This is a genomic window from Microcoleus sp. AT3-D2, from assembly GCF_036705715.1.
Taxonomy (GTDB): Bacteria; Cyanobacteriota; Cyanobacteriia; order Cyanobacteriales; family Microcoleaceae; genus Microcoleus.
Window position 1 is genome coordinate 56,745 of record NZ_JAUBVE010000002.1, and the last position, 115,343, is coordinate 172,087.

At 45.3% G+C, this 115,343-nt stretch carries 98 protein-coding genes, 1 tRNA gene and 2 riboswitches (1 of these 101 only partly in view); of the genes, 55 read left to right on the forward strand and 44 right to left on the reverse strand.

Annotated elements, in window-relative coordinates; genetic code table 11:
* The 4 genes from QUB44_RS01740 to QUB44_RS01755 form a co-directional block, all read right to left on the reverse strand.
* On the reverse strand, positions 1-161 hold the beginning of the coding sequence (locus QUB44_RS01740; RefSeq protein WP_333362340.1) for a polysaccharide biosynthesis/export family protein. 1,417 nt of this gene lie to the left of the window's left edge; only the first 161 of its 1,578 coding nucleotides appear in the window; its start codon is at positions 159-161; its stop codon lies beyond the left edge, outside the window.
* A 129-nt stretch (positions 162-290) separates the two neighbouring features.
* Positions 291-1,001 (reverse strand): cyanoexosortase B system-associated protein, encoded by a 711-nt coding sequence (locus QUB44_RS01745; protein ID WP_333362343.1) that lies wholly within the window; start codon positions 999-1,001, stop codon positions 291-293.
* Positions 1,002-1,009: 8 nt separating this feature from the next.
* Complete coding sequence (gene crtB, locus QUB44_RS01750) at positions 1,010-1,885, reverse strand: cyanoexosortase B (RefSeq protein ID WP_333158480.1); 876 nt, start codon at positions 1,883-1,885, stop codon at positions 1,010-1,012.
* A gap of 149 nt (positions 1,886-2,034) precedes the next feature.
* Positions 2,035-3,195, reverse strand: a complete 1,161-nt coding sequence (locus QUB44_RS01755) for a DegT/DnrJ/EryC1/StrS family aminotransferase (protein WP_333362346.1) — start codon at positions 3,193-3,195, stop codon at positions 2,035-2,037.
* Between the two features lie 206 nt (positions 3,196-3,401).
* Here QUB44_RS01755 and QUB44_RS01760 point away from each other — a divergent pair, with 206 nt between their 5' ends.
* The 4 genes from QUB44_RS01760 to QUB44_RS01775 all read left to right on the forward strand — a co-directional run bounded on the left by QUB44_RS01760 (position 3,402) and on the right by QUB44_RS01775 (position 6,397).
* Complete coding sequence (locus tag QUB44_RS01760) at positions 3,402-4,439, forward strand: NADP(H)-dependent aldo-keto reductase (protein WP_333362349.1); 1,038 nt, start codon at positions 3,402-3,404, stop codon at positions 4,437-4,439.
* Between the two features lie 105 nt (positions 4,440-4,544).
* Positions 4,545-4,988 (forward strand): hypothetical protein, encoded by a 444-nt coding sequence (locus tag QUB44_RS01765; RefSeq protein WP_333141548.1) that lies wholly within the window; start codon positions 4,545-4,547, stop codon positions 4,986-4,988.
* Positions 4,981-5,505 (forward strand): hypothetical protein, encoded by a 525-nt coding sequence (locus tag QUB44_RS01770; protein ID WP_333362352.1) that lies wholly within the window; start codon positions 4,981-4,983, stop codon positions 5,503-5,505. Before QUB44_RS01765 ends, QUB44_RS01770 begins: the two co-directional genes overlap by 8 nt.
* 592 nt (positions 5,506-6,097) lie before the next feature.
* Positions 6,098-6,397, forward strand: coding sequence for a hypothetical protein (locus tag QUB44_RS01775; protein WP_333362355.1), 300 nt, complete (start codon positions 6,098-6,100; stop codon positions 6,395-6,397).
* A gap of 210 nt (positions 6,398-6,607) precedes the next feature.
* Here the strand turns inward: QUB44_RS01775 and uvrB are convergent, their stop codons facing one another.
* Complete coding sequence (uvrB, locus tag QUB44_RS01780) at positions 6,608-8,620, reverse strand: excinuclease ABC subunit UvrB (RefSeq protein ID WP_333158243.1); 2,013 nt, start codon at positions 8,618-8,620, stop codon at positions 6,608-6,610.
* A 180-nt stretch (positions 8,621-8,800) separates the two neighbouring features.
* Here uvrB and QUB44_RS01785 point away from each other — a divergent pair, with 180 nt between their 5' ends.
* Positions 8,801-9,283: a hypothetical protein gene (locus QUB44_RS01785; RefSeq protein WP_333362358.1), complete on the forward strand. Its 483-nt coding sequence runs from the start codon at positions 8,801-8,803 to the stop codon at positions 9,281-9,283.
* A 91-nt stretch (positions 9,284-9,374) separates the two neighbouring features.
* Here the strand turns inward: QUB44_RS01785 and urtA are convergent, their stop codons facing one another.
* Positions 9,375-12,299, reverse strand: coding sequence for an urea ABC transporter substrate-binding protein (gene urtA, locus QUB44_RS01790; RefSeq protein WP_333362361.1), 2,925 nt, complete (start codon positions 12,297-12,299; stop codon positions 9,375-9,377).
* A gap of 869 nt (positions 12,300-13,168) precedes the next feature.
* Complete coding sequence (locus QUB44_RS31055; RefSeq protein ID WP_445299858.1) at positions 13,169-13,312, reverse strand: hypothetical protein; 144 nt, start codon at positions 13,310-13,312, stop codon at positions 13,169-13,171.
* A gap of 1,150 nt (positions 13,313-14,462) precedes the next feature.
* Between QUB44_RS31055 and QUB44_RS01795 the strand changes: the two genes are divergently transcribed.
* The gene (locus QUB44_RS01795) at positions 14,463-17,609 is read left to right on the forward strand and encodes an ABC transporter transmembrane domain-containing protein (RefSeq protein ID WP_333362364.1); all 3,147 of its coding nucleotides are present in this window, start codon (positions 14,463-14,465) and stop codon (positions 17,607-17,609) included.
* Between the two features lie 159 nt (positions 17,610-17,768).
* On the opposite strand, the gene QUB44_RS01800 is transcribed toward QUB44_RS01795, so the two are convergent.
* Positions 17,769-17,921: a hypothetical protein gene (locus QUB44_RS01800; protein WP_333362367.1), complete on the reverse strand. Its 153-nt coding sequence runs from the start codon at positions 17,919-17,921 to the stop codon at positions 17,769-17,771.
* On the opposite strand from QUB44_RS01800, the gene QUB44_RS01805 reads away from it, so the two are divergent.
* The 7 genes from QUB44_RS01805 to QUB44_RS01835 all read left to right on the forward strand — a co-directional run bounded on the left by QUB44_RS01805 (position 17,921) and on the right by QUB44_RS01835 (position 24,579).
* A complete protein-coding gene (locus QUB44_RS01805) occupies positions 17,921-19,723 on the forward strand; it encodes an HlyD family efflux transporter periplasmic adaptor subunit (protein WP_333362370.1) in 1,803 nt (600 codons plus the stop codon). The two genes, QUB44_RS01800 and QUB44_RS01805, sit on opposite strands and share 1 nt — an antisense overlap.
* A gap of 59 nt (positions 19,724-19,782) precedes the next feature.
* A complete protein-coding gene (locus QUB44_RS01810) occupies positions 19,783-20,238 on the forward strand; it encodes a HetP family heterocyst commitment protein (protein WP_333362373.1) in 456 nt (151 codons plus the stop codon).
* A gap of 597 nt (positions 20,239-20,835) precedes the next feature.
* On the forward strand, positions 20,836-21,096 hold the full coding sequence (locus QUB44_RS01815; protein WP_333362376.1) for a hypothetical protein: 261 nt from the start codon (positions 20,836-20,838) through the stop codon (positions 21,094-21,096).
* A 106-nt stretch (positions 21,097-21,202) separates the two neighbouring features.
* Positions 21,203-21,463, forward strand: coding sequence for a hypothetical protein (locus QUB44_RS01820; RefSeq protein WP_333362378.1), 261 nt, complete (start codon positions 21,203-21,205; stop codon positions 21,461-21,463).
* Positions 21,464-21,591: 128 nt separating this feature from the next.
* Positions 21,592-21,840, forward strand: coding sequence for a hypothetical protein (locus tag QUB44_RS01825; RefSeq protein WP_333362381.1), 249 nt, complete (start codon positions 21,592-21,594; stop codon positions 21,838-21,840).
* Positions 21,841-21,980: 140 nt separating this feature from the next.
* On the forward strand, positions 21,981-23,696 hold the full coding sequence (locus QUB44_RS01830; RefSeq protein WP_333362384.1) for a hypothetical protein: 1,716 nt from the start codon (positions 21,981-21,983) through the stop codon (positions 23,694-23,696).
* An 85-nt stretch (positions 23,697-23,781) separates the two neighbouring features.
* Entirely contained in the window at positions 23,782-24,579 is a 798-nt protein-coding gene (locus QUB44_RS01835; protein ID WP_333362386.1) for a peptidylprolyl isomerase, read from the forward strand.
* 126 nt (positions 24,580-24,705) lie between these two features.
* Here QUB44_RS01835 and QUB44_RS01840 read toward each other — a convergent pair whose 3' ends face one another.
* Genes QUB44_RS01840 through recQ form a run of 3 tightly spaced genes read right to left on the reverse strand, consistent with a single transcriptional unit; the run spans position 24,706 to position 28,749 of the window.
* Positions 24,706-25,392: a hypothetical protein gene (locus tag QUB44_RS01840; RefSeq protein WP_333362388.1), complete on the reverse strand. Its 687-nt coding sequence runs from the start codon at positions 25,390-25,392 to the stop codon at positions 24,706-24,708.
* Positions 25,389-26,507 carry an AAA family ATPase gene (locus QUB44_RS01845; RefSeq protein ID WP_333362391.1) on the reverse strand — a complete coding sequence of 373 codons (1,119 nt, stop codon included), beginning with the start codon at positions 26,505-26,507 and terminating at the stop codon, positions 25,389-25,391. The genes QUB44_RS01840 and QUB44_RS01845 overlap by 4 nt, the downstream gene beginning before the upstream one ends.
* 46 nt (positions 26,508-26,553) lie before the next feature.
* On the reverse strand, positions 26,554-28,749 hold the full coding sequence (gene recQ / locus QUB44_RS01850) for a DNA helicase RecQ (protein ID WP_333362394.1): 2,196 nt from the start codon (positions 28,747-28,749) through the stop codon (positions 26,554-26,556).
* A 97-nt stretch (positions 28,750-28,846) separates the two neighbouring features.
* Here recQ and QUB44_RS01855 point away from each other — a divergent pair, with 97 nt between their 5' ends.
* Positions 28,847-29,131: a DUF427 domain-containing protein gene (locus tag QUB44_RS01855; protein ID WP_190738299.1), complete on the forward strand. Its 285-nt coding sequence runs from the start codon at positions 28,847-28,849 to the stop codon at positions 29,129-29,131.
* A gap of 68 nt (positions 29,132-29,199) precedes the next feature.
* Here QUB44_RS01855 and QUB44_RS01860 read toward each other — a convergent pair whose 3' ends face one another.
* Positions 29,200-29,865, reverse strand: a complete 666-nt coding sequence (locus QUB44_RS01860) for an L-threonylcarbamoyladenylate synthase (RefSeq protein ID WP_333158276.1) — start codon at positions 29,863-29,865, stop codon at positions 29,200-29,202.
* Between the two features lie 75 nt (positions 29,866-29,940).
* Between QUB44_RS01860 and larC the strand changes: the two genes are divergently transcribed.
* The gene (larC, locus tag QUB44_RS01865) at positions 29,941-31,350 is read left to right on the forward strand and encodes a nickel pincer cofactor biosynthesis protein LarC (protein WP_333362397.1); all 1,410 of its coding nucleotides are present in this window, start codon (positions 29,941-29,943) and stop codon (positions 31,348-31,350) included.
* A gap of 301 nt (positions 31,351-31,651) precedes the next feature.
* Positions 31,652-32,215 (forward strand): Uma2 family endonuclease, encoded by a 564-nt coding sequence (locus tag QUB44_RS01870; protein WP_333362400.1) that lies wholly within the window; start codon positions 31,652-31,654, stop codon positions 32,213-32,215.
* Positions 32,216-32,416: 201 nt separating this feature from the next.
* Here the strand turns inward: QUB44_RS01870 and QUB44_RS01875 are convergent, their stop codons facing one another.
* Positions 32,417-34,768 (reverse strand): alkaline phosphatase PhoX, encoded by a 2,352-nt coding sequence (locus tag QUB44_RS01875; RefSeq protein ID WP_333362403.1) that lies wholly within the window; start codon positions 34,766-34,768, stop codon positions 32,417-32,419.
* A 182-nt stretch (positions 34,769-34,950) separates the two neighbouring features.
* Positions 34,951-35,418 (reverse strand): hypothetical protein, encoded by a 468-nt coding sequence (locus QUB44_RS01880; RefSeq protein WP_333362406.1) that lies wholly within the window; start codon positions 35,416-35,418, stop codon positions 34,951-34,953.
* Between the two features lie 249 nt (positions 35,419-35,667).
* Between QUB44_RS01880 and folK the strand changes: the two genes are divergently transcribed.
* The 4 genes from folK (at position 35,668) to QUB44_RS01900 (ending at position 39,250) form a co-directional block, all read left to right on the forward strand.
* Positions 35,668-36,156: a 2-amino-4-hydroxy-6-hydroxymethyldihydropteridine diphosphokinase gene (gene folK / locus QUB44_RS01885; protein WP_333362409.1), complete on the forward strand. Its 489-nt coding sequence runs from the start codon at positions 35,668-35,670 to the stop codon at positions 36,154-36,156.
* Positions 36,157-36,337: 181 nt separating this feature from the next.
* Positions 36,338-36,886: an NUDIX hydrolase gene (locus QUB44_RS01890; protein ID WP_333158482.1), complete on the forward strand. Its 549-nt coding sequence runs from the start codon at positions 36,338-36,340 to the stop codon at positions 36,884-36,886.
* A 150-nt stretch (positions 36,887-37,036) separates the two neighbouring features.
* On the forward strand, positions 37,037-38,488 hold the full coding sequence (locus QUB44_RS01895) for an FAD-binding domain-containing protein (RefSeq protein WP_333362560.1): 1,452 nt from the start codon (positions 37,037-37,039) through the stop codon (positions 38,486-38,488).
* A gap of 114 nt (positions 38,489-38,602) precedes the next feature.
* A complete protein-coding gene (locus QUB44_RS01900; protein ID WP_333362412.1) occupies positions 38,603-39,250 on the forward strand; it encodes a Uma2 family endonuclease in 648 nt (215 codons plus the stop codon).
* Positions 39,251-39,353: 103 nt separating this feature from the next.
* Here the strand turns inward: QUB44_RS01900 and QUB44_RS01905 are convergent, their stop codons facing one another.
* Entirely contained in the window at positions 39,354-39,803 is a 450-nt protein-coding gene (locus QUB44_RS01905) for a hypothetical protein (RefSeq protein WP_333158294.1), read from the reverse strand.
* 97 nt (positions 39,804-39,900) lie between these two features.
* Between QUB44_RS01905 and QUB44_RS01910 the strand changes: the two genes are divergently transcribed.
* Genes QUB44_RS01910 through QUB44_RS01920 form a run of 3 tightly spaced genes read left to right on the forward strand, consistent with a single transcriptional unit; the run spans position 39,901 to position 42,765 of the window.
* A complete protein-coding gene (locus QUB44_RS01910) occupies positions 39,901-40,227 on the forward strand; it encodes a hypothetical protein (RefSeq protein ID WP_333362415.1) in 327 nt (108 codons plus the stop codon).
* 15 nt (positions 40,228-40,242) lie between these two features.
* Positions 40,243-42,375: a pentapeptide repeat-containing protein gene (locus tag QUB44_RS01915; protein ID WP_333362419.1), complete on the forward strand. Its 2,133-nt coding sequence runs from the start codon at positions 40,243-40,245 to the stop codon at positions 42,373-42,375.
* 57 nt (positions 42,376-42,432) lie between these two features.
* Positions 42,433-42,765 (forward strand): DUF2834 domain-containing protein, encoded by a 333-nt coding sequence (locus QUB44_RS01920; protein WP_333158301.1) that lies wholly within the window; start codon positions 42,433-42,435, stop codon positions 42,763-42,765.
* A gap of 432 nt (positions 42,766-43,197) precedes the next feature.
* Here the strand turns inward: QUB44_RS01920 and QUB44_RS01925 are convergent, their stop codons facing one another.
* The 3 genes from QUB44_RS01925 to QUB44_RS01935 form a co-directional block, all read right to left on the reverse strand.
* A complete protein-coding gene (locus QUB44_RS01925; RefSeq protein ID WP_333158303.1) occupies positions 43,198-44,772 on the reverse strand; it encodes an FAD-dependent oxidoreductase in 1,575 nt (524 codons plus the stop codon).
* Positions 44,773-45,022: 250 nt separating this feature from the next.
* Positions 45,023-46,597, reverse strand: a complete 1,575-nt coding sequence (locus QUB44_RS01930) for an FAD-dependent oxidoreductase (RefSeq protein WP_333158305.1) — start codon at positions 46,595-46,597, stop codon at positions 45,023-45,025.
* Positions 46,598-46,849: 252 nt separating this feature from the next.
* Positions 46,850-47,569, reverse strand: coding sequence for a Uma2 family endonuclease (locus QUB44_RS01935; RefSeq protein ID WP_333158307.1), 720 nt, complete (start codon positions 47,567-47,569; stop codon positions 46,850-46,852).
* Between the two features lie 174 nt (positions 47,570-47,743).
* Positions 47,744-47,890: riboswitch (cobalamin riboswitch) on the forward strand.
* Positions 47,891-47,951: 61 nt separating this feature from the next.
* Between QUB44_RS01935 and QUB44_RS01940 the strand changes: the two genes are divergently transcribed.
* The 12 genes from QUB44_RS01940 to QUB44_RS01995 all read left to right on the forward strand — a co-directional run bounded on the left by QUB44_RS01940 (position 47,952) and on the right by QUB44_RS01995 (position 60,934).
* Positions 47,952-48,671 carry an energy-coupling factor ABC transporter permease gene (locus QUB44_RS01940; protein WP_333362564.1) on the forward strand — a complete coding sequence of 240 codons (720 nt, stop codon included), beginning with the start codon at positions 47,952-47,954 and terminating at the stop codon, positions 48,669-48,671.
* A 3-nt stretch (positions 48,672-48,674) separates the two neighbouring features.
* A complete protein-coding gene (locus tag QUB44_RS01945; protein ID WP_333362422.1) occupies positions 48,675-48,995 on the forward strand; it encodes an energy-coupling factor ABC transporter substrate-binding protein in 321 nt (106 codons plus the stop codon).
* An 8-nt stretch (positions 48,996-49,003) separates the two neighbouring features.
* A complete protein-coding gene (cbiQ, locus tag QUB44_RS01950; protein WP_333362425.1) occupies positions 49,004-49,804 on the forward strand; it encodes a cobalt ECF transporter T component CbiQ in 801 nt (266 codons plus the stop codon).
* A gap of 247 nt (positions 49,805-50,051) precedes the next feature.
* Positions 50,052-51,086 (forward strand): DUF2207 domain-containing protein, encoded by a 1,035-nt coding sequence (locus tag QUB44_RS01955; RefSeq protein ID WP_333362428.1) that lies wholly within the window; start codon positions 50,052-50,054, stop codon positions 51,084-51,086.
* Positions 51,087-51,486: 400 nt separating this feature from the next.
* Positions 51,487-53,583 carry an SPFH domain-containing protein gene (locus QUB44_RS01960; protein ID WP_333362430.1) on the forward strand — a complete coding sequence of 699 codons (2,097 nt, stop codon included), beginning with the start codon at positions 51,487-51,489 and terminating at the stop codon, positions 53,581-53,583.
* Between the two features lie 90 nt (positions 53,584-53,673).
* On the forward strand, positions 53,674-54,618 hold the full coding sequence (locus QUB44_RS01965; RefSeq protein ID WP_333362433.1) for a leucine-rich repeat domain-containing protein: 945 nt from the start codon (positions 53,674-53,676) through the stop codon (positions 54,616-54,618).
* Positions 54,619-55,040: 422 nt separating this feature from the next.
* On the forward strand, positions 55,041-55,847 hold the full coding sequence (locus QUB44_RS01970; RefSeq protein WP_333362437.1) for a PspA/IM30 family protein: 807 nt from the start codon (positions 55,041-55,043) through the stop codon (positions 55,845-55,847).
* 103 nt (positions 55,848-55,950) lie between these two features.
* A complete protein-coding gene (locus QUB44_RS01975; protein ID WP_333362440.1) occupies positions 55,951-57,330 on the forward strand; it encodes an ABC transporter substrate-binding protein in 1,380 nt (459 codons plus the stop codon).
* Positions 57,331-57,533: 203 nt separating this feature from the next.
* A complete protein-coding gene (locus tag QUB44_RS01980; RefSeq protein ID WP_333362445.1) occupies positions 57,534-58,112 on the forward strand; it encodes a Uma2 family endonuclease in 579 nt (192 codons plus the stop codon).
* A 38-nt stretch (positions 58,113-58,150) separates the two neighbouring features.
* Positions 58,151-58,295, forward strand: a riboswitch (cobalamin riboswitch).
* Positions 58,296-58,449: 154 nt separating this feature from the next.
* A complete protein-coding gene (locus QUB44_RS01985; protein WP_333362448.1) occupies positions 58,450-58,890 on the forward strand; it encodes a hypothetical protein in 441 nt (146 codons plus the stop codon).
* A 19-nt stretch (positions 58,891-58,909) separates the two neighbouring features.
* Positions 58,910-59,776: a methyltransferase domain-containing protein gene (locus tag QUB44_RS01990; protein WP_333362450.1), complete on the forward strand. Its 867-nt coding sequence runs from the start codon at positions 58,910-58,912 to the stop codon at positions 59,774-59,776.
* Between the two features lie 309 nt (positions 59,777-60,085).
* On the forward strand, positions 60,086-60,934 hold the full coding sequence (locus tag QUB44_RS01995) for an ABC transporter ATP-binding protein (protein ID WP_333362454.1): 849 nt from the start codon (positions 60,086-60,088) through the stop codon (positions 60,932-60,934).
* A gap of 159 nt (positions 60,935-61,093) precedes the next feature.
* On the opposite strand, the gene QUB44_RS02000 is transcribed toward QUB44_RS01995, so the two are convergent.
* A complete protein-coding gene (locus QUB44_RS02000; RefSeq protein ID WP_445299857.1) occupies positions 61,094-61,795 on the reverse strand; it encodes a diacylglycerol/polyprenol kinase family protein in 702 nt (233 codons plus the stop codon).
* Between the two features lie 202 nt (positions 61,796-61,997).
* Between QUB44_RS02000 and QUB44_RS02005 the strand changes: the two genes are divergently transcribed.
* Both QUB44_RS02005 and QUB44_RS02010 read left to right on the forward strand, forming a co-directional pair.
* Complete coding sequence (locus tag QUB44_RS02005) at positions 61,998-62,279, forward strand: antibiotic biosynthesis monooxygenase (RefSeq protein ID WP_333362457.1); 282 nt, start codon at positions 61,998-62,000, stop codon at positions 62,277-62,279.
* A 56-nt stretch (positions 62,280-62,335) separates the two neighbouring features.
* Positions 62,336-62,842 (forward strand): DinB family protein, encoded by a 507-nt coding sequence (locus QUB44_RS02010; RefSeq protein ID WP_333362460.1) that lies wholly within the window; start codon positions 62,336-62,338, stop codon positions 62,840-62,842.
* A 325-nt stretch (positions 62,843-63,167) separates the two neighbouring features.
* Here the strand turns inward: QUB44_RS02010 and bicA are convergent, their stop codons facing one another.
* The 3 genes from bicA to QUB44_RS02025 form a co-directional block, all read right to left on the reverse strand.
* Complete coding sequence (gene bicA / locus QUB44_RS02015; RefSeq protein WP_333362463.1) at positions 63,168-64,841, reverse strand: bicarbonate transporter BicA; 1,674 nt, start codon at positions 64,839-64,841, stop codon at positions 63,168-63,170.
* A 374-nt stretch (positions 64,842-65,215) separates the two neighbouring features.
* Complete coding sequence (locus QUB44_RS02020) at positions 65,216-66,163, reverse strand: glycosyltransferase (protein WP_333362465.1); 948 nt, start codon at positions 66,161-66,163, stop codon at positions 65,216-65,218.
* A 105-nt stretch (positions 66,164-66,268) separates the two neighbouring features.
* Entirely contained in the window at positions 66,269-66,739 is a 471-nt protein-coding gene (locus tag QUB44_RS02025) for a tetratricopeptide repeat protein (protein ID WP_333362468.1), read from the reverse strand.
* Between the two features lie 76 nt (positions 66,740-66,815).
* Between QUB44_RS02025 and QUB44_RS02030 the strand changes: the two genes are divergently transcribed.
* Together QUB44_RS02030 and QUB44_RS02035 are read left to right on the forward strand one after the other, a co-directional pair.
* Complete coding sequence (locus QUB44_RS02030) at positions 66,816-68,159, forward strand: glycosyltransferase family 4 protein (protein ID WP_333362472.1); 1,344 nt, start codon at positions 66,816-66,818, stop codon at positions 68,157-68,159.
* Between the two features lie 34 nt (positions 68,160-68,193).
* Positions 68,194-70,116 (forward strand): hypothetical protein, encoded by a 1,923-nt coding sequence (locus QUB44_RS02035; RefSeq protein WP_333362475.1) that lies wholly within the window; start codon positions 68,194-68,196, stop codon positions 70,114-70,116.
* Between the two features lie 304 nt (positions 70,117-70,420).
* On the opposite strand, the gene QUB44_RS02040 is transcribed toward QUB44_RS02035, so the two are convergent.
* Complete coding sequence (locus QUB44_RS02040; protein ID WP_332946242.1) at positions 70,421-70,567, reverse strand: hypothetical protein; 147 nt, start codon at positions 70,565-70,567, stop codon at positions 70,421-70,423.
* A gap of 319 nt (positions 70,568-70,886) precedes the next feature.
* The gene (gene upp, locus QUB44_RS02045) at positions 70,887-71,522 is read right to left on the reverse strand and encodes a uracil phosphoribosyltransferase (protein ID WP_333362478.1); all 636 of its coding nucleotides are present in this window, start codon (positions 71,520-71,522) and stop codon (positions 70,887-70,889) included.
* Between the two features lie 142 nt (positions 71,523-71,664).
* Between upp and QUB44_RS02050 the strand changes: the two genes are divergently transcribed.
* On the forward strand, positions 71,665-71,925 hold the full coding sequence (locus tag QUB44_RS02050) for a DUF4360 domain-containing protein (RefSeq protein WP_333362567.1): 261 nt from the start codon (positions 71,665-71,667) through the stop codon (positions 71,923-71,925).
* Positions 71,926-72,037: 112 nt separating this feature from the next.
* On the opposite strand, the gene QUB44_RS02055 is transcribed toward QUB44_RS02050, so the two are convergent.
* From QUB44_RS02055 to QUB44_RS02065, 3 genes are all read right to left on the reverse strand, one after another.
* Positions 72,038-73,285 (reverse strand): URC4/urg3 family protein, encoded by a 1,248-nt coding sequence (locus QUB44_RS02055; protein ID WP_333362481.1) that lies wholly within the window; start codon positions 73,283-73,285, stop codon positions 72,038-72,040.
* A complete protein-coding gene (locus QUB44_RS02060) occupies positions 73,282-74,364 on the reverse strand; it encodes an adenylate/guanylate cyclase domain-containing protein (RefSeq protein WP_333362484.1) in 1,083 nt (360 codons plus the stop codon). Before QUB44_RS02060 ends, QUB44_RS02055 begins: the two co-directional genes overlap by 4 nt.
* A gap of 89 nt (positions 74,365-74,453) precedes the next feature.
* Positions 74,454-75,701, reverse strand: a complete 1,248-nt coding sequence (locus QUB44_RS02065; RefSeq protein ID WP_333362487.1) for a GTP cyclohydrolase II — start codon at positions 75,699-75,701, stop codon at positions 74,454-74,456.
* A 412-nt stretch (positions 75,702-76,113) separates the two neighbouring features.
* On the opposite strand from QUB44_RS02065, the gene QUB44_RS02070 reads away from it, so the two are divergent.
* Together QUB44_RS02070 and queC are read left to right on the forward strand one after the other, a co-directional pair.
* On the forward strand, positions 76,114-77,448 hold the full coding sequence (locus tag QUB44_RS02070; protein ID WP_333362490.1) for a cytosine deaminase: 1,335 nt from the start codon (positions 76,114-76,116) through the stop codon (positions 77,446-77,448).
* A 321-nt stretch (positions 77,449-77,769) separates the two neighbouring features.
* Complete coding sequence (queC, locus tag QUB44_RS02075) at positions 77,770-78,444, forward strand: 7-cyano-7-deazaguanine synthase QueC (protein WP_333362493.1); 675 nt, start codon at positions 77,770-77,772, stop codon at positions 78,442-78,444.
* Between the two features lie 344 nt (positions 78,445-78,788).
* Here the strand turns inward: queC and QUB44_RS02080 are convergent, their stop codons facing one another.
* Both QUB44_RS02080 and QUB44_RS02085 read right to left on the reverse strand, forming a co-directional pair.
* Positions 78,789-78,962 (reverse strand): tetratricopeptide repeat protein, encoded by a 174-nt coding sequence (locus QUB44_RS02080; RefSeq protein ID WP_333362496.1) that lies wholly within the window; start codon positions 78,960-78,962, stop codon positions 78,789-78,791.
* 85 nt (positions 78,963-79,047) lie between these two features.
* Positions 79,048-79,377, reverse strand: a complete 330-nt coding sequence (locus QUB44_RS02085; RefSeq protein ID WP_333362498.1) for a hypothetical protein — start codon at positions 79,375-79,377, stop codon at positions 79,048-79,050.
* 532 nt (positions 79,378-79,909) lie between these two features.
* Between QUB44_RS02085 and QUB44_RS02090 the strand changes: the two genes are divergently transcribed.
* Together QUB44_RS02090 and QUB44_RS02095 are read left to right on the forward strand one after the other, a co-directional pair.
* Complete coding sequence (locus QUB44_RS02090; protein WP_333362501.1) at positions 79,910-80,629, forward strand: hypothetical protein; 720 nt, start codon at positions 79,910-79,912, stop codon at positions 80,627-80,629.
* A 45-nt stretch (positions 80,630-80,674) separates the two neighbouring features.
* Positions 80,675-81,289: a hypothetical protein gene (locus QUB44_RS02095; protein ID WP_333362504.1), complete on the forward strand. Its 615-nt coding sequence runs from the start codon at positions 80,675-80,677 to the stop codon at positions 81,287-81,289.
* Positions 81,290-81,322: 33 nt separating this feature from the next.
* On the opposite strand, the gene QUB44_RS02100 is transcribed toward QUB44_RS02095, so the two are convergent.
* Entirely contained in the window at positions 81,323-82,774 is a 1,452-nt protein-coding gene (locus QUB44_RS02100; protein WP_333362507.1) for a hemolysin family protein, read from the reverse strand.
* A 68-nt stretch (positions 82,775-82,842) separates the two neighbouring features.
* Entirely contained in the window at positions 82,843-83,535 is a 693-nt protein-coding gene (locus tag QUB44_RS02105) for a hypothetical protein (RefSeq protein ID WP_333362510.1), read from the reverse strand.
* 185 nt (positions 83,536-83,720) lie between these two features.
* Here QUB44_RS02105 and QUB44_RS02110 point away from each other — a divergent pair.
* A tRNA-Ile gene (locus QUB44_RS02110) sits at positions 83,721-83,793 on the forward strand.
* A gap of 262 nt (positions 83,794-84,055) precedes the next feature.
* Here QUB44_RS02110 and pyrR read toward each other — a convergent pair.
* From pyrR to QUB44_RS02130, 4 genes are all read right to left on the reverse strand, one after another.
* On the reverse strand, positions 84,056-84,589 hold the full coding sequence (gene pyrR, locus QUB44_RS02115; protein WP_333158368.1) for a bifunctional pyr operon transcriptional regulator/uracil phosphoribosyltransferase PyrR: 534 nt from the start codon (positions 84,587-84,589) through the stop codon (positions 84,056-84,058).
* Between the two features lie 266 nt (positions 84,590-84,855).
* Positions 84,856-85,935 carry an adenosylcobinamide-phosphate synthase CbiB gene (gene cbiB, locus QUB44_RS02120; RefSeq protein WP_333362570.1) on the reverse strand — a complete coding sequence of 360 codons (1,080 nt, stop codon included), beginning with the start codon at positions 85,933-85,935 and terminating at the stop codon, positions 84,856-84,858.
* A 361-nt stretch (positions 85,936-86,296) separates the two neighbouring features.
* Entirely contained in the window at positions 86,297-86,680 is a 384-nt protein-coding gene (locus QUB44_RS02125) for a GFA family protein (protein ID WP_333158374.1), read from the reverse strand.
* A 37-nt stretch (positions 86,681-86,717) separates the two neighbouring features.
* Positions 86,718-87,161 (reverse strand): Rrf2 family transcriptional regulator, encoded by a 444-nt coding sequence (locus tag QUB44_RS02130; RefSeq protein WP_333077293.1) that lies wholly within the window; start codon positions 87,159-87,161, stop codon positions 86,718-86,720.
* Between the two features lie 265 nt (positions 87,162-87,426).
* Here QUB44_RS02130 and QUB44_RS02135 point away from each other — a divergent pair, with 265 nt between their 5' ends.
* The 3 genes from QUB44_RS02135 to QUB44_RS02145 all read left to right on the forward strand — a co-directional run bounded on the left by QUB44_RS02135 (position 87,427) and on the right by QUB44_RS02145 (position 92,164).
* A complete protein-coding gene (locus QUB44_RS02135; protein ID WP_333060228.1) occupies positions 87,427-87,816 on the forward strand; it encodes an AbrB family transcriptional regulator in 390 nt (129 codons plus the stop codon).
* A 108-nt stretch (positions 87,817-87,924) separates the two neighbouring features.
* Complete coding sequence (locus QUB44_RS02140; RefSeq protein WP_333362513.1) at positions 87,925-88,089, forward strand: hypothetical protein; 165 nt, start codon at positions 87,925-87,927, stop codon at positions 88,087-88,089.
* 487 nt (positions 88,090-88,576) lie between these two features.
* A complete protein-coding gene (locus QUB44_RS02145) occupies positions 88,577-92,164 on the forward strand; it encodes a PAS domain S-box protein (protein ID WP_333362515.1) in 3,588 nt (1,195 codons plus the stop codon).
* 316 nt (positions 92,165-92,480) lie between these two features.
* Here the strand turns inward: QUB44_RS02145 and QUB44_RS02150 are convergent, their stop codons facing one another.
* On the reverse strand, positions 92,481-93,584 hold the full coding sequence (locus QUB44_RS02150) for a site-2 protease family protein (protein WP_333362519.1): 1,104 nt from the start codon (positions 93,582-93,584) through the stop codon (positions 92,481-92,483).
* A gap of 380 nt (positions 93,585-93,964) precedes the next feature.
* Here QUB44_RS02150 and QUB44_RS02155 point away from each other — a divergent pair, with 380 nt between their 5' ends.
* A complete protein-coding gene (locus QUB44_RS02155) occupies positions 93,965-95,041 on the forward strand; it encodes a DUF3616 domain-containing protein (RefSeq protein WP_333362522.1) in 1,077 nt (358 codons plus the stop codon).
* Between the two features lie 140 nt (positions 95,042-95,181).
* Here the strand turns inward: QUB44_RS02155 and QUB44_RS02160 are convergent, their stop codons facing one another.
* Positions 95,182-96,819: an AAA family ATPase gene (locus QUB44_RS02160; RefSeq protein WP_333362525.1), complete on the reverse strand. Its 1,638-nt coding sequence runs from the start codon at positions 96,817-96,819 to the stop codon at positions 95,182-95,184.
* Positions 96,820-97,007: 188 nt separating this feature from the next.
* Entirely contained in the window at positions 97,008-97,292 is a 285-nt protein-coding gene (locus QUB44_RS02165) for a DUF2470 domain-containing protein (protein ID WP_333179554.1), read from the reverse strand.
* A 143-nt stretch (positions 97,293-97,435) separates the two neighbouring features.
* On the opposite strand from QUB44_RS02165, the gene QUB44_RS02170 reads away from it, so the two are divergent.
* Positions 97,436-97,744 carry a type II toxin-antitoxin system HigB family toxin gene (locus QUB44_RS02170; RefSeq protein WP_333362528.1) on the forward strand — a complete coding sequence of 103 codons (309 nt, stop codon included), beginning with the start codon at positions 97,436-97,438 and terminating at the stop codon, positions 97,742-97,744.
* A 134-nt stretch (positions 97,745-97,878) separates the two neighbouring features.
* Positions 97,879-98,298 (forward strand): transcriptional regulator, encoded by a 420-nt coding sequence (locus tag QUB44_RS02175; RefSeq protein WP_333362531.1) that lies wholly within the window; start codon positions 97,879-97,881, stop codon positions 98,296-98,298.
* A gap of 82 nt (positions 98,299-98,380) precedes the next feature.
* Here the strand turns inward: QUB44_RS02175 and QUB44_RS02180 are convergent, their stop codons facing one another.
* The 5 genes from QUB44_RS02180 to QUB44_RS02200 all read right to left on the reverse strand — a co-directional run bounded on the left by QUB44_RS02180 (position 98,381) and on the right by QUB44_RS02200 (position 110,361).
* Entirely contained in the window at positions 98,381-100,543 is a 2,163-nt protein-coding gene (locus QUB44_RS02180) for a flotillin family protein (RefSeq protein ID WP_333362533.1), read from the reverse strand.
* A 240-nt stretch (positions 100,544-100,783) separates the two neighbouring features.
* Positions 100,784-101,413 carry a response regulator transcription factor gene (locus QUB44_RS02185; protein ID WP_333211441.1) on the reverse strand — a complete coding sequence of 210 codons (630 nt, stop codon included), beginning with the start codon at positions 101,411-101,413 and terminating at the stop codon, positions 100,784-100,786.
* A gap of 80 nt (positions 101,414-101,493) precedes the next feature.
* Positions 101,494-102,525 (reverse strand): response regulator, encoded by a 1,032-nt coding sequence (locus QUB44_RS02190; RefSeq protein ID WP_333056324.1) that lies wholly within the window; start codon positions 102,523-102,525, stop codon positions 101,494-101,496.
* Positions 102,522-108,977, reverse strand: a complete 6,456-nt coding sequence (locus QUB44_RS02195) for an AAA family ATPase (RefSeq protein ID WP_333362536.1) — start codon at positions 108,975-108,977, stop codon at positions 102,522-102,524. Before QUB44_RS02195 ends, QUB44_RS02190 begins: the two co-directional genes overlap by 4 nt.
* Before the next feature lie 103 nt (positions 108,978-109,080).
* Entirely contained in the window at positions 109,081-110,361 is a 1,281-nt protein-coding gene (locus QUB44_RS02200) for a glycosyltransferase (protein WP_333362539.1), read from the reverse strand.
* A gap of 386 nt (positions 110,362-110,747) precedes the next feature.
* On the opposite strand from QUB44_RS02200, the gene QUB44_RS02205 reads away from it, so the two are divergent.
* The 4 genes from QUB44_RS02205 (at position 110,748) to QUB44_RS02220 (ending at position 111,877) form a co-directional block, all read left to right on the forward strand.
* Positions 110,748-110,975 carry a hypothetical protein gene (locus QUB44_RS02205; RefSeq protein ID WP_333362542.1) on the forward strand — a complete coding sequence of 76 codons (228 nt, stop codon included), beginning with the start codon at positions 110,748-110,750 and terminating at the stop codon, positions 110,973-110,975.
* A 76-nt stretch (positions 110,976-111,051) separates the two neighbouring features.
* Entirely contained in the window at positions 111,052-111,282 is a 231-nt protein-coding gene (locus QUB44_RS02210) for a hypothetical protein (RefSeq protein WP_333362545.1), read from the forward strand.
* A gap of 64 nt (positions 111,283-111,346) precedes the next feature.
* A complete protein-coding gene (locus QUB44_RS02215; protein WP_333362548.1) occupies positions 111,347-111,613 on the forward strand; it encodes a hypothetical protein in 267 nt (88 codons plus the stop codon).
* Between the two features lie 123 nt (positions 111,614-111,736).
* The gene (locus QUB44_RS02220) at positions 111,737-111,877 is read left to right on the forward strand and encodes a hypothetical protein (protein WP_333362551.1); all 141 of its coding nucleotides are present in this window, start codon (positions 111,737-111,739) and stop codon (positions 111,875-111,877) included.
* 168 nt (positions 111,878-112,045) lie between these two features.
* Here the strand turns inward: QUB44_RS02220 and QUB44_RS02225 are convergent, their stop codons facing one another.
* On the reverse strand, positions 112,046-114,955 hold the full coding sequence (locus tag QUB44_RS02225) for an NHLP bacteriocin export ABC transporter permease/ATPase subunit (RefSeq protein WP_333362554.1): 2,910 nt from the start codon (positions 114,953-114,955) through the stop codon (positions 112,046-112,048).
* Positions 114,956-115,343: the final 388 nt, after the last annotated feature.

Genomic DNA, 115,343 nt, shown 5'->3' on the forward strand with positions numbered 1-115,343 from the left:
TTAAAACCCCAGAATACAGCAGCAAAAGATAGAGTCCAAGCCGTTGAATACAGACCTGCCAAGGAAAAAGCGAGGCGATTTTTAATAGTGGATTTTTCCCGCATTTTCAGAGGATTTAAAAAAGTAATATTTTGAATAATGACCTGACTGGTAAGTTTCATCTAAATATAGCGACAAGAAAAAACAATAAGATATTTTACGGGCGAGTTGAATCCGGATATTTACTAGGAAGCAGTTGATTTTGGCAACACCCGCCCACCCCCTAGGCTGATTTATTTGCACCTACCTGCTTACTCAAAGCGAAAAGTTTCTGTAATTAATTTAGCCTGGACACTTTCGGCAAGAGATTCCAGCAATGGTTGAGCTATCTTAATCTCGCCCTGCGGTTGAATGGGAAGGATGATACTGACAGCAACCCAAGAGGCGCGGCGGTTGGAGAGTCTAGCAATGCTGTCTTCCCAAAACCAGCGACTGGTTGCTGGAGAACCGCCGTTAGGCCAAGCGTACCACTGCACGACAGCAAAAGTTTGTTGGGGAGTCCAGCTTCGGAAAAACCTCGCCTCGACATTAGGCGGTGGCTGGCCGGGTATTGGTGCTAATTTAACTGTAAACCTCAAAGTACGATGAGAATCAGTTTGCCATCGGTGAAATCCATCGATATCTAGCCATTCCACTTGGGGCTGGTTTTTGGGGTAATTTTGAGGCAACAGCAATAAAATAGCAATTGTTTTATCCTTTTTAATTTCTTGAACGAACCATCTGTGAGTGCCAATTTGGACGTTATTCTGAACGGCTATAACCTGCCACCCAGGAATTTTTATCCCGTTTTGGCGCAAACTTCTTAATTGCTTGAGATTGGCAAGGGTTGGCGGGTTTGTCCAAGGCCATCTTCCGGTCACGTAGCCAGGAATTGCAACTGCCCCAACTAATACCAGCAAAAACACCAGTACCATAATTTTAGATAATTGATACCGCCGCAGTAGTTTCTGTGCTGAAATCATCTGTTTCATTAATTGCCAGACTGACTAGGGAAATACTTTTCCATCCCGTTGAGGATAAGTACCAATAATCCTAGTATACAAGCAGAATACAAATCTCCGCCCCATCCGGCGTGTAGCCAAGTAAAAAGCGCCTCTCTGTCGGTTCCGTGAAAGTAAGTTAGCAAAGTATTGCGAAAAATGTTGGACGTGATGCTAATAATGGATGTACTCACTAAAAACAAAAGGCTTTTTTTGCCCGAGTTCCAAACTCCCGTCCAATCCAGCAGAATTAAGCTGACGTAAAGACTGGTAAACAGCATTTTTAAGCCTGCACAGTGTGGAGCAACTTCTACAATGCGCTCGTTTACGTACAGATAAATTTCTTCCACTCTCACGTTGATACCAACCTTAATTAATATCCAGCCTGATGTTTCAGCAATGAATTGCTGTAAGGGCAAGGCGTAGGGTTCTATGAGGTAAGGAATGTGGTTCGGCGAGGCCAGAAATACGAACAAAAGCGGCATCGCCTGCAATTGTAAGCCGGGAATTCCTTTTAAAGATAAGCAAATGCTGGCGAGCATTATGGGGAGGGATAAATTTACTAAATCGCTCAAGCGACTCAGATAAAAAAGCGTAGCTAGTACCAGCAAAAAGCCTCCCAAAGGATGCGGTGAGTTGGGTAAGCTGCGCCAGCACTTTCGGTTCATCCAAGCAATATAAGCTGCGTAGGGCAAACCAATTAGTCCGTGGCTGAAATATTCGTGTTCGAGGCTGATGCTTTTGTTGAGCCAGCCGTCGTACCAGTGTACTAGCAGGGGGGCGTACAGCAGCACTAGGAGCGCCGTGATACCTTCCCCCAGGAGGTATCGCTTGAAAACAATGCGAAATTTGCGCTGGATGTGCATGGTTTGAGAAGTTTTAAGATTGCCGCGCTGGATTCGCAACGCTTTGGGGTTTTAAACTGTCAGTTAAAGATTTGTTAATTATCCACAAAAACGCTTTGATAACCGCACCCTACTGCTTGAAACACCTCTAGCATAAATTTTATGAACAATTAGCAATTCAATGATAGTACGATCGCCCGAACAACTTGCTCGATCTGAGTATTGCTCAATCCGGGATACATTGGCAATGATAAAATCTGTTCGCACAGGGTTTCTGCGTGGGGAAAGTCGCCGCGATTGCCTAAGTTTTGGTAGGCGGGTTGCAGGTGACAAGGTACGGGATAGTGTATACCTGTTTGAATGCCGTGTTGGGCGAGTTTTTCCTGAAGGGTGTTGCGGTCGATCCTCTTCGAGGGCTTCGCTAACGAGCTTTCCTCAGTAATTCGGATAACATAGAGGTGATAAATGTGACCCCTGCTGCTGTGGTTGGCGATGGGTACAATGCCTTTGTGTTTCAGGGGTTCTAATAGAGTATTGTAGTGTTGGGCGGCGGCGGTGCGATCGCGATTCCATTTTTCTAAATAAGGCAATTTAACATTGAGCACGGCGGCTTGCAAATTGTCGAGACGGCTGTTGCTACCGATTTCTGTATGCAAATATTTGCTGGGTGCTCCGTAATTGCGGAGAGTTCGCATTTTTTGTGCGAGCTCTGCATCATTAGTAATTAACATCCCGCCGTCGCCAAAAGAACCGAGGTTTTTGCTGGGGTAAAAGCTGAATGCTGCTGCTTTACCAATGGAACCTGCGCGGTATCCTTCTCTTTCGGCTAAGTGCGCTTGGGCGGCATCTTCAAATATGATTAAATCGTGGCGATTCGCAAAATCTAAAAGCTGCCGGGGCGATACCATTTGACCGTAGAGGTGTACGGGAATAATTGCTTTAGTTTTCGAGGTAACTGCTGTTTCGGCTGCTGTGAGGTCAATCAGGGCGGTTTCCGGGTCACAATCTACAAGAATAGGTATAGCTCTGGCTTGGAGAACGGCGATCGCAGTGGCGATAAAAGTGTTAGCGGGTATGATTATTTCGTCGCCCGGATTAATGCCGCAAGCTTGGAGTCCCAGAGCGATCGCATCTGTTCCGCAAGCCACTCCTACGCCGTATTTTACTCCTGAAGCTGCTGCAAATGCTGTTTCAAATTCGGCGAGTGCTTGGCCTAAAATAAAATCTCCTTGCTCGATAATTTTTCCAATTGTTTCTGTTATTTGATATTGGATTGGTTGGTGTTGCAGGGAGAGGTTGACAAATGGAACTTTTGGCGGGCGACTACTCATACATCAGAGGAATACTAATTATTTATATTAACATTTAAGTGCGGATATCTTTTATTTTTTTTTAACCGCAGAGCGCGCAGAGGGCGCAGAGGGCGCAGAGGAAAAGAGGAAGAGAGGAGAAAGCCGATCGCACTTTTCTGGAGCTGTCAGTTAAATCAAACTTTTTCTGTAATATAGAATCAGATAATTTTCCAGCAATCAAACTCATGGAATACAAAAAACTAGGCGACAGTGACTTATCAGTATCTGAAATCTGTTTGGGTACGATGACTTATGGCCAGCAGAACACCGTTGCAGAAGCGGCCCAACAGCTCGATTTTGCGATCGATAGAGGCATCAACTTTATCGATACGGCCGAAATGTATCCTGTCCCTGGAAAGGCGGAAACTCAGGGAAAAACAGAGGAATATATCGGCGATTGGTTGGCGAAACAGCAGCGGGATAAAGTCATTATAGCGACTAAAGTAGCGGGGAGAAGCACTCGATTAAAGTGGATTCGGGAAGGGAAAAATCAGATCGATCGCCCAAATGTCGAAAAAGCCCTGAATGACAGCCTGAAGCGCTTGCAAACTGACTACATCGACCTGTATCAGATCCACTGGCCCGATCGCTACGTGCCCTTATTTGGCGCGCCGGATTACGACATCGCCCAAGAACACGAAACAGTACCGATTTTGGAACAGTTAGAGGTATTTACTGACTTAATTAAAGCTGGGAAAATCCGCTATTTTGGTTTGAGCAACGAGACGCCTTGGGGTGTTTGCGAGTTTTGCAATTTGGCCGAAAAACACGGTTTGCCGAAAGTTGTTTCGATTCAAAATGCTTTCAGTTTGAGCAATCGGACATTTCACCTAAATTTAGCAGAAACTTGCCGCTTTAAGAATGTGGGATTGATGGCTTATAGTCCTTTGGGATTTGGGCTGTTAACGGGTAAATACTTGAATGGAATACCGGAAAATTCGCGGCTGGCTTTATTTGCGGGATTTGGTCAGCGTTACGATAAAACTAATCTGAATGATGCGGTGAAAGCGTATGTTGAAATTGCGGGTAAACATGGGATAAGTCCGGCGCAGATGGCTTTGGCGTATGTGCGATCGCGCTGGTTTGTAACTAGCACTATTATCGGTGCAACAAGCCTCGAACAGTTGGAGGAAAATATCGCTAGTTTGGAGGTGAATTTGGATAAGGATATCATAGCAGAAATCGATGCGGTGCACGCTAAGTATCCGAATCCGACACCCTAAGTTTATTAGTAGGTTGGGTTGAGGTAACGAACCCTACGTTTCACTTCGCCCAACTTACCACTTTTCTAATATCATGTATGTTGTCCAAATCAATAAAATAGAGAAGTGGCAGAAATTGTCGAACAGTTTATAATAGATTCAAGCAGAGAAGTTGGGAGCGGTTGTGAATGGACAGGTAGCGGAACCGAACCGCAGTGGAACAATTCTAAATCAATGAAAGCCTACGATCATATTGCTCGCCATCATGGGCCTAAACTGAAAGCCAACAGATTGATCGGAAGAGCAGCAAGCACTAACGATGACCAAGGACAATGGCTAAATGCGGAGGATTGGATCGTAGCCGAGCAATTAGTACCCAAATATCGAGGAGAATACATTATTGATTTTCATCGTCCTATAGGTAGAGTTTACCATCCCGATCTAAGGATAACTCAAAACGTCACTCGCGCTTTTATTCAAAGGGATTTTGATGGAACTCTCAATAGTGGTTATCCTATAGCTGAGGGTGTCAGTCTGCGACAATTAAATAGGAGTAGCAGCCATGAATAGCAGTCATAAATTTAATTTTCAACTAGCAGAACGTTTCTTAGAAGACTGGGCAGATCCTCCAGAAGATCCATTAGGGGAGCTTTCTGATTTTGAAATGGGATGGCGATGTTTCTGCTTTGAACACAACCATAAAGTTTTTATAGAAATAGGTGACGCTCAAAAAGAGGTATTTTTAGATCCCGATATTTGTATGATGATTGAAAGTAACTTTCCCAAAGAAATTGCTAAGCTATCACAAGGTCAAAAAATAGTAATAACTTTTTCTGAGAGTTGGTTTATTATTACGTTGCTACCTACGGACGATCGCATTAGCTGTACTTTGAGCAAGTTTGGAACTTCCTGCTGGGAAAAGCATTTTGAGTTCGATCGCACTCACGTATTAGATGTGCTCAGAGGTTTTCTTCAGGAAGTGATGCAGCTAGCTGTAGATAAGGGTTACATCACGCTGGAAGAGAAGGATGAGTTTATTAGTCCGGCTTTTGCTAGCAGTACGGATGCTGTGGTATTAGGCAAGTAGTTGGTTTGGGTGGTGTGAAGGGCGATCGACCTTTTTTAATATAATGACGGACAAGTTTCAATCCCTAATAAATATTTAGGTTAACTGCATTTTTAAAAGTTCCGTCCCACATCTTGCTAAATGTATCGGTTTCAATCCCTAATAGAGATTTAGGTTAATTGCCACTTAAAAACGCAACCAGTTGCGCTTTTAACAGAGAATAAAGCTGCTTCAATCCCTAATCGGGATTTAGGTTAATTGTGGCTATGCAGGATTTAACGCTAAATACCCGCTTTGCGGTTTCCCTTATTAATTAAGTTAATTAATACCTAATACCTCACATTCAATTAGTATCTTATTTCCTCTCCTGTTTCGTTTTTCTCTATCCCGTTCTGCTTTCTTGGTAACACAGGAGCGAGAAAAAAAACAATAACTTATCCTAAACTTTTGATTGACTACTAGCCAGCTAATGTGCTAATAATAAATAAAGAACGTCCTTACTACTTGGAGGTGTTAGGGACGCTCTATTCAAACCATGAATTCTAGAACGGTAGCATTGAACTGCATTAAGCCGTTCTCAGGATTCAGGATGTTATTTAATTTATGCAAAACAATGATACCACAGAATCAGGCGCGATCGCTACTCGAAAAGCTGCTCGATCATCCTCATGGTTGGGAGATAGCCCGTATGGTTTATGGATCGCACCCAAACAGTCAAGAGCTTACACCATCGGATATTCAGCGCGATCTGCAAAAACTCAAAGACAGAGTGACTACCTTAGAACGCTTACACTCTGAGGATGAGGATCGGAAAGATAAAAATCTTGGATGGGAGTACGAGTCAGATTCCTGGGATAACAATGTTCATCAAAAGCAGACTCCTTGGAACGCGAATATGCAGCAGATAGACTAGGAATCTAATAGAAAGTACGATCGCCCTTCCCCTCCAAAAAATAGGACAATGGTAAAGGGCGATCGCACTTCACCTAAATGCTTAATACGATCGCACTTTTTCCTGTTTTTCCTGCAAAAAGTCTGCAAAGTCGCAGACTTCAGCAATTCATCAGCGTTAATCTGCGTGCATCTGCGGTTAAAAACTCCCCTCCATTCCCGGACAAAAAGCTTAATGTCCCAATAGCTTATCCCGCAAATGCTTAATCCGATCGCGCAATTTACCCGCCTCCTCAAACTCCAACTTCTTCGCCGCCGCCTTCATCTGCGCTTCCAACCGCCCGATTAACTGAGGAATCTCATCCAAAGATAACTCATTTACCTGTTCGTAAACCTCCTCCAACTGCTGAGAATTCAGCTTGCGCGACACATCCAAAAATGCCAAAATCGCATTACTCGATCGCTTTTTCGCGATCGGCTGCGGCGTAATCCCGTGCATCTTATTGTACGCTAGCTGAATCCCCCGGCGTCGATCCGTTTCGTCGATCGCCTTAACCATACTATCCGTCAAATTATCCGCGTACAAAATAGCCTGTCCCTGAACGTGCCGCGCCGCCCTTCCAATCGTTTGAATCAACGAACGTCCCGATCGCAAAAACCCCTCTTTATCCGCATCCAAAATTACCACCAGCGAAACTTCCGGCAAATCCAAACCTTCCCGCAGCAAGTTAACACCAATCAATACATCAAACTTACCATCCTGCAAATCTTGGATAATTTCGATGCGTTGAATCGACTGAATTTCCGAGTGCAAATACCGCACTCTAATAGCCCTTTCCTGCAAATACTCGGTTAAATCTTCCGCCATCCGCTTGGTTAAAGTCGTCACCAAAACTCGCTCGTCCCGACTTACTCTCTCCTTGATTTCCCCCAACAAATCATCAATTTGTCCTTCCGTCGGGCGCACGAAAATAGTGGGATCTATTACTCCTGTAGGGCGAATTACTTGCTCTGCAACTCTGCCTTCAGATATCTCCATTTCCCAATCCCCAGGCGTAGCAGAAACAAAGATGCACTGATTCTCTTTTGCCCAAAATTCCTCTGCTTTTAAAGGGCGGTTATCTGCCGCGCTGGGCAAGCGGAAACCGTGTTCAATTAATACTTTTTTCCGCGCTTGGTCGCCGTTGTACATCCCCCGAATTTGTGGCACTGTGACGTGAGATTCATCTATCACCAACATCCAATCTTTCGGGAAATAATCAATCAAACATTCTGGCGGTTCCCCCGCATTTCTCCCTGCTAAATGCCGCGAATAATTCTCGACTCCGTTGCAGTAACCTACCTCGCGTAGCATTTCCAAATCGTAGCGAGTGCGCTGTTCCAACCGCTGAGCTTCTAAGAGTTTACCCTGTTTTTCAAATTCTGCCAGTCGGTCTTCTAATTCGAGTTCTATTCCTTGGCAAGCAGCCTCTAATTTATCTTCTGCGGTGACAAAGTGGCGCGCTGGATAGATATTTAAAGCCGTTGAACTTTGCAGGATTTTACCTGTTACGGGGTCAACATAGCGAATGGCATCGATTTCATCCCCGAAGAATTCAACGCGAATAATTCTATCTTCATAAGCGGGGCCGATTTCCAAAACATCGCCTTTGACGCGAAATTTGCCTCTGCCTAAATCTATGTCGTTGCGGCTGTATTGGACGTTGACTAAATCTCGCAAAACTTGCCGCTGGTTTACTTCCATTCCTACTCGCAAAGGAATAGCAGCTTTCAGGTATTCTGCAGGCATTCCCAAACCGTAGATGCAGCTAATTGAAGCAACTACAATTACGTCGCGGCGTTCAAAGAGCGATCGCGTGGCGGAGTGCCGCAGCATATCTATCTCGTCGTTAATTGCTGCTGTTTTCTCAATGAAAGTATCGGTGACGGCGATGTATGCTTCAGGTTGGTAGTAGTCGTAATAACTGACAAAGTATTCGACTGCATTGTTCGGGAAAAAATTTCGCAGTTCGTTGCACAGTTGGGCGGCCAGGGTTTTGTTGTGTGCTAGAACTAAGGTGGGTCTGCCGATTTTTTCAATCACCGAGGCAATGGAGAAGGTTTTACCCGTACCTGTGGCACCGAGTAAGGTTTGAAATCGATCCCCGGCTTCGATGCCTTTGACGAGTTGGGCGATCGCTAGCGGTTGGTCGCCTGTGGGCTGGAAGGGCGCTTGCAATTGAAAAGATGCTGCCGCAGTTACCATAGGAAAATGTAGCTATTACCCATAAATCTTAACAAAAATGCAGAGATTCTGCAATTTCGTTAAAAAAATAGTTAGACTTTGTAATATTATTTTAATCATCGGCCGAAATAGCAAGCAGAAAGCCCACAAAAGCAGTTGTCCGAACCCAGCAATCAACAGCAATACGCGAGGAAAAGAATTATGGATACGAGCAACACAGGCACAGGCAAAGGCAAAGCCATCGCCCGCCGCGGCAAAGGCAGTTCCAAAACCCAAGCGACAGAACCCACGGATGCCAAAGCAACAGGAATTCAGCTTTATCGGCCTCAACTCATGCATGACAACCGCCCCGTCGGCCCTGACGATTTTACCATCAGCGAGACCGTCTCGATATCGGGGAACCGCCCGATCGGCACTAGCACCCTGCACCTCAGCGAAACCTACGGCATTGTAGGCAATCGCCCAGTCGAATCCAGCGACTTTGAAGTGGTTGGTACACTCGGCAATCGCCCGATCGGCTCCAGCGCCATGCAAGTCAGCGAAATGTTCAGTATGTCTGGTGCCCGCCCTATTGGCATGAGCACTCTGCACATTGATGAAGTTTACTCCACAATGGGAGGAAACCGCCCCATTGCCTCAAACGAAATTGACGATAGCTCGGCATTAATGGGCTTCTTAGATTAATTAGTCAGTTGTTAGTTGTTAGTTGTTAGTTGTCATCTGCTACCAATAACTAATAACTAATAACTAATAACCACTGCCAACAGTCAACTAACTACTTCCCGATACCCTGATATTTACTCAATAAAGCAGCAAAGCGCTTGTAATCCACAGGCTTCCTCAAATACTCCGCCGCTCCCAATTCCAAACCCTGATTTTGGTCATCCAAAAAAGTTATCATAATCACCGGAATATCAGCCAAATCCGGATCGGCTTTCAAGGTAGACAGCACTGCCCAGCCGTCCATACTCGGCATCATCACGTCCAGAATAATTGCGTCCGGCAGCAACTCCTTAGCCAACAGTAGCCCCCCTTGACCGCTAGCCGACGATCGCACCCGAAATCCATCTTTCGACAAGCAGCGGGTCATCAAATCCCGCGCGTCTGGATCGTCGTCAATCACCAGCACAGTAGCAGCATCAGGCAGATCCAGCGGTTGCGATCGCACTGCTTTTTGCTTCGCTTCAGTCGTCGCTACACTCGTTTCTAACTCCTCGCAAGACTTCGGCTGCATTTGTGCGATTTCTCGATCGTCCGGTGCTTCTTTCGGGTTTGTAACCGCAATCGGCAACCGGATCGTAAAACTAGAACCGCAATCAAATTCGCTCTCAACCGTAATGTCCCCACCCATCATCTGGCAAAACTTCCGGCTAATTGTCAGCCCCAAACCGGTGCCGCCATACCTGCGGGTAGTAGAATCGTCCGCTTGAGTGAAAGCTCCGAACAACCTCGACACCTGATCTTCAGTCATTCCGATGCCGGTATCTGTGACTTGAAAAACGATCAAAGGCTGTTGACACCTAGAAGGATCTGCCGAGAGTTCTTCGGAGTTGCCGATCGGCAAAACCTTCCCTTCTTCCTTCCAAACATTAATCGTAATTTTGCCTTGATCGGTAAACTTAGCAGCATTGCTCGCCAAATTTAATAGCGCTTGCCGCAGCTTCGACGAATCGGAGTAGATCGTGCCAATATTGCGATCGCAATTGACGATCAAAGTATTGCCATTTTTCCCTAGCATTGGTTGAACAGTAGTGACAACCTCCTCGATCAAATTCCACACCTCAAAAGTCTCCAAAAAAAGAGTCACCTTTCCTGCTTCAATTTTAGAAATATCCAGGATGTCACTAATAATGGTGAGCAACTGCTTGCCTGCCATATTAATGCTTGCCAAATCCATCACAAACTCTTCTTCGCCGAGTTCCAGAGCCTCTTCTTGCAGCAGCTCGCTATACCCGATAATCGCATTCAAAGGCGTCCGCAACTCGTGAGTCATATTTGCCAAAAAAGTGCTTTTCGCCCGGTTGGCAGCTTCGGCAGCATTCTTAGCAACTTCCAATTCCTCCGATCGTTCCTCTAGCTGTCGCTGCCGCACTTCCAAACCCTTGAGCAAACTGCTGATTTGCTGAGCCATTGTATTGAGAGTAGAAGATAGCACCCCGATCGCGTCATTAGAAACCACCGGCGATCGAGCGGTCAAATCACCGCTGGCCATCTGTTCGGCAGTTTCCCGCAGCAAGCCGAGATTCCGAATAATTGCTGACACCGACACAAAAGCCACTATCCCGGCGATCAAACTCAAACCCAAAGCCCCCATCAGCCAGTGCTGAGTGCGGCTCGCCACCCAGAGAGTTTGCTGCACCAGCACCGCCATTGCTGCCTCAGAAACCCCCGCCGGAGCTGAGGCAGCCTCTATTGCCAGCAAATAGTTCTTCATCTCTACAGAACCCATCCACCCGACTCCCACCGCCATCCAAGTTATCAGTACCAAGATGACAAACAGCCCGCTCAAAGACGCCCGAGTTCCCAGAGAAATCCCCCTCGTAGCAAGTGCCGCCGCCCAGGGATAGCCCTTGAGAAAAGGATCTGGCGGAACCGGTGCGCCGGAATTCCAAATCTCCTCAATTTGACCGTCCACCCTCACCTTGCCAATCCGCACTGTTTTCCAAATATGCTGAGTTTGGTCATCTATTTTTACCTTGCCCGAAGGCGCTGCCAACTCAATATTTTTAGCAGCCGCCCTGACTTTAACCACATTTGTCGAACCCGCTTTTTCTACTGCTTGCTTCCACAGGTAAACGCCCAAATAAGCTGCTTCGATCGGGTCATCCGTGACTCGATTTTCCCCGTATCGGGCTTTATAAGCCTTGACAAATTTACGATTTTCCGGTGTATCCACCGTTTGAAAATAGTTCCAAACCACCAAATGTCCAGCAATATTGGATGGCCCGATCGCCCGCACTTCCTCTTCTGCTACGCTGACCGACATCACGGGCAAATCCTCGGGTTTCACGCCAGCTTCCCGCAACTTTTGGAAAAAAGCCACATTGCTGTCGCCGTTGAGAGTGTTGAGAATAGCATCCGGTTTCACTGCTAAGATATGTGCGATCGCCTCGCCCACATCCCTCGAACCCAGCGGCAGATAAACTTCCCCCGCCAACTCTCCCCCCAGTGCCGCCAATTGAGCTTTCACAATCCGATTTGCCGTCCGAGGAAAGATATAGTCCGAACCCAACAAAAAAATTTTCCGCTTCCCCTGTGCCAGCAAATAATTCACCCCAGGCACAATCTGTTGGTTCGGGGCAGCACCAGTGTAGAAAATATTCGGACACTGTTCTAGCCCTTCATACTGCACCGGATAGAACAGCAACCCGCTGCCGTGATCGAAAGCCGGCTGTACAGCTTTGCGGCTCGCCGAAGTCCAACAGCCAAATACCACTGCCACCTGCGCTTCTAGGAGCAATTGCTTAGCTTTTTGAGCAAAAGTTTGCAAATCGCTGGCTCCATCTTCTATAACCGCTTCCAAGGGGCGTCCGAGCACCCCTCCCGCGGCATTAATTTCCTCAACAGCCAACAGCGTCGCATCTTTAACTGAAATTTCGCTGATGGACATCGTGCCCGTCAGGGAATGCAAAACGCCTATTTTGATCGGCTCACGAGTCGGGCCGGCTGCTTCGAGAGGGTTACTGCTCCTTGCTCCCATAGGGTTTTAGATAATTTTTACCGAAAAATGGGGTTTAAAGCCCCGCACTTAAGTGCGGCTTTTATCTAGGAGTTTCCTTGATAAAAAGTGCTGAGGTTTCATGTAATCATATCATGATAGTAAGAAAAGCAAAGCTAAAAAATGGAACGAAAGACCAATACTGTGCACTTTATGAAGCCATCCGAACAGGCGAGTTCATTAGAAACAAAGCTGTCAGATTTTGGATGGACAACGCAGATGTTAGTAAAGCCATCTTGTACACACTCTGCAAAGATATTATTGCCGGCATAGCGCTTTCGTGAAAAAGCTCTATTCAGCCGCCCGTCAAGCCAGTGCGGAACGCGCTTGGGCTTCTATATCTAGCTTCTATAGCCGCTGTAAAAAAGGCGAGAAAAGGAAGGGTTATCCCAAATTCAAAAAGCATTGTCGCTCTGTAGAGTACAATGTGTCAGGCTGTAAACTAAGCTGTTGCACATTTAAACAGTGATACAAGCATTACCCTTGTTTTTGATTTTTTGCTACATTTAATTATTAATAGTCCTTCTTTTAAGAGACGATGCCATAAAGACTCTAGCTCTTCAATTGATGTAAATAACCTATTAGCACTATATTCTTTGGTCGAAGGCCATACTAATTCAATTAAGTTATAGTCGGGTCTGTATTCGGGAAGAAATTATAAATAAATATTAGGCATTTCTGTTTCATTTTTTTTCAGGTACTCTTCTTTCTTATGAAAACTAGCATGATCAAGAACAATCACTATTTTTGCTTTTTTTTAGCCACTTATGAGGCTTGATTACCTGTTTCTACCTAGCTATTTATAAAAAAAATGAGCATTTGATAAAAATCATGTGCATTACCTTTCTTGATTAACTATACCCACTTTTTTCATCTAAATACCTCACTCCTCCTATTACATTAACTCTTCCCTTTCTTCTGTATCCTCTGACATTTTTTCGGCTGCCTTTTTTACACCATTTCTCTTTTTTTGTGACTCTTAAACTAAATCCAATATCGTCCCAAAACCAGGCATATAATCTTTCTAGAGTTAATTTTTATATTTTCAAATATTCGGATAATTTTATTTGAAAAGCTGTTCTTGTTTCGGGATTGGTCTGGGAATCTAGGCTAGACTTTGCCCAAAGGTAAACATACTTTTTTTCTTTAATATCCTCCGAACTTTTCCTCCAATTAATTTTATTCCTGTGGATTTCTCTAAGTATATTGCTAATCTCTGCGCTGTCCATCTGACAAAATCATCTCCTAATTCTTGAGAGTCTCTCTCTATGGTTGTTAATAATATTTCTATCAATCCCGATTTCAACAGTATCGGTAATTGAAAATACAAAGACTTGCGACTGCCCGTCGGCATGACAATAATCATATCCCGTTTTTGTAAAGCAGCTTCGACAATTTCCTGAGTTGGTTGTTGGATTATACACTATTCCATGCTTTTGGACAACAAATACACTGAGTACGATCGCACAAAATTCGTTAAGCAGAGAAACTGATACTTTTAATCGGGGTTTAGACCGATAGTGATGGGTATCGATAGTGATGGGTTTGGACCCTCACAGAAGTCACCCCCAAATAGAAGGCCGTTATCAACAGCAGAATTTTCCACTTTACTTTAATTCGTTACATACCCAGATTAGATGGTCAATTAATTGCTTGAATTGCTGCTACAAATTAACAGCAATCAATATTTCTTTACAATGTTCGGAATCTGGACTTCACAAACAAGCGTCAAAAATTGATGGTTTTTGAATCCTGAATGTCAATTTCTGTGTGTATATACGTATACCGGACACAACAACTGGAGCGCTCAGCTTCACAGAATCTTCACAAATATCCGTATAATTACCGTAGTATTATAAAGATTACGTAAAGATTGCCCTTAAAGGTAGCCAAAACCACGATTCTGTAAGTTAAACTGAGAGCCAGCCAAAACCACACTTACGTAATCACCACACAATCCTGAAAAAACGCAATTTTATATATCCTAAAGGTGTTGAAGGGAGGCCGTAACTAAGGGGTGTTAGTCGGACATATCGACAAACAGTTGTTAAGCCAACTAGGTTGCAACTAAACCAATAAAAATTGCTCATAACCGGGTTAGTTGTCATTCAAAAAACTTGAAACAATTTTTTTACAGGGTAAGTTATGAAAAAAATTTTAGGGGTTAAAAATCCCATTTTTAAAACCCAAGAAGCCTTGGAAAATTTCCCGGCTATTCAGAAAATTTTCGAGGAAGTCGGTGCAGGATCGACATTAGTGGCGAAATTAAATACAGCCTGTGAAATTTGCGAGTTTCAGCTCGGAGATGAAATCACTCAATATCAAACATCAGATAGTAACAATTTCCTTGAAAAAGAACAGAACGATCGCCATTTTTATTTAGTTTGCGAGGGAAGAGTCAGGCTGCTAGCGGTAGAAGCGTCTCACCAGCAGGAGATTTCGGCGGTGGTACTGGAAGTCGGAGCAATATTTGGGACAGATGACCGATTTATTGACAGCGGACTGCCTTACAGGGCAATTGCGGCTGGCACTTGCCAAATCGGTCGAATTGCAGCCACCACAATGCAGCTTATTTTAGAGGAATTCCCGCAACTGCAACAGCACTTGCAGCAAGAATTTCAAGAGCGACAGCGGTTAATATTTTTCAAGACACAAACAGATTTGCGATCGCTCGCTCCCCACCAACAACAGCTTCTGTGGCCCCACTTACTTCCTTACACAGAAGAAAGCCGAATTCCTGCCGGAGTTTCCCTCGCGGGTCACTGTCAAAAAAACTCCAACAATCATTTTTGGCTCCGCAGCGGTCAAATTCAAGGTCAAGCACCGCCAATTATCGGCAGTAACTGGGAAAATTCAGACGTAAAAAGCAACTGGATAGCCGTAACAGACCTGCTAATTTACCAGCTTAGCAGCGAACAGTGGGAAATCGCCAAATCCACAATTAGTTCCGAAAGCAATTCCCGCCCTAAAATCATCCGCAAACCTCCAATTTTAAGCTTAGTAGCGCCGCCAAAAGATGCCAGCTCTACCTCAAAAACCGAGCCATCAAAATTAACCGCAGTTGCTCAGCAAAAACCCCCAGCCGGAATCATCAGCTTTCCCAAACCCAAGCATCGGCGCTGGTTGAGCAACAGACACCCATTCATTCAACAACAGAGCGCAGCAGATTGTGGAGCTACTTGCTTAGCCATGATTAGCGAATATTGGGGTAAAAAATTCAGCCTAAATTACTTGCGCGACTTGGCAGAAATCGGCCGCAGCGGCGCGTCGCTCAAGAGTCTGGCAAAAGCAGCGGAAAGGATGGGATTTCAAACCCGTCCCGTGCGAGCTTCTTTAACTCCGCTGCGAAATCAAAATCCCTGGATTGCTCACTGGCAAGGCAATCACTACGTGGCAGTTTACCGCTTTAAAAATCAACAGGTTTTAGTGGCTGATCCGGCTGCGGGCAAGCGGTGGATGAGCATTAAAAGTTTTACCGAAAATTGGACGGGGTACGCCCTAATTTTAGACCCGACAGCGGAACTATACCGCAATCACACTGCCGAACATCAAGGCATCAAACTTAAAAATTTTGTTGGCATAGTCTGGCCCTACCGCGCTGCGATCGCCCAAATTCTGCTCCTCTCCTTGTTCATCCAAATATTTGGTCTAGTTACTCCCCTATTTACCCAAGTAATTCTCGACCAAGTAGTTGTTAGCAAAAGCGTAGTAACGCTGCACGTTTTTGCAATCGGACTGCTGCTATTTAGTATTTGGCGAACGCTGTTGGGTGCAACGAGACAGTATTTGCTGGATTATTTGTCGAACCGCATTGACCTGACTTTAATTAGCGGCTTTATCAGTCACACTCTCAGTTTGCCGATCAAGTTTTTTGAATCTCGTCAGGTGGGCGATATCTTGACGCGGGTTCAGGAAAATCAAAAAATTCAGGCATTTTTGACTCGCCAAGCTATTACGGCTTGGTTGGATGCTTTGATGGCTGTAGTTTACATCGGACTGATGGTTTACTATAACTGGCGTCTGGCGTTGTTGGTGCTGGCGTTGATTCCACCGATCGTGATTTTGACTTTAGTCGCAACTCCATTTCTGCGAAAAGTCTCCCGGGAGGTTTTTACCGAAAGTGCCAAGCAAAATTCATCTTTGGTGGAAATGATTACTGGGGTGGCGACGGTTAAGGCAACTGCTGCTGAGCGAGAAATGCGCTGGCGCTGGGAAGACCAATTAACCTGCATGATTAATGCTAAATTTCGCGGGCAGAAGTTGGCGAATTCTTTGCAGGTGATCGGGGGTGGGATTAATACTTTGGGGAGTACGGCTTTGCTATGGTACGGGGCAATGCTGGTGATTCAAGACGAGTTGACGATCGGTCAATTTGTGGCTTTTAATATGATGATTGGGAACGTGATTTCTCCTGTGCTGTCTGTAGTGGGACTTTGGGATGAGTTTCAAGAAGTGCTCGTTTCGATCGAGCGTTTGGATGATGTATTCTCGGCCAAACCTGAAGAAAGCCCTTACAAGCCAATGCTGGTGCTGCCTCGCATTCAGGGAAACGTCAAGTTTGACAATGTTTCTTTCCGCTATTCTCAGGATGAGGAACGTAATACGCTGCAAAATCTTTCCTTTGAGGTGCAAGCTGGAGAAACTGTGGCAATTGTCGGCCGCAGCGGTTCCGGTAAGAGCACTTTGGTAAAGCTGCTGCAAGGTTTCTATTATCCAGAAAAGGGGCGGCTGACAATTGACGGCCACGATATTCGGCACATTTCTTTGCAGTCGCTGCGAGTTCAGTTGGGTGTTGTTCCTCAAGATTGTTTCTTGTTTTCGGGAACGATTTTGGAAAATATTACGCTGTATAAAAACGGAAATGATGCTGCTTCTGCAAGCTTGGAACAGGCGATAGAAGTGGCGAAGCTAGCAGAAGCTCATGCTTTTATTCAAGATATGCCACTGGGTTATCAAACTCCTGTGGGGGAAAGGGGAACGAGTTTGTCTGGGGGCCAGCGACAACGAATTGCGATCGCCCGCGCTCTTTTGGGCGATCCCCGGATTTTGGTTTTGGATGAAGCAACTTCTTCGCTGGATACCGAATCTGAGCGCAGGTTTCAGCAAAATCTCGCCCGCATTAGTCGCGATCGCACTGCGTTTATTATCGCTCATCGGTTGTCTACGGTGCGTAATGCCGATCGCATTTTGGTTCTAGAGAAAGGCATTTTAGCCGAACAAGGCAACCACGACGAATTGATGGCTGAACGCGGACTTTACTATCACCTCGCTCAGCAACAACTCGATATTTAAGTCATTGGTCATTAGTCATTAGTCATTAGTCATTAGTCATTAGTCATTGGTCATTAGTCATTAGTCATTGGTCATTAGCAACACAAGGCTAAAGATAATTTTCATATCAGGTTCGATCGATTAACCATAATATCCGGGTCGGGCGGGTTTTTAAGATTGTCAATTATTGGCAGGTATTGTTGGTGAACCCGCCCCTACAAAAATCGCGATCGCTCGACCGGACATGATATCACTTACTTCTGACTCCTGACTGATAGCTCCTAACAACTCCCAACTGCCAACAGTCAACCGACTAATTTGGAGGAAAGACAATGTTTTCAGAAGATGCCAAAGAATTAGGCCACGCTCCTAACGAAATAGGCGAAGTTTATGGGGGCGTAGCTTCTCGGCAAGAAAACGAAACCCGAAAAAAAGACCGATCTTTAGAAGTTGTCGAATCTCAAAATCGCTCATCTCAAACTAATGACGGTATCAGTATTGCCAAGTTACGACAGCCTGATGCTAATAATTGGTCTACTTCTTTGCACTCGGTACTCGACCAGCCGCCAGTATCTTTTCCGCAGCGGTTGATATTAGGAGGAATGGTTTTTTCCGTAGCTTTTGGAGCGTGGGCAACTTTGGGAAAAATTGACGAGGTTGGTCATGCTCAGGGTAAATTAGTTCCCAAAGGCGCTGTTTACAAAATTCACCCGACGGAGACGGGAAAAATTATTAACCTCGCTATCAAAGAAGGTCAAAAAATCAAAGCTGGACAATTATTGGCCGAATTAGACCCGTCGAATGCCCAGAGCGAGGTGGAGCGTCTTGATAAAATTCTGGACGCTTATCGAATTCAATTGGTGCAAGAGATGAGTTCGATCGAGAGAACTCGACTGGAAGTTGAAGCGAGCCAAGCTATTGCTGCTGCAGACCAGCGGGGGGCTGAAGCTGCGATCGCCCGTGCTCGCGCTTCAGCCGCCACCACGCAGTCTCAAATCGAGCAATTGCAAGCAGATTTAGTGTCTCAGCAAGCGCGCAAGCAACAGCTCAAACCTCTGGAAAAGAATGTGCAAGACTTGCTCTCGCAACTGAAAACAGATATTAACTCCCAGGAAGGGCGGCGCGATCAGGTGAAACCATTGCAACGCAAGACTCAAGAATTGCTGGCCGGGTTGCAAGCAAAAGTGACTGCTCACAAAGAGCGGATCGCGCGTCTCAAACCTTTGGTAGATGAAGGAGCACTGTCAAAAGACGTATTGTTTCAAGCTGAGGAAGCTCTGCGAGAAAGTGAAAATGCGGTGATTAGAAGCCAGTTGGGGGAGACAACTCAGGCTGACGATCGCGCCTTTGAAGTCGAGCAAACCGTTCGCGACAGGCAAAGTGCTGCCATCAGGAGTCAACTGTCTGATGCAACTGTGGTTAAGGAAAGGCTGTTTGAAGTCGAGCAAAATTTGCGCGATCGAACTAGCGCCATTTCTAGAGCCCAAGGTGAATTAGCCCAACAACTGGCAGAAGTCGATCGACTGCAAGCCGAAGCCGCCAGCAAACAAGCCGCAGCGCGCCAAACGCAGTTAGAAAAAGAGCAAAAAATTCAGCAGTTGGAAATGCAATTAAATCAAGTCAAATCCAAAATTGCCGAAACCCAAACCCTGCTCGCTCAAGCAAAAAATCAGCTCAAACAAAGATTTCTTTACGCACCCGTCAGCGGAGTGATTTCCGCGCTCAACATTCACAACACCGGCGAAGTAGTTCAACCGGGTCAAACTATTGCAGAAATGACTCCGAATCATGCTCCTCTGGTGCTGGAAGTGAATTTGCCGAACCGAGAAGCGGGATTTGTCAAAACCGGAATGCCGGTGCAAGTCAAATTCGATGCTTTTCCTTATCAAAATTACGGCGTGATTCCGGGAAAAGTTTTATCTATTTCGCCGGATGCCAAAACAGACGAGCGATTGGGTGTTTTTTACCGGGTGGAAGTGAGTATGGATCGAGACTCAGTGAAAGCCAAAAATCAAACCTGGAAACTCAAAGCTGGCCAAACAGCTACTGCGGAAATTGTCATCCGCCAGCGCAGCATAGCCGACATTTTGCTTGACCCTCTCAAGCAGTTACAAAAAGGCGGCATGAGTTTGTAGAACTTAGTTAAGTGGTTGTTGTCCTTTGTCACTCTCTATACACAAAACAGGATAAAATAATGACTTCCCAATTTCACCATTCTGTCAATAATTCTCAAGTTGGAATCAAACCCGAACAACTGGATGAGATAATTTCAGCCATCCTGGCAGGAAAGTATTCTTGGGCTTGTTTTTTACTTTTGCGGTGCACGGGTTACAACCCCCTCGACTATATCCCTTACCGTACTTCCAACCGCTTGCTTAAGGAAAACAGTCAAACGAGGAAATCGGAAACTCAGCCGGTGCGGAGCAAAATTGCGGATTTAGATTATGTGGAAGTGGTGAGGGAAAAACGAGCCGGAGTTCGAGGGGGTGATGCAATTCAGATCCGTAGCGAGTTGCACTCAGATACTGCTGGTTTTGTAGCTGAAGTCGGCTGCCCAGCTTCACCTATCTCGGCGCCGGGGGTTGAGGTTCACAATCAAGGATTTTTTGCTGGATTTAAGACGCGCTGGTTTAATTGGGCGGGTAAGTAAATTAGTCGGTTGACCGACAACCCGATTGCAGGCGTTGGGTGTACCAATTTTTTGGTTTACTCACCGCGGGCGATCGGGTTTTTGAGTATCGAACATCCGCACTTCCGATAAATCTGCCAAAATGGCAACACTCTGTGGCGATCGTACCTAATACTTTGTTAAGTAGGTCAACCTAAAAAAACGGAATACCCAGATACCCGACTTCTTAAAGAAGTCGGGTATCTAAGATAATAACCTTTTACGTTGATTCAATCTCAAATCTCAAATCTCAAATCTCAAATCGGTTGACCTGTAATTCCTGCGGTTTAGCCGGGGCAGTCTTTATCTATACAAGTTATCAATTGAGCTAAATACTACAATCTTCCAGTCTCGTTAATAAACTATAAAACGAGGCTGATTTTTGTATTTCAAAATACCTCGATTTTCTGTAGCTTTTGGACAAATAATTTACAAATATTCATGAAGTTAAATTTACATTTTAATTTTCACAAATCTGCCAAATTGGCAACACAGCTCTAATTAGTCCAGATATATTAGGTACATCGAAAGCAAACAAGATTGCTTCGAGCAAGCACTTAACCAACAAGGGAAAAAACCATGATTATCTCTGACCTGAACCATGTCGAAGTTGTTTCCGAAGCAACCAGAATCGAAGGCGGTTTCACAGAATTTGATTTGATTGTCGGCCTAGTTTCATTCGGTTCATTCACTGCTGGCGTAGCAATTGGCAACATAGCAGTAGCCGATGCTGGTGCCGGTGCGATCGGTTATGGCTCATTTACCAAGGCCGCTACCAACACATTTACGACTCCGGTATCGAGTTCCTCCGGTGCATTTTCCGTATCGGTTTCCGATTAGGAATCAGTCGCCCGTTGCTAGTAGAATAAGTCCGAAATGCTGGCAGCCACTATAATTACACAGTTTTTCAGTCAAAACCAACCTGCAATATCAAAGGAAAAAACCCATGATTATCTCAGACCTGAACCATGTCGAAGTCGTTTCCGAAGCAACCAGAATCGAAGGTGGTTTTACTGAATTTGATTTGATTGTCGGCCTAGTTTCATTCGGTTCATTCACTGCTGGCGTAGCAATTGGCAACATAGCAGTAGCCGATGCTGGTGCCGGTGCGATCGGTTATGGCTCATTTACCAAGGCTGCTACCAGCACATTTACGACTCCGGTATCGAGTTCATCCGGTGCATTTTCCGTATCGGTTTCCGATTAGGAATTCTGTCGCCCGCTGCTAGTATAATTAAGTCCGCACTACTGGCAGCGGAACGATAAAATTACACATTTTTCAAGTCAAACATACAGGCGTATCCAAGAATAATAATCAGATAAAGGTAAAAATCAATGAGAATTGAGGATTTGACATATTTGGATAAATTTTCTGACGAAGGCAATATTGTTGGCGGTTTTGCTTCAGTCGATATCAGTGTTTTTAGCTCCGCGATCGGTGCATTCACCTCAACTGCTGCTAATTCTCAGTCTTGGGCAGTATCTTCGCCTTACGGTGGTTCTCTAGCGGTTGGTTACGGTCAGGTATTTGCGATCGCCTACACTCCAGGGTCATTTCCCAATTTCCCCAAAAATATTCCGTGAATAATAGAAATTAAATAATTTTTATTATCTCGATAGGGGAATGAAATCACAATAAAAATGTATAGCTCCATTGCTTTGACCCAGAGCAATCTTCAGTTGATTTATCCAGCTTAAAACAAATTTTAAGGAGATTAACAGCGATGCCTCAATTAGACGCATCTGCTCCTCCTACCCTAACGGTCGGTAGCAGCAGTCCAAGTGGCTCTAGCTTGTTAGCGGGTGGAACTGGTGCAAGTAGTAGTGAACTTACTAACTATTCAGCATCTTCAGAATCAGCCCCAACAGCTAACAGTTCTAATATTTATACTCCCAGCGAGGCTTCAGGAGGCAGCAGCAGTTCTGCCCAATCCACTTCATCCACTTCGGAGAGCGGCGCAGGCAGTACCAGCAGCGCAACAGCTACTACTCCTACAGAAACCAGTACCAGCACTCAGACAGCCTACGTTGCGGGGGCTACCTCTAGCAGCGGCAGCGCAGAAGCTTCCACTTCTTCCACTGCTCCTCCTACATCGAGCGCGACAGCAACGGTACCAGCAGCGCCAGCGCCCGCACCAGCGCCAGCGCCCGTACCAGCGCCAGCGCCAGCGCCAACACCAGCGCCCGCCCCTGAACCTGCACCAGCGCCCGCGCCAGCGCCAACACCAGCGCCTGCACCAGCGCCAACACCAGCGCCTGCACCAGCGCCAACACCAGCGCCAACACCAGCGCCAACACCAGCGCCAGCGCCCACACCAGCGCCCGCACCAGCACCAGCACCAGCACCAGCGCCTTCAGAGAGTAGCAGTTCGAGCGAAACGAGCTCGATCGCCAATAATCAAGGCGTTACTAACAACAGCAGCGCGACAGTAACTTCCCCCGCAGGCAGTAGCACTAGCACTCAGACAGGCTATACTCCGGGAGCTCCTTCTGGCAGTGCAGAAGCAACCGCTGCTACAGGCGCTCCACCAACAACTAACATCACAACACCAGCGCCAACACCAGCGCCAACACCAGCGCCCGCACCAGCGCCAACACCAGTGGCTGAACCAGCACCAACACCAGCGCCCGCACCAGCGCCAACACCGCCAACACCGCCAACACCGCCAACACCGCCAACACCCTCAAATAATGAGGATGCGATCGGTACGGGTAGTGGTGACAGCAGCGCGATCACTTCTAATCCCACAAATAACAGTAACAGCAATAATTCGATCGCACTTCCCGGTAACAATGCCAACAGCAATGCTGAAACAACCCCGCCTCCAGAAATGATTGCCCCAGAAAACTATCCTGGCGCATTAACTATCACCTACGACAGCAACGGCGACGGATATTGGCTCGGCACCAACGAGAGCGATGTGATTACTGGCGATAGCGGGAGCGATCGAATTTTTGCAGGAAGCGGCGACGATATTGTCACAGGTAACAAAGGTGATGATGCGATCGATGGAGGCGATGGAAACGACACTTTGCGGGGAGGGAAAGGTCAAGATTTGCTGATTGGCGGCAACGGCGACGATTTTCTTTGTGGCGACTTCGGCACCGATACATTGATTGGAGGTAGTGGCGCTGATACCTTTGCCTTTAGACCCGAAACAGCTAGTGCAGCAGCTAATCCATTGTTAGCAGATCGAGTCGTTGATTTCAATCCCGCTGAAGGCGATCGAATTGGGCTGATAGGGGGACTTTCGGTATCAGACTTGACACTCGTCGCGTTTGATACGGATGGTGACGGTACGACAGACGCGACGAGTGTCAAGTTTAGTTCAAATAATGGCGATCGAATTTTAGCTGTTGTTTTGGGAACAGTTAACGCAGCGGGTGCAACAACTTTGAGCAATGCTGATTTTATTAGTTTGCCAAATGACATCTTGTAGCTAACCGTTAACCGTTAACCCCAACTACCCCGCAGGAAGTGTCGGGGGATGAGCTTAATAAAGTTATATAGGTGGAGAGAGAAAGATGAAGGACTTTTACGGGCCATTGATTGAAGCAAGTGAAATCATCGAACAACTCAGACAAGAGCAGCAAATAAAGACATTTAGTCAAAAGGTTTTGCAGAAAAAAGTTATTGAGAAAGCAGCCCGGGAGCGGGGGTTAACGGTGACTCCCGAAGAAATTCAAGCTGTGGGCGACCAACTCCGCCGCGAAAAGCGTTTGGAGAAAGCGGCGGATACGATTGCTTGGCTGGTCGATCAGATGATTTCGGTAGAAGATTTAGAAGCCGGAATTTGCGATCGGCTCCTCAGCCAAAAACTAGCCGAACACTTGTTCAGCAAAGAAGTAGAAAAGATTTTCGTTCAAAACAAATTGCAATTTGACCAAATAATTCTTTATCAAATAGTTGTTGCAAACCCCCAGCTTGCTCAGGAACTATTTTATCAAATTCAAGAAGGAGAAATCAGCTTTTTTGATGCTGCTCATCTTTACGACATTGACGAAAATAGCCGGCATTTATGCGGTTGCAAAGGCAAGGTTTATCGGTGGGGTTTAAAACCAGACATAGCCGTCGCCGTATTTAGCGCTCAACCCGGAGAAGTGATTCGTCCAATTGAAACAGAGCGAGGATATCACTTGTTCCTGGTTGAAAAGTTTCTCCCGGCGGAATTAACCCCTGAACGGTATCAAGAAATATTGCACAATCTGTTTAAGGAATGGTTGGCTAACGAAGTCAACTATTTATTGTACAATCAATCGGATAATTTACTCAGCGCGGGCGGGCCAGACGCCCATCTCCCAACAGGAAAGATGCCTATCTAACACGTAGGGTACGCACGGAGTACAGAGAGGCCTAAGTGGTTTGACGGGCTACTTGTAGCGCTAAGGTGTGGTGTGCATGGATCCCCACATATAGAGGTTCTACGTAAGTCCTATAATTGTTGCCGTTTAATTTGGCAATTTGGATTTAACTATATTACAAAAATCGATGAAATGTCGAAAAGTAGTAAGTTGTTCTGGCTGAACTTGAATTCTTGCCAATAGCTGTTCCAAATAAAATGCTTTGAGTACATCTCCAGGTCGTTTTTTAGAATACGTAATATTTTTAGCTTCAAATAACGCTCTCAAATAAGCTCCGTGAAACTGAGCATGAGTATTAAACTCTTGATATCTGCCCATGTTTTCGGGACAGTTAACTGAAACATCATAATATCTAGTATAATCTAATAAAGGTTTGTCTTGAGGATTTTTAGAATAAATCTTTCGATTGCCCAGCAGCCAACTTTCCAAGCATCGATTCTGAAATATCAGCACAAGTTTTGCATTGTTTAATTTCAATTTTTGCTGACTTAAAAACTCATCAATTTCAGTTTCGAGATCAGAAATAGTATTTTCCTCTGCGTCGAGACACACTACAAAATAGCTGTATTTTCCGTTTGAGTTAATTTCGGCGATCGCAGGCGGGATATAATTGTATAATGAAGGATATCCTTCGCCACTAATCAGGTAATAATTTTTTTCATTCACATCATCGCAATTGTCAACTCGCTGCAATTCCGGTAAAAGATAAGCCAGCCAAGCAGGATAAACTTTTTTCTCCGATTGTGTTCCTTCAACTAAAAAATACAGATTCATTCAATTTTGATTCCTTCGCTATATTCTTCAAGATTAATCAGTTGCATAAAAGCTTGATGCCGAGATTTTCCCAAGTTCAAATCTTTAGCATCTATCACAGTCACAACCCCACCTTTGCGAGTGACTATTTTCCAGTTTTCCATCCCAATATTATTGATTATGTAAGGATGATGGCTGGTAAGAATGAATTGAATATTTCTATTCTCCACAATCAAATCTGTCACCACATCGATACAGTTAATCCCCAAGCTATTTTCAAATTCATCAATCAGGATTACCGTGCCTTCGGGCGACAAGTACAGTTCGCTAATATGAATGAGAGTTTTCAACATTCCTGAAGAAATATTATTTTGGAAAATCCAATTATTGACACCTTTTTCTTTGATTTGAATGGGAAAACTAATAAATGATGATTCCTCATCTTGTACTGGTTCTATTTTTATGTCTTCCACTTGAGGAAAAGCTTGTATAAATATGCCTTTTATTTTATGAAAAATATCTGAAAAAATGCGACAAATAAAAGCTAATTTTATCTGGATAGGCATATCGCTTTCCTTAATATCATCTAATAAAACATCACTTTTTTGTATCCTTGATATCATTGTATAGTTTATATCGTAATAATCTATTGAACTAGAATTATTGCTAGTTATTTTATTAAAAGCCTGGTGAACAGGTGAAATATCTTCTTCTTGATTTAAAATTTCAACTACGCTTTGGAACGGAGACAATTTGGGCGTGGTCTTGCCTTTAAATATAATTGCATTAGGTGTTCTTTGTACAACTGCATTTCCCTCTCTGAATAAATTTTCACTAACTATTCTAAATTCATTAGTTTCGCCGTCATCATTAAGAATGAAGGGCAGATTTTCTTTTGTTTCAAATTCGCCTTGCCAGCGGTACTCGACATTATTTAATGTCGCAAACGTAATGTCCCACCCTAAACCATTTAATGAACCACCATTAGCTATCTGTTGTAAACTAAAAATTCCTTTTAAAATTTGTGTTTTGCCGACACCGGAGACACCAACTAATAAAGCCAAGTTGGAAAAATATATCGGTTCAAAACGCCACTCTCGTAAATTATCCCAAAAAGCTACTTTTTTAATTTTCATTTCTCCCTCCTATCAATCATCAGCGTTAATCAAGATACATCTGCGGTTAAAAACCCACATAATTTTGCCGCCACCAAGCCCGCACAAACTTAATCTCCTCAAACGTATAACGTTCTTCCAAAAAATCATAAATTGCTCTCAGTTTCTCATCCCCCATAACTTCAATTGCGTACACTATCGCCTGCTGGCGTTCCGATTCTACCAATAAATTTATATCAACTTCCCTGCCCATTTCCATCAATTCTATCAGATGTCCAGAAATAGTATTAGGACTCATACCCCGCGCATTGGCTATTCCTTGAACTGTCAAACCTTGTCGGTATAATTCCCAGGTTTGCATCTGCGAATAAGACGCAACGTTGGAAAGATGGGGAAGATTAGCGACATCAGAAGATGCAGCACCACTTGGCAATCCTTGTTCTTGGCAAAAAGTGCGAATTGCCTCCAAAAAAACTTTACCGTACTTATTTCGCTTGTTGCTACCAACTCCGTAAACTTCCTCGAATTCGGTGAGATTTTGGGGGCGTTTTTCTGCCATATCTCGCAAGCTTTTATCGGCAAAAACTACGTAAGGTGGCACAAATTGTTCGTCGGCAATTTGCTTGCGTAGCGTCCGCAGTACCGTAAATAAACCTTCTACTTCTACTGCCAAAGAACGAACCTTCCCCTGTACTTCCCGTTGGGGTTCAATGGCGATTTCAACTGTGCGCTGACGTTTCATAATTTCCCAACTTTTTTCATTCAGTTTCAAAATGGGAAAGCCGTCTGTTTTTTCGTCTAAAAAACCTTGATTTAACAGCGAACGACTCAATTTTTTCCACTCCTCTGCACTTCTATCTTTGCCAATTCCGTAAGTAGAAAGTTGGTTGTGCTGGTATTGCAATATTTTTTGATTTTTTGAACCGCGCAGCACATCAATAATGTGATTCATGCCGAATTTTTCTTGGCATCGGGCGACGCAAGAAAGAAATTTCATTGCCTCAATCGTCCAATCTTCTACTGGTTTTTGGTTGCAACAGTTATCGCAAGTACCGCAGTTTCCGGGGAATGAATCACCAAAATAACTTAACTGGATTGTGCGACGGCACTCGGTGGATTCTGCATAGTTGATTACTCGACGCAACTGTTGGCGGGCAATTCGTTGTTCTTGTGGGTCAGGTTTTTGCTCGATGATGTAGTCGATCATTTTGACATCGCCGTAGCCGAAAAATAAGCTGCAATGGGCGGGTTCGTTGTCTCGGCCTGCGCGGCCGGATTCTTGATAGTATCCTTCGAGATTTTTTGGTAAGTCGTAGTGAATTACAAACCTCACGTCGGGTTTGTTAATGCCCATACCGAAGGCTATTGTGGCTACCATTACTTGCACGTCGTCGCGAATGAAGCGGGTTTGATTGGTTGCGCGATCGACATCGTTCATGCCAGCGTGGTATGGTAAGGCTTGGATGCCACTTTGTTGCAATTTATAGGCAACTTCATCAACTTTTTTGCGGCTGAGGCAATAGATAATTCCCGAACCACCTTTTTTTTGGATGATTTGCAAAACTTCGGCAAAACTGTGTTTGGTTTTGGGGCGAACTTCGTAGTATAAATTGGGGCGGTTGAAGCTGGCGACGTGGATGTAAGGATTTCGCAGAGTTAGCTGCTGGATGATGTCTTGGCGGACGCGCTCGGTGGCGGTGGCGGTTAGTCCCATAATGGGAATGTCGGGATATCGATCGCGCACTCGTTGCATTTGCCTGTATTCTGGTCGAAAGTCGTGTCCCCATTCCGAAACGCAGTGGGCTTCGTCGATCGCAAATGCCGAAATTCCTAATTTATTTGCTACTATATCTAAAAACGGTAAAAATCTCTCACCGAGCAAGCGTTCGGGTGCAACATAAAGCAATTTAATCTTACCTTCGAGAATTGCCGTTTCACGCGATCGGGTTTCCTGAGAACTCAAAGTGCTGTTGAGAAAAGTCGCCCCAATTCCATTATCCTGCAAAGCTTCCACTTGGTCTTGCATCAGAGCAATTAACGGCGAAACAACCACCGTCAATCCCGGTTTCAACAGTGCCGGTAATTGAAAACACAAAGACTTGCCACCGCCCGTCGGCATGACAATCATCATATCCCGTTTTTGTAAAGCAGCTTCGACAATTTCCTGCTGCCCCGGACGGAAAGAGTCATAGCCAAAAAAATGTTTAAGAGCTTGTTCCAGGGACAGTGGCACAGAAGATATTGGCGGATGAGACGCTGACATTTGCAGTAGTTGGTTGTTGGCTTCTCAACTATTCTATGCCTTTTGAGGACAAATACAGTTACAATAATTGAGAATCTCAATTTAAGCAGAAAAACTGATGCCGAAAGCAATTTGGAATGGTGCCGTTTTGGCGGAGAGCGACAAGTGTGAAATTGTAGACAATAACTATTATTTCCCCGCCGATGCCATCAACCGTGAGTATTTCAAGGACAGCAGCACTCACACTACTTGCGGTTGGAAAGGTGTTGCTAGTTACTACAGTGTCGAAGTCGGCGGACAAGTTAATAAAGATGCTGCTTGGTACTATCCAACTCCGAAAGATGCTGCTAAAAATATTGCAGGATATATTGCTTTTTGGAAAGGAGTTAAGGTAGAGGCTTAAAGCAATTTTGAGTTAAAAAATGGGGCGGAGTTTTTGCAATTTTTGCGCTTAACCCGCCCCTTAAAATTTTAATCCTTTTCCCAAGCTGCGACAGCTTCCGAACCCAAACCACGACGAACAACAATCGGTTCGCTTGCTGTCAAGTCGAGAATAGTAGAAACTTGATATCCTGGATCGGAACCGTCATCGACAATGACATCCACTAACTTGGACAAACAGTCAAAAAGTTCAGCTTTGCCAAAGCTTTCTGCTTTGGCTGCAGGCACTGGTGCTGCACCTTCATCATCAGTGGTAATGTGAGCGGATGTTGAAATAATCGGATTTCCCAAAGCTTCCAACAGTGTAAAACAAAGCGGGTGGTCGGGAACTCGAATTCCCGTGGTTTTGCGTTTTGGGGTCATTACCAACCGTGGCACTAACTTGGTAGCTGGCAGCAGAAATGTGTAAGGCCCAGGTATTAACCGCTTGATAATTCTGTATGCTTCATCGCTGACGGCTGCATAGTCGGCGATATTTGACAGAGAGGAACACAAGAACGTTAAAGGCTTATCATTGGATAGTTGCTTGATCTTCCTGACTCGTTCTACTGCAGACTTGGAGTTGATATCGCAGCCGATCGCGTAAACTGTATCTGTCGGATAAAGCATCACTGCCCCATCTTTCAGAGCTTTTTTAATTTTCTCGATCCGGTCTCTTTGGGGTGCAACTGGATGCACTTCGTAAATAGTTGCCATGTTAAGATATTGCAGGCTAAGTGGGCGATCGAAATATCGAGTGAAACAATCAATGCTAAAAATTAATTGTTAACAATGAATAAAATAGCTTATTTTGACTGTCCAACCGGCATTGCTGGCGATATGTGCATCGGAGCTCTCATCCACGCCGGCGTTCCTTTAGACTACCTAATCGAAAATCTCAATTTGCTCGGCATTTCGACAGAGTACCAGTTGCGGACGGAATTAGTCCACCGGAATACTCAACAAGCAACTAAATTTTATGTCGATTTAGCTGCGGATTTGTCGTTAAAACCCAAAAATCCCGCTACCGAACTCGATCCCTCGGAAACGGAATCCCCTACTTTTGACGCCCGCGGCCACCATCATCACGGGGAAGAACATTCTCACAGTCACGGGGAAGAAGATGCCGAAATTAGCCACACTCATCATCGCCACTTGCCCGAAATTGAGCAAATCATCGTCTCTGCAAAATTGCCTCCGCGTGTGGAAGCTTGGAGTTTAGCCGTATTTGGCAAACTAGCAGAGGCAGAAGGTGCCGTACACGGTATCCCCGCAAGCGAGGTTCACTTTCACGAGGTGGGGGCGACGGATGCAATTATTGATATTGTCGCTACTTGTTTGGGTTTGGATTGGTTGGATATTCAGGAGTTTTACTTTTCGGCGATGCCGACTGGTGGCGGTACGGTGAAGGCTGCACACGGCCGATTAGCGGTGCCGACGCCGGCGGTGATGCGGTTGTGGGAAACGCACCGCGTGCCGGTTTATAGCAATGGGATCGATCGCGAATTGTGCACTCCTACGGGAACTGCGATCGCCTGTACTCTCGCCTCTGCTTTCGGCCCGCCACCGTCGATGCAAGTTCAGGCGATCGGTTTGGGTGCAGGTTCTCGAAACCTGGCAATTCCTAATATTTTGCGCCTCTGGATTGGGGAGAAGTCTGAAGGGGAGAGGGGGAGAGTGGGAGAGTGGGAGAGTGGGAGAAAGACGGCTACTAATTCCCCATTCCCGATGCCCAATGCCCAATGCCCAATGCCCAATTCCATAGAAACTATTACGGTACTGGAAACGCAAATTGATGATTTGACTCCGCAGGCGATCGGCTATGTTTTTGATGCTTTGTTTGCCGCCGGAGCTCTGGATGTTTTTACTGCCCCAATTGTGATGAAAAAGTCGCGGCTGGGGGTTTTGTTAACTGCGATTTGTCATCCAGAATTTGAGGATGCTTGCGAAGCTGTGATCTTTCGCGAGACTACTACTTTGGGAATTAGGCGATCGACTCAACAGAGAACTATTTTGCACCGGGAAATCCAGATAGTTCAAACAGAATACGGCGAAGTGCAAATAAAAGTTGCGAAGTCTGGACAAACGATTGTTAACGTGCAGCCGGAATACGAAGATTGCGCGGAAATTGCCCGACTTAAAAATATTAGTTGGCGAGAAGTTCACCGCTTGGCGCTGCAAAGTTGGTACGATCGAAGTTAATCAATTCCAGTGACTTACATGAGGAATTAGTCCCTGACGGGCTGACAACCCGTCAGACCCAGGAGGCTTGAGGAATATCTAAATCAGAGGAATCAAAGCCTCTGATATCCGTTTTGAGATGGCGAGATAAATTCAGCTTTTCCGTCTATTCAGATGTAGTTTAGTTTTTGGCTACTTAAACTAATATTTAAGCACACTAAGTACGGAAACCCCAAGAGTACCAGTCCCCATCACTCGGGGCAACCGCAGCAACCTTTTTCTTCAAGCTATTATAGAAACATACTTCATTCCCGATCGCATTATGGTTGCCTTACCCGATCGCCTATCGATGAGCGCAGAAGAATACCTGGCTTGGGAACCCACCCAAGAAGAACGCTACGAGTATTGGGATGGCGAAGTCGTCGCGATAAGCGGTCAAACCCGCAATCACAATCGAATTACCATAAACTTTTTCAAGCTATTAGATGATAGCCTTGATCTCCCCTACGAAATTTACATTATAGATGTAAAACTTCAAGTGCAACCAGGAAAAAAGTATTTTTATCCTGATGTTGTAGTAACTTGCGACGATCGCGATAACGATCCGCAATTAGTTCAATTTCCTTCCTTAATTATCGAAGTTTTATCGCCTTCCACAGAAGCAGCCGATCGCGGCCTTAAATTTGCTAAATACCGCCAATTCTTAACACTGCAAGAGTATGTCTTGGTGCAAGTTGAACAGCCCGGAGTAGAGATATTTCGGCGCAATCAACAGGGGCAATGGGTTCTCTCCGAGTATGGTTTGGGCGATTCCTTGCAACTAGAATCGGTGAACCTAGAAATTGCGATCGCCGATTTATATCGCCAAGTACAATTATCTGAATAATTTCGCTTTCAAGGGATTTGATATTAATTATTCTAGCAATTTTTTTAATTATTTGAACGAACCGCGAAGACGAGAAGAGCGCGAATAAAGAACAGTATCTTCTTCTTTCTCCTTATTCGCGTCCGCGTGCCTCGCGGTTCATTTAATCTTACTCCAGATTCGTAAAAACCCGGTTTCTGGGTCCCGATGCGTAAGTCCTATTTAAACAAACTGACCCGTTGGAGTCGATCGCACCAGACGAATTCCAATCACCGACGGCATAGGCGAACGACGCCGATCGTTCTCAATATTACTCGGCCACAAACTGCCGCGAGACACACTCCGAGTCTGATTGAAAACAGCACCGTTCAAATCCAACATTTCAATTTGCCGACTCAGTACAGTACCATCATCGATCGGGCAATCTTCTCCAGGATGCTGCACCGAAAGCAACAGCGTATCTCCCACAAAAGTCGGCCCCGTCATTTCGCACCGATTCGGCCCGTAAGCAAACGGAATTACAGTTCCTGCATTCGGCCCAGAAGTGGGAATATAAAACAGCCAATTGTTGCCAAAAACACCAGTCAAATCTGACACATTTCCAGTCTTGTTGTGGTCGATCGTCGTTGGCTTTGCAGTCGCACCGACATCAAAACCGTTGTGCGTGCTCGTAGACATATCAGTGACGGCCCAAATATTGCCTTGAGCGTCAAAATCCAAATTGTCTGCACTAGCAAATCCCGCCCCAGCTACCGCACCGGCTTCTCCACCCTGAGCCAAACGCTGCCAGCGGAACGTCAAACCTGCACCATCAGGACTGTCTTCAATTATCTTATACAGTCCTCCCGACTGCTGGGTGCTGTTGATGGCGCTACTGTATTTAGCAACAGTAAAAATGCGAGAATCTGGATAGCCGTCGCTTCCCGGTGCGGCGTCAGTATAGGCAATAAAAACTTCCTTAGTAGTAGGATTAACTTCCAAATCTTCCGGCCGCGCCGTCGGAGTGCCACCAATTAAATTAGCAGCTAAGAAAGCATCAACTAAAACCGCACCTTGGCTGCTGTAGAAATTAGCCAGAGTTTTATTTTGGTAGCCCGGAAGTGCTGTTTCTTCATTGGTTGTATCTACTACAAAAGAACCGCCGTCTTCGGTTTGACCAGCAATTCCGGCGCGTTTGGGGAAGCGAGTAGCGGCATCTCTTTGAGCTTTGCCAAAACTTGCTAATTCCGCCTCGCCAACTTTAGAAGGACGGACTGGATTTGTCTGGCTATTTATAGTTAGTGGCAGCCATCTTCCAGTACCGTTGCGGTTGTATTGGGCAACGTACAAAACCCCATCTTCAAACAATCGGCTGTTGGTTTTATCTGCGGGATTTGTGACAGTACCGTTGCTGACAAATTTCCAGGTGTGTCCGCCGCGCCGATCGTCCCCCATGTACACTACTAATGTGCGGCCGGCTTCGGCGCGAATCGCGACGTTTTCGTGGCGGAAGCGGCCCAACCATGTGTGCTTCCGGGGGCGGAAACTTGGATCTTGAGGATCGACTTCTACCATCCAGCCGTATTTTTCGCCGACTAAGCCGAATTCCTCACCCGTAGTACCCTTGGCGTAGCCAGTTTGGCCGCCGTTGGGTTTGATGTTTTCCTGAACTCCCACGAAGAATAGTTCGCTACCTTGAAAGTTTTCTTCGGCGGAGAGGATTGTGCCCCAAGGGGTTGTGCCGCCGGAACAGTTGTAGGCTGTGCCGATGATCCGGTTTTCGAGTCCGTCGCTGTTGACTTGGGCGAAGACTTGGGTAGCTGCAGGGCCCGTGCCCGTGAGGTATTCGTTATCGCCTTGTCTGGTTCCCCAGGAGGTGACATCTTTGTATTTGTCGGTACGCTGGCTGTTGATTGCGAGGCCGGAAAGTCCGTGGATACGGCGGTTGAGGGAGTCGCCGGCGATCGCCCCAAATCTGCCGTTGGCTTGTTTGGTGATGCGGACGATCGAACCACCCATATTGTAAAGAAATTCGCCAAGGGTAGCCTGATTTTTTACAGATAAGTCTATACCGAGGACGGCGCGATCCGTTGCTGGGAATGATGCCAAATCTGACGGGGTATCGGGTGCCAGTTTCGACATCGGGAAGGATACGTACTCGTGGTTAACCCAGAGATAACCGTCGTCATTGCTGCCACCAAGGCCTACAAAGCTGGTGTAGTCGGAGTTGTAGCCGAAATAGTCTGCCGGATTGGGAAAAACTCGATCGCCCCAGCGGACAATCACATAACGTTCGTATTCCGGCGGCACAACCACATCGTCAACAACGCTGTAACTCGTTAATTTAGTATCCTGCGAGGCAGCCATCACGGTTCCCTGTCCGTTTAAGCCCGTCGGCATAAAGCTGGACAATTCTTGATAAATCGGCAGCGGGTGGGGAAGTCTTAACGGAGTGAAAGATAGCGGGCCTACCACCGATTCCGCCGAGGTGGAATTGATGCCGAATAGTTTTTGAGTTAGTTGAGGGGCAAGCACAGTGGTAGCTGCACTGCTGCCGAAGAAAATTAGCAGTTGTCGGCGAGTTATTTTAGACATAAATTCCTTATTCAACCCAACATCCCTAATCAGATGATTCCGTATGAAACTCTATCACTGTTAAATTAAGGAGAGTTAACCTGAAGGTTAATTAAAGTGGAATTATATTTGGGTTAATAATTGGTTATTGGTTGTTTGCTACCAATGCCCCATGCCCGATGCCCCATGCCCGATGCCCGATTTCAATCATCTCGAAAACCCGGATCATTTTCTCGCGATGTCGATCGACTAGGCGCAGGTACATTAATCACTTGCGAAAACCCAGAATTTGCGGACGAAATATTGCCGTCTCTGAATCCCAGCAGCAATTGAGCATCGGCAAAATACCTAGTCCACTGTTCGATTCTCGCATCTTTCTGCCAGTCGCGGCGGGATACTCTCGATCGCAAAACTGGAACTCTTTGTCGGCTGCGATCGGCTGTAATGATGACTGTAACTTCTGTTAATGCCGGATTTTCTTGAAACTCGCGGGCGATCGACTCTTTCGCTAAATCTTCCGCCTGCTGCACTAAACTCGCAAAAGATTGACTGCCGTCCGAATCTAGGGTAAGGTAGCGCTCTTTTGTTTCAGCCAAAGCTATCGATATACTTGCTGTTAAACTGATAATTGCTAGAATGACGGCCGACAATAAACGTATGTACAAATTCATTATGTTTGAAACTAAATACTAACACTTTTCAATCATAATCAATAAAAATTAACATCTTATTAAGTTATGATTAAAATAATATTTTGTATAATCAGATTTTGCGGACAATAGGGCTTGTAGGCTAGATAACTAAATCTTTCTTTATTCTTGCTTTTTCCCCCTTCCCTCTTCCTTCTTCCGACTTCCCTCTTCCTTCTTCCTGACATCCGTGACATCCGTTACACAATCCGTTGCCGAACCTTATTCTTTATGAAACTCACAAAAAGTGCGATCGCCCTCGGTAGCAACTTAGGCGACTCCCTCGCCACACTCTCTAGCGCGATCGTAACCCTCAACAACACCCCAGGAATAGCAGTAAAATCTCATTCAAGCTGGTATCAAACCGCCCCCGTGGGGCCGCCGCAACCCGATTACATCAACGCCTGCGCCATCCTAGAAGTTGCGCTACAACCAGAACAATTGCTAGCAAAATTATTAGAAATCGAGATAAAATTTAATCGAATTCGCCGAGAAAAATGGGGGCCAAGAACCCTCGACCTAGATTTGCTGCTGTACGACAATTTAATCCTAGAAACTCCGACACTGACTCTACCTCATCCCCGGATGACCGAAAGAGCTTTTGTATTAGTACCTTTAGCAGAAATTGCCCCGGATTGGGTGCATCCGGTGACGAAAAGTGCGATCGTCCAACTCCTGCAAACCGCAGACTGTTCCGGAGTGCAAAAATTGCAACTGTAAAAATTGAGTACAATTCAGGGATCGTACCAGTTTCAAAAAAAATGCAACCGTAGGTAAGCTCCAAACTGTGATAGTTATCAGTCATTCCCAATCAAAAATCAAAAATCAAAAATCAAAAATCCTATGATATCGCCTATGATGTCTTAAATCGGTGCCATCAAACATTATTCGCTTGTCGCTTATGTCGATCGGTCAAGAACTACCCCAACTCCTCAAACAACGCCTATTTTACCAAGGGCGCAAATTTAACTTTGACGTAGCTACTCTCCGTCTTCCCAACGGTTCCGAAGGCGAGTGGGAATGTATTCGCCACCCGGGCGGAGCACTTGCAGTTCCCGTCACACCCGAAGGTAAACTCGTCTTGGTACGCCAATATCGCTTTGCAACAAAAGGGCGAATTTTAGAATTTCCCGCTGGTACAGTCGAAATCAATGAAAATCCCGCCGAAACTATTAAACGCGAAATCGAAGAAGAAACCGGATATCGCGCCGGAAAATGGCAGAAATTAGGGCAATTTTTTCTCGCCCCTGGTTATTCCGACGAAATCATTTATGCTTTTTTAGCCCAAGATTTGGAAAAACTGGAACAGCCGCCAGCACAAGACGATGATGAAGACATTGAAACAGTTTTATTCACGCCGGAAGAATTAGAAAAAGCTATCTTAGCTGGGGAACCAATTGACGCGAAATCAATTTCTAGCTTTTTCTTAGCCCGTCCATTTTTGAGTTAAATAGCACGGACAGAAAAAACCCGGTTTCTTATAAAAATCGTGCGTCAAACCGATAAATCTTAACTTAGAAACCGGGTTTTTGAACCCGCGTGTGTCCAGGACTGTAAAATCTAAAATCTAAAATCTAAAATCTAAAATCGAATGTCTGATATATCCAATCTAATTTTATTTTGGCACCGCCGCGACTTGCGTATTTCTGACAACATCGGACTGGCAGCAGCGCGCCAGCAAAGCCCGAAAGTAGTCGGGATTTTTTGTCTCGATCGCAATATCCTAAATCGCGATGACGTAGCGCCAGCTAGAGTCACCTACATGATCGGCTGCTTGCAAAAACTCTCCTCGCGTTACAGGGAATCAGGCAGCCAATTGCTGATAATTCAAGATGATCCGATCCTAGAAATACCAAAATTAGCAACAGCTATAAATGCTCAAGCAGTATTTTGGAACTGGGATGTAGAACCCTACGCAAAACAGCGCGATCAGTCCGTATCAAACGCCCTCCAACAAGCAGGAATTCAAGTTCAAAATTTCTGGGATCAACTGCTGCACGCCCCAGATGAAATTCGCAGCGGTACAGGGACTCCCTACACAGTTTATACACCATTTTGGAAAAAATGGAACAGTAAACCTAAAGCCCAACCAGTAGAGACACTGCCGATAACTTATCTGGAATTAATGACCGGCTTAACCGCCGAAGAACAAGCAATCGCCAACCAAGCAGGTGCAATGGAAACAGTGCCAACTGCGTTGAGTTTGGGATTTATTTGGGAAAATCCATTAGTAATAGAACCCGGAGAAGATGCAGCGCAACAAAAATTAGAAGAATTTTGCGATCGGGCAATTTACCAATATCAAGGACAGCGCAATTTCCCCGCCATTAACGGCACATCCCAACTCAGCGCAGCCCTCAAATTTGGTGCAATTGGCATCCGCACTGTTTGGCAAGCTACGCAGATAGTAATGGACACTTGCCGCAGCGAAGAAGCGTCTACAAGCATCCGCACTTGGCAACAGGAAATAGCGTGGCGAGAATTTTACCAACACGCTATGTATAATTTTCCAGAATTAGCAGACGGCCCCTATCGTCAAGCATTCAAAGACTTTCCTTGGGAGAACGATGAAAAACTCTTTCAAGCTTGGTGTCGAGGCAAAACTGGCTATCCTATTATCGATGCAGCAATGCGGCAGTTAAATGAGACAGGTTGGATGCACAATCGCTGCCGCATGATAGTCGCCAGTTTCCTCACCAAAGATTTAATTATTAACTGGCAATGGGGGGAAAAATACTTCATGCAAAAATTGATAGATGCCGACCTTTCTGCTAACAACGGCGGCTGGCAATGGAGCGCATCTAGTGGCATGGATCCGAAACCTTTGCGAATATTCAATCCGGCGAGTCAAGCTCAGAAATTTGACCCTGAAGGGGAATATATTCGGCACTGGGTTCCAGAATTGCGTCGCGTTGATACTAAAGCTTTGCTAACAGGAAATATTTCGCCTTTAGAACGCAGACTTCTTCATTATCCCTCTCCAATCGTAGATCACAACGAGCAGCAGCGTAAGTTTAAGGAACTTTATAGCCACCAAAAAAACGCAGATTAGACTGCTCGATTTTTGGCTATAGTTACCAGTAAATTAAGTTGAGGCGGCGCCGTGTGCACCTCAACTTAAAAGATTGTATCAGTTATAATAAACTTAAATAAATCGGAGGTTGAAATGGTAACGCTGCAATTAAGGCAAATCAGTGTACCCCCAGGACATAGAGTGCTGTTCAATGATGTCAACTGGCAGGAATTTGAAGCAATTTTAGAAGAGTTGGGAGAACACCGTAGCTCTAGAATAGCTTACAGTCAAGGAACTTTGGAGATTAGGATGCCACTACCAGAACATGAGAAAGCTAAAATCATTATTGGCTATTTAGTTAAAATTCTGTTTGAGGAACTAGAAATAGACTTTGAACCATTTGGTTCGACGACTTTCAAGCGAAAAAATATGTTACAAGGAATTGAGCCTGATGAATGTTTTTACATTCAGAATCATGCTCTAATGATTGGCAAAAAGCGGATCGACTTAACTGTAGATCCGCCACCTGACTTAGCAATTGAAGTCGATCTAACTTCCAAAACTCAACTCGATGCTTACGAAGCTTTGGGAGTACCTGAAATCTGGCGCTATGAAAATAACCAGCTTCAGATTAATGTGCTTCAAGATGGGAAATATGTTGAATCTGAAATTAGTCCTACTTTTCCCAATCTGCCAATTATTGAAGCTATTTCTCAATATTGCGAACAAAGCCAAACAGTGGGCACGAGTCAAACTCTCAGATTGTTTCGGAAGTGGGTTAAAGACCAAATACAAAATTGATAGGAAATCCCTATTTCCCGCACTGGCTGTCAGAAGTCCAGCTTATTTACGATCGCCAAAAAGCCCAGTTTATGACAGCAAGCCTCCTAATTCCCTTGTATTTTTAATTTCGCTTTTGGGAAATAGAGAGAGTGTAAGGGTGTTGACCTTGAGCTCGATCGCCCACAAAAATAACATAAGTCCCCTTGTCCCCATAACCGGAAAATTCTACATTCCCCGCAGCAGCATTCGCCGGCAGCACGCAGAAACGCCCCCTCGGCCCCTGAATCATCAAACTCGGAGCTCCAGCAGTTTGTACTGCAATCCGCCAGTAAGGCAAATCCTGCGTTACTTCAATGACGTGGTTCGGCCCTTGAGAGACAAAACCGCAGTCGCCGCTATTGTTCGGGCCGCCGGAAACTCCAGAAACTCCCAGCGGTTCGGGAAATCCCGGAGCAATTTGTAGCGGTTGGCTCCGAAGGGCACCGGCATCCGCTAAAATCATTGCCAAGGCTACGGTCACGATCGAGCTAAACCACAGTTTGCCGCGATCGCCCGGATAATTGATCTTCATGTTTCCTCACACAATGGCATTTGGTTCTAGTTCTTTGACGGTAGGAGATAATGGCGGTTCCAAACACATTAATCTAAAATAACTTCCGAATTTTTTTATGAATCCTCAAAATAATTTCAATTGGCAGCAAGCGTTGGGAGAACTAAAAGCTAAAGTAGAACGATCGCCACTCATCACACAAAATTCAGACAGCTATCAAGCCGTCGGAACCTTATACAATCAATTACTCGACAAGTTTCAAAGACTCCCCAAACCTGGGCAGGTGGCAGCCTTTGCCGTCGGAGCGATAATTGTCCTGACAGTCTTCAATAGCATCGTACAGCTAATTTCAGCGCTGATGACTCTTGCCGTTCTGGGAGTGCTAATCTACATAGCGTATAAATTGGCAATTTCGCCCCAGTCCTCAAATACTAACGACAAATAATAGGAATTTCTAAATATGGCTAACCCCACCGCGCCCAGCGGCATCAATCAACCCGATCCGTCTTGGCAAACACAATCCAAGCAAATGCCACTGCTGGTTCGCAGGTGCGGCGCTTGGGCAGTGGAAATTTCGTTAATTGCGGCCAGCGCCCTCGTTCCCTTTAGTATCGGGGCATTAGTCAACCAGGAAACTCAAACCGTGCCGCTCAATTCCTCCATAGCAGCAGCATCCGAAACCGTCGCCCGTACTTTGGGCATACCCGTGCGCGATCGCAGCCCCAGAGTCGCACCCCTAACTAATCTATTCTGGTCAGGGGCACTGCTGGCACCGGCAGTTTTAGCGGGGTGGCAACTGTTTTTGCTCGCCAGAACCGGTCAAACTCTCCCCAAACGCTGGTTCGGTGTCAAAGTTGTCACAGCGTCGGGTACTCCTCCGGGTTTTGGGCAAGTGCTAATTCGCGAAACTTTAGGGCGCTGGGGAGTGCCTCTGGGCGTCGCTTACGGCATTTGGCGCTTGAGCGGTGCGTTTCCGGATTTGCTGATTTTAGGGGGGCTGAGTGGCTTGGCAATGCTCGCAGACGGCGCGGTTGCGTGGCGTTACAAACGGCAAGCGGGACACGATCGACTCGCGAATACTTTGGTCGTCAACGCTCGATCGAATCAACTGTCTGACAATCCTGTCAAGACTCAAGATTGGACTGAGGAAGACGCCCAGATTGCGGCTTTAGTTGTGACTCCACAAAGCGGGCTGAAAGCAAATGCCAGTTTGTGGAATTGGATGCGCCAACACCCAGGTACAACTTTAGTGATAGTTACCATCGGCAGCGCCGGATTGATTTTAACTTTGTTTGTCGGCACTCTCATCTACACTCAAAGTCAAGCAAATATGCGGGATTCGCGGCAGCGGAACGACGAATTATTTGTAGCTTTAGTTAGCAAATTGTCTCCCACATCGGCTAGCGGGGCATCGGGCAGGCGATCGGCTATTTTGGCTTTGGGGGCGGTGGAAGACTCCCGCGCCGTACCCCTGCTAGCGGATTTGCTCGCTCAAGAAGACAACCGCGCCATGCTGGACGCGATCCAGCAAGCTTTAGTCAGTAGCGGCCCGAAAGCTTTGACTGACTTGCAGCGGTTGAATCAGGCCCTCAGCAACGACCTCGATTCCCTGCGCTTTGGCGGCAAGGCCCCGGAACGCGAGTTAGCGGCCGCCCGCCAGCGAACAGTACAAAGGGCGATCGGCAAAATTCTCACAGTGTATAGCAGCCAACTCAAGGGCGTGGATCTCAGCCGCACGGATTTAGCTCAAAGTCCTGCCGGCTCATCTCAGTTTACTTTAGTTTTAAACAAAGTTGACTTGTCGGGAATTAAGTTGAGAAATGCCAATTTAACCAATGCCAGCTTGCAGGGAACTCGCTTTTACGGCACCGGCGAAGACAGGCGTCCGGGTACATTTGACGATTGGATTTCTGACTTGAGCGGCGCTAATTTGGAAGGAGTAAATTTGACCGGGGCGTCCTTGAACAGTGCTGTAATGAACGGGACTAATTTTGTGCGCGCTGTCATGAACAAAGCTAATTTGTCAAACGGCAATTTGAATTCAGCTAATTTCAGCAGTGCTATTTTAATTGGAGCAAATTTACAGGAAGCACTGTTAAAAAATGCCCGTTTTACCGGAGCAGATATAGGAAGTGCGAATTTTTCGCGAGCAGATTTGTCAGGTGCACGTTTGGGCAAAGTGAAGGCTCAAGGCGCTCAGTTGTCCTTGACAAATTTGTCTAAATCGGAATGGCAAGGTGCTGATTTATCCGGTGCTGATTTGAGCGGCGCAAACTTACAAAATGCCAATTTGACTTCGACTAAACTCGCCAACGTGAATTTAAAAGATGCTCAGTTGCAAGATGCGAATTTTCGGAATGCGGAGGTGAGTTCGGTTGATTTTAGGGGCGCGAATTTAGCGGGAGCGGATTTTAAAGGCGCTGTGTTTCTGGGGAAGGCAGCTTCGGATCAATTTATTCAAAATCCGACTGGTAGTAAATCCGGTCGATTCCTAGGAGTTGATTTTGCGGAGGCTAAGAATTTAGATAAAAGTCAAATTGCTTACATTTGTTTGCAGGGGGGGGGTCATCCGAAGTGCCCGCAGAAGAAGTAAGGATTGGTTGTTAACGAGTAGGCTAATACAGTTGATCAACGAACAGGTAGGGTAATTATGAGCGTTAAGCGAATCATTTATCTCATCCTAGCAATTCTGGGCCTTGTACTGCCTTGGTACTATAACTTGCAGTTTTTTAGCAATGCTGGCTTGCTGGACTTTGTAACCGAGAGTTCGGCTAATCTGGCTGCGAAATCGGTAAGCTTAGATTTGTTGATTACAACTGTAGCAGGAAGCACTTGGATGTACGCTGAGTCAAAACGATTGGATATAAGTTTTGTAGGGCTGTACATAATTCTGGGTTTGCTTGTTTCGTTTTCATGTGCTTTCCCGCTTTTCTTGTTTGTGCGGGAAACCAAGCTGGAAAAATCAAGTGAAGTCTCAAGTTGAAAAGTTGTTTAACAGGTTAGTGCCGCCCAGCACAATAATTCGGTGCAGGCGATCGAGGTATTATATAATTTCCGCTAAAATCACCGTTATAGGTTTGTAGTGAGGACGGAAGTGCTGAGAATTTTATGAGGAGGAAATTCCTCACTACAAACCAACGTGATTGTTGTCGTTCGAGGGGACATAATATTAATACCAATTTCACTCATTTCTTGCTAAAAAATTTTTGGTTTAGTTTCATTCCCCCTGCCAAACCTACTACTGAATTGTTTATTGAAGTTGCTATTAAATCGTTCCCGGTTGCATCGGTATTTGTTCAAATGTCCAAACAGTTCGTTATCCCGAAAGCATAATTTTAGCCAACAGTCAACAGTCAACAGTCAACAGTCAACAGCCAACAGTCAACAATCATGAGGAGTACAACCGGAATTGAGATTACGCAATAGCATCCGAACTGGCAAGAGTCTCGAATTGCGCCAATAGCATTGCATCACCACTATTTGGAGCTCCAAAAATTTTAGGTAACTGGCCTGTTTCAGCTAGAACTTGTCTCACTTCTCGGTTAGATACATCGGCTAGATTTTTGTTATTTAGAATGGCATTAACCGCAGCGATACCCACACCTTGACCAACTGCGGCGTTGAATTCAACAATTCTGCCGACAGAACAAGCAAACCCTTCAAATCCAGAACAGGGACTGACCACTGCCAGGTTAGGAACGTTTTTAATTAATGCGTGGCGGATGCCAACATTAAAGATAGGGTGTTTAAAACTCAGACTTTTAAACCATCCTAGACGAGTTGCTTGATCGCGAATACCCTGGATGCCTCCGCGTACATCAAAATGATAGCTAAATGTTGCCAGGGCTTCATTAGCAGGTACGCCACCTAACAGCATTTGTGCGCCAGTTAAAGGTTCTACAACTCCCGTCACATTGCCAGCGTGTCTGATATAAAGTTCTGAGGCAGAAGTAACAGAAGTAGCGCCCAAACTCCTCAGCCAAGTTGTAATAAATAAAATCTCTCTTTGCATATTAGCCGTGGGTTTGCTCCCGTTTCTAGCTAAGGCTTCCGCTTCGCTGGCGGTGACTGCAAATAAAAGCGCATTCCACGAAAGTCTGTCATTTGGAAGTATGGCTATATTTCCCTCATCTAAAATTACGCCAGTTTCAGAAAAAGATAGTTTTCTTCCCCTAAAGGAGTGGTAAGCTACAGACAGAGCCGGCGAACGAACATCGATGTAATCGTTACCCGCCCACAGAGTTTTGAGATTGCCTTGAGTGTCTTTCATTTCCCGCCGGAGTTCTTCTGCTAGTTGGGCATCCTTGTCGGCAGCGTACAGCAAAAATTTTTGACTCTCTGAATCGGCCAGGTTGGTGAAGCGTTTTAGATAAATGTAATCGAGTTCTTTCAGTGCTCTTGCACTGAGTCCTTGGGTTTCAAAAACGAGGGTGACTGGAAGTTCTGAGTTAGGCAGACCAAATGTTTCAAATCCCTTCAGCTTTCTCACACCTGCTGCTTGAGCTAATTCGGCATTGACAGTGGCATCAATAAATTGCTTGCCGGCATAAACTACGCCTTTAGAGGTGGTTATACTAGCAATTTTTTGGCCTTCTTTAGTGACTGATTGAATTTCTACTTTGCTGAGGAGATCTGCCCCAGCTTTTACCAGCATTTCTTTCAGCGCTGCACTGGCTTTGCGGGGGTCAAGTGCAATTGCCTTAACGCCGGATTTTTGTAAGAATTCTTTATAGATTGTCGCCGGTGAACCAAAGGTATCTAACTTTAAAGATTGTTGAAGTTCTTCACTAATCTGACTTCTATCTAAATAAGCAAGACCGCCTCTTACCAAATGCCCGCCAATTCCTTCTTGCAAGCTTGCTTTCGACATCAGTAGAATTCGCGGATAACGCTTTGTTCGGCGAAGATATTCTCTGGAGGCAGAGATAACAGCTAGAACTCCTGGAACTTCATCACCAAAACAGATGACATCGTAATAACGCACATCCATGACCATTATTTAATAACCTCTCGTGATTTTCATATTTTAGAGCTAAATTTCAATGTTTTTTTACCGAAAGACGCGTTACAGACCGCAGAACAAGGCAAAAAACCCGGTTATGAAGGTTTTGATGCGTTCAGGACTAATTAAAATTGCTATAGCAATCCTAAATGAATCGTAAATTTTTTACCCCACCCCAACCCTCCCCGAACCCGCGGGGAGGGAGTAAGAAATTCACAAATGATTTAGGATTGCTATATTACGCAACAGCATCCGAAGTGACAAGATTCTCGAATTGCGCCAATAGGATTCCATCAGCATTATTTGCCACTCCAAAAATTATAGGTAACTGACCTGTTTGGGCAAGAACTTGTCTCACTTCTCGGTTAGATACATCGGCTAGATTTTTGTTATTTAGAAGGGCATTAATCGCTGCGATACCGACGCCTTGACCAACGGCGACGTTGAATTCAACAATTCTGCCTGCAGAACAGGCCAACCCTTCAAACCCAGAACAGGGGCTGACCACTGCCAGGTTAGGAACGTTTTTAATTAATGCGTGGCGGATGCCAATATTGAAGGTAGGCTTTTTAAAAGCCATACTTTCAAACCATCCTAGACTGCTTGCTTTCTCGTTAATACCCTCGATACCTCCGCGGATATCAAAATAATAGCTAAATGTTCCCAGTGCCTCATTAGCTGGTACGCCACCTAACAGCATTTGTGCGCCAGTTAAAGGTTCTACAACTCCCGTCACATTGCCGGCGTGTCTGATATAAAGTTCTGAGGCAGAAGTAACAGAAGTAGCCCCCAAACTCCTCAACCAAGCTGCAAGAAATAATATCTCGTTTTGCATATTAGCCGTGGGTTTGCTCCCGCTTCTCGCTAAGGCTTCCGCTTCGCTGGCGGTGACTGCAAATAAAAGCGCATTCCACGAAAGTCTTTCATTTGGAAGTATTGCTATATTTCCCCGATCTAACATTATGCCGGTTTCAGGAAAAGATAGCTTTATTCCTCTAAAGGAGTGGTAAGCTACAGACAGAGCCGGCGAGCGAACATCGATGTAATCTTTTCCCGCCCACAGAGTTTTGAGATTGCCTCTAGTGTCGATCATTTCCCGCCGGAGTTTTTCTGCTAGTTGGGCATCGTTGCCAGCAGCGGACAGCAAAAATTTTTGAGCGTCTGAATCGGCCAGGTTGGTGAAGCGTTTTAGATAAATGTAATCGAGTTTTTTCAGTGTTCTTGCACTGAGTCCTTGGGTTTCAAAAACGAGGGTGACTGGAAGTTCTGAGTTAGGCAGACCAAATGTTTCAAATCCCTGCAACTTTCTCACGCCGGCCGCTTGAGCTAATTCGGCATTGACAGTGGCATCAATAAATTGCTTGCCGGCATAAACTGTGCCTCTAGAGGTGGTTATACTGGCAATTCTTTTGCCTTCTTTATTGACTGATTGAATTTGTACATTGCTGAGGATATCGACTCCAGCTTGTAACAGCATTTGTTTCAGGGCTGCACTGGCTTTGCCGGCATCAAGTGCAATTGTCGTAACACCGGATTTTTGGAGGAATTCTTTATAGATTGCCGGCGGTGAACCAAAGGTATCTAAATTTAAAGATTGTTTAATTTCTGGACTAATCTGACTTCTATCTAAATAAGCAAGGCCGCCTCTTACCAAATGCCCGCCAATTCCTTCTTGCAAGCTTCCTTTAGACATGAGCAGAACTCGCGGATAACGCTTTGTCCGGCGACGATATTCTCTGGCGGCAGAGATAACAGCAAGAACTCCTGGAACTTCATCACCAAAGCCGATGACATCGTAATAACGCACATCCATGACCATTATTTAATAACCTCTCGTGATTTTCATCTTTTCGAGCTAAATTTCAATGTTTGCCCTCAAACTCTCTGTTTTTCCCAAATCTAGCTCCATCTTTCCTGATTGATTGTTTTGATAAATATTCACACATTCCTGGACGTAGCAACTGGGTTTTTTCCCGAAAATCCTGCGTTGAGGGCGATCGCACTCCGTTGAAAAACCCGGTTTCTGAGCGTCAACAGTGTGTAAGTCTTGTAGCCTTTACTGCCATCAGGTCAGATTATCAGGATCTATCCCCAACTCCCGCAATCGCTGAGCTAGTCGATCGGAACGTTGGGCCAATCGATCGGCGCGCTGCGATTCCTGTTGGGCGAGTTGCGCTGATTCTTTCACCTGTTCTTCAGGAGTCAGATAACGTTTTCCCTCTGCATCGTACCAATACAACCACTCCCTTGTCACCCCAGAATAATTGCCCCTTTCACAACCAATTCCTAAACTAATCTCTGGCATCCAAACTGGATGTCCTGGCTGTAATTCATACTTCCCATTGACTAACTTATGTACTTCCAAACGGGGTTTACGGCGGCGGCGGGAAGAATAAATGACGTAATAAAGTACGCCTAAAGCTTGATATTCCTCCAACTTTGCGGTGTATTCTTTCCGATAAGTTGGGGAAACTACTTCCAGCACAAAAGTCGGCAGAACATTTTCATCCCACAGCACGTAACTGGGACGTAATTCTTCATCATAAAACCTTTCTACACCTAAACTTAAGAAAGCATCTGGCACAATGGCCGGTTTGTCGGGGTGAGAATAGATACCCATATCTATGCCAAAAAACCAGTCCATGCGTTCTGCCCAAAGTATTAGCAAGATTGCTTTTAACAACCCCGGTATTAGTTCTTGCAGTTCGTTATCCACAGGCGTTTCATCCGAGTCTGGTAGTTCATCGGCGGAGGGCAAGTTCCTCGGCAAGTTGTACTGTAACATTGCGGCTTTCCTCAAAACTCATTAATATTATACCGTTGATTTGTTTGGCGATAGTATTTATTGAACGAACCGCGAAGACGCGCAGGAAGAGAAGAGAATATGATAGGTAATTTTGACTTAGTTAATCTGAATGAATTTTTGTAAAATATTTGCTGAGACTTACGCGATCGACTAAACTATGTCTAACCAGTCGGTTCTAATGGGGAGCAGCCGTTAGAGGAAACGGGGAAAGTTCGGTGCAAGTCCGGCGCTGTCCCGCAACTGTAATGAAGGTCATGTCGCTTTCTGAGTCAGGATGCCCGCCGATGTGTTAATTTACATAGTCTCATCTGCGAGGTTCAGTGTGAAGACCGGAAATCGGAAATTGGTCAGCTTGGGATTGATGGCTGGCTTGAGTTGTTATATTGTCTTGGGTTCGGCAACGCCCGCCGCAGCTATGCACATTTCGGAAGGTTTTTTGCCGATGCAATGGGCTGCGTTTTGGTGGATTGTGGCGCTGCCTTTTTTTGCAGTAGGTTTGCGATCAATTACTCGTATTACAAAAGAACACCCGGAACTTAAACTGCTGCTAGCTTTAGCCGGTGCGTTTACTTTTGTGCTTTCTGCTTTAAAAATTCCCTCGGTAACGGGCAGTTGTTCTCACCCCACGGGTACTGGTTTGGGTGCAATTTTGTTCGGCCCTTCGGTGATGGCTGTACTGGGGGCTTTAGTTCTGCTGTTTCAAACGTTACTGTTAGCTCACGGCGGGCTGACAACGCTGGGAGCTAATATGTTTTCGATGGCGATTGTCGGCCCTTTCGCTGCGTATTTTATCTATCAATTGCTGTTGCCAACTGGTAGCCAGCGGGCGGCAATTTTTTGTGCAGCAGCTTTGGCAGATTTGCTGACTTACGTGGTTACTTCGATTCAGTTGGCATTAGCTTTCCCCGCAGCAAGCGGCGGTTTTATGGCTTCGTTTCTAAAGTTTGCTGGCATCTTTGCTATCACTCAAGTACCCCTTGCTATTAGTGAGGGATTGCTGACTGTATTAGTCTGGAATTGGCTGCATTCTTACGGGAAGCCGGAGTTAGAAACTTTGAAACTATTGAGACAGGAGTCATAAGCCATGAGTCAAAAAAACACAAGAAATCAGCAAGCTACTTCACAACAAAATTGGATGTTGGTAATTGCTGTTATCGTGCTTGCCGTTATTCCTCTAGTTTTTGTCCGGGGTGAATACGGCGGAGCGGATGGGGAAGCACAGAAAGCGATTACGGAAATTCAACCGGACTATCAACCTTGGTTTAACCACTTTTTTGAGCCTGCTAGCGGAGAAATTGAAAGTTTGCTGTTTGCGACTCAAGCGGCGCTAGGAGCGGGCGTAATTGGCTACGCGGTCGGGCTGTACAAGGGGCGATCGCAGCGACAAAAATCTGATGATGAATAGCCGTCGGAATGAACCATCAGATTGATAGTCTGGCTTATACAAATCGCTTGCGCGGGTTGCCGCCAGCTCACAAGTTATCCTTTGCGATCGCCCTTTTAATCCTGTCTCTCGTTTCTGGGGCGATCGTCCAATTGTCGATCGCCCTTTGGTTGGCTGTCTGGATCGTCATCTATGCGGGTATTCCGGGGAAACTGTATTTGCGGTTGCTGTCGCTACCGTTGATGTTTTTGCTGACAAGTTTGCCTGCTTTGGCGATGGGTGCGGTTGAGTTAAGTCAAATTCAGGAAATTCAGTGGGATATTTGGCAAGGTTGGGGCATTAGCATCGGCACTTTTTATCTGTATGTGAGCCGCACTGGAATATACCAAGTGAGCTTGCTATTTGCCCGTGCCTTCGCATCGACAAGCTGTATGTATTTCATCCTCTTGACTGTTCCATTTACCGAAATCTTGCAGATTCTCAGACAATTACGCTGTCCCGAGTTAGTCACAGAACTGCTATTACTAATGTATCGGTTTATTTTTAGCTTATTGGCGATCGCCGATGAACTTTGGATAGCCCAAAACTCGCGCTGTGGCTACCGCACTTGGAAGCGGGGAATGCACAGTTTAAGCATTTTAATCGGGCAATTGCTTCAGCGAACTTTAGAAAACTACCGTCAAGTTTCCTTGAGTTTAGCATCGCGCGGCTTTAATGGAGAACTGCGGGTTTGGCATTCTTCCCCTTACAAACCTTCGCGAAGATATATATTTGAAGCTTTGTTTGGGTGTACAGTTTTAACTTTGTTAAACGTGCTATTTCAACATTAAATTACTCGTTCCCAGGCTCTTCCTGGTAACGCAGAACCGGAGGCTCTGCCTCCAATTTCCCCTTCGCCACGCGAGGCAGAGCCTCTGGAAATCGGTTCCCAGGCAGAGCTTAGGAACCAGTCAAATTCATTCCCTGCCGCCGGATTTAATATATGACTTTTATGAACATAATTAATGAATTTAATGAATTGACTTCAAAAGAAATCTGTTGAATTATTGTAGTCAACACTTATCTTGTGGAAATCCTATGATAAATCAACGACTCATCAAAAAAATAGTTTTTTTGTTAATGGCTTCATTAAGCCTATTGTTGGTAACAGTGACTCATACAGTGGCCCAACAACTACCATTCTACTGGGATAACATCAACGTCACAATCGACGTTCAGACCAACGGAGATATGTTAGTTACCGAAACGCAAAAATATGTGTTCACAGTAGACTACACCAATGAACGATATCGCTATATTCCTTTAGATAAGGTCGATGAAATTAAAGATGTGACCGTTATCGAAAAAAATCAAATAATTCCTAGTAGCACTGGAACTGAAAATAATCAACTTTGGATTCGTTGGCAACATGAATTAAAACCGCCAGACTCACATACTTTTGTCATCAAATATCGAGTTGTAGGTGGATTGCAACTAGATGGTGAGAATACTCTAGTTTATTGGAAAGCTATTGCAGCGGGTCGCAAAGCTCCGATTAATAGCGGAAAAGTTACGGTGAAATTACCAGAAGCTTTGTCAGGTAAAGTTCTCTCGTTTACGAATTTTGGTGCAGCAGCAGTTCCTCGTCAAGTAGATCCTAAAACATTGGAATTTGTGGCAAGTCAGGCTATTCAACCCCAACAAGAATTAGAAGTACAAATCGCATTTCCCCAGGCAATTCTGAATATACCTCAACCTGGTTGGCAACAAAGTAGCAACCAATCTCAATCTTCTCCGGGAGAAGAAGGCTTTTCCATAGACCTAGGACCCATTTTTTTTCTAATGTTGTTCGGACTTTTTCCAGCTTTAGGAATTATCACATCCATTGCAAATCGACGCTGCCCTGAGTGTAAAAAGTTCAATCTCAAACGAACTTATAAAGTTTTGATTCCTGCAACTACTAGCCGTTCAGGAAAGCAGCAAGTTACCCACCACTGTGGACACTGCTCTTACCATAACGAGTACGAAGCAGTAATTCCAGTCATTAGCAATGACAGCGGTGGTGGTGGCGGTGGTGGTGGTGGCGGTGGCGGCGGTGGTGGCGGTGGTGGTGGCGGTGGCGGTGGCGGTTAATATCAACGAGACTTACGCATCACAAGCAAAGAAACCGGGTTTTTACTGAATCTGCCGGTTGTAACCAAGTATTCTCGCCAAAAACCCGGTTTCTGACTACCCGCGCGTCCAGGACTATTGTTGATAATTTTCGTATTCTCGTTAGTTTAGCGGGCAGGATTTGAATAAGGGCGATCGCACTTTCTTACAGATTGTACGATCGCTTTTAAATATTGGATGGAAATTTTAGTCACTCATTTTGAGATGCACCGATCGCACTTCATGCACAATCATATTCCAAATATGACTTTTATGAACATAATTAATGAATTTAATGAATTGACGTTCAAAGAAATATATTGAATAGTGATTGTAGTTAACAACTTTTCAGTAAATTTGAGCTTAAAACAGATTAAAAACTATGACTAAATTACGTTGGCTTCGCAAGCTTTTACCCTTAGCAGTATCTGTAGCAACCGCGATCGCAGCAGCAGAAGCGATCGCCCCACCAGCTTCTGCACAAACCAATCCGCCACCTCCGCAAGCCCAAGAAGTTCAACTAGCCCAAGCAGAAGGATTTAGCATTCCGATTTGGATCTATCCCGTAGGAGCAATGTTCCTAGTTTTCATCTTTATACCCAAGATTGGCTGGACTTTGGGATTAATTGCGATCGGCGAACGAGAAGTGGGAATTGTTACTAAGAAATTCTCCCGCAAAAATTTGCCCTCCAATAGATTAATTGCTCTCGATGGCGAAGGAGGTTTGCAAGCAGATACCCTTCCTCCCGGCTGGCATTTTGGTTATTTTCCCTGGCAATATAGCATTCGCAAAGAACCAGTTGTTGTCGTTCCTCAAGATGAAATTGGTTTAATTATTGCCAATGACGGAGCTACCATTCCTCCCGATCGCATTTTAGGCAAAGTCGTCGATTGCGACAATTTTCAAAATGCCCGCAAATTCCTCACCGACGGTGGAGAAAAAGGACGGCAACTAGCCATCATCACCACTGGTACTTATCGGATTAATACGGCTGTATTTGAGGTGATTACTTCAGCTAATGCCGCTGCAAAGGGTATGCAGCCGTCGCAACTTCAACTATACAAACTTGATCCCGATCGCGTGGGAATTGCGAACGTCCTAGACGGCGTTCCGATTGATGAAGGTGAAATTGCTGGGCCGATAATTCCCGGTCACGACAATTTCCAAAAAGCACAATCTTTTATCAAGGGTGGCGGGCGTAGGGGCTTGCAAGAACAGGTGATTCTATCTGGTTCCTGGAACCTCAATCCCTGGTTTGTGCAAGTTGAACAAGTAAATATGACGGAAGTGCCGATCGGTTATGTAGGCGTAGTAATTTCCTATGTGGGAAAATCGCACCAAGATGTAAGCGGCGCCGCTTTTACCCACGGTAATCTCGTCAATAAAGGCGATAAAGGTGTGTGGGTCGAACCGCTTTATCCAGGCAAACATCCGATAAATACAAAAGTGATGAAAGTAGAACTTGTTCCCACTACGGATGTTGTTTTAAACTTCACATCGCGGTTCAGCGGAGAACACGGCTACGACTCCAAATTAAGTGCTCTGAAATTGCTTTCTTTTGACGGATTTACGTTTGAGTTAGAAGTTTTTCAGATCATTCATGTCGGTACTTTGGATGCACCGAGAGTCATTTCGCGCCAAGGTTCCATGCAAAATCTGATCGACCAAGTGCTGCGTCCAATTGTGGGCAATTATTTTCGCAATTCCTCTCAAGAATATACAATACTCGATTTCCTGATCGCGCGCAGCGAGCGCCAAGCAGAGGCGGCAGAACACGTTCGTCAAGCCCTGCGCGCCTACGACGTGCAAGCTGTGGACACGCTGATCGGTTTGATTTCGCCGCCACCAGAGTTGATGCAAACATTGACTGATCGCAAAATTGCTCAGGAACAAGAAAAAACTTACGACGTACAGCGCATTTCAGAGTCGCAGCGTCAAGAATTGGTGCGCGCAACTGCGATCGCAAATATTCAAAATCAGGTGGTGGCGGCAGAACAAGGGGTGAAAATTGCCCAACTGAGTGCAACTGCTGCGATCGAACACGCTAGTGGTGAAGCAGAAGGGATTCGGCTGATGGGACAAGCAAAAGCGGATGCTTATCAAGTTGGTGTCAACGCTTTGGGTACGCAGAGTTACACGCTGTTGCAACTGATGCAAGCAGTTTCGGATGGTAGCGTTCGTGTTGTTCCCGATGTCACAGTGAATGGTAACGGCGGTAGTGGGGGTTTGCTGGACGCTTTGATGGCAATGTTGGTGCGGAATGAAACCAGTAAGAATGGAGAAAATGGAGTACATTCACCTGTAATTAATGTCAAGAAATCTAAGTCTGTCCTTGTGGAACCTGTGGCCGAATCACCAGTAGCAAAAGTGCATTCGGTGGAGTCATTGGAGTCTCCTAATCATTCACCATTTCCTCAGTATGAGGCTATTGATGAAACTGATATTGATTCGGCATTTGGTGAATTGTTAGGTATTTGAGCTGAGTGCAATTTGTAGAGAGGACGACGGTCCTCTCTGAAAGCTTTTTGTTTAAGATTTTACTGTTCAGAGAATTAGAGGTGCAAAATTATGACGTTTATGGTTAGACAGAAATACGTAAATTTGTCAAGGTTGATGGTGGTAGTTGCTTTTAGTGCGATCGGTCTAAGATCATGTGGAAATATATCTTCCCCATCAGTCGCACAGACGCAGCCGGCAAACAAAACATTTGGTGATTGGTGTCGCGAAAAAGCTTCTTTGAGTCCTGCAACTAAACATACTGTTGAGGTGATGTTGAGAGAAGCTGAGACTACTGAGTGCGATGCAGCCGATTGGAAACTTTCGAGTCTCACGAATCTCGTTCTCGAAAACAATAAAATCAGCGACATCAAACCGCTAGCATCTTTGACTAACCTGACTTCGCTCGTTCTCGAAAACAATAAAATCAGCGACATCAAACCACTAGCATCTTTGACTAACCTGACTTGGCTCTTCCTCAACAGCAATAAAATCAGCGACATCAAACCGCTACAATTTTTGACGAAACTGGATTATCTTTACCTCGACGACAATCAAATCAGCGAGATCAAACCATTGCAATCATTGACTAACCTAACTAATCTCTACCTCGACGACAATAAAATCAGCGACATCAAACCCTTGCAATCTTTGACTAAACTGGATTATCTCGGTCTCGACAACAATAAAATCAGCGACATCAAACCGCTAGAATCCTTGACTAAACTGACTTCGCTCATTCTCGATAACAATCAAATCAGCGACATTAAACCATTGCAATCTTTGACTAAACTGACTCGGCTCGAACTCAAGAACAATCAAATCAGCGACATCAAACCGCTAGCATCTTTGACTGACCTGATTGGGATAGTTCTCGACAACAATAAAATCAGCGACATCAAACCGCTAGAATCCTTGACTAACCTGACTTGGCTCTTCCTCAGCGGAAATCCGATCGCCCCCAAAACTTGCCCTCTCAAACCCGAGTCTATCTGTGATTGGGAACCCATAAATTAAATGCTCAAACCTTACTACTCTGAAAATGACAGGCACAAGATTATGACATTTATAGTTGGACACAAACAGATGAATTCACCAAAGTCGATCGCACTTACTTGTTCTACGATCCTAGCATTATAGGGAAATGTGCTGTGTGCGATCGCACCAGAAACCCAACCGGGAAACAGTGGACAAAAATTTGGTGATTTTGTCGCGAACAAGCTGATTGCAATAATTCGACCAAATATGACTTTTATGAAGTCTAATATTATGACTTTTATGATATCTATCAATGAATTATATGAATTGACTTTCAGTGCTGGTTTGATTATGTTAACAGTATTATCTTTCTCTTTTCTGACTCTGCGCCCTCTGCAGTTGCATCATTCATTTATTCAAAAACAACCGTCAACGATATTACTCATCCAGGAGAATACAAAATGACTCAACAAAAACCCAACCAAAATAATCCCAACCCAACGGCTTTTATTCTCTTAGGGATAGTAGCACTGGCCGCCCTCAAATTAATTCATGGACTTTTCGGCAATCGTAACAGTTACAAACTTAAAGCAGTGTGGAGTTGGCTGTGGGGATTGCCCATTGAAGCTGACAACAAAATTGCAGTGCAAGTTGCCCAAGAATCGCTGCAATCCATGCAAAAGTCCGTGCTTAAGTTAACTGAATCTGTTGCCCAAATTTCTGCAAGTTATCAACAAACTAAACAGAAATATGATAGCAAAAAGCAAGAATTTATCCAACTAGAACAGCAGGCAACTCTAGCTAATTATCACGGCAATGAAGCAGCCGCACGTTTAGCGATGGCAAAAGCGATCTCGATTGAAAAATGGCTGCCAACATTAGCAGGGCAAGTTGCTCAATCAGAACAAATTTTGACTGCCAATAAAGATAAATTGAATCGCGAACGCCAGCGCTTAGAAACCTACAAAATGGAACTGCAAAACCTCAAAGATTTGTCAGAAGTAAATGAGGCATTAGCGGATATCGCTAAAGTGAACGGCAGCATCAGTACAGATTCAGCGCAATCGCAATTTGAAGAGGCACAGTCATCTATCCACAAGCGCTACTTGCAAACCAATGCCTTAGTCGAATTATCGGAAAATCCGGCTGAAAAACTGACGGCAGACCTGGACCAAATGATGCTAGACGATGAGATTTCTCGCCGACTGCTAGAACTGAATTTGTACAATCAATCGCAGATTTTACCCATTGACGAGAAGAGGCACTGACCCAATAATTATAGATGTTTTTTATCGTCCCAGGCTCTCCCTGGGAATACCCTGACCCTCTGCCTCTCAACAGTAAACAATATCGCAATAAGGAGAACAAATCATGTATCAAGATACTAACAAAATAAAAAGTCCGCCGCCCATTGTTTTTATTATTCTCTTCGGCTTAATTGCGTTTGGCGGATACAAGTTTATTCCAGGTTTATTCAAGGGCAAAATTTCAGAGAAATCGGGGTCGATCGCCACTCACATGAGTTTAGGAAATCAGATATTGCTGACATCGCAAACAACAGCCAAAAAGCAAGCAGGCGTTACAGCTTTTGCCAAAGGAGATTACAAAGAAGCTGTTCAAAAATTTCAGGCTTCGTTGCAACAAAATCGCAACGACCCGGAAACGGTAATCTATTTGAATAATGCGAGAGTAAGCGATCGCACTTCTCTGAAAATTGCCGTCAGCGTGCCGAGCGGCAGCAACCCCAACATCGCCCAAGAAATCCTCCGAGGTGTCGCCCAAGCTCAAGATGAAATCAACGCTAGGGGAGGAATTAACGGTGCCGGTTTGCAAGTTGAAATTGTCAATGACAATAACCGTCCAGAAGTTGCCAAAGAAGTTGCAGCAGCCTTAGCAAATGACCCGAAAATTCTCGCGGTAATCGGACACAATGACAGCACTGCGTCTTTAGCTGCCGCTCCAATTTATCAGGAAAAGAAACTGGTGATGGTGACACCTACCAGCAGTACGAATAATTTGTCAGGTTTTGGCAGCTATATTTTTCGGACTGTGCTAAATAGTGGCTCGACGACTGCTCCTTTAGCAGAGTATATCGTCAAACAAGCAGGCAAAGCCAATATTGCCTTCTGCTACGACTCTCAAGCTGCTGGCAGCGCTTCATTTAAGGATGAATTTATTGCCTCTCTTTCAGCATCAGCCGGCAGATTAGTTCCTATTGTCTGCGACTTGTCAGCGCCGACATTTAATCCCAACAATGCCATTGCCGATGCTGTTAGCAAAGGAGCAGAAGTATTGATGCTAGCACCCTACATCGAGCGCCTCGATCGCGCGATCGATCTAGCGCGTGCAAATCAAGGCAAATTGCCACTCTACGGCAGTTCAACTCTTTACACCTTTCAAACGCTAAAAGACGGGCAAAAAGACATTGACGGGCTTGTTTTGCCTGTTTCCTGGCATCCTGAAACTAATCCCGGCAGCACTTTCCCAAAAAATGCCAATCAGCGTTGGGGAGGAGTAGTAAATTGGCGGACAGCAATGAGTTTTGACGCGACTCAAGCTGTGATCGCGGGTTTGAAGCAAAGCAATACGCGGGAAGGGCTGCAACAAGCACTCAAAAGTCCGAGTTTCTCGGCACCAGGAGCAAGCGAAGAAGTGAGGTTTTTGCCCACGGGCGATCGGGCTGGTAAGCCGATTTTAGTGCAAGTTAAACAAGGAGGAAGCACTGGCTATAACTTTGTCCCGCTGCGGTAAGTTTGTTAAGTGCGATCGGACTCACATCTTGCACATTCTCAATAAGCCTTTCAGGGGCGGGCAGGATGCCCACCCCACCAGAAAATTCCTTGTGGAACAAACATCTTGCCTGTTTATTAGTATAATTAAAATCTAATTTTCTGTTGAATTAGCATAATTTTTAAGATAAAATGAAATGAGTAGATTAAAGGAGAGCGTTGTATATGATCGCGCCAGTTGAAACCAAAACCTACACGGCCCAGGAATATCTAGAATTGGAAATAAATTCTCAGGATCGGCATGAATTTATCAATGGGGATATTGTTCTGATGGCTGGTGGCGCACCGAATCATAATGAAATTACAAGCATCTTAAATGCTATTTTGAGGGTGAGTCTCAAGGGTCAACCTTACAGTATTTTTGCATCGGATCAGCGGCTTTGGGTTCCGCAGCTTAATAATTATACTTACCCGGATGTGATGGTGGTAGCGCGCCCGATCGAACTGCAATCTGGACGGACGGATACAATTACTAATCCGCTGCTCATTGCTGAGGTGCTGTCTAAAGGTACCAAAGCTTATGACCGCGATGAAAAGTTTGCTGCTTATCGCACTATTCCTAGTTTTCAGGAGTATTTATTAATCGATCAATATCGGCTACAGGTGGAGCAATATTCTAAAACTGAAGCGAATAAGTGGATATTTTCGGAATATAGCTGTATGGGCGATCGGCTCAGTTTAACATCTGTTGCTGTGGAAATTTCGCTGGCAGATTTGTATGAAAATATTGAGTTTGGTGAATAGGCGGACGGTTTTTTGTCAAATATCCCAAATAGTGGTAATATCCCCGTATATCGATCGGCTCTGATGGAGAACAGCCATCAGACGCAAGGGGGAAAGTTCGGTGCGAATCCGGCGCTGTCCCGCAACTGTAATGAGATTATTGCATCTCTGAGTCAGGATGCCCGCCGATCTGTTTACCTGTTGTTTTTCATCTGCGAGGTATGGATGATGGTGAGTTTATTATTTTTTTAATTATTGGATTGAGATTTTTTAACCGCAGATATCAGCAGATAAACACAGATGAATGCTGATGTAATTCGAGCTGTGTTCTGAAGCATATATTATTTTAATGAAAAAAATGCGAATCGAAGATAGTGTTTGGCAGGGTAGTTTTGGCTACTGGCAAAACTTGTTTATTCACCAGAATATTTTGCCGATCGGACATACTGCTTGGAATGGTTTTTTGCATCGAGGACGAGGCTTGGTTGCTTGCCAAATAACTACTCCCATTAACTGCTCTGTGAATTGGAGCGTAGATACTATAAAGTATGATCTGCAATTTATTTCCGATTTGGAGGCAACTGTTTATTTGCAAGAACTAGAACTAGAGGAAAACACTGTTTCAAATCTGCTCCAAATCATTGATAGCTACGAACCCAAGGAAGCAATTATATTTTTGTCGATCGCCAACGGTCAGATTGATATCAATTTGTTGCAAAACTTGGCAATTTCTCCTGTTGAGTGCTATGAACAGGTATGCAAGCGCTGGGAAGAATTTCAACTCTGCCCGAAATCCTAAAACTTACTAAATTTTCCGAATGCCGCAGCCAAAATCAATCGAAATTTCCAAGGTAACTCGCTACCAAAATGCAGCGCTTAATTACTATTTGGGCCTGACAGATTCGCCCTACCTTCACTACGGCTATTGGGAAACCCTACCTGTGCCCGCTGACGAACTAACGATCGCCCGATTGCGCCTCGCTCAGCAAGCTTATACTGTAAAACTGTTGGATGCGATCCCCAAAGGCACTCATACGATACTCGATGTGGGCTGCGGGATTGGCGGAAATGCGGCTTATTTACTCGATCGAGGTTTTGCAGTCGAAGGGCTCGCACCCGATCCGTTCCAACAACAGCGCTTTGTTAAGTGTACGGGCGATCGGGCAATCTTCCACCTCACCAGGTTTGAAGACTTCAAAGCAACTCATTTCTACGATCTTATTCTCTTTAGCGAAAGTAGCCAGTATATGTCGGCTGTTGATATTGCTAACGGTGCCGCCAAAATCCTCAATCAGGGCGGTTACGTGTTGCTGGCTGATATGCTGCGATCTGATGCTAATTATAAAGAGGGAATGTTCTCTAATTGTCATGTTGTTACGGAACTTCATGCAGCATTAAAGCAGGCTGGATTCACTTTAGTAAAAACTGAGGATATTTCCGCCCATATTTTGCCGACAATCGATTTGTATGTCGATACTTTCCGCCGATATGGACTGAATACGATGATCTATGTTGCAGATTTGATTGCGATCACAGTTCCGCCCATCCACAAATTCCTGCGCTGGATATTTCGTCGCTGGTTCAAGAAGCTGGTGGTTGAAGGATTGGAGGCGGGCAAACTTTTTGAGCAACATCTCTGTTATGAAATGCAACTTTGGCAGTTGTCAAAATCTGATCAAGGCTGACACAAATATAGCAGCAATTCTAAATCATTTGTGAATTTCTTACTCCCTCCCCTTGATAAGGGGAGGGTTGGGGTGGGGTAAAAAGTTTACGACTCATTTGTGAATTTCTTACTCCCTCCCCTTGATAAGGGGAGGGTTGGGGTGGGGTAAAAAGTTTAAGACTCCTGCAAGGATTGCTATACAATGGTAATCGGTAATTGGTAATCATTCATCGGTAATCGGTAATCGGTAATTGGAGGCATAGCCTCCGGGTATTTATTCCCAGGCAGAGCCTGGGAACAAGGTTATAAAAAATAAAAAATAACGAATATGTCTGAATGGATTCTCGAATTCGATCGCACTTCCTACTCCTATCCCTGCGGTTCGCGAGTGGCAATTCAGGGTTTAAATCTCAAAGTCCCCGCTGGGAAACGGTGCGGGCTGATCGGTCAAAATGGCTGTGGCAAAACTACATTTTTTCTGTTAGCAAATGGCTTATATCAACCGCAACAGGGAATCATTAGCTGGCAAGGTGAACCCTTTCGCTACGATCGCAAATCTTTGATGCAACTGCGCCAACAAATCGGACTCGTCTTTCAAAATCCCGAACATCAATTAGTAGCTTCGACGGTAGAAGAAGATATTTCCTATGGATTGTACAATTTAGGCTTAAAAGAATCCGAAGTTGCTCAACAGGTACAGCAGGCGATCGAGCAATTCGATCTAAGCGAACTCGCCCGCGAACCAATTCACAATCTCAGTTTGGGCCAGAAAAAGCGGGTTTCCATCGCCGATATCATGGTTCTGGAGCCCAAACTGCTGCTGTTAGATGAACCTACCGCCTATCTCGATCCGCGTCACACCCGACAACTGATCGGTTTACTCCAACAAATTCACAACGCCGGAACTACTATTCTTTTAGCAAGTCACGATCTCGATTTCATCTACCGCTGGGCAGATTGGGTGTTTGTAATGGATCGAGGAAACTTGATTTTAGAAGGAACACCGGAAACAGTTTTTGCTCAGCGGGATGTGTTGGAACAATTGCAGCTTGGCGTACCGCTGGCGATCGAGCTTATCGAGCAAATCAGGGCGATGTTTCCCACAGACGATCGCTCAAACATCCCCGCTTTCGAGCAATGGCAACAACAAATTTTACAAGCACGTCGGCTGCTTTAACGGAACTTAGACAATTGATAATTGGCGTTGCTGATTCACGGTATGAATCACCTTTTCGCTTGAAGTTACAAAACTTACCCTCAAGCGGGTTTATAGCAATTGCGAAATCTTGAATTCATACCTATATCCAGCAACACCACCCGTGGGGGGAAGTTCAGATTACACATTACCAATTATCAAAAATTGATTTAGGAAAAAGGCGATCGCCCCACTGCCGATCGGCACAGTCAGATTGTCAATTCCCAGCTTGGAAACCGACTCCAAAGTAGCAGCAGCCAAAGCTACAACAGCAGACACAGCCCAAGTTTGCCAAATATTTCCTTGAACCGCCAGCAAAATCAAACTACTAATAGCAAAACTCACCAAATACATAGTTGCAGAACCTTCCCAACTCTTCTGAATTCCCCCAACTCGATAAATATGTTTGCCGTATTTCTGCCCGATGACAGCAGCCAATCCGTCGCCCCAAGTCATGACTAAAATGCCCAAAGCAGCGTATTCCTGATGTTGCAGCGGCCAAAACCAAGCTACGAGAACGCTGATACTAACAGCATAGAAAAAAGTCCCCAAACTCTTGCGGTTGATACTATTAAGACTCGGCAAAATGGGAACTTGGTAAGAAATTAGGGCGATCGCGCCTGCTAAAACCCCCGCCGAAATCCCCACCCAACCGGGTATTTCCAGCCACCACGCCAGCAAAATCACGTTTCCAGTACCGATGTGCACCACCTTCCGCGATACTTCAGGATCGACAGAAGTAAAGCGATTTAACCCCTCAGCTACCAGTAAAATCAAACCCAGCCAGACTCCCACGAGGGAAATTTGCAGCCACACAGTCGGAATTTCAGAAAATATAGACACGATATTTAGGAAAAACTTAGATCGGGCACTGTTTACTACTTTAGTGGAAAGCGCGATCGCTCTGTTCGGTGTTGGCAGGATTTTCAACCGTCGCTACGGTATAATTTACTCGCTCTCCTGTGCTCGGCTTTGGAGACAAGGTGAGTTAGTCTAATAAAAATATTCGTTTGAAGTTTTGAAATTATCAGAGAATCTAACTGCTATGCAATATGTCTTAATTATTCATGAAGTAGAAAATTATGAAGCTTGGAAACAGGTATTCGATCAGGCTGAAAGCATCCGAAAAGAAGCTGGAGAGCGCTCCTATCAAGTCTTGAAATATGACAATGAACCCAACAAAATCGTTCATTTCTCCGCGTGGACATCAATCGCAGATGCTAGGGCGTTTTTTGAGTCGCCTGCACTGGTTAAAATTAGAGAGGAAGCGGGAGTTAAAGCTCCTGAATTTATTTATCTAGACCAATTAGAGTCTGGAGTATTATGAAAGACGTATTTGTTGTATAATGTAAGTTGTTCAAACTATGTGGTTAAGTTTTGAGTATGTACGACGGTAGCTACTACCAGCTAATGGCCGAGTACAATTGCTGGATGAACCAAAATATATATTCTGTCTGCTCGACAATTCCTGATGAACAGCGCAAACAGGATATGGGTGCCTTTTTTAAGTCGATTCATGGCACTTTGAATCACTTACTGTATGGTGACAAAGTATGGATGGGTCGTTTCACTCTTCACCCATTTTCGGTAGCCGTTATCGGTCAAGAACTCTATGCTGAATTTGAGGTTTTGAGAGCAGAACGGGAGACAACCGATCGGCAAATTATAGAATGGTCTAGACACCTTAATTCTGACTGGTTGAGTCAACCGTTTGAGTACACAAGCAATGTAGATGGTAAATGCCGCGTGCTACCGACTTGGGTTCTCGTGACACATATGTTCAATCATCAAACTCACCATAGAGGGCAAATTACCACACTGCTCAAACAACTGAGCTACGACCCAGGCGTTACAGATATTCCGTGCCTACCCGCTATATCAATCGGATAATTTCTGGTTGTATAGCTACACGCCAGAAGACTGGGCGGTTAAAACCTCGTCTACACTTGCCTCTCGTCCCAGCAGAGGGGGACTGAAGAAAATCAAAAATTCCTATCAATTATGGTTGCACGAGCGAGATGATTGTTGACTGTTGACTGTTGACTGTTGGCTGTTGGCTGTTGACTAAAATTATGCTTTCGAGCTGACTGTTTGGACATTTGAACAATACCGATGCAATCGGAAATGATATGAAAGGGGCGATCGAGCCATAAAAATAGCAGGAGAAACTGGCACTCCTGCTAAACCACTACTATTTTGGCTAATTCGCGGCTTGTTACACCGGCACTCCCAAGGGGATGCCTTTGTTGTCAACCACAGCGACGGCTTGTCGCAAGGCTGCGGTACGATCGCTCATGACATGCTCTGGCGCGATCAGATCCAACAATCCCAACTTCTGCAAGCGCTGCTGAATTTTCTCGCTAGCACCGACAATGTAAACCTGCAAACCCTTATCGCAGGCATCGCGAATCGCATTTTCGATCGCCAGCGAAGCCGTCACCCCCAGCATGGGCACAGCAGTCAGATCCATCACCAAAGCATCGGCATCCTTCATAGCATTGTGTTCGCGGGAAATCGCCTTCGACAACCCAAAAATCATCGGGCCGCTCAAGCAGAACAGCAACACGCGCCCCCTACCCTGATCCAACAGTTGCTTCTCCTCCTGACTGAGAAGAACCTCATCATCCGTATCGGAAATCAGCTTCACTCCCGCAGACTGCAAACTACTCAACCGTTCGATAGTCAGGATATTGGCAATAAAGACGCCCACACCCACCGCCACAATCAGATCCACAAACACAGTCAAAAATAGTACCCCGTACATGATCAGGGAACCCTTAACAGATACTTTGTGCGATCGTTTCAGGAAACTCCAGTCAAGGATATCAATCCCCACCTTCAGCGCAATCCCCGCCAACACCGCCATCGGAATCGGTTCAGTTAACTTCGCCGCCCCCAAAACCACCACCAGCAACACCAACGCCCGAGTTAAACCCGACAACGCCGAAGTCGCGCCTGTTTGGATATTGACCACAGTTCCCATCGTTGCCCCGGCGCCCGGTAAGCCACCGCAGATCCCCGACACGATATTGCCAATTCCTTGACCAATCAACTCCTTATCGGACTTGTGCTCCGTCCGCGTTAGACTGTCCGCCACCACCGCCGTCAGCAAGGTATCGATACAGCCCAGCATCCCCAGCATCACCGCATCCACAAACATCACCGTGATTTGACCGGCGGAAAAAGTCGGCAATTGCAAGGGGGGCAGTCCCACCGGAATTGCCCCAATCCGGCGAATATCCGCGCCCTGAAACACAGTCATCGAAATTACCGTGCCGACAATCAGCGCTATCAATTGCGGGGGCACGATTTTCTTCACCTGTTTGGGCATCAGGAAAATAATTGCCACCGTCAAGACACCCAGAATTGCTTCCGGCGGATTTATGTTTCCTAGCAACTGCGGAATTGCCATAAAAGTGCCCAAAACACCGCCTTTGGGAGGGGCTTGACCCAGAAACGGTGCAATTTGCAGAATGATCAAAATCACGCCAATTCCCGACATAAAGCCGGAAATCACGCTGTAGGGCATCAGGGTGACGTATTTCCCTAGCTTGAAAATACCAAAGATGATTTGAAACAACCCCGCCAGCATCACAACGGTAAATGCCATTGCTAGCCCTTGTTCGGGATTGCTGGCGGTGAGGGATGCGACGATCGCAGTCATCACCACAGTCATCGGCCCCGTGGGTTCAGAAATCAGTGTTGGGGTGCCACCAAACAGCGCCGCAAAGAAGCCAACGCAAATGGCACCGTACAGTCCCCCGATCGGCCCGATTCCCGAAGCGACCCCGAAGGCGAGGGCAAGGGGCAGCGAGACAATGGCAGCCGTGACACCGCCGAAGATGTCGCCCTTGAGATTATTGAAACTAATCCGATTAGTGATTGACATGAGTGGTGCATTAATAAACTAGACAGAATTTAACAATGCTGACTTTGGGCCCTTCACCGAGTCTCAGGGCCAAAGTTTTTCTGACTGGCATGACAGATAGCACAAGCAGGGCAGACCCAAGGAAAGGTCTGTGCTCATGCCCGATCGATGTCAAAGTCGTAAATACTTAATTTTTTAGTATTTCTTAATTTCTTAATTTAATGTAAAACGTGTCCGATCGAATTTTTATTTTTTGCTGCCGACTCTCGGAACGATCCCCGGCAAGTTCTCGTTCGAGCCAAATCTGAGCAAATCTCAAGGCAAAACAAAACCCCGTACTCTAATTAAATTTAATATATTATCCGTTGTTGAAAATTAATAATTCTTATTGATGGTTATTTCATCAACTTTCGCACAAACTCAAAGGCCCTTGGACGCAACTCCACCGGCAGCAGCGACAATCCCAAACCAGCCCACATTTTCGCCTCAGAAACCGACTTTCCAGCCTGCACCATCAGGCGTCCTTTTGCAGTTTCACCAACCTCAATCAGTCGCAAACCTAGCGCTAACTGAGTTTCTGCAATCCTTTTGAGCCTGACTGTTTCCAACTTCTCGGAATCAAATTCGTAGCCTGTCAAATAGCGCAATTTATCGCTTAAATATGGAATTGCCCGATCGACTCCTTGCTGTCCTGCATGAACTCGATACTCCATCAACAGCTCCGGCAAGTAATAGCACTTTTTGCCCGCAATTGCAAGTCTCACAAACAAATCGTTATCTTCGCAATTTTGCCAATTCTGCCGCAGAAATCCGACTTCTTCCAGCGCGCGGCGGCGAAACAAAGTCGCCCCTATTTGCAAACTTTGTCTCAGAAAAACTACCGAGAGCAAATCTTCAATAATTCCAGCCGACAACTCGGTGCGCCCCCACCGCTGCGAATTGAGTTTCGTCTGGTTTTCGTCAATATAATTGTTAATGTCGATCACCCAGTGATCTGTACTGACAAAATCGATGCTGGGGTCTTTATCTAAAATAGCCGATGTCCGCTCTAGAAATTGCGCGCTCAGGCGATCGTCATCGTCAAACTTGATAAAATATTCGCCCCTAGCTGCCGCAAAGCCCGATCGCATATTATTACTCTTGCCGATATTCTGCGGGTGGCGAATGTAGCGAATCCCGCGATCGACAAATTCCGACATCAACAGAGGAGTGCTGTCAGTAGAACCGTCATCACAGATAATTAATTCAAAATCTGTATAAGTTTGATCTAGCACGCTGGCGATCGCACAAGCCAGTAGATGCACTCGATTGCAAGTAGCAATGCAAACGCTAATTTTCGGCACAAGTTTATACTATTTTAGATTTGAAATCGTCTAAAAATTTTGCAATTCAGTGCTGACAAAAGAACCACCAATGCCCAATGCCTAATGCCCAATGCCCTATGTATTTTAACTCAAACGAGCCGTACATTCAAGAATTAACTTTTGATTCACCAAAGCAAACGGTTGAATTTCCAAAGCGCGACGAAAAGCTTGAATAGCATTTAGGTATTCTCCCAAGGCAGCGTAGCACAAACCCAGACCGTGCAATGCCCCAAAATGCACCGGGTTCAGTTTGAGGACAATTTCGCAGTCGTGGAGCGACTTTTTATAATTTCCTTGAGTATAGTGAAGTACGGCGCGTCGGTTCCAAGCTTCCGCAAAATCCGGCGCTTCGGAGATCAGTTTCGTCAGCAAATCCAAAGCGTGGTGAACATCGCCTGCATCTAACGAAACTTGCGATCGCCTGAGAATTTGCATCCCATAGTCACCTTTCTGGTTAAACCAAGTGCGCCAGAGTTCTGTAGTTGCCCGATCGCGCACGATTTCGTCGGATTTTTTCAAGTCTTCGAGTAGCGCCTTAACAGATAATTCGTCCATAGGTGCGAAGATTGTTAAAAAGATTTTATCAATTAATTTTATCGCGCAAGCGACAACTTTATTTATCCCACATCCCATGAAGATTTTGATGCTTTCCTCGACTTTTCCCTATCCGCCAAGCCGCGGAGGAACTCAGGTAAGGACGTTTAATTTATTGCAATACTTGAGCCTGCGGCATGATGTAATTCTCGGCACTGTACGATCGCCCGATGTCACCGATTCACAAATCGACACATTGCGCCAGCAAGTTGCAGAATTGGCAGTTTTTCCCCATCCGCAGACACCCCCCCAACCCCCCCTTGCTAAGGGGGGGCTAAGACTCCACCAGGAGACTGAGGAAAGATTTTTACCTCCCCCCCTTAATAAGGGGGGGACTGAGGGGGGGTTCTCTGAAATAATAGGAAAATTCCACAGATTCAGTCGATTTTTGCAGTCGGGCACACCTCCGAACGTACTCTCAAGCTACTCCCAATCAATGCAGAATTGGGCAGACGAATTGGTAACAGCAGGTAAATGCGATGCTGTCACCTGCGAGCACAGCGTTAACGAAATTTACGTGCGTCCAGAATGGCGTCAAAAACTGCTGACAGTGGCAAACATTCACAGTTCCGTTTGGGGAACTTGCAGGGAAATGTTAGCCACCGGCACCTCGGAAAAACCCGTGCGCGATCGACTAAATTTACCGCTACTCGCCCGCTACGAAAAACGCTACTGTTCCAAATTCTCCCGCATTGTCGCGACAACATCCACAGACAGAGAGCAACTCCTAGAATTACTGTTGCCTCCGGTTCGGGTGCGAGGAAAACAAGATTTTTTTGTACCTCCCATTGATGTAATTCCTAACGGCGTGGATTTAACTCAATTTCCGTATAGATCGATCGATCCGGGAGGACACACCTTAATTTTTGCAGGCGCAATGAACAATTTGCCCAATATTGACGCGGCGCGGTTTCTCAGTTTGCAAATACTGCCGCCTTTGCAGCAGCGCTATCCCGATGCTACCCTCACCTTAGTAGGGGCTTCGCCAGTCCCGGAAGTGCTCGCCTTGGGGGAACTTCCCGGAATTCAAGTAGTAGGTCGGGTACAAAGGGTGGCAGAATATTTGCATCAGGTTGCTGTTTGTGTGGTGCCGATGCGGATTGGTTTTGGGATTAAAAATAAAACTTTGGAGGCGATGGCTGCGGGAACTCCCGTGGTTGCTAGCGATCGAGGTTTGGAGGGTTTAGCCGTCGATGGCGGCCCACAACTAATAAGGGCCTTGCGGGCCAACAAAGTTCACGAGTATGTTGAGGCGATCGCCAGTTTGTTTGAAAATCAGCAGCTAAGACAGGAGCTCTCTGTCAACGCTCGATCGCTCGTTGAAAGCCAATACACTTGGGATATCATAGGTCGGCAGTACGATCGGCTATTGCAATTTTAAACTCTAAATTCTAAAATCTAAATTCTAAAATGGCATGATGGAACACAAAATTAACCCCTCAAAAAATCGAGCCTTACCCCCAGAAAATCGCAAAGTTGCTCCTCCTCCGACAAGACGCCGGCGCCAAACCCGACGCCCCAAAAATCTTCAAGAGTCCCAGCGTCCAATACCTACTCCCCGAACTCGCGCCAGATATCCCTGGAAAAGACTGATAGCTAATTTGACAGCCCTCAGCATCTTGGGTGGCTGTGCAGCTTTAATGGGAGGCGGCGCTTGGCTGAGTTATCAGCTAATTGTCGATCCCAATGGCAACAAGTTGATCTCTCAGTTTGTGCCTGAATGGTCGCGCCTGCCTACAGGTAGCAGAGATTCGATCCAAACTCTCGATCAAATCAAAGGCAGCATCCGCAAATTGGGATTCGTAACCGGAGAAGCCCTGCCTCTTCCCGTCGATCAATCCCGCGATAATTCTATTTCCGATTTGCTCTTGCCGGTGATGGTAGAAAGAACTGTTAAGGCTTCTACTGTTTGCACAAACCCTTGTCGCCAAATTGTCGAACTTCGGGTGTACAAGCGAGTACAGTTGCCCGATCGCAGTTCCGATAAAGAGCAGTATTTTCAGTTAGCAAGTTCTGTGAACGTAGAAGGCCCTGCGGAATCTTTTGTCATTGCTTCTTTAGCTGACTCTAGATATAACAATCAAGCCTCGAATCAGTCGCTACCCCTAACACAACTGCGGCGCTTTGACGGAAAGCCCCCCGCCTCCGGCATTTGGTTTAATGTCAGCGGTCAACTAAAGCAGGGCGACAAGAAAATTCCCTACGGACAAGTCGTTCGCTACAACCCCAGCCAAAATCATTTAATGCCGCTGTTGGAGTGGGCGAGTGCGGCCGGACAACCGCCGAATTGGCAGCAAATTGTTAAGGGCGAAAACCCCCAGTTGGCGATCGACCAAACAGTTGGTTTAGAGCCGCAATTTACCCTTTATCAAATTGGCCCGCGCAAATTTTTGCCGAACCCAGTTCAGTTAACGGCGATTTCTTTAGAAGAAATTGCTTTCAACGACGAGACTTACAAAAATGGGCTGCGACTGGCAAAAAGCGGGCTGTGGTCTCCAGCATTAAATGTTATGCGTGTGGCGAAGGGGAAAGCCGGCAAAAATTGGCCCGCAGTCGCGCAAGCTCAGCTAGAAACGATCGAATTTCACGCTAAAATTACTCGGGCTCAGGCGATCGCCTCTTGGGCCAGTCCCGGTCAACAAGTTCTCGCAGAATTGATCGACGGCCGCTGGACAGAAGCTTTGCAAGTATTTGAAGCCGATCCGAGTAACAGTCACGAAATAGCCACAACCCTCAAAAATGACAGCGGGCGCATCTGGAACCGCATAGACGCCGCCTTGAGAGTGAATGCCGCTGACGCCGATGTCAAGGCTTGGGGTGCCCTGATTGTAGCGTCTCAAGACGGAACTCGCGAGGCGATGAATTGGCTCGACCAGCAATCAGATACTGACAGCGAAACAAGAAATCGAATTCGGAATTTGGTCAACAAACTTCAGGAAGCAGTTTCTCAGGCGGAAAGTTTAGAAGACCACAAAAGTCAAATTATGGGTTCTGCTACTTTAATTAACAGTGTCAATCCCGCTGAGTGGCTGGAACCCGACCCGAAAAACGAGTTAAAATTGGCGGGGGAACAAGTTTGGTATCAGGTGCAGGTAGCGAGTTTTTACGATGGTAGCCGCTGGGTTAATTCGCCCTTTTCTGATGTAGAAGTGAGCTCTTTTCCTGCTACCCAAGTCAAGTGGCTGTGGGGGCGACTGGGATTACAGGCTGACCCCAAGATTAAGATTGAGGTAGCGATGGCTAACGGTCAACAAAGAGTTGCTGTGGGAACGGTGAAAGCAGTGCAGATTCAAGACGGAAGTCTGCGCTTGCTGGCGGCGGTTGACAAGCGATCGTAATCTGGCAGAAAGCAATCGGCAGATAGAACAGTCCCGGACGCACTCTTGACACAAAGAAACCGGGGTTTTTTACCATTTCTGCCGATTGCAACAGAAGTATTTTCGTAAAAAAACCCGGCTTCCTTCCACCTGTACGTCCAAAACTAGGAAAAAGGAAAATGCTTTCTTCTCCCCCTCCCGCAACTCATCAAGAGGCGCAATCTCAAAACTCTTCCCCTCCCCACTTATCGCTCTCGGACAAGAATGCAGACAAAAATTTTGTTAATCTAATTAACACAACTGGCGCACAAAAAACCCAGAGATGTCAAATCGCGCCCTTTTTAGAGAGTGCTGCAATCATCTGCCGTTTCACTGCTTTAGCCCAAAGCTCAAACTCCAAACTGTTGATATTCTGAATTTTCACTTCCTCAACAGGCTGAGTTGGGGCTTCTTTCTGTGCTGTAGTCTCCATTGTTTTTCCCTCGTCAAAGAAATGTTAGTAGTTGATCGCAAACGGTTAGCATCATACATCTATTTTAATAACTAATTCTTGCAATTAATTACACTAAAGGCAGAGAATTTAACCATCAAATGCAGTAAATACATCTAGATAATGCAATTTACGAATTTAATGTAAGAAAGCCCTACAACCATTGTTATATATAGGCTTTTCCTGACATTAAAATTTTACAACTTACATTGTATGGCACTATCAAACCACTGCTTATGTTAGTAAACTTATTTTTAAATGAATGTATTGGCATATACAGCAGAAAATAATTTTATTGAATTCACATAGTGCCGTAAAGCCGATCGCCCGCATCTCCCAATCCGGGTACAATATAGCCGTGTTCGTCCAAACACTCGTCAACTGCGGCCGTATAAATCTGCACGTCAGGGTGTTGTTCGTGAAAGTGCCCCACTCCCTCCGGTGCCGCCAGCAAGCACAAAAACTTAATAGACTTCGGATTAACTTCTTTCAACCTATCCACTGCCGCGACTGCTGAATTACCAGTAGCCAGCATCGGATCGACAATTAAAACATCTCGCTGTTCGATATCCTGGGGAACTTTGAAATAATATTCAATCACCATCCGAGTTGTCGGATCGCGGTACAAACCAATATGTCCTACCCTCGCAGACGGAATCAGCTCTAAAATACTATCTAACAGTCCCTGACCTGCGCGCATAATCGAAATAATAACAATTTTCTTTTCAGCAGCCAGCACAGGTGCATTCATTTTGGCGATCGGCGTTTCTATTTGTTCGTATTTTAGCGGCAAATCTCGCGTCACTTCATAGGCTAGCAGCATCCCAATCTCTTTCAGCAATTGGCGAAATTTCGCCGTGCTCGTTTGAGTTTGCCGCATGAGAGTTAACTTGTGCTGTATCAAAGGATGGTCGATAACAGTAACTTTAGGACTCATTTTTTTGAATAATTAATTTGCTTTATTCTAACTTATCAGCCATTGAGGCATTCTTGACAAAACAAACCCGGTTTCTGCGGCACCTGCGTCCTGGACTACTTATATCAAACCCTATTGAAAACAGAAATATCGCGCGAATAAAATTCGCTCCGACAATTGCCTTTCATCCGCCCACCGGGAGACTAAGCCAGTTTTTAATCGGAATCTCAGTGGCGAAACAAACTACAATGTTCGAGATAGCTTAGCCACTGTAGCTAATGTTTGGTCTCGCTGTGGTGACAGTGTAAATATGCGAGTAAATGCTGCCATGACAGCCCGCGGTGCCGACATGGCCACCGTTGACTCCTTCGATTTGGCTCATCGCGGTTTAGTTTATCACGTCAAATATCGCACTTGTCTCTAAGCAGCTTGTTGGGAGTGTAGTGTGAGGTATAGTTTTCAGGTTTGAATTTTGAATTTTAAGTTGAAAGAGGGGATAATTTCCCCTCTTCCTTCTTGCTTCTTGCTTCTTGCTTCTAAAACACAGTGCCGTCACTTTCAATCTGAATTGGTGGCACTCCACCAGCCCTCAATTCGCCCGCAATTTTCCGTCCCGCCGCCCAAGTTCCTCCTTGCAAAATCTTCACCAGCGGCAATTCTGTCGCACTCAAATGCAGCTTTTCTCGAATAGATGCGGCAATTTTATCTAAAAGATTGACAGTGAGCGATCGCCATTCTACTATAACTTCCGAACCCGGCAAGTAACTCTGCTCAAAAATAGCCGAATCTTTTGCCTGCAGCAGCCCAATATCCAAACACAAACCGCCGTTGCGGTACTCCGGCAATCCCGTTAACTCATCCAATCCCGCGACTTCTAAACCAAGTTCTTGCAGCGGTTCCAACAGCGAATAAGTCAACCACTGCGAGAGTTTGTGAAACGGCACGAATTCATCTCCCAGATTTTCTCCTGTTAAAGCCGGATGCCGCCAAACATCGCCTAAATTAACACCACCAATTGCATATCTTCCCGGCCAAATTTCCCCAAAACCTCTCAAAACAGCGCTCAACACATCAGCAGCCTTCACTGTTTTGGATACTGAAATCCGACTGTCGAGCAAGTATTTGGCTAAATTGCCGGGACGCGGGTTTTCGCTATCAAATAATAATGGATGCTGGCAAATCGCATTCCCCAAGCGCTGCAATAATTCTAATCTGCCTGTTAAACCAACTAGCGGATTGTCTCGACTTACCTGAAATCCAGTAGCTAAGGTTTCTAGTTTTAATTGAGAAAGTCCGCGAGAATCAGCTTGCCAAGGAAAATCGAGATTGCTGGAAAAAACACCTTGACAAAACATCCGCAAGCTGGCTATTGCTAACCCTTCAGAACGGCGGTAAACCTGCCCGGTTTCTGGTTCACAATACTGCCAATCTGCACCAGCACCGGCATCAAGCAAAACGCTGACAATTGCTAAATCAAATTTGATCTTAGCTTGCTCTATGAGTGCAAATTCTGCTAAAGCTGCATCCAATTGGGCGAGGCGCGGCAGGTTGCCGACTTCAAAATGTCGCCAGCGACTGTGAAAGGGAATGTTAAAATCGGGATACTGTTGGCGCGTTGTGTCAATTACATAATTTGCTGCTTTGTCGAGTTGGGATAAATCGACACGGAAGTAGCGGAGTTTGTCAAGGCGGGCTAAATCAAAAAGCCGATCGCACTTTTGGCGAATAGCAATCGGTGTTCTCAGATATTCTACAGTCTCAAGTTCAATATTTTTCAACGTCATACCACCAAACAACGGTAAACATCGTTTTCTTGAAAAAAGTCAAACTGACTGTAATCTAAAAGATTATCTAAAATCACATTTTTATCTAGTTTGATCAGCTTATATTCCCACTTCGATCCGCTGACTTCGCGTTTTACTTGATCGGAAACTATCACCGAATTTCTTTCAGTCCCCGGAGATACTATTTTACTTAAATCTTCCAGCCTGTCGGCTATATTAATATCTTTTCCGTAAGTGCAAGACCTAAATATATATAAATTTCCCTTAGCAACTCCCACCGACAAGCCACAAGGTATTTGATTGGCCTGAATAAAAAGTTTCCAATTCTCGCACAAACTTTCCATTGCCGCTAATGCTGAGTGAGCTTCCGGGAAAGTCAACAAATGCGAATCACCGACAATACTCCGAATTGTGCCGCCGTATTCTTCGCAAATTGTTTTTTCAAAAGTATCAAAGTTGGTGAGCAAATATTCAACGTCTTTGATAGAATTAGATTCTTGATAACCAATAAAACCTCTCAAATCTGCTTTAATTATTGCTTGATTCTTGATGATTCGCGTTTTGTAACTTTGGTCAACTTTGTATACTTTTTCAGGTTCGCTCATCCCTTTCAAAGAAAACTCGTTGACAAAAGACGTTTGCACTTCTGCTTTGTTGAGCGCCAGCCATGCTGCTTGCGACAAATATATTTCATCCGGCGGAGTTACTGATTCTATGCGCGCTGTTAAATTCACCGTATCGCCAAAGATATCTTTATCTTGATGCAAGACATCTCCTAATGTAATCGACACGCGAATAGCCAATCGTTCGTCGTTCGCCTTGCTAGATTGTTGCGCTCTCAATTCTTGCTGCATTTCTATGGCTGCTACCGCCGCTGCTGTGACGCTGGGAAAAATTATCCAAAATGAATCACCTTCTCCTTTAATCACGCTGCCTTCATTTCTGGCGCTAATATCTGAAACAAAATTTTTATGCTCGTTTAACAAACTACTTAAGTCCGACTGAGATAATTTTTTGACTCTGACGGTATATCCGCAAATATCTGTTTTTACGATCACAGTAGAACGCAAATTAGCCATAACCTACCCTGACTGATCAAAAACCAGCAATAAATTTTATTTAGCAAAGACGCAATTGTTCGCGCCCGATCGATCGCGTCTTTGCCCTCTCAATCTCCTAAATCGCGTCCGATCGCTTCTGCAAGAATTGTAGCATCTGACACAGGGTCTGGCGTGTAGTAGCCGGCGGCTTTTTTGGCGACGATTTCGACTTGTGCGTCTGCTGGAATCCAATCTTCAGGAATGGCGATGCGATCGACCACCTGAATGCCAGAATTGATAATCGCATTGTATTTCATATCGCTCATAGAAACTAAACTGTCAATGCGAGAGATCCCCAACCAGTGCAGCACGTCTGGCATTAGTTCTTGAAACCGCATATCTTGAACTCCCGCAACACATTCAGTGCGCGTAAAATAGGCATCAGCGCGATCGCCGCCTTCCTGCCGTTTTCTGGCATTGTACACCAAAAACTTAGTCACTTCCCCCAAAGCTCTCCCTTCCTTGCGGAAGTAAACTATTACCCCAGAACCGCCGGATTGTGCCGTTTGGATACAAATTTCAATGCCATGTACCAAATAAGGGCGGCAAGTGCAGATATCCGAACTGAAGACATCTGAACCGTTGCATTCATCGTGTACCCGTACCGCCAACTGCTTATCCGGGTCAGAAATATTCGCGACATCGCCAATAATATAAACCGTAGTTCCGCCAATTGGTGGCAAGAAAACGTGTAAGTCTGGCCGCGTCACTAAATCCGAGAACATTCCCCCTGTTTGCTCAAACAGGACACGGCGGAGAACGCTTTCTTGGGCCCCAATCCGCCTAGCAATTCCCGGCAAATACCACACCGGGTCGATCGCAATTTTAGTGACTGCTAAATTGCCGCCTGCTTTGACTATTTTGCCATCAATTTGCACCCGCCCCTTAGCAATAGCATCTTGCAATTCCGGCATATTAATGTGAGCTTTAGTGACAGCAATTGTCGGTCGAATATCATATCCCTGCTGGATAAATGAAGTATAAACTTCGCTGACCAAACCCCCAAACGGATCGAGAGAAACAATCAAATTGCGATCGCCCCAACTCGGGTGCGGCCCGATGTGTGCGGCCGGAGAGGTGTTGGTAAAATCGGGGCGGTGATCGGCTTGGAGTGCGCCGGAAGCAACTGCTAGCGCGCGATAAACAGAGTAGGAACCCGAATGAGTGCCGATCGCATTCCGGTGAGACGATTTGGTGAGGCTGCCAATCACAGGCCCCCGTTTCAGGGGATCGATTTCTCCCCAGTAAATGGGATGAGGTTTTGTGCCGGATCTGTCGGGATGGGATGTTAAAACTATATGCTTGGGTTTTGACACAGTTGTTTTTGACTCTTGCTATGGATGCTGCTGTTAGTTGAAAGTGAAATTGCTATTTGAAGCAGTAATTTATGATAGCAAAAGGATTCGGGATCTGGAAGTATCTGGCATAGCCAAACTCGTGACGCTGATTTTCGCGCTGTCCTAAAAATATAAAAATTTTGCATATGTGCTTCAGTGATCAAGGCTGAAGTACAAACAGCAAAGCTACCTATTTAATCCAAGTTTCTCTAGGAGTTATATTTTCTTTCTGCATGATATTTGTTTAACTAACCGCAGAGGGCGCAAAGGGCGCAGAGAATCTAAAAAAGAGAGAAAGAGGGGAAAAAAGATGTTCACAATTCCTGCAAGGGTTGTTATAGTTACAACTGGTAGCCGGGAATTATCAACAAAATACTAACTCACAAAATTAATGTTGCCAAGTACATCTAATTATTTGCTCAAAAATGGTCGCGTACCCGCGTCTCTTCTAGAGATAAAATCGAGTGCGCCCTCAGCTTCTACTGTGGCGACAACGGGGAGTGAGAACAATTTTTGTTTGGTGGATTTGGAAATTGCAGCAGGGGCGATCGTCCAAATTATCCCAGCAGATACAAAACCTGTATCCTCCTGTGGAGATATCCCAGTTATAGATTTGCATGGCGGCTTAGTTTGGCCTTGTTTTGTGGATATGCACACGCATTTAGACAAAGGCCACATTTGGGAACGATCGCCCAATCCCGATGGAACTTTTGCCAGCGCGATCGAAGCGGTAGGCGCTGATGCTCAAAAAAACTGGAATGCAGAGGATGTTTACCGGCGAATGGAGTTTGGCCTCAAGTGCAGCTACGCCCACGGAACCAAGGCTATCCGCACTCACATCGACAGCGCGGGCGAACAGGGAACCGTTAGTTTGGGAGTATTTGAAGCGCTGCAAGCCGAATGGGGCGATCGGCTGATCTTGCAAGCAGTTTCCCTGGTTTCCCTCGACTATTTCCTGACACCCGCCGGCGAAAAATTAGCCGATCGCATTGCCCAAATTGGCGGCATTCTCGGCGGAGTCGCCTATATCAACCCCGACTTAGACAAACAACTCGATCGAGTTTTTACCTTAGCCAAAGAACGAAATTTAAACCTCGACTTCCACACCGATGAAAACGACGATCCAGATTCAGTAACATTGCGGGAAGTCGCAAAAACTGCCATCCGCCATGAATTTTCCGGTCAAATTATCTGCGGACACTGCTGTAGTTTAGCCGTACAACCCTCAGATTTAGTAACAGAAACTCTGGAATTAGTCAAGGAAGCAAATATTGGCATTGTCAGCTTGCCGATGTGCAACCTTTACTTGCAAGACAGAGAATCTCAGCATACACCGCGCTGGCGGGGAGTGACTCTCCTGCACGAACTCAAAGCAGCCGGAATTCCTGTTGCTGTTGCTAGCGACAATTGTCGCGATCCGTTTTACGGATTTGGCGATCATGATGTTTTAGAAGTCTTTAATATGGCAGTCCGCATCGCCCATTTAGATAGGCCTTATGGAGACTGGCCCTGTGCAGTGACAAAGACTCCAGCAGATTTAATGGGATTGCCGAATTTAGGACGAATTGCAGTTGGTTTACCTGCTGATTTGATTTTGTTTAAGGCGCGGAATTTCAGCGAATTGTTATCTAGATCGCAGGGCGATCGCACAGTTTTGCGGCAGGGTATTAAAATTGATACAATTTTGCCCGATTACCGCGAAATCGATGATTTATTAGCAATTTAAATCTGACATCCTGCACCAATCTCAAGCACAGGCATCTTGCCTGTTCCACAAAAGATGAATTTTCTTTCTACTGGTTCTACTCGTTACTAGGCTCTGCCTGGTAACATAGATCCGGAGGCTCTGCCTCCAATTTTCCTGGTCGCAATGCGAGGCAGATCCTCTAGATATGGTTCCCAGGCAGAGCCTAGGAACCAGTTAGTTTTTAGGGTAAGGCGTGCAGTGCATACGCTACATTTAGATGTTCTGCACAACTATTATTATTGTCAATTTGCCACTAATTTGATATAAATATAAAAGCTAATTTGATTGAGGATGTTTTAAGTGAAAGCAGTTATTTTATTGTCGGGAGGGCTGGATTCCTCAACTGTTTTGTATCAAGCCAAAGCCGACGGCTGCGAGTGTTACGCTATTTCCTTTGACTACAAGCAAAGACATCGGCGGGAGTTGGAATCAGCAAGGGCGATCGCACTTTCGGCCGCGGTTAAGGCACATCAGATAGTAAACTTTGACTTGACACTTTGGGGCGGTTCGGCGCTGACGGATGATGAGATTGAATTGCCGATCGATCGCACTCTGGGAGAAATGTCTCAAAACATCCCCACTACCTACGTTCCTGCTAGAAATACAATCTTTCTCAGCTTTGCCCTCGCCTACGCAGAAACCCTAGAAGCCGATCGCATTTACATCGGCGTCAACGCTTTAGATTATTCCGGCTATCCCGACTGCCGCCTCGATTACATCCAAGCCATGCAGGAAGTATTTCGGTTAGGAACAAAGCAGGGAAGAGAAGGAGAAGCTATTAATATTGTAACACCTTTGATTGAACTTAAAAAAACCGAAATTATTGAATTAGGCAACAAATTAAAAGTGCCTTGGGAGCAAACTTGGTCTTGCTACGCAGGCGGCGAAACTGCGTGCGGTGTTTGCGATTCTTGTCGCTTGCGGCTGGCGGCTTTTGAGGAATTGGAATTGCAAGATCCAGTTCCTTATGCTTAGATGATTCGGCGGTTGAAACCGCATCTACACAAACGATGTCGGCCTGCGCCGACTGGTTAATAAAGGGGCTCCAAAACCCGGATTTGGTATTAAACATGAAGTAGAGTGCCCCGGAGGTAAACCCTAATTATTTCCGACTCGCTTCCAGCCTGAAGCACCTTACAAACAACACTAAAATTTAGGCTGCTTATTTACCTTCCGGCTCATCCTCAACTTCCGGTTGACCCTGGTCTTCCTGGTCAAACCTAATTTCATTTTGCAGCGTATTCAATGGGACTAAAAGCTGATCAGCTATGTCTGATCGTCCTCTAGCCCTGTAGATATCCATAGCTTTCTGAAAATCTTTAACTCCCCCATGTTGGTCTCCAGTTCCAGTCCGAGCATAAGCACGGTAAATTATAAGCTTCTACAAAATCAGGATTGAGATTAATTGCTTGAGTAAAAGCTTCAACTGCTTCCTTATACTGTCCTTTGCGACCGAGGTCGAATCCTTGTTGATAAAGTTCTTGAGCTTTCATAGCATTCCTTAATTTCTGCTGTTCATCGCGCTTGCATAAAGGATCGAGTCTATTGACTTTACCTGATCAATTTTGAATCAGCAGACTACTTACCTTCCGGCTCATCCTCAACTTCCAATTGACCTTGGTCTTCCTGTCCATCCTTAATTTCATTTTGCAGCGTATTCAATGGGACTAAAAGCTGATCAGCTATGTCTGATCGTCCTCTAGCCCTGTAGATATCCATAGCTGTCTGAAAATCTTTAACTCCCCCATGGTTATCTCCAGTTCCAGTTCGAGCATAAGCACGGTAAATATAAGCTTCTACAAAATCAGGATTGAGATTAATTGCTTGAGTAAAAGCTTCAACTGCTTCCTTGTACAACCTTCTGCGGCCGAGGTCTAACCCTTGTTGATAAAGTTCTTTAGCTTTCATAGTATTTCTTAATTTCTGCTGTTCATCACGCTTGCATAAAGGATCGAGTCTGTTGACTTTACCTGATGAATCAAGTATAAAGCACCCTGGTTCTTCCTGAGCATTTGCTACAGTCTGAAAAAAAGGTAGAGACGCAATAACGATAGAAGAAAAAGCAGAAATTAAGTAGGAGTGTTTTAGCATTACTGGTACTGTTTAAATATTATTTACAGCAGATTCCACGTTTATATAATACAACCGAGAGCCATCCCTACACTTTATAAACCTGGAATGCGCTATATGTAGATATTTACCATACCTGTCTGATTCCAATTGTGATATTGATTATGGCAACAAGTGATATAAATCACTTACAGTGAAATGACTCGGCTCGTAATATCCTATAAACACGCTCTGCAATAATTTTGGGGCCCAGAAACCCGGTTTTTTATAAAAATACTTAGTTACACACCGCAGATTAGGTAAAAAACCCGGTTTCTTTATCGGAGTGCGTAGCAATCATCATGTTGTAAGTATCATTGGAGCTTCAGCTATGAACTACTTTCAAAAGACCGCATTATTTATCGGGGTAGCAACTGCTATTAATGGGCTTACTTTTGCAGCTCAGGCTCAGTTTTGTGCAGACCCTTCTCATACACCAGCAACCAAAGCTAGACTCGATCAACTTGCCGATAGTCAAAATATAGACATGGGTGATGTTGGAAAAGCTTATGAAAACTTTGCACTAGCTACCATTAGACCAGGTACTCCAATTCCAGAAAATACCATGCGATTTTTTTCATCCGCAAGGAAAAGGGAAACAAAAGATAAGTACCAAAACGTAGTACCTGATGGAGTTCTTCCACTTGTATTCGTAAACTTTCCAGCAGGCCCAACTGAAACATATCCTGATAGCGTTTTCTATGAGGTAAAGGCACTTAGTGGAGGTCTCCTGCCCCCTAGTTACTCAGATTATCAAATTCTCGGTTTCATTGATGCGCTCGGTAACAGCCCTGCCAAGACAGCAGGCAAAATACCAGCAATCATTTTTATCACTAGCGCCGATATCAAGCAGATTAGTTTTGCAACAATAAGAGAGGCATCATTCAGAGGTGTAGGTGTCTGGCACGCTATAGGTTGTGAAATTCCGGGCAGCTTTAATCAGCTTCAACTAGGTCAAGCTTCGTTGAAAAATCCCGAAGTCTACTTTCTCCAGCTAACGATTCCAGAAGCAATAGGCCCGGGAATCCCCGGAAGACTTTTCACCAAATAATGGTTTATTATCTACTCATTCATAGTTTACTTAATGGTGAAAATTATGTCTATTGAAGAGCGCCGAGGTATTGAAACAATTGACAGAAACCAAAATCTACTTCTCGTTCGCGCTCCTATTGAGTCAGTAGCCCAAAAGCTTAGTAGGGCGAGACGTGCGGATGTTTGGGAACGGGATATATACGATCGCGAAATCGACATTACCACCGAAAGCTATATTGTTTTTCAGTTCCGAGGACACCCTTGGACGATCGTTGAAAAACTGAGTTGTAGGCCCGGTTCCCTTGTGTTTGGAGAAGGAGATGCGCTCACCCTTTCTAACTTCATACCCAGTCGCGCCATCTACTACAAATGCAGCGATACTTGCGGTTATATTGGTTATAACTGCTACGATGGAGGTGCATTTGCGGAGATGCTGTACTTTGAGGAAGAAATGGATCTCCTGTTCCTCTCTGACTTTCGTGAGGTTAAAGCTGAGGACATTGACAGTGCCTTTCGCTTTACTTACGCTTTTATGGAGGAGCAAGATATCTACATTCCCTTCGTATATTACGAAAATGTGAAGGCTGGCGATCGCGTTAATTTGCGCCCCAAAGGCCCGACGTTAGATGATTTAGTACGCAGCGACTTCGAGCGAGTAGATTATATAGGCATTAACTAAAAAATTCTGAACTCGAAAATTTCGCCACACCTTTCAACCCGCTATTCTTTCGCCTTTCCTCACAACTTGCCCGTCGGCTGCTGCAACTGCACCTAAAGTGCGATCGCCCGCCGCCCCTTCCAACAAGTGAATTTGAAGTTGATCCAACCTCGGCCCGGACACAGAAACAACCGTAAGTTCCACATTTTCGCCCCGCCAAACTTCCCCAGCAGCCGGCATTCTTTGCAACTGATAACTCAGAAAACCTCCAATTGTCTGATATTCGTCAGTTACTGGCAAATCCAAATTCAATATTTGATTCACATCATCTAAATTTAACTGCGCTTGCACCAAAAAAGTGCGATCGTCCAATACTTGCAAAGCAATTTCTTGGCTGTCGGACGACTCGTAGCTGCGACCGATAATTTCGGCTATCAAATCCCTCAGCGTCACCAATCCCGAAATGCCGCCAAATTCATCGACAACGATCGCAATTTCTTCCGACGAACTCTGCATCAAAGGCAGCAATTCTCCCAGCACCATCATCTCCGGCACAAACCTCACCGAACGCATCCAAGTTACAATTGGCGTGTCGGGAGATAGCAAACCTTCAGCTAGGGGTTTCGCAAGTTGTTTGAAGCCAATAATGCCGATAATGTCGTCTAAAGAATCTCCCGTCACGGGATAGCGGGAATGGTGAGAAATCGCCATTTCGTCGAGCAAATTTTGAAAGGTGGCCGTCTTCGGAAGTGCGACAATGCTCGGCCTCGGCACCATCACTTCTTCTACCCAAACTTCGCCAAATTCAAACACGTTGTTGAGCAATTCTCGCTTTTCTGCTTCCAAGCCGCTTGATTCGCTGGAGGTAGCTATAATTAATTGCAGTTCTTCGGGAGTAACCGGCCGGTGCCTTAGGTCGTATTCGATGCCCGCAAACCGCAAGAGCGATCGAGTAGATTGATTGAGAAACGACACAAAGGGATTGAACAAACGGGCAATCAATAAACTCGGAGGCCCTAAACTTCTCGCTAGCTGTTCGGAATACAGTAACGCTACAGATTTGGGGAAAAGTTCGCCGAGTACGATTTGCAGGTAAGCTAGCAACAAAAAAGTTACTATTGATATGCTAAAAGAATGGGCGATCGCAGACTTGATGTAAGTTGGCAGCGGCAAATAGCCGATCGACATTCTCACTAGCACGGCGATCGTACTTTCCCCAATCCAGCCGAGAGCTAAACTAGAAAGAGTGATTCCCAACTGCATTGTTGAGAGCAATCGCTCAATACTGTGCTGCAAAGATTGCACAGTTAAAGCTGCAACGTCGCCAGCGTCCACTAACTGATTGATGCGCGATCGGCGTACCGTCACCATCGAAAACTCAGCCGCCACAAAAAAAGCATTAATCGCAATCAGCAACAGCACTGACAGCAACCGCGACAGCACCTCTGTCAAACTCATCGCGGGTAAATCAGATATCTCCTGCACTCTCGCCCCTAAAAGTGACACAATGCTCCCTAAAAAAACTTTCTCGATCAAACCTGAGAATCCGTCTGCAGGTTTGGTCTTCTTTTATTTTACTTCGCCACTGGAATGCCAGATATTTGCAACTGAAGTTTTTGACCTGGATAATCTGTCAGCGTCAACGAAACTTCCTTAGCATTTTCTAGCAAAGCTGTGGGAATACTCACCGTACCGTAAAACACCTGCCCGTTGGGGGGCAGTTCCGACGGCAAGTCCTCGGCAGTCGCGCTTAGGGCCCGACCACGATCGTCAGTGACGTTCAAGAAACTGTAGAGAAACCTCACAGCTTGGGAGCCTTCATTTTTCATGCTCACGTCTAGCAGCATGGAATTGTTGCGCTGACTGGCCGCGCTTACTTCCAGAGTTATTCCCCCGTCGCGACTGTTCCGGGGAAACTTGGCGCTGGCATTTTGTGCAGCCGGTTTTTTGGCCGCGGCTGGTTTAGAGCTTGCCTTCTCTGTTTTAGTATTTGCCCCGGCCGTTGTTTTTTCTGGATCGCGACCTTCTACCCGTGCTTTGACGGTTGTGAGAATGTCTTTTTCTTTCAAAATGCTCACTTGGTCTTTGCTAGCCTGAGTTCCCTGCTTGCCGCTGCCAGCATTGTTGCTGGGGCGAATATCGGGTTGAGTCGTTCCTTGCAAGGCTTCGCGACCTATAGTAAATCCCCAAACAGAACTCGTCACGCCTGCTCCAAACATCAGAGCGAGCAGAATTAGAGTCAGCACTACTGTCGAATTCACTGCCATTGCCTATAAGTTTATGCCGAGTCCTAGAAACTGCTTTGTCCGGTCGATCGGCTCCAGCACATTGGCTAACAGGCGATCGGGGACTCAGCAGATCTAAAGATTTTGATTTTTGTTCTCTAGTTCTAGCACGGACTGAGAAATTATGTTATAATTCATTTTCAGTTAGGTCGAACAAATCGATTTAACGGCAGTTGGCCGAGCGGTTTAGGCAGCGAACTCATAATTCGCCCCAGGCAGGTTCAACTCCTGCACTGCCGATTTTTAAGAACATAGGACGCTCCTCGCGCGAAAAACCGCGTTTCTTCCTAGAGGCTTGCTTACCCAAAAGCCCCTATTCTGGTAGAAATCGGGTTTTTTACGTTGTCAGCGGGCGGAAACGAAGTATTTTGCTCAGTGATGGACGCAAAAAGTGGTTTGACGCGCTACTTACAGCGCACCCTACTTAGTTTATTTAGCTGGACTTTGTTTAACAGTCATTTGTGCCCAATCTAAAATCTAAAATCTAAAATCTAAAATCGTATTATCCCTTAATTAACTCCACTCCGTCGCGCCCATCGAGTTCTTGAACGTAAACCTTAACTTGTTCTTCCTTTGCAGTCGGCAACTTTTTACCCGTAAAATCCGGCTGAATCGGTACTTCTCGGTGGCCGCGATCGACTAATACCGCTAACCAAATTTTCTCCGGCCGCCCGTAATCGTTTACCGCATTCAAAGCCGCTCGACTCGTTCTGCCTTTATATATAACGTCATCTACCAACACCACGGTTTTGCCCGTCAAATCGAAAGGAATTTCTGTTTTAGCCGGTGTCCGCATCGCAACTCGATCCAAGTCATCTCGGTAAAAGGTAATATCCAAAGCGCCCACGGGTACTTTGACTTGTTCGAGAACTTCAATTTGATCTGCCAAAATTTGAGCTAAAGGCACTCCTCTACTATGAATGCCCAACAGAACTAAATCCGAGGGATTCCCTGATTTTTCGACAATCTGGGAAGCGACGCGGGTGAGAGTGCGCCTCACTTCATTAGGGGATAAAATTTGGATAATTTTAGTCATGGGTTGCTGCGAGCTAATTGTTGGCTGTTGGCATATCGAACAATTTGAGATTTGAGATTTGAGATTTGAGATTGACTTGACAGATGAATCTGGGGGTTTGAACTCAAGTCAAAACTTTTTTTGCTGCTGTAGGTGGCGGATCTCTGTCTTCTGCAGGACTTACCCCGAACGGATGAAAAGCAGATGCTGCGATTGCTTAGCCGAGGACGAACAATCACAGAAATAAGTTATTTATGCCTCCTGGACTGTTCGGCTGAGGTCATCAGTTAGGGGATCAAACATAATAACGTATAAAAAAGCAATGATAGTCCCAACCAAATCAGAAAGCAATACCGAGTTAATTGCAATGCTTGGCAAATTAGCGGCGCTGTGATAGGGTGAACCGGCTCACCTAACAGCGGTTTGTGTTTGAGAACTCCGCGATAGGAATTAGTACCTCCTAGTTGCACTCCCAAGATGGCCGCGTAAACGCACTCGCTCCAACCGGAATTGGGACTGGCATCTTTAACAGCATCTCTCTGACAAATCTGCCAAATGTAAATCGGTTTGCCAGATATAACGGCTAAAGTAATCACTGTTAGCCGGCAAGGAATCCACGTCAGCACGTCTTCTAGTTTGGCGCTAAACCATCCTAAATCAGTGTATGGCGCTTCTTTGTAGCCGATCGTAGAATCTAATGTGCTGGCTGCTTTGTAAGCGATCGTCAAGGGGACTATAGCACTCGCCCACATCGAGTTAGGATCGATCGGGGCAGCGGTAACACTTAATAATAGATGAGGCAGAGCGAACCCAAGTAAGGCATAAAATAGCGGTGCTGTCACGCCATCGACTGCATTCTCTGTTACAGTTTCTAACACTGCTCGCAGAATTTCTGGCTCGGATAAGTTTTCGGTATCCCGGCCGACGTAAAGGCTCAACCTTTCTCGCGCCTTGACTAAATCTCCAACATTTAAAGGTGCTAGCACATCCTCTGCTGCCGCCCTCAAACTGCGACCTGCAAAACAGCTTGCCAGCAAAATGGTCTGTATGGCAATACCTAAAAGAGGATGCACCCAACTAGCAGCTTGGACGATCGACCAACTGACAGTATAACTGCCTACAATCAGCCCGATCGCTAGTATTGTACCAGCACATCGTAGCAGCAGTTTGTGCCGGTCGCCAGCGGGACGATCGCCAGCGGGAGGCATTTTGCCTGCGGGATTATTCCATATATTAAAGACAAGTCTAGTATAGCGGTCGATCGCCCAACCCATCGCCTGCACGGGATGTGGCCAACCCCAAGGATCGCCGATCGAATAATCCAACACCGCAGCTAAAATCAAAACAGGAAATTCATCCGGCATCATTATATATTGTGTCAAACTTGATAGTCCGTCAATCGATTTTAGATTTTAGATTTTAGATTTTAGATTTTAGAATTGAAGAAAGCGACCCCACCGATCAATCCGGGGGCTTGCGATGGGGAGCGAGGAGCTTTTTTCTCGCTCCACGGATGAATCCGGGGCCCGAACCATCTTCCTTGATTGTCAGAGCAGGAGCGATCGCCCCAGAGAGCAGATTTCAACTCCTGCTACCCTTGCGGACTTTGATTTTTTGAGCGGCGATTTTATAGTAGAAGGAAGAAGGAAGAAGCAATAAAGGCAAGGGTTTGAGCAATTCAAAACCTCATCATCATCAGGCGTGGTTGCTATAAATGCTGAGATTACTTTAGTCGCGAAGCAAGTGTACGTTCTCCTCCCAATTAACACCGTCAAAGGGTAGGATCTGAAAATGTTCGATGGCATAGTCGTCAAGACAGCGGACGTTGACATCGAAATGATCGGGATGCGATCGGGGGCGATAGAACGAGTGAATGCCGCAAATTCGGCAGAAAGTATGTTGAGCAGTTCCTGTATTAAATGTATAGGTTGTCAAAACATCTTCGCCACTGAGCAAGGTAAAACGTTCCGGTGGCACAATGAGGTGCAAAAATCCCTTCTTTTGACAGATAGAGCAGTTGCAATCAGATGCTTCGTGTTTGTCAACGGCGACACGGAAGCGGACAGCTCCGCAGTGACAGCCACCAAAGTAAGTAACAAGTGTTGCGTCCATGTGTGCTTGCTGCCGATCGAATGAATGAACTTACCATTTAAATGATAAAGCTAGTTTCTTCCCCAAGAGCCGCTTGCCAACTGCGGACATCATAGTATAAGTCTTCGAGGGAAATACTGTACAGCGCTTCGGCAAGTTTTTTGTGCAATCGGTTCCACAAACTGAATGTTACCCAGTCCTCTGCTTGCGTCGCGTCGGGAAAATGTCGAGGTAAAGGTTCAATAGTTTCACCTACAGCCTCTAAGATTTGTCCTAAAGAGATTTGAGCTGGCTGGCGGGCTAATTGATATCCTCCTTGGGAACCCCGAACAGATTGGACTAAACCGGCTCGTCGCATTTCAATCAGCAATTTTTCTAGATACGGAGCCGGTAACTCCTGTCGCTTCGCTATCGATTTCACCGATGTCGGGCCATAGCGAGGTTGCAAACTTAGATCCAGTAATGCTTTGACACTGTAGTGTCCGCGTGTGGTTAACTTCATGGGATTTTAAGAGCGGGGCAAATATTCAGCTAGCTGATAGCTGATAGCTTATGCTACCGAGTTTAGAGATTGCTCGCATCGGTTGCAGCTACTCCTCAAGAAATACTGCAGGTTGTTAAAAATATTTAGATAATAGTGGTTAACAATTGAGCCGATCGGTGTAATATAGTTTTACGACCAGCTATAAAGCTAAAGTTTCTTGGTCAAACCAAAAACCAACCGAGAAAAAATCCGTACACCAGTTGAATATTTCAGGACTCAGTAAATGGCTAAAAAGAAAAATATCGAACCCCTTGAAGGCGAAGATCTGATCAAAAAGGTCAAAGACCTAGAGAACCTTACCAAGGAAGAAAAAGCTAGAGCCTGTGGCTACTACACCGTTACCAAGAACGGCGTAGAACGGGTCAACATGATGAAATTCCTGAATGCGCTGATTGATGCAGAAGGCATTCAGCTAGACGGGAAGCAAAACGGCAATGGACGTGGCGGACGCTCTGCCAGCTATCGGATTAGCGTTCAATCTAACGGCAACTTACTGATTGGAGCTGCCTACACCAAACAGATGGAACTCCAGCCAGGAGATGAATTTGAAATCTCTCTGGGACGCAAGCACATTCACCTGCGCCAAATTGATCGAGAAGAAGAAGTAGCCTAGGCCTTTACGACTTGCTTTGACTTCTTGCTTGAACAGGTTGGTTTGACTTCAAGCATTGACTGCAAGCAGACAATTGGCTCTGAAATCTTTCTGTGAGCCTCAAATAGTATGGCTTCTATAGATGGCAATGGCTCGACAACAGCCACTGCCACTACTTTATATTTTCCGAGAATACCTATTCTCGCCCCTCGCTATATCCGTTTGGACAAGCGGGGGATTTTCCGCGTAGCTGTTAAAGAGAAGTTCGGCAACGGATTGTGCTACCGGATGTAACGGATGTAACGCATGGATGTTCACCAAGGGATTGTATAGCGGATTTAACGGATGAATGTTGAGTTTCGGTGGTCGAGGTTCCAGGCAAGAAGCAGGTTTGGTTGAGCTAGGAAACTCACGAAAGCAAGAAAATGGCGGAGGTATTCTCAGCTAACAGTGCGTCATACCCGTTGAAAACAAGAGTGCAACTGTAGCGAAGCTCGAAAGCAAGAGCTTCATCATTTATTCGGAATTATTTAATCTAAAATCTAAAATCTAAAATCTAAAATTGTATAAGTCTCGTGCTTGCTCGTGATTTGTGTCTGTGTGGGAAGGGTTTTGAGGGGAAGAAAACACCCCGATCGCCCGTAAGTGAAATTACAGGCTGGAACAGTTAAAGTGTTAGGGAGCAATTAGTCACCAGCCTATGCCGTTGCCCCGATTCGCGAGCAAAACTTCTCAACACCAAATAAAAATCCCTCTGCGTCACCTTCTAGTGGCCTCTTTTGTGCTGCAAATCGTCACAGCCGTTGGGATTGTCGGGTATCTGTCCTTTCGCAACGGAGACAAAGCAGTCGAAGAGCTCGCCGAGAAATTGATCGCGGAGACGGGGAAGAGAGTTGAAGAAAAGCTGATTTCTTTTCTCGAACCTACCCAGTGGGTAAATCAACTTAACGCCTCGGCGATCGATCGCGGTGAATTAAACTTACAGTTAGAAAAGCCGCAGCCTGGGGGAGAGAAGTTCCTCTGGCAACAAATGCGATCTTTTAAAAGCATTCAGTGGATATCCTTCGGTGCTGAAAAATCAGGAGAATATCTCGGCATTTGGCGCAACCCCACGCATAACAGCTTGCAAATTGTCGCGGCGAACAAGTCTAGCAACTTTCACAGCATTTACTACGCGACAGACAGCCTAGGCACTCGCAGCGCTAAATTAAAGGCAGAACCCAGAACCTACGATGCCCGTCTCCGCCCCTGGTACAAAGAAGCTGTCGCAGCTAATAAACCGATTTGGACGAGCATTTATCCGGGTTTTACTCCTGGGACTGTTTTTATTGCTGCCAGCCAACCGATTCGCGATCGAAATGGTAAATTGCTGGGAGTTAGTGCAGTAGACTTTTCGCTCTCGGAGCTTCAGCAATATCTCCATCGCATCAAGCTTAGCAAAACGGGACAAATTTTCGCGGTCGAACGATCGGGCTTGCTGGTTGCCAGTTCAAGTCAAGAATCACCCTTTAGAAAGATGTCAGGAAACTCGCAACTGCAGCGGCTGAATGTTTTAGACAGCACAACTCCTGTCATTCGCACCGCAGCTAAATATTTGTACGAACACTTCGGGGGCTTTGGCGACATTAAGCAGCGGCAGCAACTGCAATTTAGCCGAGACGGGCAGGAATATTTTGTGGAAGTGCTACCGTTTTCTGATGTTTACGGTTTGAACTGGCTGATTGCGATCGCAGTTCCCGAATCAGATTTCATGGGGCAAATTAACAAAAATACGCGCACTACAATTTTACTTTGTGGGGTGGCGCTGCTGCTATCGACAATTGCTGGAGTGCTGACAGCTAGGTGGGTAACGCTGCCGCTGCTGCGGCTCAACGAAGCAGCTAAAGATATTGCCGCCAGAGAGTTCGATCGCGCTGTTGCTGTCAGTAGGCTTGAGGAAGTCGGCGAATTAGCGCAGTCTTTCAACGAGATGGCAGCTCAACTGAAACAGTCTTTTCAAGCTTTGGCAGAAAGTGAAGAAAAATTTGCCAAGCTGGTAGAAAATTTGCCTGTTGGAGTCTCGACGATGACTCCGGGTGGCGCATTTATCTTCATCAATTCGGCGGGAGAGCAGATATTGGGCAGGGGAGAAATGCCCGATGCCACCGCAGCAGAGCTAGCAGAAGCTTATCAAATTTATATAGCAGGCAGTAATCAACTATACCCGGTCGAGCAAATGCCGTTTGTGCGAGCGTTGAGTGGCTTGGAGGTGATTGCTGAAGACATGGATATTCGCCGAGACGGGAAAAATATTCGTTTGCAAGTGCGAGCGGTGCCGGTGTTTGACGGTGCGGGGAATATCCTTTATGTTCTTACTGTTTTTAAAGATATTACAGCTCGCAAACAGGCAGAGCAAATATTGGCTGACTACAACCGTACTCTGGAAATTGAAGTAGTCGATCGCACGATCGAGCTAGCCTCGATCAATGCCCGCTTACAGCTCGAAATTGAGGAGCGCAAGCAAGCTGAAAAAATTATCCGTCAAGAGCGTGACTTTAACTTAAAGATTATCGAAAATTCCCCGATTTTTTTTGTTGCGATCGACTCTGAGGGTAAAATCCTGCTGGCGAATAACAGTATGCTGGAATCTGTGGGCTATACTGCCACAGAAGTTGCAGGTAAAGATTATTTAGCTACATTTGTACCCCCAAGCGATCGAGCCGGATTACATTCAATTTTTACGGGCGTAACAGCGCGGGAGCAAACGGTTAACGAACATCGCATTCTCACTTCGGACGATCGGACTTTGTTAGTCGAGTGGCACGGCACACCGGTGCTCGACGAAGGTGGCAGCCTGGATTTCTTGTTTGGATTTGGGATTGATATTGGCGAGCGGAAACAAGCACAATTAGCCTTGCAAAAAAGCGAAGCTCTGTTTCACAAATTAGCGAACACTGTTCCCGGAGAACTTTACATATTCGTGCAGCATCCCGACGGCTCAGTCAAGATGGAATATATCAGTCCTCTTTGCCGAGAAATTCAAGAATTAGAGCCGGAGGAAATCCAGAACAACTCTGCTTTACTCTCCGAACAAATACACCCGGACGATCGCTCCAGTCACTTCGAGGCATATGTCAAAAGTGCCACTGATCTCGAACCATTTTCCCACGAGTGGCGGATTGTGACAGCATCGGGAAAACTCAAATGGCTCCAAGGTTATTCTCGACCCGAATTGCGCGAAAATGGAGATATTGTCTGGCACGGCATAATTATTGATACGAGCTATCGCAAACAAGCAGAACAAGAACTCCAACAAGCCAAAGAAGCCGCAGAAGCTGCCAACAAAACTAAAAGCCTCTTTCTCGCCAACATGAGCCACGAATTGCGAACCCCCCTCAACGCCATTCTCGGCTTCGCTCAATTAATGGAACCCAGCGCTAATTTAAGTTTGCCGGAAAAAGAAAATATCCAAATTATTCGCCGCAGTGGAGAACACCTGCTCCAACTGATCAATCAAGTCTTAGACTTATCTAAAATTGAAGCTGGGCGCATGACACTCAACGCCAAAATTTTTGACTTGTACCGCTTGCTGGGGGACGTGCAAAATATGTTTCAAATTCCGGCGAATAATAAAGGATTGCAATTAATTATTGACTGCTCTTCCGATGTTCCCCAATACGTGCAAACTGATGCTATTAAGTTGCGACAAGTGCTGATTAATCTATTAGATAATGCGGTTAAATTTACCCAATATGGTTCGGTGTTAGTAACTGTAGGGCAGAATAAAGAACGAGTAACTAAGTATACAGGAAATAATAATTTTGATCATCTTTTGAATAATCAAAATATAGTTCCTATTTCCTTTGAGATAGCCGATACAGGAGTTGGTATTTTCCCGGAAAAATTAGAAAGCATATTTGAATTATTGGTGCAAACTTCATCAGAAAAAAAAGTTCAAACAGGTACAGGTTTAGGATTAAACATCAGCCGCGAGTTCATAAGATTAATGGGCGGCGACATTACTGTCGAGAGCGAAGGGGGACACGGCACAGTCTTCAAGTTTGACATTCAAGTTGTTACCGCAGCGGGTGCTGGTGAAGTCATCAATAAATATGTTGAAGTCAATGATTTATCGCAGAGTTCAAGTATAGTACAAGAAAAACTATCTGATAGTGCTGCAATATTTACGCTGGACTCCAAGCCGAAAGTTTCCCCAGAATGGACAAGCAATCTAAAACAGGCAGCCCGTGAGGCTGACTTCGACTTGATTGCCACAAGTATTGAGGAAATCGGCAGCGATAATGATGTTTTTGCGGAAGTTATGATGAATCATCTATATAATTTTGATTATCAAAAAATACTAGATTTGATTGATGAAATTGAGCTGTAGGGGGCGCAATGTGCATCTTCTCCTATAAATTTGCTGAGTTTGAGGGTGCGGCTCAACTCACCTTACCTATCAAGTTGCTGTAGGGAGCATCTCTGCCGAGATGCTCCCCGAACAGTTATTTTAGCGACAGGCACAATAGTCATGAGATGGCATAAAATTCTCGCTCAAATGTCAATACACTCTGATAATTATCATGCTTGATTTGCTGGTAATGTTTGACTTGACTTTTTTGAAGCTAGAGTTAACCCCCCCGATCGCCCTTTTGGTAAGGGGAAATCGAGGGGGTTAAATGTTATTTGTCAAGTATCTGAGGATATTAAGCAGGGTTCGCTTCGGCTCGTCTTTGTAGCAGGCGGGCAATTTCAGCTTTTTCTACAAGTCCGACGAGGACACCGTTTTCACGAATGACGGGGAGTTCTTGTACTTTTAGCTGTTCCAGAAGGGTGACGACTTCGAGGAGGGATAATTCTGGTTTGACGGTTGTGGAAAATTCGATCGGCTTCAGGAGTTCTTTCACTAAAACTTCGGGCCAGCGTCCGGTAGGAATGGTTTTGAGGTCATCAAGGTCGATCGCCCCTACCAATTGTCCGGCATCATCTGTTGCCAGGAACCTGCGCCAGGTTTGAGTGCTACCGATCACGTAATTGTTGGCAAATTCTCTGAGGGACAAGTCTTGGGAGACGATCGGACTTTCGGGGGTCACAGCATCTGCGGCTGTTAGGCCTGCCAGTTGATTTTGGACTGTGGCATATTGGGCAGATTGACCGGCATTTTGCAGTAAGAACCAACCAATTACTAGATTCCAAATATTGCCGAATATGCCTGTAGCAATGGCAATCCAACCAATGATTTGACCGACGCGGCTAGCAAAAATTACACCTTTGTAAGGGTTGCCAGTAATTTTCCAGACAATTGCTTTGAGGATGTTGCCACCGTCGAGGGGCAAACCGGGAATTAAGTTAAATAAGGCTAAAACTAAGTTGATGGAAGCTAAAAGTCCGACGATGGCGGCTGCGGGGCCTGTGAGACCAGCACCGATGCCGATCGCTGTTAACAAACCGGATAACAATAAGCTGACCAACGGGCCTGCAATTGCTACCCAAAATGCTTCGGCTGGGGTTTTAGATTCTCTTTCTAAATTAGCCAGTCCGCCAAACAGAAATAGCGAAATCGATTTCACGCCAATTCCCTGTTTAATGGCTACCCAACTGTGTCCTAATTCATGGGCTAAGACGGAAGCAAATAACAGTAACGCTGTGAATAATCCCAGCATCCAGGGCGCTACGGGGCCCAATGTGGGAAACAGGGCAGCTAATGCGCCGCCGTACTGCCAGGTTACTAAACCCAGAACTAAAAACCAAGATGCGTTGACAAAGAAGGGAATCCCAAACAGGTTGCCGACGCGAAATGTACCGTTCATAATGGCTACCTCTGATTTTACGAATGAGAGGTTTTTCTCTCTGTCTCCTTATCGTAACGAAACGTAACGAGGATGTTAATGCTTCAATTAGGGTGTTATCCGTCTGTGGAGGTTCGGTTTGCTGAATAATTACCGCCGACTGCGGTTTTGCCCGCTAGGGGTTAAATATTCTTATCTCAAAACGGAAGTTTTTGCTATGAGGCTTGAGGAAGATATCTGTTTTAGTTTTCTGTTTTAATTTTCAGCCGGTTTTAACCGAATGCAAGCTTTGAGACGGAGAATTTATTGCCGGCGGACTATTACACCTGTAGCAAGAGCTCAGTTTTAACCGACTTTAGCTATAATAACTTACCCTAAGAATAGTTTTGGTGCTAATAATTATGCCAGAATCCTTTTTGCTCGGCCGGCTGCTGCTGCAATTCAACAGCGAAGTCGCTGATGTCATTACAGACTTATCCGCTGTCGCTTTAACTCCCGATGGTCATTTGTGGCTGGGTTCCGATGAAACGACTGCGATCGAGCGTTTGTCGCTTGTGGCGCCTCATATTTTTGGAGAACATCAAAGATTTGCGATCGCAGATTTTATCGATCTACCTGGAAAATGCGAAATCGATATCGAAGGAATTGATTTCAGCAGCGATTATCTTTGGTTGGTCGGTTCTCACAGCACCAAACGCAAAAAAGCTAAAGGCAAAGACCCCGAAAAAGACATTGAAAGATTAGCACAAATCGTGACAGAGGTCAACCGCTATTTGCTGGCGCGGATTCCTATGAAAGACGGGATTTTGTGCGAGTCAATTGCCGATTCTGACAATCCCGAAATTCAACTGACAGTGGGATGCCTGCAGCGGACAGAAACGGGCAATTTGCTGACAGACGCGCTCAAAGATGACAGCCACCTCGGCTTGTATTTATCTGTGCCGATTCCGAGTAAAGAAAATGGCTTTGATATTGAAGGGTTGGCGGTGCGGGGCGATCGCATTTTGCTCGGTTTGCGGGGGCCGGTGCTGCGGGGTTGGGCGATAATTTTAGAAATAGAAGTTGAAGAGGCAGAACCGGGAGTTTTAAGGCTTAAGGAAATTGGGAAAGGAGGGAAATTGTACAACAAACATTTTCTTGATTTAAACGGTTTGGGGGTGCGAGAATTGTGCTGGAATGGGGAAGATTTGATTGTTTTAGCCGGGCCGACGATGACTTTATCTGGGGCGACAAGGGTTTTTCGGTTGAAGGGAATTTTAGGGCGATCGGGCGACAGTATTAGTGGACAAGATGGTGGAGATTTGGAGGTATTGTTCGACTTGCCTTTTAAGGTTGGTACGGACAATGCTGAGGGATTGAGCCTGTTTCCCTATTTGGACGGGCAGAATTCGCTGTTAGTGGTTTACGATTCGCCGGATGCGGGGAGAATGGTTGAAAAAAGTGCTATTCTTGCGGATATTTTTAGGTTGGGTTTGTAGTAGTATGCTGCGTCATAACGGGAGATATTTGGGATAATTAATCACCCATGAACTGATGCACCATGCGATTAGGAAGGTGCGTCAGATGGGATTTTTGGGAGAATTAATTCGACCTTAACTGACGTACCCTATAAGTGGGGTTAATTGTCGATCGCATCCCTTCGCCGCTGGCTGTAGCGTTTCAATTCATCAATTAAGTGAGTATCGTTAGAAGCTGTTCTCGCGCCCGCTTCCGCCGCCCAGCGCTTCAAATCTTCAATTTGCGATCGCGCGATCGCAGCTAAAGGTACTGTATCCTCGATCGACCTCAAAATATCCTCCGTCATCAAATCCCGGCGCTGTCCGTTGACAAACGTTCCAAAAGCCCGATATAACCCATCTATTACGACTTGTTCAATTTCTGCACCGCTAAAATTCTCAGCGCGTTTCGCCAAAACTCCCAAATCAAACTCCCGCAATCTACTTGGCCGCAGTCGCTGCAAATGCACTTTAAAGATATCTTGCCGTTCCGATTCTGAGGGCAAATTCAAAAAGAAAATTTCATCAAATCTGCCCTTTCTCAGCAACTCTGCCGGCAAAATTCTGACGTTATTTGCAGTTGCGACGATAAACACCGGACTGGTTTTTTCCTGCATCCAAGTAATCAAACTGCCGAATACCCGGCGCGAAGTTCCCGAATCGCCGTCGCCACCGCTGATAATGTTGCCGAAGGCTTTATCTATTTCATCTATCCACAAAACGCAAGGTGCGATCGCCTCTGCTAATTGTATCATTTGTCTAACCCGACTTTCGCTTTCCCCGACCACGCCGCCAAACAATCTCCCCGTATCCAACCGCAACAGCGGCAAACGCCATTCTGAGGCTATTGTTTTCGCCGATAAAGATTTGCCTGTGCCTTGAATTCCTACTAACAAAACTCCTTTCGGATTGGGTATGCCGTAGCGACGCGCTTCGTCAGTAAAAGCATCTTGCCGCATCTTTACCCACTGTTTCAAATTTTCCAAGCCGCCCACACTTTTTAGGGATTCTTTGGAGTTAAAAAACTCCAAAATTCCCGTTTGGCGAATTGCTTGCTGTTTTTCCTCCAAAACTCCGTCAATATCTGACTCGTTAATTTGCTGTTTGGCGGCCAAAGCTTTAGCCAAAACCCGCCCGATTCTAGCGCGACTCAAACCCTGACAAGCTTTAACCAACTGTTCCCTTGCTAAACCGCTAACTTGCAACTGTTGTGGCTTTTCCACAACGTGGGAAATTAAACTGTCGATTTCTTGCACGTTGGGCAAAGGAAAATCAATTACTGTGACTTCTTCTTTCAATTCCTCCGGCAATTCCAGCGTGTGAGAAGTAAGAACTATAGTTTTTTTGCTGCGCTTCAATTCCCGCGTTAAATTTCGCAATTCTCGCACTACCGCCGCGCTTTTTTCGCTGTTTGGATATTTCAAAATGGGGTGCAAATCCCGCAGTACAAATATGGTATATTCTTCAACAGCAGTTTTGCTGACGCGATCGAGCGCCGCCATTACCGAACCTTTCCCAGAACCGTTATCCTCCCAGCCTCGCACAAGATCCCAGAACAGCACCCGGCGCGCGGGAGTTACTTGCAGCGCTACTTGGGCAATTACGGCTTCGACAGGTTCTTCCTCCGCGCCGACAATGTACAGCAGCGAATAGCGGGCGCGAATCATCAAATCTAGTCGCTTTACCAGTGCCTCGAAATGGTTATTTTTACTGCCCTTGACGACATCTAATTCTTTGGGGGTTGGGTAATTTTCTGTCATTTTAGTGGATATTGTAGAGGGAAATTAAACTTTATTAAATATTTGGCTTGCAGTCAGGATTTTAGTCTTTAAAAGAATTTCACCTAACTAAAGGTTTGTAGTAAGGATGTTAGTCCTTAACAACTATTTAAGCGGACTAAATTCCGTACTGCAAACATTAAAATTATAACAGCCTAGTATGCAATTGACTACTTAGCAACTTTTCGAGCTTGTTTCACCATTTCAATGAGAGTGTGGTGAGCATCTTCGGCGTCTTTTAAAGTGCGATCGAAATTTACTCTAACGGGCACTGTTTCGTCGTTGACTTTAGCTGTTAAATCCATGCCGTTGGCATCAATAGCGAGCATTTGAGCTTCCGTTGCCTGCGGTTGGTCGCCAAATGCTTGAGCATATAGCACGACAGCACTAGCGTGGTCTTCGTTCATGTGAGTGCAGATGCGATCGCTAATCTCAGTGGAAAACTGTTCTGACATGGGGAGATTCCTCAGATGCAATATCGATCGATTGTACAGCGATCGGAGTTGACAAAATACTTCGCAATTTGCTAAGATGAAATTCAAATGATTCTAGCGAGAGTCCAATCGATGCGTAAATTAGTTTGTTATCCAGGAACTATATGCACGTTATCTCTCAATCAGCACTCAGGAAATTCTGGGAAAAGTATCCTGATGCCGAAACAAGTCTGCGCTCTTGGTACAAACTAGCAACAACAGCCGAGTGGTCAAATTTAGCTGAAGTGAAAGCAGTTTTTTCCTCAGCCGATAGAGTTGGAAACTTTACTGTTTTTAACATCCGAGGTAATAACTACAGACTGATTACGTTCATAGATTATGAATCTCGGCCTAAAAAAAATTTTATTCGCTCTGTACTTACTCATGAAGAATATGACGAAGATAAATGGAAAAAAGACTCGTGGTATAAATGATAATTTTCTATCTTTAAAATTTATCCAATAATCCTAGGTATAGGGGCAACCACGGGGAATTGCCCCTAGATTCACATCATACATATATTGAGGAGCTGCGTAATTCCTGTCCTTTCTTAATATAGGATACTCACATGAACAACTCTAGCGCTTATATCGAACTACTCAAAACATTTCCTCCCCGACCTATAACGGCTGAGGAGGAATTAATGGCAACTCAAAAAGTGATCGATTCTCTGTTGGACAAAGGCGAACTGAATTCAGACGAACGCGACTATCTAAACGTACTTGGAACTCTGGTTTATGAATACGAGCAAACTTTAGAACCCATACCTGACATTTATGGGATAGAACTGTTAAAAGCTTTAATCAAAGAATTTAACCTGAGACAAAAAGACCTAGTTCCTATTTTTAAAACCGAGTCTATTGTCTCAGATATCCTCAATGAAAAGCGTCAACTTACAACTGAACACATACAAAAACTTGCAGAGTTTTTCAGTGTCTCGCCTGCTGTTTTCTTTCCACTGCATCAAGTTGTTGGTAATGCTGCCTAAAATTGTTTGTAGTAATGAATTTAGTCCTTATTGACTAAAAGCTTTCATAAAGGGGGATCATTCTCACTACAAACGGCACAGCCTAACTAAAAGATCGATCGTCAAACGGCAATTCATCAAACCGCGAATCAATATCAGCCTCAGAATTGGCAACAGGGGAATTAGCGCGAGATGCCGACGGCTTAACAGAATTCACCTGGGCTACTGATAACTTGGCCGCAGGTTCCGATTTCTGTAAATTAACTAACGGTAACTCCCCGCCATTTTCTCCATTTTTACCCGTTTGATTCCACATCATCATTCCCAGCAAACCATCAACCAAACCGCCACCGCTACCGTTGCCTGTTACCGCAACATCCGGCACAACTCGCACTTTGCGATCGCCTATAATTTGCATTAACTGCAAAGCCGTATAACCGGAACCTCCCAAAGCCACAACACCCGCGCGATAAGCTTCAGCTTGAGCATTTCCCTTCACCCGAATCGACTCAGCTTCACCTTGAGCTTGTTTCACCTGAGAATTCGCTTTCAACTCAGAAATCTTCACCCCTTGTTCCGATTTCACCATCTCTTGTTGAATCTCAGCCAGCGCCGTTTCCCGCACCAATTGTTGCCGCTGAGTTTGTGCTAATTGCTGCACCTCATAAGTCTTGCACTGTTCTTCAGCAATTTTGCGATCTGTTTGAGTTTGCATCAACTCTGCAGGCGGCAAAATATCCCCGATCAAAGTATCAATTGCTTGCACGTCGTAGGTACGCAAAGCTGCTTTGATATACTCGGCGGCTTCCGCTTGTCTGCCGCTTCTTGCCGAGAGAAAATCTAATACAGAATAAGCTTGAGCCGAATTGCGGAAATAATTCCCAATTGTCGGCTGCAAAACGTGGTCTACTAAATTCTGCATCGAACCGACGCGAGAAATCACTTTGGGAGCATCCAAGGCTCCAACGTGAATAATCTGAGCTACTTCTAAATCAAAGGCAAAACCGTCTTGAGAACGCACGGTTAAAGACGAAAGTTGAGAATCGTAACTGTGCCTTTCTGTTTTTCCTGACCAGTTCAATACTATATTAGTAGTCGGCACTAACTCTACTTTCAAAATGCGAGTATTCAGCGGATGTTTCCCCGGATAAAGGGGAGTTACCCAAACCCCTTTATTGCCGACATTTACTAAATTTCCGTGAGTGAAAGCAGCGCCGCTCACATCTTCCGAGGTTTGGCCGACATAGGAAATAACCGCGCCGACATAGCCGATCGGGATTTCGGTCATCGCCACTTGGTCAACCCCGACAAACCAAGGATTTAAGTTCCACGAACCGGAAAGCAAAACCTGTTCCTGCAAACCGCGCCGCCCGCCGGCGGTGATAAATTTTTGCGCGTTTTGGAAGTTGTCGTGATTCGGAATAATTGGGCCAGCAATTTCGCCATCTTGAATCGGAACGCCGTCAAAAGTTGTGACAATTCCCACTTTATCAGGGGCAATTCTGTACAGCTTTAATTGTTCGGCTGTCATCCCGTGTTTGGCAGCATTTGCCGCTGTAATTACTGTAAATAATGCTGTATTAATTCGATAGCTACCGCCAGTCAAAATGCCGAGTTGTCTACCTTTTTCGCCGCCGCCTTTGAGGAATTGGCGAGCATCTTGAAAATTGTCACATTCTGTGATTTTGCCGAGGATGCGCTGCGGTGGAATTGACTTACCACCTGCTGCGATAATCAGGGCAATTTCACCTTGGGGAACTACAGTTAGAGACTCTTTGCGAACGTTGTACTGCAAAGGCCAATAACCCCAGTGCCAACCGGGGGGCAAAGTATCAGCTTGATATCCCGCTTCTCCGTTTAAGGCAATTAAATCTCCGGGCGGTAAAGACTTGCCGCCGAAGCTAAACTTTTTACTGACAATGCCAACTTCGCGATCGCCAATTACTACCAATCCGCCAAAAAATAATGGCAGCACTAGAATAATTATCATACCGCCGATCGCGATCGGGATAAATCCGCCCGGATCGAGCTGCATTGTCTGCACGGGAACAGTGGTACGCAACTGCCCTAACTGCAGGCTAGAATCAGGTTTTGCGACTAACTGAATCGAGGTTCCATTTGCGAGGGGGATATTGCTAGCTGCTAATACCGGCGAGGGTTTCAAACTGGTTGTTGCACTAAGTGCTAAAGACGCCGAAACAGCGGCTGCAAACTGTTTTAAAACGCGGATTTTGACTTGAGATTTGGACAAAAATGAATAAAGCATTTTTTTTTAGCAGGGCTAATTTATCCTAGGAGTTCCAGCTTAGCCTTACTAAAAAGTTTTGGCGTAAAACTTAAGGTCTTATCATTATTTGCCGTCATAATAGTCATATAGCAATCCTTGCAGGAGTCGTAAAATGTTTACCCCACCCCAACCCTCCCCTTATCAAGGGGAGGGAGTAAGAAATTCACAAATGATTTAGGATTCCTATATTTGTCAGTAAAAAAAATACTGCTCATTAAACTACAGGCTGACAATCCCCCGTTTTAAGGCGGAAATCGCGGCCTGCGTGCGATCGCTAACTCCCATTTTGCTCAAAATATTGTTGATGTGAAACTTGACGGTGCTTTCGCTGATGTGCAAAACTTCACTAATCTGGCTGTTGCTTTTACCAGCGACTATGAGGCGGATGACTTCTAATTCGCGATCGCTCAATTCAGGCCCACTCAGGCGATCGGCTAACTTAACACCCACTGCCAGCGGAATGTACTTTTTACCCTCAAAAACAGTCCGAATTGCTGCTAAAAGTTCCTCTGGTTCCGCATCCTTAAGCAGATAGCCCTTAGCGCCAGCTTGCAATCCGCGATAGATGTTTTCATCGCCGTCATAAGTCGTCAGCACCACAATCCGGGCGCTGGAAAACTCCGCACAAATCGCAGCAATGGCGGCGACTCCATCCATTTGGGGCATCCGCATATCCATAAGGGTGACATCGGGCTGATATTCGCGGAACATTGTTAATGCTTCCTGCCCGTTGCTTGCTTGCGCCACAACTTTAACATCTGATTCCTGATTCAGCAGCGCCACTAAACCTTGCCGCACAATATAATGATCGTCGGCAATTAAAACGCGAATAATATTTGATTGGTTAATCATGTTTACCCTGTTAATCTTATTAAAAAAACTGAATTTCTCACTACAAACTTACTATGTATGGTGCGAAATGTGCACCTTTACTGGCGATTAACTGAAACTATAACTTCTGTTCCGTTTCCGGGGCGGCTGTTTACTGTTAGCTGCGCGTTAATGCGATCGGCGCGTTCTCTCATTCCCAATAAACCAAAGCCATTCCTAAAACAGATACTTTCTGTATCAAATCCCTGTCCGTTGTCTTGCACCCGCAAAAGAAACTTGGATATTTCGTATACTAACTCAATTTTTATCGCCGTAGCTTTGGCATATTTGAAAGCATTTGTTAATGCTTCCTGCCCGATACGCAACAGATTATTTTCTACCTCTAATGGTAGGGAATATGCCGTGCCAACCACTTCAAAAATAGTGTACGTATCAGTATCTGATGACAGTTGTTTAGCGATTTGGTTGAGAGCGCTATACAAATCGCCCTCTTCTAACAGTTGCGGGCGTAAAGATTCTACGGATCGCCGCGCTTCGGCAAGTCCAGAGCGAGCCAATTCGCAGACTGTTTTCATGTATGCTTGTGCTTGTTCTGGATTGGCTGCTATTACCCGTTCGGCGGCTCCCAAATGTATGATGATGCCTGTAAAAGTTTGCGCTAAAGTGTCGTGAATTTCCCGCGCCATCCGGTTGCGCTCTTCGAGAATATTTTGGTCTAGGAGTTGTTTAGACATCCTTCTCAGACGCAATTGATTTTCGACGCGCACTAAAACTTCTTGTTGTTGAAAAGGTTTGGTAATATAGTCTATTCCGCCCAGAGAAAATGCTTTTACCTTATCTAAAACTTCTTGCAAAGCGCTGATAAAAATTATTGGGATATCTTGAGTTTTTGGAGTAGCTTTGAGCTGCTCGCAGACTTCGTAGCCATCCATGTGAGGCATCATAATATCCAGTAAAATTAAGTCGGGTAAATTGGCATTGATAAAGTTAAGAGCTAATTTCCCACTGGGAGCTAGGTGAACTTTATACCCAGCGACAGATAGTATGCTGCTTAAAAGTTTTAAGTTCTCAGGACAATCATCAATAACTAAAATACTTTCTTCGCGGGTAAAACGGAGGTTTTTCTTCATGTCTCATCCCTTAATGTGTGTATTAAATTTAGCAACTGTTCGTACTGAAAATTTTTAATGCAAGCTGCGATCGCCCTCGCTAAGGGCTGATTGATTTCGCGAATTTGACTGATGACTGTGTGCATCTGTTCCAAATCGAGATTGCTAATGGCTTGCTGAAGATTGGCTAGTAACTCAGGAGGCAATTCAGAAAAAGCGCTTTTTGTCAATACATTTACTTCATTTTCTGTGAAGCTGGGCGCAGCATTTAGTTCTTCAAAAACGAATTGCACTCCGATATGTTTGTGCAGAATATCAAATATGTTTGCTTCTCTAAATGGTTTGCGAATAAAATCATCGCAGCCGGTAGAAAGGACAACAGCTTTCTCTTCCTCAAAACTACTTGCTGTTATGGCAACAATTGCTGTCTGGGGTAGGCACGGGGGCACTACCCCTACAAAATCCTCGTTTTCCGTAGGGGCAATCCCCCTGTGGTTGCCCTCTTTAATTTGTTTGGTTGCTTCATACCCATCCATCAGTGGCATTCGCATATCCATAAAGATTAAGTGCGGCGAATATTGCTCCCACTTTTCTATTGCTTCCATCCCATTTTTGGCTTCGTAAACTTCAAAACCGATCGCAGAAAGCAGTTTAACTAGCAGTTGACGGTTGTCAAAAGCGTCGTCTGCAACGAGAATTCGATAGCGGGGTTGATTGGGTGCGATCGCAATAACTCGTCTGGTTGGCTGTTCCCGTTGGCGATCGGCCTTTTCAACTGCATTAACTTTAATGTCAAATTTGAATATAGTACCGCCTCCAGCACGAGAACTGACTGTCATTTCACCTCCCATTAACTGCACAAAAGAACGTGCGATCGTTAAACCTAATCCTGTTCCTTGTTGCGATTCTTCCCCTGTTTTAGTTTGAACAAAAGCTTCAAATAGCTTGTCTAACTCACTAACATCAATTCCCGCTCCCGTGTCTTCAACCTCAAAGTATATTTTATGAGCAAGCTCATGATTTTTAATTTTCACATAAATGCCGCCTTTGGACGTGAATTTAATGGCGTTAGAAAGCAGGTTAATCAAGATTTGGCGCAATTTTATTTCATCAGTTTGCACATATTGGGGAACGTCTGGCATCCGCTCTACTAATAACTGCAATCCCTTATTTTGTGCAGGAAGTTGGAACATATTTTTGATGTCGTCCAGCAAGCGGTGGAGGTCAAAATTGGTCTCGTTGAGAGTCGTGCGTCCCGCTTCTATTTTGGACAAATCTAATACTTGGTTAATCAGTTCGAGCAAATGTTCTCCGCTGCGGGTGATAATACTCAGGTGTTCTTGCTGTTCCTGCAATAGGTGAGAACCGCGATTCATCAGTTGGGAAAAACCCAGAATTGCATTGAGGGGAGTCCGCAATTCGTGGCTCATATTTGCGAGGAATGTACTTTTTGCTCGGTTGGCTTCTTGTGCTGCGTCTTCGGCTCGTTGTCGATCGATGATTTCTCGCTGGAGTTCGAGAGTGCGATCGCTCACTTGCTGTTCTAAAGTGCGGTTGTAATCAGCTAAAACTTTTTCTGCTTGTTTGCGATCGGTGATGTCTTGAAATGTGGCGATCGCATAATTAATTTTGCCAGTTTCATCCACAATTGGTGTGCTGGAAACTTCCAAGGAAACAATCTTATCAGGTCGGTGGAACTCTATATCATCTACTTTGACCGTTTCACCCGCCAAAGAACGCACGATTGGCATTTGTGCGGTGGGATATAACTCGTTAGTTCCTGCTAAATAAGCTTGACCGATTTCGGCAAATTGAGCGGCATTTAATTCGGGTATATAATTGATGCCGCTGAGTTGGGAAGCTGTGGGATTTGCGTAGGAAATTTGTCCGGCGCTGTCAATTACTGTTACTCCAATCGGCATCGCATTGATAAATTGAGTCAGTCGGTTTTCGCGTTCTTTTACTTCTGTGTAGAGTTTAGCGTTAGTAAGTGCGATCGCCGCTTGTCCCGATAGCAATTGTAATACTTCCAGGCGATCGGGAGTAAAAGCTTGTGCGGTGAGGTTATTTTCGAGATAAACAATAGCAGCCAGTTGACCTTGATTCATCAAAGCGGCACACAAAATAGATTTGGGCTGACGTGCTTTGATGTAAGGGTCATTCGTAAAGTTACCTTCACGAGTGGCATCATTTAAGACTAAATTTTCTTGGGTTCGAGCGACATAATTGATAATAGCTTCGGAAAGTTCCGGGCAATTTTCAACTGGTTCAGATTGCAACACTGTTATCCGTTCATCATTCATTACACCTTCAGCTTCAATCAGCAATTTACCATGAGTTTCTATAATCAAATAGCCTTTTTGAGCCCCGACATTTTCTATCAAATTTTTCATCAATCTGGAGAGTAATTTATCCTGTACAATTTCCCCAGCAATTGCCTCGGAAGCTTTCATGACTGTAGCGATATCCAAGGAAGAACTAGAAGGGCTGCCCGTAGTTGATGTAGTGGTTGAAATGTTTTTCTTTGTAGGTAGATCGAGCGTAAATAATTGCGGATATCGCGTTTCTAAATCTTTAACTTTAGCCACGGCACCCCAGAGTTGATAGCAGTAACGAGCTTCCTGCATATAAGCTTTGGCTGTTAATTCTTTCCCCCTAGATAAATAGAACTTGCCTGCGAGTTCGTAAGCGAGGGCGGCTTCGTGGATGTACTCGTTTTCTTTGGCAAGGGAAATTGCGAGATCGTAATAGTCGATCGCTTCCACAACTTGCCCCAAAACTCGCGCTTTTTCAGCTTCAACTAGATAAAATTTATGTAAGTAATTCATGGGAGCATGATGCGCCCATACCTGCATTTTTTCTTGATTAGCATTAACCCGCTTGAGAGCATTTTCTTTTTCAAAATTTGAATAATCAGCAAATACACTTAAATGCGCTAGAGCATCATAAAAATGGAAGATAGGTATAGCTGCCATTCCCATCACACCATCTAAATATGGTTCTGCAACTACTGCATTTTTAGCAGCTTCATGGGACTTTCCAAACAAATAGCACAATATCAACTTATTTAGATAAAGCAATAAAAGTCCTTGTCTATCGCTCAATTCTAGCTGAAGTGGCTGAAGTGGTAGAAATTTCTCTTCGTTATAAAACTCTCCTATTAGCTGAGTTGGATTGTCAGCCTTACCTAATAAGTTAAAAATAATTTGTAAATACATTGCTAACCAAGTCAAGCAAGTCTTGTTTTTTTTATTGATCGGTATTTCATAAAAATAAATTAACTGTTTTCCTAAGTCTTTAAGTTCACATCCTACTGAGTAGGCATTAAAACAATAATCAAAAGTAGAATAACCAATAAAATCTATATTCCCTGTTTCAACAGCGCAGAAATAAGCCTCTTTTAAAATTGACAAGCTTCCCTTAAGATGCTTTTTCCAATGCAATATATGATTGCCAAATATATCTAAAACTCCAGCCTTCAGGTATTTGGCATTTAATTTTTCTACTAACCTTAAACCTAATCTTCCATATTTATAGCCACTTTCAATATCTTGTATAGTTGTACACAATATGACTCCGTAACTTGCGTAAGCAAAACTAGACTTAGGAGCATTGCCAAATTTAATAGATAAATCAATCTGTGTTAACACAAGTGGCACTAATAATTCTGGAATACCTATATAGCCGATCCCTATCATTTCTCCCAGAATCGACATAGCTGCTAGAGATTCTGGATCGGTCATTTTAGGCAGGTTAATTAAGTTGTAAGGTTCCGCTTTTATATATATGTTATTTGGAGATTGTGGCCAAACAACTCCTAGCAAATGTAGCACTTTTAATCCAAGGTTAAACCCTTCTTTAAACTTGCTTTTTCTTATGCAATTTTCAATCTTTAACTCATATATTTGGACTTGCTCTATAACAGTTTTAGCATTTTCTAGGACAAGGTTAGCTAAAGCTTCCATTTGCTCAAAATTCCCCAAACGGTAGGCTACCTGTGCGGCTTCTTGATGTAGTTGCAAGCTGAGGTGGTATTGCAGCAGCCAAGTGTTTCCTGTCAGCAAATTTATCCCTGTTTGCAGATAGTTGAAAGCTGGCGGATAAGCAGTTGATGCTTTAGCCTTTTGACCTGCTATTAGGTTTAATTCCGCCAGTTCATCTTTTTCTTGCTGATGAACAATCAACTCTAAGCCGAAATTTAATTGGTTAACAATATCAAATATTTTTTCGTCTCGCTTGTCGAGCGGAGTATTTTGCAGCAGCAGTTGTCCTATTTGTTTGTGGACGATCGGCTTATCCTGTTCATCAATCAGGGAATAAGCAGCTTGCTGAATTCTGTCATGAACAAACTTGTATTCTACGGATTGGCTGCTGGGTAATTTCCCGGTAATTTCTAATTCCACATCTCCCATATTCCCCAGCAACACGACTAAATTTTCAGCAACGGTTGCGTACAAATTATCCGCCGTTTGTCCCACAGATTTTTCGCAAAGTGAGGCGAGGGTTTTGAGATCGAATTGATTGCCAATGCAGGCTGCTATCTTTAACGTTTCCTGCGAATTATCGGGTAGTTGTTGAATTTTGTCAACCATCAACTCGACAACATTATCAGTGAAATTCCTCGCTTTAATTTCGTCTAAATCCCATTCCCAAGTGAAAGCGATCGAATCAAATTTTAACAGTCCTTCTGTATAAAGCGATTTGAGAAATTCATTCATAAAGAAAGGATTTCCGCCCGTTTTGAAAAACACTAATTCGGCAAGGGAGTTGACTCTTGCTTCCGGGCAATTCAGGGCATCAGAAATCAGTTGAGTCACACAGGATAAATCCAAAGGTGACAGGAAAATGCGATCGACCTTTGCCTCTGTTTTGACAATCTCTGCCATTGTTAACATTAACGGATGAGCAGCAGAAACTTCGTTATCCCGATAAGCCCCAATTAAAAACAGTCCCGTTGAGGAAGCATTCATCAGCAGTTGCATCAGTTTGAGAGATGCCCCGTCAGCCCACTGCAAATCATCGATAAATATTGTCAGAGGATGTTCGGGTTTGGTAAAAACTTTAATGAAGTTTTGAAACACAAAATTAAAGCGATTTTCCGCTTCAGCCGCACCCAATTCTGGCGGCGCAGGTTGCTTGCCGATAATTAATTCAATTTCGGGAATTACGTCAATAATGACTTGACCGTTGATTCCCAATGCGTCTAATAATTTTTCCCGCCATTCTTTGAGATTTGCTTCGCTTTCTGCTAACAGTTGTTTGGCTAAATCCTGAAAAGCATTGACAAGTGCGCTGTAGGGAATATTGCGCTGATATTGGTCAAATTTGCCGGAGATAAAATAACCGCGCTGTTGAGTAATCGGTTTGTATAATTCTTGCACCAAAGCTGATTTACCGATACCAGAATATCCCGAAATCAGCATCATTGAACTTGTGGCACAGGCATCTTGCCTGTGACTGCTTGTGGCACAGGCATCTTGCCTGTGACTGCTGACTGTTTCAAAAGCTGTTAGCAAGCTATCAATTTCTCGCTGTCTGCCATAAAGTTTTTGCGGAATTTGAAAACGGTTAGAAATATCTTGACTCCCTAGGGTAAAAACTGATATATTGTTATGGCTGTGCAGTTGATTTAAACATTCTTCTAAATCAGCTTTAATGCCGATCGCACTTTGATACCGCTCCTCAGCATTTTTCCCCATCAACTTCATCACAATATCGGAAACAATTTGCGGAATTTCGGGATTCACCTGAGATGGAGATAACGGCTGTTTAGCGAGATGACTGTGTACCAATTCCAGCACATCCTGAGTGTCAAAAGGCAGTTGGTATGTCAGCAGTTCATAAAAGGTAGCGCCCAGGGAATAAAAATCCGTGCGGTAATCTAAACTGCGGTTCATTCTGCCGGTTTGTTCCGGCGACATATAAGCAAGAGTTCCCTCTAAAATGTTGGGATTTTTGATGGTGTAATTCTCGCGTGTTAACTGCGTGGAAATGCCAAAATCGATAATTTTGAGTTCGCCGCTAGCTGGATTGAAGACAATATTTGAAGGGTTAATGTCTTTGTGAATGATGTGGGCACTGTGAATTTGTTGTAAACTTTCTGTAGTGGCGATCGCAATTCTGAGAAATTCTTCAATACTAAATTTTTGCTGCTGCATCCAAATTTTCAAGGATTCGCCGCCAAAATCCTCCACAAACATCACCAGGGTGTTTTGATATGGCTGCAAATCATAGGCTTTTATACAGCCGCTCAGGTTAAGAGATTGTGTAATTTTATACTCTGTGCGATAGCGGGCGAGTTCTTGAGGTGTGGGATAATTTTCTTTAAGGACTTTGAGCACAACCGGGAGACTGTCGGGTTGTCGGAATGCTCGGTAAACCAGGGAGTTTGCGCTTTCGTAGATGAGCTCTGTGACTTCAACGCCAGGAAAAGTGAGCATATTCAGCCTGCGGTCAACTTTGCAGTCGAACATAGCATAAATTTGCTCCTCACACCAGATGTGCGTGAGCCATCAGTCGATTTTAGATTTTAGATTTTAGATTTTAGATTTTAGATTTGACTCCACATCTGAGATTTTAGATTTTAGAAGCCAAGACAGGCTTCCCAGTCAATACAGCTTGTTCGATAATATCAGCGGCGCGCTTGACTCCGCCCGATCGCCCGATCGCCTCTTGGAGGTCGATCGCCCTTTGTTTATACGACTCTTGGGTTAGGACTTTCACAATTGCCGATCGGACTTTAGTCACGCTCAATTCCTTCAAAGAAACCACTTCGCCAACACCCGTATAAGCAATCCGCGCTGCCACTCCCGGCTGGTCATTTGCCACAGGAATTGCCACCATCGGTACTCCATTGCTCAATGATTCCAAAGTTGTATTCATCCCGGCGTGAGTAATAGTCAGAGTGGCTTTTTGTAGCAACTCTAATTGCGGTGCATAGCCAACAACGATCGGATTTCCCGGCAATGACGGCAAGGATTCGGGAGTCGCACCGCCGCCGAGAGATATTACCAATTGGGCGTCTAATCCTTCACAAGCAGAGGCGATCGTTTGAAAAACATCCAGCAAGCGATTTTGCACAGTTCCCATCGAAGCATAGATCAACGGTTTACCGGTTAATTGTTCAAAGGGAAAAGGTACTGGTTTGCGCGTCGCTGGGTTGTGATAGGGGCCGGTGAAATGGAAAGAAGGGGGTAAATTTTGTCTGGGAAACTCAAATTCAGCCGGCTGTTGGCTGATTTGAGCCAGTTTAGAGTAACCATCATTCGGGTTAGAGTACAGAGGTAATTTCCACTGTTCGCGATATTGGGCAATAACATCTCGAATTGGTTTGATAGCCAGATTTAGTAATTGATAGCTGACTTGATTGCGGAGGCGGTTTGCTAAAGTTGGATTGTATTGCCAAGGAGTACAAAACGGAGGAATGTTAGGGTCTCGATTTACCATCAAGGCACTGCACACAGTGACAAAAGGAAGGTTGAGAAATTCGGCAATTGTTCCTCCCTCGAATGAAACTTGGTCTACAAGCAAAGCTTCTACACCGGCTTTTTGAATGGCAGTTGGAGCCTCTGTGAGAAGAGCAGCCGAAATCTCTGTGAATGCTTTGATAGTATATCGAAAGGCTGTCAGTCCGCTGAGTTTCCCCAGTTGGCCCAAGCCTTCTGTCATTGAGCCTGCGGGAAATTCATTTTCAGCTAATGGCTGGAATTCTAAGCCGCTGGCTAAGGTGGTGGTTTTAGCATCGAGGAAGTTAAATAGGGTGACTCGATGGCCTCGGCGAAGCAGTTCGTTGCCTAATGTTGTCATGGGGTTGAGGTGGCCGTTGGCTGCTGGACAGAGGATGCCGAAGTGGGTCATTAGGGAAGGCTCCGTGTGAGTTTAAACTTGTTTTAGCATTTAATCGGCGGTATGAGTAGTTTGTGTTGGGGGGTTGGGGCGTGGGGGCGTTGGGGCTATCGCTTGGAGAAACTCAGGAATGGGACGCAGGCTTCAGTCATTGCAAGAGAGTGTTACCAGTCTATATTTGTATGCGATCTGCGATACCTAGCCAAAAGTTCAGGTAATCTCCTCAACTAAAAGTTAGTTCAAACTAAGTTGTTTTTATAGCTTCAAAACTCAACTTTGAGCTAGCTACTTTAGCCAGGAAATTTTCTAAACTAAATTTACGCATAGGCCAGCCATAGCCTAGCTGTAAAAAACAAATTCTGAATACATACAATACCGAAGTCAAAAGGAGCAATCAGATGGACAGCACTAATCAGTTTTCCCAAGAAGTTGAGCAATATTCTGCGGTGCAGCCGCAACAGTCGCCAGCAAATCCTGTCGGTGAAGAATTGAATGATACGGAATTAGATGCGATCGCAGGCGGTTTAGATGCGATCACAGGCGGTTTGAGTTTTGAGAATTGGCGTGATTTCATCCGTTTCTCTCCGAGAATTTACCCAGCAGTAGCGGGTAAAAAAGCTGGATAGCAGCCAACTTTGCTAGCAGTTGCTTCAATCGCTTTTGGAAGCAAAATTCACTAATTATGTCAGGAGAAAATATCTGATGGAAAGCAACAATCAATCTTTGCAAGAAGTACCCTCCGAGTCGTCCGCAATCACAGCAGCCGCACCGGACAACTCAACTAATCAAGAATTGAGCGACTTGGAACTCGATGCGATCGCTGGCGGTATCCGTACTATCACAGCCAGCGGTCCAAAGCCCGACTTTATGCGTCGTGGTCTGTCCATGCAAATAACTGAAGCATTCCTATCCCATTGGGGACAGAAGAAATGAGCTGCTTGTAACTAGAAGCGATCGCGCTTCTGCTGAGTTCAAACATCCAAGGAGAAAACATCTGATGGAAAGCAACAATCAATTTTCGCAAGAATTACCGTCCGAGTCGTCCAAAATCGCAGCATCCGAACAAGAAAACTCAACCGATCGAGAATTGAACGACTTGGATCTCGAAGCGATCGCAGGCGGCCGTTCCGATATGGCCGATCGCGCTCGGGCTGCCGGGATGCCCGTTATCACAGCCAGCGGCCCAAGGCCCAACATTTTTGGTCGTGGTCTGCCCATGGAATTAATTGAAGCAGCGTCGCGCGCATTTGGCAATAGCAACTGAGCGACTAATAATTGCCAAAAGCCACGCAATCGCTGAGGCTAAAATTTGCAAAGCAATCGCATAATATGCGATTGCTTTTCCGTGGAATAATGACAACTATAGCAATCCCAATCTACAGAAAATATGGATGCAATAAAGCCACTATACCTGATGCAGCAATCGCCAGATATCGGTAACGCTACAATATTTAGCGTTGGCTTAGTTATCGCCTGTTTGCTATTGCTGATTTTGTTGTGGTTGCCCGATTTGCTGACCAAAGAATAAGCAGTTCGGCAGCGGATTATGTAATGAGTGTAACGGATGTAACTGAGATGTTGCACCATTTTTAATAATGCTTTTATGAACGGGGTCTCCGGTCCGTTCCACAAAGAGTGAATTTCTTGTGGAACGGGCCGGAGACCCCGTTCTTGAGAATGGTTTTACGTTAAATCTCTACTCTAACTGCCGCTCAACTAATCTCGCAAATAATCCTCCCTGTTCGATTAATTCTTTAAACGAACCAAACTCTACTAAACGGCCGGCTTCAATTACATAAATTCGATCGGCATTGCGAATCGTACTCAGGCGGTGGGCGATGACAACTCGCGTCACATTCAACTTATCCAAACTCTCAGTAACGATCGCCTGCGTGCGGTTATCCAAAGCACTGGTAGCTTCATCCATCAGGATAACCTTTGGTTTGACAACCATTGCGCGGGCAATTAACAATCTTTGCCGCTGTCCTCCCGAAAGATTCGTGCCGCCCTCGCTGACAACCGTGTGCATTCCCATCGGCATTTGTTCGATATCGGCTGCTAAACCGGCCATTTGCGCGGCTTCCCAAGCTTCCTCCTGCGTTACCATCGCCCCGCAGGTAATATTGTCAAACATCGAACCAGCATTAATTCTGCCGTTTTGCAGCACTACTCCTAACTGCCGCCGCACAGCTTGAACGTCGAGGCCTGCTAAATCTTGATTGTCGTAATAAACAGTGCCGCTTTGTGCTATTTCAAATCCCAATAACAGCCGAAATAATGTTGATTTACCGCTACCAGACGGCCCGACGATCGCGATAAATTCCCCCGGTTGAATATTGATGCTGACATCATCTAAAATTGGGGGCCCGTCCTCCCGGTAGCGGAAAGTCGCCCTATCGATCGTAATTTGACCTTTTAATCGGCCCGGATCGGCTTTTGTCGGGTCAGATTCCGGGATGCCCTGGACGATCGGTTTGGCTCGCTCCCACAGCGGTACAATTCCTAAAATATCAGTTAGGGTATTGCTCAAATCAGTGACGCCAGAAAGAAAAGTGCCGAAGGCGGAATTAAAAGCCAGAAAGGTTCCCATATTCAGTCCGCCTCCTCCTGTTTGAGAAGTTTCCATGAACTGAATTGCAAACCAAAACATCAGGATAGAACTTACTAATGGCAGCGCTTCGTTAAAAACAGAAACGCTGTCATCAATGCGTTTAATTCCTGTTCTTAGCTTGATTTGCTGGCTATACTTTTTCGCCCAAGCTGCAAACGCTCGCCCTTCTGCGGCAGCTACCCGCAGCTTTGATACTCCGTTAATCAGTTCTACTGTCAGCCCATTAATGTCGCCTTCTCCTGTTTCCATTTTCCGCTCTTTTGGGATTAAGAGTAAGCTCGATGTGACTGTTACTATAACCGCAATAAGAGTTAAACCAATTCCGACTAAAGCCAGCGGCAGGCTGTAAACAAACATCAGCCCCAAATTCAGCAAGGAAAATATCGCGCTCAAAAGTGTCCGCTGCGTCGCGCCGCTGAGTTGGGCGCGAATTTGATTAACTGCTAATAAGCGAGTCAGCAAGTCGCCCGAAGAATAGCTGCGAAAAAATGTCGGTTTTAATCTCAGCAATCGATCCCAAACTGCCGGCTGGAGAGTGCCGCTGGCAGCATTTTCGATCCGCAGCGTCAGGATGGTTTGGGCCATGCTAAATACAGCCCGTCCGATCGCCGCAACTAACAATACCAGCCCTAACTGCCACAGTAACAAACGATCGCTGTCAGGAATAGCATCATTGACCAAAATCGAGGTAGCTTGCGGCGTCACCATCCCCAGCAGCGTTCCCAATATCCCCAGCCCGAAAGCAACGATGATATCTTTTTCGTAGCCCTTCGTTCCGAAGCGAAACAGTTCCGCAGCGTTGTGAAGCAATAGCGGCAGGGGCCGGTAAAACATGAGAGTTTCTGACGACAACTCTTGGGCGATTGCTTTAGTTACCCGTTTGCGAGTGCGAGCGCTCGGATCGAACAAAGTATAGCGAGATCCCTTACCAGGCAACAAAGCTACTGGTCGATCGTCGGACTTTGTATAAGCCAATAGCGGGCCGCAGTTCTGCCGCCACCAATCCCCAGCCAGCAGCACGCGGCGGGTGCGAAATTGCGACGATCGCGCGATCGCCTCCATCGGATCTTTCACTCGGCTGAAATCTTCCGAACCCGCCGGGGGATTGACGGTTATACTTTGTGCCTTACCTACAGCCCCAGCAGCGATTAACAGCGGTGTTCCTTCCTCAGACAAGGCAGTTTTCCGGGGATGCAAAACCTCGGTTAAATCTCCCAAAGCTGTCTGAGTTACTTGGCGGTTTAGCTGTTCGCGTTCCTGAAAGCGCCGAAATTCCTCGGCTTTTTGCTGGGAAACCAGCAAGTTCAAGCAGCAGCAAAAATACTCGTGCAGCAAAGCTAAACTCGCGGGCAGCCAGTCGGCATTTTCCACCTCTGCTGTTGAGAAAATTTGCACCTCAACTTCCCCCGATGCCACCAGCAGCATATTCCCAGCCAGGGGAAACGCTGGGGAAGCGGAATTTAACTGCAATTCCCCGACACTCGCATCGCCCGACGAGACGCGCACCCAGACAACTGTTCCCGGCGGCGATCGCAGCATTTGACCTTTTTGCAGCGATATCTGCTGCGAGGCTGCTACAACCTCAGTTTCTGGGGCAACTTTTTCCTCCGGGGCGTGAAGCGGATCTATGCCGTAGGGAATCGCCCGTTCTCCCAAATGCTTTATCCACCCTTGCACCAGCGATCTCGTTTTGCTCTCACCAGCAGCAACTAAAGCGGCACAATCTGCGATCGCGATCGGTTCCAGTTCCGTTTCGGCGATCGCGATCGCCAGAATTCCCCACCCATCCCCCAGGGCAGCGCCGAACAAAGCCTCGCCTGCACCGACGCCGAACAGATAATGGCGGTTGCCCGCAGGCTTCTCACTTTGTATCTTGGCTGCAAAGACTGCGATCGCGCCCGACTTAACAATCCATACCTGATGCGGGTCATTCAGCAGCAGCGGTTCATTTCCTTTAATTCGGTGCAGTTTCTTAACAGGATTTAGATCGAGCATAGCTAGTAATTTGCGATTAGTAATATCAAGTCGGGCAGGGGTTTAAAGCCTTGCTTCAAAGAAAACAGTGCGATCGAATCGATCGGGTTAATCCACAGATCCTAGGAGTGATTAAAATCCCCGTCTCATAGCTAAATTCGGTTAAAACTCACATCTTGCACCCTTCTCAATAACAGGCAAGATGCCTGTTCCACAAAGAGTAAATTTTCTTGTGGAACAAGCATCTTGCCTGTTCCTAAAATGCTTATCGAGAATGGTGTAAGATGTCAGTTAAAACCGACTGAATAGCCAAATCGAACCATCATTCATTTCAGTCCTCTTCAGAGGACTTTAGCTATTAGACAGGGAATTCATTCCCTGGCGGACTGTCGGGCTGGCTACTGTATTT

What these genes read in the sequence shown, in the direction of transcription:
- QUB44_RS01745 (WP_333362343.1), bottom strand. Translation starts at nt 1,001, where the DNA reads ATGATTTCAGCACAGAAACTACTGCGGCGGTATCAATTATCTAAAATT.
- crtB (WP_333158480.1), bottom strand. Translation starts at nt 1,885, where the DNA reads ATGCACATCCAGCGCAAATTTCGCATTGTTTTCAAGCGATACCTCCTG.
- QUB44_RS01755 (WP_333362346.1), bottom strand. Translation starts at nt 3,195, where the DNA reads ATGAGTAGTCGCCCGCCAAAAGTTCCATTTGTCAACCTCTCCCTGCAA.
- QUB44_RS01760 (WP_333362349.1), top strand. Translation starts at nt 3,402, where the DNA reads ATGGAATACAAAAAACTAGGCGACAGTGACTTATCAGTATCTGAAATC.
- QUB44_RS01770 (WP_333362352.1), top strand. Translation starts at nt 4,981, where the DNA reads ATGAATAGCAGTCATAAATTTAATTTTCAACTAGCAGAACGTTTCTTA.
- QUB44_RS01775 (WP_333362355.1), top strand. Translation starts at nt 6,098, where the DNA reads ATGATACCACAGAATCAGGCGCGATCGCTACTCGAAAAGCTGCTCGAT.
- uvrB (WP_333158243.1), bottom strand. Translation starts at nt 8,620, where the DNA reads ATGGTAACTGCGGCAGCATCTTTTCAATTGCAAGCGCCCTTCCAGCCC.
- QUB44_RS01785 (WP_333362358.1), top strand. Translation starts at nt 8,801, where the DNA reads ATGGATACGAGCAACACAGGCACAGGCAAAGGCAAAGCCATCGCCCGC.
- urtA (WP_333362361.1), bottom strand. Translation starts at nt 12,299, where the DNA reads ATGGGAGCAAGGAGCAGTAACCCTCTCGAAGCAGCCGGCCCGACTCGT.
- QUB44_RS01795 (WP_333362364.1), top strand. Translation starts at nt 14,463, where the DNA reads ATGAAAAAAATTTTAGGGGTTAAAAATCCCATTTTTAAAACCCAAGAA.
- QUB44_RS01805 (WP_333362370.1), top strand. Translation starts at nt 17,921, where the DNA reads ATGTTTTCAGAAGATGCCAAAGAATTAGGCCACGCTCCTAACGAAATA.
- QUB44_RS01810 (WP_333362373.1), top strand. Translation starts at nt 19,783, where the DNA reads ATGACTTCCCAATTTCACCATTCTGTCAATAATTCTCAAGTTGGAATC.
- QUB44_RS01815 (WP_333362376.1), top strand. Translation starts at nt 20,836, where the DNA reads ATGATTATCTCTGACCTGAACCATGTCGAAGTTGTTTCCGAAGCAACC.
- QUB44_RS01820 (WP_333362378.1), top strand. Translation starts at nt 21,203, where the DNA reads ATGATTATCTCAGACCTGAACCATGTCGAAGTCGTTTCCGAAGCAACC.
- QUB44_RS01825 (WP_333362381.1), top strand. Translation starts at nt 21,592, where the DNA reads ATGAGAATTGAGGATTTGACATATTTGGATAAATTTTCTGACGAAGGC.
- QUB44_RS01830 (WP_333362384.1), top strand. Translation starts at nt 21,981, where the DNA reads ATGCCTCAATTAGACGCATCTGCTCCTCCTACCCTAACGGTCGGTAGC.
- QUB44_RS01835 (WP_333362386.1), top strand. Translation starts at nt 23,782, where the DNA reads ATGAAGGACTTTTACGGGCCATTGATTGAAGCAAGTGAAATCATCGAA.
- QUB44_RS01840 (WP_333362388.1), bottom strand. Translation starts at nt 25,392, where the DNA reads ATGAATCTGTATTTTTTAGTTGAAGGAACACAATCGGAGAAAAAAGTT.
- QUB44_RS01845 (WP_333362391.1), bottom strand. Translation starts at nt 26,507, where the DNA reads ATGAAAATTAAAAAAGTAGCTTTTTGGGATAATTTACGAGAGTGGCGT.
- recQ (WP_333362394.1), bottom strand. Translation starts at nt 28,749, where the DNA reads ATGTCAGCGTCTCATCCGCCAATATCTTCTGTGCCACTGTCCCTGGAA.
- QUB44_RS01855 (WP_190738299.1), top strand. Translation starts at nt 28,847, where the DNA reads ATGCCGAAAGCAATTTGGAATGGTGCCGTTTTGGCGGAGAGCGACAAG.
- QUB44_RS01860 (WP_333158276.1), bottom strand. Translation starts at nt 29,865, where the DNA reads ATGGCAACTATTTACGAAGTGCATCCAGTTGCACCCCAAAGAGACCGG.
- larC (WP_333362397.1), top strand. Translation starts at nt 29,941, where the DNA reads ATGAATAAAATAGCTTATTTTGACTGTCCAACCGGCATTGCTGGCGAT.
- QUB44_RS01870 (WP_333362400.1), top strand. Translation starts at nt 31,652, where the DNA reads ATGGTTGCCTTACCCGATCGCCTATCGATGAGCGCAGAAGAATACCTG.
- QUB44_RS01875 (WP_333362403.1), bottom strand. Translation starts at nt 34,768, where the DNA reads ATGTCTAAAATAACTCGCCGACAACTGCTAATTTTCTTCGGCAGCAGT.
- QUB44_RS01880 (WP_333362406.1), bottom strand. Translation starts at nt 35,418, where the DNA reads ATGAATTTGTACATACGTTTATTGTCGGCCGTCATTCTAGCAATTATC.
- folK (WP_333362409.1), top strand. Translation starts at nt 35,668, where the DNA reads ATGAAACTCACAAAAAGTGCGATCGCCCTCGGTAGCAACTTAGGCGAC.
- QUB44_RS01890 (WP_333158482.1), top strand. Translation starts at nt 36,338, where the DNA reads ATGTCGATCGGTCAAGAACTACCCCAACTCCTCAAACAACGCCTATTT.
- QUB44_RS01900 (WP_333362412.1), top strand. Translation starts at nt 38,603, where the DNA reads ATGGTAACGCTGCAATTAAGGCAAATCAGTGTACCCCCAGGACATAGA.
- QUB44_RS01905 (WP_333158294.1), bottom strand. Translation starts at nt 39,803, where the DNA reads ATGAAGATCAATTATCCGGGCGATCGCGGCAAACTGTGGTTTAGCTCG.
- QUB44_RS01910 (WP_333362415.1), top strand. Translation starts at nt 39,901, where the DNA reads ATGAATCCTCAAAATAATTTCAATTGGCAGCAAGCGTTGGGAGAACTA.
- QUB44_RS01915 (WP_333362419.1), top strand. Translation starts at nt 40,243, where the DNA reads ATGGCTAACCCCACCGCGCCCAGCGGCATCAATCAACCCGATCCGTCT.
- QUB44_RS01920 (WP_333158301.1), top strand. Translation starts at nt 42,433, where the DNA reads ATGAGCGTTAAGCGAATCATTTATCTCATCCTAGCAATTCTGGGCCTT.
- QUB44_RS01925 (WP_333158303.1), bottom strand. Translation starts at nt 44,772, where the DNA reads ATGGATGTGCGTTATTACGATGTCATCTGTTTTGGTGATGAAGTTCCA.
- QUB44_RS01930 (WP_333158305.1), bottom strand. Translation starts at nt 46,597, where the DNA reads ATGGATGTGCGTTATTACGATGTCATCGGCTTTGGTGATGAAGTTCCA.
- QUB44_RS01935 (WP_333158307.1), bottom strand. Translation starts at nt 47,569, where the DNA reads ATGTTACAGTACAACTTGCCGAGGAACTTGCCCTCCGCCGATGAACTA.
- QUB44_RS01940 (WP_333362564.1), top strand. Translation starts at nt 47,952, where the DNA reads ATGGCTGGCTTGAGTTGTTATATTGTCTTGGGTTCGGCAACGCCCGCC.
- QUB44_RS01945 (WP_333362422.1), top strand. Translation starts at nt 48,675, where the DNA reads ATGAGTCAAAAAAACACAAGAAATCAGCAAGCTACTTCACAACAAAAT.
- cbiQ (WP_333362425.1), top strand. Translation starts at nt 49,004, where the DNA reads ATGAACCATCAGATTGATAGTCTGGCTTATACAAATCGCTTGCGCGGG.
- QUB44_RS01955 (WP_333362428.1), top strand. Translation starts at nt 50,052, where the DNA reads ATGATAAATCAACGACTCATCAAAAAAATAGTTTTTTTGTTAATGGCT.
- QUB44_RS01960 (WP_333362430.1), top strand. Translation starts at nt 51,487, where the DNA reads ATGACTAAATTACGTTGGCTTCGCAAGCTTTTACCCTTAGCAGTATCT.
- QUB44_RS01965 (WP_333362433.1), top strand. Translation starts at nt 53,674, where the DNA reads ATGACGTTTATGGTTAGACAGAAATACGTAAATTTGTCAAGGTTGATG.
- QUB44_RS01970 (WP_333362437.1), top strand. Translation starts at nt 55,041, where the DNA reads ATGACTCAACAAAAACCCAACCAAAATAATCCCAACCCAACGGCTTTT.
- QUB44_RS01975 (WP_333362440.1), top strand. Translation starts at nt 55,951, where the DNA reads ATGTATCAAGATACTAACAAAATAAAAAGTCCGCCGCCCATTGTTTTT.
- QUB44_RS01980 (WP_333362445.1), top strand. Translation starts at nt 57,534, where the DNA reads ATGATCGCGCCAGTTGAAACCAAAACCTACACGGCCCAGGAATATCTA.
- QUB44_RS01985 (WP_333362448.1), top strand. Translation starts at nt 58,450, where the DNA reads ATGCGAATCGAAGATAGTGTTTGGCAGGGTAGTTTTGGCTACTGGCAA.
- QUB44_RS01990 (WP_333362450.1), top strand. Translation starts at nt 58,910, where the DNA reads ATGCCGCAGCCAAAATCAATCGAAATTTCCAAGGTAACTCGCTACCAA.
- QUB44_RS01995 (WP_333362454.1), top strand. Translation starts at nt 60,086, where the DNA reads ATGTCTGAATGGATTCTCGAATTCGATCGCACTTCCTACTCCTATCCC.
- QUB44_RS02005 (WP_333362457.1), top strand. Translation starts at nt 61,998, where the DNA reads ATGCAATATGTCTTAATTATTCATGAAGTAGAAAATTATGAAGCTTGG.
- QUB44_RS02010 (WP_333362460.1), top strand. Translation starts at nt 62,336, where the DNA reads ATGTACGACGGTAGCTACTACCAGCTAATGGCCGAGTACAATTGCTGG.
- bicA (WP_333362463.1), bottom strand. Translation starts at nt 64,841, where the DNA reads ATGTCAATCACTAATCGGATTAGTTTCAATAATCTCAAGGGCGACATC.
- QUB44_RS02025 (WP_333362468.1), bottom strand. Translation starts at nt 66,739, where the DNA reads ATGGACGAATTATCTGTTAAGGCGCTACTCGAAGACTTGAAAAAATCC.
- QUB44_RS02030 (WP_333362472.1), top strand. Translation starts at nt 66,816, where the DNA reads ATGAAGATTTTGATGCTTTCCTCGACTTTTCCCTATCCGCCAAGCCGC.
- QUB44_RS02035 (WP_333362475.1), top strand. Translation starts at nt 68,194, where the DNA reads ATGATGGAACACAAAATTAACCCCTCAAAAAATCGAGCCTTACCCCCA.
- QUB44_RS02040 (WP_332946242.1), bottom strand. Translation starts at nt 70,567, where the DNA reads ATGGAGACTACAGCACAGAAAGAAGCCCCAACTCAGCCTGTTGAGGAA.
- upp (WP_333362478.1), bottom strand. Translation starts at nt 71,522, where the DNA reads ATGAGTCCTAAAGTTACTGTTATCGACCATCCTTTGATACAGCACAAG.
- QUB44_RS02055 (WP_333362481.1), bottom strand. Translation starts at nt 73,285, where the DNA reads ATGACGTTGAAAAATATTGAACTTGAGACTGTAGAATATCTGAGAACA.
- QUB44_RS02060 (WP_333362484.1), bottom strand. Translation starts at nt 74,364, where the DNA reads ATGGCTAATTTGCGTTCTACTGTGATCGTAAAAACAGATATTTGCGGA.
- QUB44_RS02070 (WP_333362490.1), top strand. Translation starts at nt 76,114, where the DNA reads ATGTTGCCAAGTACATCTAATTATTTGCTCAAAAATGGTCGCGTACCC.
- QUB44_RS02080 (WP_333362496.1), bottom strand. Translation starts at nt 78,962, where the DNA reads ATGAAAGCTCAAGAACTTTATCAACAAGGATTCGACCTCGGTCGCAAA.
- QUB44_RS02085 (WP_333362498.1), bottom strand. Translation starts at nt 79,377, where the DNA reads ATGAAAGCTAAAGAACTTTATCAACAAGGGTTAGACCTCGGCCGCAGA.
- QUB44_RS02090 (WP_333362501.1), top strand. Translation starts at nt 79,910, where the DNA reads ATGAACTACTTTCAAAAGACCGCATTATTTATCGGGGTAGCAACTGCT.
- QUB44_RS02095 (WP_333362504.1), top strand. Translation starts at nt 80,675, where the DNA reads ATGTCTATTGAAGAGCGCCGAGGTATTGAAACAATTGACAGAAACCAA.
- QUB44_RS02105 (WP_333362510.1), bottom strand. Translation starts at nt 83,535, where the DNA reads ATGGCAGTGAATTCGACAGTAGTGCTGACTCTAATTCTGCTCGCTCTG.
- pyrR (WP_333158368.1), bottom strand. Translation starts at nt 84,589, where the DNA reads ATGACTAAAATTATCCAAATTTTATCCCCTAATGAAGTGAGGCGCACT.
- cbiB (WP_333362570.1), bottom strand. Translation starts at nt 85,935, where the DNA reads ATGATGCCGGATGAATTTCCTGTTTTGATTTTAGCTGCGGTGTTGGAT.
- QUB44_RS02125 (WP_333158374.1), bottom strand. Translation starts at nt 86,680, where the DNA reads ATGGACGCAACACTTGTTACTTACTTTGGTGGCTGTCACTGCGGAGCT.
- QUB44_RS02130 (WP_333077293.1), bottom strand. Translation starts at nt 87,161, where the DNA reads ATGAAGTTAACCACACGCGGACACTACAGTGTCAAAGCATTACTGGAT.
- QUB44_RS02135 (WP_333060228.1), top strand. Translation starts at nt 87,427, where the DNA reads ATGGCTAAAAAGAAAAATATCGAACCCCTTGAAGGCGAAGATCTGATC.
- QUB44_RS02140 (WP_333362513.1), top strand. Translation starts at nt 87,925, where the DNA reads ATGGCTTCTATAGATGGCAATGGCTCGACAACAGCCACTGCCACTACT.
- QUB44_RS02150 (WP_333362519.1), bottom strand. Translation starts at nt 93,584, where the DNA reads ATGAACGGTACATTTCGCGTCGGCAACCTGTTTGGGATTCCCTTCTTT.
- QUB44_RS02155 (WP_333362522.1), top strand. Translation starts at nt 93,965, where the DNA reads ATGCCAGAATCCTTTTTGCTCGGCCGGCTGCTGCTGCAATTCAACAGC.
- QUB44_RS02160 (WP_333362525.1), bottom strand. Translation starts at nt 96,819, where the DNA reads ATGACAGAAAATTACCCAACCCCCAAAGAATTAGATGTCGTCAAGGGC.
- QUB44_RS02165 (WP_333179554.1), bottom strand. Translation starts at nt 97,292, where the DNA reads ATGTCAGAACAGTTTTCCACTGAGATTAGCGATCGCATCTGCACTCAC.
- QUB44_RS02170 (WP_333362528.1), top strand. Translation starts at nt 97,436, where the DNA reads ATGCACGTTATCTCTCAATCAGCACTCAGGAAATTCTGGGAAAAGTAT.
- QUB44_RS02175 (WP_333362531.1), top strand. Translation starts at nt 97,879, where the DNA reads ATGAACAACTCTAGCGCTTATATCGAACTACTCAAAACATTTCCTCCC.
- QUB44_RS02180 (WP_333362533.1), bottom strand. Translation starts at nt 100,543, where the DNA reads ATGCTTTATTCATTTTTGTCCAAATCTCAAGTCAAAATCCGCGTTTTA.
- QUB44_RS02190 (WP_333056324.1), bottom strand. Translation starts at nt 102,525, where the DNA reads ATGAAGAAAAACCTCCGTTTTACCCGCGAAGAAAGTATTTTAGTTATT.
- QUB44_RS02195 (WP_333362536.1), bottom strand. Translation starts at nt 108,977, where the DNA reads ATGTTCGACTGCAAAGTTGACCGCAGGCTGAATATGCTCACTTTTCCT.
- QUB44_RS02200 (WP_333362539.1), bottom strand. Translation starts at nt 110,361, where the DNA reads ATGACCCACTTCGGCATCCTCTGTCCAGCAGCCAACGGCCACCTCAAC.
- QUB44_RS02205 (WP_333362542.1), top strand. Translation starts at nt 110,748, where the DNA reads ATGGACAGCACTAATCAGTTTTCCCAAGAAGTTGAGCAATATTCTGCG.
- QUB44_RS02210 (WP_333362545.1), top strand. Translation starts at nt 111,052, where the DNA reads ATGGAAAGCAACAATCAATCTTTGCAAGAAGTACCCTCCGAGTCGTCC.
- QUB44_RS02215 (WP_333362548.1), top strand. Translation starts at nt 111,347, where the DNA reads ATGGAAAGCAACAATCAATTTTCGCAAGAATTACCGTCCGAGTCGTCC.
- QUB44_RS02220 (WP_333362551.1), top strand. Translation starts at nt 111,737, where the DNA reads ATGGATGCAATAAAGCCACTATACCTGATGCAGCAATCGCCAGATATC.
- QUB44_RS02225 (WP_333362554.1), bottom strand. Translation starts at nt 114,955, where the DNA reads ATGCTCGATCTAAATCCTGTTAAGAAACTGCACCGAATTAAAGGAAAT.